Origin of the sequence: Pseudomonas algeriensis (assembly GCF_048847255.1) — a bacterium.
GTDB lineage: Bacteria > Pseudomonadota > Gammaproteobacteria > Pseudomonadales > Pseudomonadaceae > Aquipseudomonas.
Window position 1 is genome coordinate 57,672 of the sequence record NZ_JBKKRK010000013.1, and the last position, 103,985, is coordinate 161,656.

Genomic DNA, 103,985 nt, shown 5'->3' on the forward strand with positions numbered 1-103,985 from the left:
GGGCTGGATAGTCCGCCACGACGGTTTGGGAGCCGTCCTTTTTCTGCCCGATCACCTGATAGGCATCACTCATGCCGTCCATTTCCATGCCCGGCGAGCCCATCGGCATGCCTGGCGCGGCAATGCCGAGCAAATCGTCGCGTTTGCTTAACGCCAGCACCTGCTCGGCGGGGACGTGACCCTCGACGAATTTGCCGTTGATCTCGGCGGTGTGACAGGAACGCAGGTTGGGCGCGACGCCCAGGCGCTGCTTGACCGCACTCATGTCGGCTTCGACATGGTCATTGACCTTAAGACCGTTGGCTTGCAGATGGGAGATCCATTTCTTGCAACAGCCGCAATTGGCGTCGCGGTGTACATCGATGGTGACCGGCTCGGCAGCCTGGGCCAGGGCAGAGGTGAAAACGGCGCTCAGTGCGAGCAGGTGCAGGGGATTGGCCATGGGTCAGGTCTCTTGGCGAACGGCTTTGGACGGAAGGATAACAGAGTAGCGGTGTGGGCCTGACAGCAGGCTGAAGGGCGGATGACGGAACTATCAGTTGGCAGCGGCCCCGGGGAACATGGCGATCACATTCGTTCGCGATTCTGTAAGCCCTACCGCTCGTCCAGATTTGGCGCATACCTGTAGGTTCTGACAGTAGCCGATGTTGCTTGCCTGATGTGTGATGGCTCATGTCGAAAGGCCGATCATCTGCCAGGTAAATACCATGAATATCCCAGCCTCAGCCTTGAGCCATCCCTTCGAACTGTTCCCCGTGCATATTCCTGGGTGGGTAACCCCCGTGCTCCCGGCAAACATTGCGCACGGCGGCATCCCCAAGAGCATCTATGACGACCAACCTCGGGGATTGCAATGCGTGATCAACCCGTTGACCGAACTCAAGAGTGGCTCCTGGATAATGGCGGCGTTCGATCAAGTCAACTTGTACGTCAATGGCGTGCGGGTTTCCGGGGCCGGTCTTACTATCCAGCCGGGAGACGAAGCTGAGTTCATCGCCTTGGACCTTCCCCACGGGCAATTAAGGGAAGGAGTCAACACCCTGCACTACAGAGTGACGCGCCTGAGCGGGAATTTCGACGACTCCATCTCTTTGGATGTGCTCTATCACCTTAGGGCGCCCGGTGAACCCGCCCCCCAGAACATGGATCTGGGTGATCCCGCCCGATGTGATCAGCAATGGGGTCAGCGCTGACCAAGCGGCGCGAGGGGTGACGTTTGGTTTCACCTATGGCAACCGGCGGGAATTTGATGAAATCGACTTCCTGATAGGGGGGGGTGATCAGACCTTATGCCGTACCGAGTGCGCCGGCTCCGGCGCAATATACGCTGTTTACCGATACCTTCAACGAAGTGGGAGACGGCGCTTTTACGGCGCTCCAGTTCAAGGTGACCGATCAACTGGGCAACACCAACCAGTCGTCGGTCAAACATATTGATATCCACCTGGACCGGGAATTGACCCTGGCGCCGCCTTCGGTGAAAGAGGCCAGCGGCGCGTCCTTGAACCCGGTCAACGCCAAGGACACCCTGACCATCGTCGTGCCGGTCAACGCCGAGTTGCTTCCCACGGACAAACTGACGGTGACCTGGACGGGCGCACCGGGAACCCCAGCCGGCGGCTCACACACCTCAGGCGAATCGTTGGTCAGTGCGGGGTTGGAAATCCCGATTCCCAACAGTGTGGTCGCGTTTAACCTGGGCAGGTCGGTGACGGTGTCCTATGCGGTGATTCGAGGCAGCGAAGCCCCTGTGGCGTCACCGCCCTTTGCCTTGGCGATACAACCCCTGGCTCCAGGTGATCTTGAACTTGGCAAGCCAAGGATCCTGGAAGCCGCCAATAATGGCGAGGGCAGCGAACTGAACCTGGCTTCCATCAGTGCGAATGTCACCTGCTGGTTCGGTACCTGGCCCCTGATTGCCGTTGACCAGGACGTGTGGCTGCGTTTCAAGGGCACGAAGGCCGATAACACCACGCCTTACAACCTCGATATCTGGGTGCCAAAGCCGCCAACTAAAGGACCTAGGGTCAATCAAGGTTGGGTCAACAACGGTTTCTATCAGCCAGGACCCTTGGGCAACTCTTACAACTACCTGAAGGACCTGAAAGACGGCAGCACGCTGACCGTGGAGTTCAAGGCGGATTTCAGCAAGACCATCGACGAGGCCAATGCAATAACGTTTCCGCAGCGTACTTACACCGTCAAATCAATTGTGATGGTGACGCCGACGATCACCTCTGTGAGGGGCCAGCCGAGCAACGCTGAGATTCCGGACAACAGCAACACGGTGGAGAGCAGCGTGATATTGAGCGGTGCCGCCTCGGTAGGGCAAAAGATTGAACTGTTCGACGGAAACACGTCCATAGGAGAATTTATGGCTGTCACTGGTAACTGGACCAGCACGGCAATTACGGTGGCGGTAGGTGAACATAACTTCAAGGCCACTGGCCTTTACGGTGATCGTCCGACGTCGGCTGTTCGTCGTCTTAGGGTGATAGAACCCTTGGTGATAGATAACCGCATCGCCAATCTTGATGGCTTCTTCCTGTACTACAACGGAGCACGAAACAGCACACCGATGCCGGCGGGCACAACCGTTACTCGCACCCCCTCGCGTGGAAATCCTCCGTATGCATACAGCACGTCAAATACCGGTGTTGCCACTGTGAATGATCAGGGGGTCGTGGTCGGTGGAGGAAACGGCGAGGCGACCATTACGATAACCGACGCCTACGGGCAAACTGCGTCATATACGGTGAGCCGCTCAAATGCTTGGACAATAAGATCGACACGCTCCATTCGAGGCGGCCAGGCGCAGGGCTGGGCAAACGGTCAGGGCGCGCAAAACTCTTTTAACCAAAACCCCTATCCCGATGGCGGCACTATGCAGACAATCCGCAATTATTATGAGCGGGACCTAGGCTGGAACTACAACAACTGGACCGGCCGCTATGATAGCGGTAATCCATTATGGCCATGTTTTGCAAACATCTATCAAGGCACCAAATCTACATCGACCATTGAAAGTTATTTAGGCGCTTGTTGTCGGGTGCCTTATAACCAAGGCACATTGTTGCTTTCAGAGCGAACTGAGTTGGGTGAGCCCCCCGAGCCACCTGAGCCATCTGGAAGTTGACCCGGTCGGGGCTCGCTGGGCTGTGTCCAAGCGCCACCTTCGCCTTCGTCGATGGGCTTGGAGAGGCCGCTTTCAATCGCCACAGCGGCAGGCGCAATGCCCTTTAACGTTGAACTGAAAGGGGGCCTGCTATCAACCCTGACAGGAGGCCCCCTTTTACTCAGGCGATGTTTCAGCGAACCTTGAACCGCCCCATGATCGCATTCACCCGGCTGTTGGCTTCCAGCAACTGACGGGTGTTGTTCTCGCTGGCCAGGCCGCTTTCCACCAGCTCTTCGACCATGTGCCGGATCTGCACCATGCTCCGGTTGATCTCTTCGGTCACTGCACTTTGCTGCTCTGCGGCGGTGGCGATCTGGGTGCTGAGGCTGTTGATCTGGCTGACGGAGCCGGCCATTTCGTCCAGGCCCGAGTTCACTCGGGAGGTGGCGTCGGCAGCCGATTGGCAACTGGTCTGGGTGTTTTCCATGGCCGCGACCGACGAGCTCACGCCTTGGGTCAGGCGCGTCAGCATTTCGTTGATCTCCGAAGTGCTGGCCTGGGTGCGGGCGGCGAGGGCGCGGACTTCGTCGGCGACCACCGCGAAGCCACGGCCTTGCTCGCCAGCCCGGGCGGCTTCGATGGCGGCGTTGAGCGCCAGCAGGTTGGTCTGCCCGGCGATGGCCCCGATCACACCGAGGATCTCAGTGATGCGCTGCGCATCCTGCTGCATGCTCTCGACCTTGTGGGTGGCGCTGGCCACTTCCTCGATCAACGCGACGACACTGTTCGATGCCTCGCCGACAACGACGCGGGAGCGATCGGCATGTTCATTGGCCCGCTGGGTGAAGGCGGCGGTCTCGGCGGCATTCTGCGCCACGCTTTCGGCCGTGGAACTCATTTCGGTGATGGCCGTTACCGTCTGGTCGGTCTCCGAGGCATGGCGCATCAGGATTTCACTGGTGTGGGCCGAAGTCTGCTGCAGCTTGTCCAGGCTAGATGCCATGGCGCCGGTGGCCTGGGTGACTTCGCCGATCATGTCTTGCAGGTACGCGATAAAGCGGTTGACCGAATGACCGATGGCGCCCAGTTCGTCTTCGGCGCGGATGGTGATGCGGCGGGTCAGGTCGGCGTCGCCCGTGGACAGCGCATCGATGTTGCGCTTGAGCACTTTCATGCGGTTGGTCAATTGGCGGATCGCATACAGCTGCATCAGCACCAACAGGATCACCATGGGTATCTGCAACAGGCTCAGCGTGTTCAATACGTCATCACGTTGGGCTGTGATCAGGCGGGTCGGCAGGGCAGTGGCGAGGAACCAGGGCGAGCCTTCGATAGGCCGCATGAAGAACGTGCTGGCTTCACCGTTGTTGTCGAATTCGACGCGCTGCGGTTGGTCACGGTTGGCCAGGCCAGCCTTGACCTGGGCGGCAAATGGCGAGCCAGCCGCCAGTTCGCTGATGTTCTTGAGCACGATCGGGCCGCTGATCCGCGAGCTGTTGCTGATGATCTTGCCGTCGCTTTCCACGATCAGCATCTCGGCGTTCAGTTCTGCTTCCTTGCGTGCGATCAGCTCGTTGAAAAAGCCGAGGGTCACGTCGATGGTGGAGACGCCATACGGCGCGCCATTCTTCTGGATGGCCATGGCGCAGTTGGTCCGGGGTTCGGCGCTCGCATCGTCCTTGTAGGCTGCCGCCCAGGCGCATTTGCCAGGGGGAGTGGCCATGCCGCCCTTGTGCCAGGGTTGCTCGTAGTAGTTCGGCGCAGCATCGCTGTTCCAGAAGGTGTTGACGATCAGCTTGCCGGAAGCGTCGCGGTGCCAGAACGTGCTGAATTTGCTGCGACCTTCGGCGCGCTGGTTGGGCAAAGGCCAGATCCCGCCGCCGAACACTTTCAGCTCACCGTATTGGTCCACCAGGCCTGGCAGTACCTTGTCGATGGCATCGCTGTCGAGCAAGGGGATGGTCTGGGTGATGCTGCGTTGCTGGGCCTGGACCTTGTTCAGTTCGCCCTGGATCTGCTCGGCGACCTCGGCAATGCGGTTCAGCGCCACTTGTTCCTCGGTGTGGCGCAGCTTGGGTGCGACGAGGTGACTGATGCCGACGACCGTCAGGATGGATAACACCAGAATGAACAGAACCAGAAACAACGTGTAGCGGGCCTGAATGGTGCGCAATGAAGGCATGTGGGTGTTCCTTGCACGGGGCGACTTTCGGAAGCAAATGGGATGAACGTTCCAATATATGTCGGCTTCTCTGCCAGGAGCTTGAGTGTGGGGCCTGACCAGCCGTCAGGCGGCGGAATGGGCCTGGGCGTTTTTCCAGGTTTGAGCGTGAGCCTGCAATTCATCGTGAAGGCGTTGCATGGGGGCCGAGTGCAGGCTGAGCCTGCGCGGATGTGCAACTCGGTGGAACAGCGCCTGCCAACCTTGCCCGGCGTCCGTGGGCATCATCCCAGTGAAGAAAAAACCCGCAGCCAGCAGTAGCTGGTGGTCGGCGCAAAAGTGTCGACCGAGGCCGATTCGGACCGAAAGCGGCCAATGGGCGGGCAAGCGCCGAAGCTGCCCGACGAGGCATGTATCCACCCGATCCGCCACGATCTCGATCCGGCCGGGTAAATGGCTAAGCCGCAACGGATGAATGCCCTGCGGCCTATCCACAAGGGTGGTCCCGAAACGCGTTTCCAAAGCGCCCATCAGCCATTGGTGGGGCGCGGGCCATTGAAGACGTGGCAGCGGTCGAGGGTGGTCGCCGATCACTTGGCAGCCGATCACGATGGTTTCGGCCTGGTCCGTGGCGAACGGAGAGGGCACGAACTCGGGTAGCAGGCCGACGTCATGAAAACCCAGTCGTTGGGACAGCCGTTGGCTGTAGGGATGGCTGGTGACCTGCTTGATCGATAGCCTGGCGAGCCCGAGCTGCCGGCAACCGTCCAGTAATTGTTGCCCCAGCCGCGAGGCGATCTGCCTGCCCTGCAACTCGGGGTCCACCGCAACCAGCGCCAGCTCGGCATCTTGAGTGGCGTGTCCCTGGCGGCACAACGCGGCATGACCGACCACGCGCCCGTCGACCACCGCCACCTGCGAATGCCAGCGCCCCTTGAGATTGTGCTGGCAGATCATTTGCGGCATGTAGACGTCAGGGGAGACGTAGTGATCGCCGTACACCCGACGAAACAGCTCGCACGTACCGGCGCTGTCGGTGGCTTGGAACGGCCTGAATACCAGAAGGCTCATCCAGCATCCTCCGCTGCCCGCGAACCGTATACCCGACGATCGATGATCGACAGGTGCTTGCCGGAACGGGGGTGGCGCTCCAGGTCCTGTGCGGTACAGGCCTGGGTATCCACATGAAGTCGATCGAGGCCTGGATATTGCTCGATCAAGGCCGCTTTAAGCGCATGGGATCGCGTTGGGCCTGCATCCTCGGCTTTTTCCGGCAGCCACTTGAGCAACACGCAGTCATTGCCCTGGCTGTGCTCGATGATCAGTTGCCACTGCACACCGCCGGCCACGCGCCGCGCGATGTCGCTTATTTCTTCGGGAAACAGCGACAACACGCCAACGCGTACGCGCCGGCTCTCTGCGCTGCGTCCTCGAAGGGCGAATTTGCGCCCCGGCGTGCCTGCCGGCTCGCACCAACTGGCGCGGTCTCCCACCGGGTATCGGACAATGGGCATGAGGGTCCGGTTGAAATTCGTCACCACCAGGTTTCCGGCTTGGCCAATGGCCTCGATCGCTTCCCCGCTCAGGTCGTCGACGATTTCCACCCGCGTGTGCTGATCGAATACCCGGTGTTCGCCCAAGCCGCAATCAGGCGTGCTCGCACCTACCAGTCCGGCATCCACGCTGGCGTATCCGATGGACGCGAAACGCGCGCCCGGGAAGGCGCGTTTCAATGTCGGCATCTGGCTTTCGAACAGGTTCTCCCCGCCAAAGAGCACGGTGGTGATTTGTGGCAGCCTGCGCCCTTTGCCAATGACATGGCTGGCGAAGGCCAGCAAGTGCGCAGGCACGCCGACGAGTACGTTGATGCGGTGTCCAGCAATGGCGTCGGCCAACACATCGAGTTCCACCGAGCCGGAGAAGGGAAACTCGGTAATCGCAACATCGACGCTGCACAGGGCGCCGTGGATGAACAGGAAACTGGCGTAGAGATCCCCCGAGAAAAACAGATTGGCAATGCGATCCCCCGCAGCCAATTGGGCTGTCAAGCTGCGACCGAAGCAATCGAGCATCAGTTGCCATTCTGCGTGGGTATACACCGATAACTTGCCTTCGCTGGTCGTACCGCCGGTCTTGAAGACCAGTGCGTCCTTAACGCGGCTGGTCAACACCGGCCAACGGTCCAGGTCGTGGCTGTCTTTCCAATACTCGCTGAGATTGACGATCGGCAACTGGTGGAACTCGCAGCCATGGACGGGTAGATGGCTCAGCTGCGTGCGATAGAACATCGAATGCGTGCGGATATGGTTGAGCCATTGGTCGTAGGTTAATGGGGCGCTCATCGGAATATTCTCAAGGCTATGGGTCGGCTTATCGGGTACCGGGCGAAATCAACGGCCGGCTAACCTGCAATCGATCACCAGCGGGACTTTGCCGCTGTGCTTGTTATGTTCGAACCGCTCAACCGGGCAGTGCTCGACGTCCAGAACCAGCAACCCGGCGTTGACCGACGTGCGCAGCGCTGCGAGGCCCAGCACCTGGCGCCGTACCGTTTCGGCGTCGCCATCGGTACGAATCAGCAAACGCTCACCGCCACAGCCCGCATGGCTCAGAACGATCTGGATGGCCGTCTGCGCGTGCTCGGACAGGTCCTGGGTATTGATGAACTCCGTGGCGATGCGCACCAGTTGGCCGTGGCGCTCGCGCAGCTCGAATCTGGGCGACTCCAGGCCACACGCGCACGGGCCGGGTAGCCAGCGCCCTAGGTCGCCGACTTCGTATCGCTGGAGCGGGCGCGCCTGGCGTACGCGGGAGGTGAAAAGCAAGCGCCCGATACCATCAGGGCCGACCGGTATATCCCGTTCCAGGTCAACGATTTCCAAGGATTGGATATCTTCCATCAGATGAAACACACCGTCGCCGCTGGCTATGCAGGCATGCCCGAGGGGGCCCGCATCGACGCTGCCGTAGATTGCCGAGCGAACGCAGGTGACGCCGCATTGCTCGAACAGGAGACGACAGTCCTGCCCCAGGTGTTCGCCACCAAGCATGATCTTGCGCACACCGCCGTAGCCTTGAAGGACTGACTGCTGGCTTGAGAACAGACGATGCAACGTGCTGGGCATGCCCATGAGCGTGTTGATTCGATGCTCGACGATCAACTGCGCGATCTCTGCAAAGTTGTCATCCGGCGGCGCACTCATCGGGTAATGCACGACATCCATCTGTTCGAGGATTTTGGTGAAACTGAGGAACCCGCCGTACAGGCTGCCGCCATAGAACAGGTTCATCACTCGATCGTACGTCGGGTCGAGCCCCGCGGCGCGCACCCCATCGGCGGCGGCCCGCATGTGGCGGTCGAAATCACCATGGCTATAGGGGGACAAAACCGGCGCACCGCTGCTGCCGCCGGAACGGAAGAACAGCTGTGCCTGAGGGGCCGGGGGCAGCGCCACGAACGCTGCTTTGTCCATGATGGGCGTCGAAGGGGTCAGCGCCAATGGGCTCGCGGCGGCATCCAGCGTGACGCGATGGCTGGCAATGCCTGCATCAAGGCTGACCGATACCCGGCGACTCAATCGTTGCAGCCCGTAGACCCCATCGTGGGGCTCGCCGTCGTAACCTTGCTGGATTTCCCCCGTGGAGGTCACCCGGCCAACCCCAGCGGTCATCAGGCGCCGAACCAGCCCAGGAGCGCGTTCCGGCTCGCAGACAAGGGCGCAGCTCTGCAGCACATTGCGCCATGGCAGCAAGGTTTCGGCGAGCAGCACTTGCGGCATCGGCCGTAGCAGGAGCGTGCGAAACAATGGCGAAGGTTGCAGTTCGCGGTGGTGCTCCCAGAGAATGCGCCAGCCATTGCCCGTCCAGACCTGGCCGGTTTCGTTGGCAAAGCTGAAGTCCAGGCGGGCCAGTGCCGTACGGGTGGTGATCTCACTGGCTTCGGCGGCGGTGGTCTCCAGGGTGGGCCAGCGCCCGGTCCGGCGTTCGAACGCGGCGGCCAGGGCGCTTCCCACTGCTTGCAATTGCCCAGGATCATCGCTGTCCACCAGCAGCCATTGCGGGCTGGAGCAGGCCTGCTGGTCGAGGCGGCAGACTTCGTCCACCAGCGCATCCAAGGCCTGCTCGGTGGCGGCCAGAGGCGTGATATAGGCGAAGCTGATCCGGTGGCCCCAATCGATCCAGCGACAACCCGTTGGAATGCGCTCGCGCAATGCCTTCAAGGCAGCTTCGCCGCCCCAGGCACTGACGCCATTGGCAACGGCAAAAAGACGCCCGGTTTGTTCAGAGGGCACCGGCAATACCGCCAGATAACCACGTAACCGGCCGCCTGGATCGCACGCCAGGAACGCCGCTAGGAGTTGCGCCGTCAGGTCGCCCTCGCGGGTGCTGGGGCGCAGCCAATTGACGTTGCCCGCAAGTAGGCCTTCCAGCACCGCGCAAAACCCCAGCAACGGCGAGTTGCCCGGCGTGACATGAACCACCAGGCCCAAGGGCTGCCAACTCTCGAAGGGCCCGTCGCAATAATCGATTCGCCGTAGCGAACGTGCATCGACGCCCAGCTCCCGTTCCAGCTTGAAGCTCAACGACTTGCGGGCGCAGAAAGCAATCAGGGCCTGGCGCTGGTCCTCGTCCAGCAGCGGGCTTCGGTCTGCCGCACGCAGCCATTGCGCGAACGCCTCGGCACAGTCGATCACCTCCTCGCTGCGAGGTGGCGTTTCCAGCAAGACGGGCAGTTGCGCTTGGAGGCGTTCAAGCGCTGCATCGAGCGGCAGCCCGGCGTTCAGTTGGCCGTTGATGAGGTACATATCAGTTTTCCTTGATCAATTCGGCAGCGGCCATGGCGCAGCTTCGGCTGGCACTGGTGCCGGCCCGGCCATGCAGCTCGAACCACTGGGTTTGAAGGCCGCACTTGCAGTTGGCCGGGTGCAGGGTCGCCAGATCACTCATCACCACGGCGTGCGCGGGGCTTGACGAGATGTAGGGCGAAACGAACGACAACAACCCTGGTTCGCCGAACGGCTGGACACTGAAGTCCGAGGGGTGGCGTATGAAGACTTTGGAATAGACCGGCACGTGGAACCGATGATGGGCGCACTCGATGTAAGGCACCGCGTGCTCGACCGCACCGTAGCCGTCGCGGCAGCGTTGGACCTCGATGCCGAGTTGCTGTGTGATGCGCTCGTAAACGTGACGTCGGGGGATTTCCTCGGCCGCCTGTTTCTTCCAGCCGCCGCCCAGGAAGACCAGCGAACCGGCGGCGAGCTTCAGGTCTTGCATGCCGGTTTCACGCATGCGCTCAAGCACATGCCAGAGCAGCGCCGGGAAGCCGAAGATGCGCACCGGCAGGCCCTCTTCGGCGAAAGATTGCAGGGTGCCGATGGCGCCGAAGACGTCGAATTCGTGGCCTTTTCCCGTGCATCGCAAGGCGTAGGCGATCCGATTGGCCGGTGCGAAGCGGCACAGGAACTGGTCGGTGTAGGCCGTGCCCAGGCGATTGGCCGCTTCGGGCTCATGGCTGAAGAGCAAGTAGTTGCACGGCGAGTCGGGTGTCGACCAGCCGTAATACTCAAAGATGTTTGCCACCATGCCTTGGGCCGCCGCCATGCTGCGCTCGTCGTAGCGCATGCGGCTTTTCTGCCCGCTGGTGCCCGAGGACGTGAGTTCCAATGCACCTTCGGCGGTGGGGCTGAGCAGCAATCGCTGCTTGAAGTAGCTGGCGTAAATGGGCGGCAGGCGCGACCAGTCAGTCAAACGGTCCAGGTCGTCGGCCCGAAGCCCGTTGGCGTTGAGCCAATGTTCGTAGCCTGGCGTGTGGTGGCTATGGAACAGGCTGATTTCAGCCATGGCTCTGTCGAACAGCCCCGGTGGCAGCGAATCGCCGTCATACGGCTGGGGCCATGCGCACAGCGCATCGGCATGGGGAAAGTGAATCATCGGGTCATCCTATGGGAAGGCAAATCAAGGGAGAGCAGCGGGGCGCGAGGTGAACAGGCGCAGCACGACAGGACAGCTGAGCCCGGCGATGCCGACCATCAGCGCGAAGGACTCAAGGTTCGCCCCGGCACCCAGCAGCGCCAACAGCGACCCTGTCGCGCTCATCACGGCGATGGAGATCATCCCGACCATGGCCGAAACCAAGCCCTTGCTATCGTCGGTGGCGAACAGGGCCAGTCGATACAGCGCGGCATTGCCCATGCCGAGCCCGATGGCATACAGCGACAGCCCACTGACCAGGACGGGAACGGACAGGGCGAACTGACTGCCGGCCACCAGCGCGGTCAGGCCTGTACACAACGGCCACAAGCTGTAGCGGACCACCCGATGCACCCCAGCCCGTTCCACCAGGGCGTTGAGGACGAGATTGCCGAGGATGACCGCCGCGAAAACCGGAATCTGCCAAACCCCATACGCCAAGGGGGACAGGCCTTGTCCTTGGATCAACAGCAGGGGCGACAGGCCGATCCAGGCAATCAGCGGCAGGCTCATCAACCCCAGCGCGACACTGGCCGACATGAAGCGACCGTGGCCCAGCAGCGCTGCGTATCGCCTTACGAGCGAACGCAGGTCGAATGCTTCGACGACCGGTGTTCCAGCATGCGCGCCACGGGGTGTTCGCGGCATGAACCCCCACAAAGCCAACCAGCTGACCACCCCGAGACCGGCCAGCAACATGAACAGCTCGCGCCACGACAGCCACTGCAGCAGCAGCCCGCCCGCCAAAGGGCCTAAAAGCGGTGAAAGAAGGGCGAGATTGCCCAGCATGGCCATGACCTTCACGGCGGCGGATTCGCAGAATATTTCCTGTATGGCGGGGTAGCTGACTGCAATCACGAAGCCCAGCCCCATCCCCTGGACCAGACGAAGCCCATTGAAACCCTGCATGCCGGTGACCTGGGTGATCGCCACGCAAGCCAGCACGAACCCGGCACACCCCACGAGCATGAAGGGGCGCCGCCCATGACGATCCGACAACGGGCCGATCAGCCAAGGCAGCAAGACGCCGCCCAGCAGGTACAGATTGAACGCGTGGGGAATCTGATCGGGGTATGCATCGAGGTCCTGGGTCACGGTGAGCATGGCGGGCATGATCAAGTCGCTGGCCATGTAAGTGAGGAACTCGAAAAGAGCGATGGCCAGGCAGAAACCTGTCAGGCGAAAGGGTGAAAGAAGGGTGGGCTGATTTGGCATGGATTCCCAACGTCAGTTCTCGGAAAGAAGGAAATTTCTTCTTTTTCGAGAGTACGTTGGCGAGATCCAGGGTCGAAAGGCGCCTTTTCGCGTAACAGGCAGTGGAAAGCGGACCGGTATATGTAGGAAAAATCCTTCGGTCGCACGAAAACGCCCAGCGGTTGTACCATACGATCCTGACTGCATCCCACCTTGTTTGTGGTGGAATAAACACGCATCAGAGGTGCAGAACGAAAAACTTCAGGAAACTGGCAAATGACTCATTCGCAACGTTTGAAATACTCGATTCTGGTGGTTCTCGTCGTACTGGCGATCATGCTCGGACTGTCCTGGATGCAAGGCAAGGGCATGATCAGCGAGCAGCTGTTTCAATACATCGCCATTGCCGTGGCGGTCATCGTCGTGGTGATCAACGGCGTGATGCGACGCAAGGTCAAGCCTTGAGCGCCGCTCATTCTTCGGTGTTGAGCAGGGCCACGGCCTGGTGGTGCAAGCTGTAGCTTTTATCCGGATTGAGCGTGACCACGCCTTCGCCGCACAGGCGCTTCAGCACCTCACGCACGCTCAGGAAGGACAAGGGAATGTCCAGCCCCAACAATTGGCTATGGACGCCGCGTACACCCAGCCGGCGGTTTTCATCGGCGGCCTTGAGCAAGGCGTCGATGACCTTCAAGCGAATCAGGCTCGTCCTGAGCCCATAGCTCTTGAGCAGACGCTTGATCTGCTCGTTGCCGCCTCGTTCCGCTGGCCCAGGGAACGTACGGTTTGTGGCTGTCATCGTGACACGGGCCGATCCTGGCTTGCCCTCCATGGGCATTTGCGCGTTATGCATGTAAAGACTCCTTACCAGCCTGACAGAAAAGATCATCAACGCTCTCCTGTATAGGACGAACGAGAGCGGCCAATCATGAGGACGTGGGTGTGAAAAAAATGCCTGGATACCGTCAAACCCCGGTAGAAGCGGCTTGCCAGCCGATTAATTTTTTTTCATCCGGTTCGTTCTCAAGGTAGGCACATCCGCGTTGAAGCGCGGCGCATGTGAACTTCCAGGCCGGGGCGGACGTACAAGGGCGTATCGGCGGCCGTCCTGGTTTTTGTACGCTATCGATCAGGAGTGAGTGTGGGAATGTCCGGGCAGTTATCGAGGTTTTGCCTTGCCGGTGTCTTGCTGGGGGTGTCCCTGGGCTTGAGTACCGTTGTCAGCGCACGAGGCGAGGCCGGGCAGGCCACTGCCGAAATTCGTCGCACCAGTTTTGGCGTGCCGCATATTCGCGCCCAGGATGAGCGGGGATTGGGATACGGCATCGGCTATGCGTACGCCCAGGACAACCTATGCCTGTTGGCCAATGAGATCGTGACCGTCAACGGCCAACGCTCGCGCTATTTTGGTCCGGAACAGGTCACCGTCGAGCAGCGCGAGAATCGTGCAAGCGACGTGTTTTTTGCGTGGCTCAACACGCCCCGGGCGGTTTCCGGTTTCTGGCAGGCGCAGACGCCCCAGGTCCAGCAGTTGGTGGAAGGTTATGCCGCCGGCTACAACCGCGCGCTGGCTGAGCGCAAGGCCAAAGGCCTGCCGGAACAATGCGCAAGCGAGTGGGTGCGGCCAATCACCGCGCTGGATATTGTCAAGCTCACCCGGCGCCTGTTGGTGGAGGGTGGCGTCGGCCAGTTCACCGAGGCGTTGGCCGGGGCGCAGCCGCCCAAGGCTACGGCAGACGCGCGGGGCTCGGCGTCCGGTTTCGCCATCGCGGCGCAACGGCAACAGCGCTTCGCCCTGGAGCGCGGCAGTAACGCCCTGGCTATCGGCAGCGAACGCTCGTTCAATGGGCGCGGCATGCTGCTGGCTAATCCGCATTTCCCGTGGGTGGGAGGCATGCGTTTTTACCAGATGCATTTGACCATCCCCGGAAAGCTGGACGTGATGGGCGCGGCGTTGCCGGGCCTACCGGTGATCAATATCGGCTTCAGCCGGCACTTGGCCTGGACCCATACCGTCGATACGTCCAAGCATTTCACCCTGTATCGGCTACAACTGGACCCCAAGGACCCGACTCGCTACCTGGTGGATGGCAAGTCCGTTGCCATGAGCCAGCAAACGGTCACGGTGGACATCAAGCAGGCCGATGGGCAGGTCAAGCCGGTCTCCCGTGTGGTCTACGGTTCGCAGTTCGGACCGATCGTGCAATGGCCCGGGAAACTGGATTGGGATAACCGGTTCGCCTATAGCCTGCGGGACGCCAACCTGGAAAACGACCGGGTGCTGGCGCAGTGGTACGCGATGAATCGAGCCGTTACGCTCAAGGACCTGCAAGATTCCGTACATCGCATCCAGGGGATTCCCTGGGTCAACACCCTGGCCGTGGATGACCAGGGACAAAGCCTCTATATGAACGTGTCGGTGGTGCCCAACGTCGATGCCGGCAAGCTTGCCCGATGCAGCGACCCCAGGGCCGGGCTGCGGCTGATCGTGCTGGACGGTTCACGCGGCGAATGCGCCTGGGATGTGGACCCCAAGGCGGTGCAGAAGGGTACCTATGCGGCGGACAAGCTCCCGCAACTGTTGCGCCGCGATTATGTGCAGAACTCCAACGATTCGGCGTGGATGGTCAATCCGTCGCAGCCGTTGTCCGGTTATTCCCCGGTGATCAGCCAGCAGGACCTGCCACTGGGCCTGCGGGCGCGTTTTGCCCTGGACCGACTGGGACAACTGGCAAAGGCGGGGCCAGTAACGGTGAGCGATTTGCAGGGCATGGTCATGGACGACCGGGTGTACCTGGCCGATCAGGTCATGCCGGACCTGCTGGCTTTCTGTGCCGCGAAGCTGGGGCCCGATGCACCGGCCCTGACGCAGGCATGCAGCCAGCTCAAGGCCTGGGACCGTACCGCCAGCCTGGACAGCGGCGTGGGGTTCGTCCATTTCCAGCACATCATGCAGGCATTGCAGGCGGCGCCGGGCATCTGGCGGGTCGCGTTCGACCCGAACGATCCGCAACATACCCCGCGCGGCCTGGCGATCGAAGCATCGCCAGTGGCTGATGCGCTGCGCCAGGCCATGGTCGCATCGGTCCAAGCGGTGGACGCTGCGGGACTGCAAGCGGATAGCCAATGGCGGGACGTGCAGGTGACCCGCAGCGGCGACCGCCGGATACCCATTCACGGTGGACCGGGCGAGCTGGGCATCTATAACGCCATCCAGAGCATGCCGGGCGCGAACGGCCAGCGGGAAGTGGTCAGCGGCACCAGTTACCTGCAAGTGGTGACGTTTGACGGCAACGGACCCAACGCACAGGGACTCTTGGCGTTCTCACTGTCCAGCGATCCTTCATCGCCCTATTCGGCGGACCAGACCCAGGCATTCTCGAAGGGGCAATTAAGTGTGCTGCCTTTCTCTGAACAGCAGATCAAGGCCGACCCGCATTACCAGGCGCAGACCATCCATGAGGGCGAGCAGGCGGGCAGGGTGGCGACGCAATAGCCGCGGGAGCAATCAGGCCGCGTCCCCAAGGGAGGCGGCCTATGTCAGTTTCGGGTAGGACGAGCGATGGCGTTCAATACCAGGTTGCCGTCGCTGTTCTGTGTCAGGTACACCGGCAAGACCTTGGGCAGCGAAGGCACCAGATTCTTCACTTCGTTCAGGTTGTAGTTTCCACCGATGCGCAGAGTGCCCGTTGCGTTGTCCGCCAGCATCACGGGACGGTCGAGGTAGCGGTTGATCAGCGGCAGCGCGTCGGACAGGGCCAGGTTATCCAGCACCAGCTTGCCACTTCGCCATGCCAGCGAGCTGTCATCGAGGGCGACGTCACGAACCTTCGGCTGGAAATCGCCAGCCCTGTAGCTCGCCTGCATCCCAGGTGACAGTTGCTGGCCGCCCGCTTTGGATGCCCGATGGCTGGTTACCCACACGGAACCTTCCACCAGCGTAACCCGCACTTGATCCTGGTACATCCACACGTTGAAACGGGTCCCGGTCACGCGCACCTGGCCCTGGCCTGCTCGAACGACGAAGGGGTGGCGGCTATCGTGGCGGACATCGAAAAACGCTTCGCCTTTTTTCATCGTGACCCGGCGTTCGTCCTTGTAGTTGGCAAACACCAGCTCGCTTGCGAGGTTGAGCTCTACCTGACTGCCGTCATCCAGAGTGATGTGACGCACGCTCGTACCTGCCTCGAATCGCTGGTAGGCGTTGGGCAACCACCCCATGTTCCAACCGGTAAAAGCAGCCAGGGGCAGGCCGAGGGCAAGCACCGTCGCCGCGATCGCCATGGAGCCGAAGCGAGACCGCGGGCGCTGGGTCGCAGGGATGGCCATTGGCTCGACGCGCGGCAGATGCTCGGCAACGCCCCAGATTTCCAGCATGGCTGCGTATTCAAAGGCGTGCAGCGGATCGGCGTCGTGCCATTGCTTGAACGCCAGCCGTTCGGCATCCGTGCAGTCGTCCGCATGCAGACGCATGCACCAATGCGCGGCCGCATCGGTGATGGCATCGTATTCGGCTTCCGGGAGTGTACGTTCGGTCATGGGCTCTTCCTGGTTTGCCGCATTCTAACCCTCGGGGCCCATTGCCGAGAACAGGGATGATGGCATTTGCACGGCATGCATCGGTTTTCCGTTGGTCAGACGTAGGAGCGTCCAGGTCCGGGTCGTACTGTCGCACACATGCCGTGAAAAAAAGATCAACGGCCTTGGCATGCCCACGGCTCAACGCACTCAAGTGGAACGCGATGGACTCGGATCGAGCTGGCGCCCCAATTCACAAATCAGCAGCGTGACCGAATCGGCGTTACGGAGTATGACGTCGATGCGCTTGTCCGGCAAAACCGGGTTCAAGAACGCGTTTCGTGCTTCGTCCATGCTCCGTGTGTCGGTGACTTTCAAAATGGCCTTGGCAATGTCTTTATACATTGGCAACAACTCCAACCTCTTGTAACTGTTGTCGGTACTGTCCCACTGTCTGAACAGCTTGGATTTTGCCGTGCCCAGGGAAAGCCCATTGAGTTGCAGCTCCTTCTGCGTGTCATAGCGTGTTTGCCCCAGGTGGGTCGAGGTTGAAATCAAGTCGGGAAACGGCAGCGCAGCGTCCAGGTAGATGATGTCGATCGTGTCGATGAGCTGGTGGGATATCTCGTGGATAAGCGTCGCGCCTTGGGCATGCGCGTCGACGTTGAAGAACGCCGGCACCACGGTCTTGTACCAGTCCAGCCCCGGTTCGAAGAAAAACTGCGTCAGGTAGATTCGCCCGCGCGCCGCAGGTTCGAGCACAAATGCGGTTGCCCGGTCTTCCAGGTATTTCAAATTGCCAATGACGATACGGCTGGCGTTCTGCTGTTCCCAGGTGGGGTCGGCCAACGCCCTGCATATCGGGAAAATGGCCGTCTCCACTTTGCCGATCAGGGCGCTGTCGACCTGTCGGACCCCAAAGAACGACATCAGGAAGCTATCCAGCCGAGAACCTGGCAAAGGCTGCTTTTTGAACTGCTCTAGATTGAGCAAGGCGTTCAGCGAATAGAATCTGGCGGTTTCCACTGCCTGTACGATGACGTTGGCGCGATAAGGAGACTTCTTGCGTATCTCAGCCATCCCGCGCGCTTCGATGTTCAAGGATCCCTTTGCCTTGAAATCGCTATAGGTCACGGCCATTTTCGACCCCGCCTTGCCGAAACGAATGGTCTGTCGCTGTGGGTCGATTGCCCATGTCGTTTCGTCGGCGCTATACCTCAGCAACGGTCCTTCGTCATCACCGTGGATAATGCGCCAGCCCCGGCCGGCCCTTGCCACTTGATAGACCTTGCCGGCCAGGGGCACGTAGAACTTGCCTTCTTCCGTTGATTCGTAGGTGCCGTCGGCCCGGTTCTGCTGGAGCGCCCAGAGGCTGATGCCTATGGCTTCGAAGGCCTGTAAGTCGGTGCGCAGTGGCGCGGTGCAGGCGATTTCCTGCCACCCGGGCGTCGAGGAGCCGCTTGGCGAGGCCGGTTCGGCGGGATCGAGGAGGCCGAATGTATCGTCGCGATTGAGCAAACCCAGCGACACCATTTCCGCGGCGCCGGCGATGAAATCATGCAGGCCGGTTTTCCAGTCGTGCTGCTGCAGGGCTTCGGCCGAACCCTTGAAGTCCTGATAGCTCTCCCAAAGCGTTTCCAGGAACGTCAATCTGGCCGGTAGCTGCCTACCCACCAATCCGATCCCAGAACTGAACAGGTGCAGCACCGTTGCCCAGTCGAATGGGCGATGGTCCTGGTTCTTCGTCCCCAGCATATCCAGTATCAACGTCGCGTTGTCGTTGTACAGGGTTTCGAATACATCGGTGTCGATCGGATTCGAAGCGAGGGTAATCTCCGACAGTTGCCCGAGGGTGGCGGTAAACAGATTCCGGAAGGTGGCTCGCTGGTCTTCGGGCAGCCGGCGGACCAGCAGGTCCTGAAGCGCGCCGGGGGCATTGAGGGCGGCGACGATGCTTGGTTCATCCTTGAACTCGGCCAGGGAATGCCCCTCGTGGTAGGGAGCATATAAAACATGAGGGTCCGCCGGATCGGCGCTCGAGCTGATCACATAGAGCCCGAGCGCCCTCACCGCGACGGCGCCGCCGGTCTTGATCAGCTCCAGTGGACGTATGAACGCACCGGCACCCCTGACCGCTCGACGGGCGATGGCGTCCGGCATGTCCAGGACCTGGAGGATCAAGTCGAACGCCTTCGGGGAAATGTGCTGTTGCAGAAGACGTGAGTGGGCGTATTGCAACAATTGCCATGGCAGTTGCTGGCGAAAGCGTCGCTTCCTGGGCTGGACATCGGAAATTGCGCCGCAAAGCGCTTGTTTCACCTGATGTTTGTAAGTGCTCTGAATATCGAGCGACGACAACATCTGCCGCACCGCCAGTTCGTTCAGGCTGTCTGGCAATGATTGCGTGGAGGTCGAGGAAACCTTGAAGCCCTTGCTGGTGACATCGATGGGGTGCAAGGCAAAGTCGGTCAATGAACTGGCAGGGCCGACCACCGCCAGGTTTGGCGTGATCTGGATGGTTTCGGGGTTGAGTCTGTCATCGGGGAAACGTGCGTCCAGCAGTGCTTGCAGACGATTTTGCACGTAGGTACGCAGGGGTTCGATGCCGTCCAGGTAATCCTTGCCATCGGCTACGCTGCTTTTGTATTGCTCCAGGATCTCGACGTGCAAACGTTGATCCTCGAGGGGGGCAGCGCCGAGCCAGGCGGGCAGTTTTTGCCGGTATTTGCTGGCCTGGGCGATGGCCGTGGCGTGTTTCAGGTTGGTGGGCGCTCCTTTTTCCAGCAGGGCTTCAAGACCGTTGGCCAGTGCCGAGCGGGTCAGTTGCCAATCCCCGCTTTTCAGGGCACTCAGGTAGGCGTACTCAGTCTCGAAAAGGTGGATGAACGAGGTCATTCGATTCATCAGCACGTTGTCTTCGATCAGTTCGTAGGTGTCCAGTTGATAGCGTCGGTGGGGCAGGCGCTGGGCGGGGGGAAGGTTGGACAGCAAGCCAAATCGCCTGCGGGAATCAAGCAGTTGCCGATTCAATTGTCGAGTGGCCAGGTCGACCGAGGCGAATGCCTGTAGCCCGTCGGCAGGTGTCCAGACGATCGCCATGCCCGAGTACGGCGTATCGAGGCCACCACGCTCGGTCAATAGAAAACAGTTGGCCAGTGGCAGCGAGATGGCGACGCCGGACGATGCGCACGTCAGTTTCAATGAATAAACGTCTGGCCGGAATCCCCTGACGCCGATGCGCCGCCGGCGATCCGGGTAGTCGGGGTCGAAGGCGAACACCGTCGTGATCAGTTCATGGGCGATTGTCGGCAGCGTGGCGTCGATCGAGCGTAGATCAGCCTCTGCGCGAATCCCCACCGAAAATACATTGGTCAACTGTGGAAGCAATTGCCTGAGTCCGTTTTGAAGCGAAGACCTGAGAAACGATGGCAGCCTGGAAAATTCGCTAGCGAAGGCGCCTTCCACGTCGATGTAGCTCTTGGCCCTTCTTTCCATCTGATCGGCCAGGAAGTTGGAAAGTCGCAGCTTTCCATGGAAAGCGGGCTGGGTCCCCCAATGCCCGGCGGTCTTTTGATTCAATAGCTTGTTGCTGATGAAGGCTCGTATGTCGAGGGCCTTGTCGACGAGTGCATGGACATTCACCTGGCCCTGGCGGGACATTTGCAGCGCATACCGCAGGTTGTGCGTCTGTTTGTCGATGATCGCGCCAGCCAGTGAATCAGCGATAGGCATGTCTATCGGTTCGCCGCAAATTTGCGGATGCTCGAAACCCAGGAGCCGATTGCGCTCGTCCAGGTCCAGCAGGCTGTAGATCGCCTCCTTTTGCTCGGGCGTGCTGATCAGCGCTTCTTTGAATCCAAGGTAATTGCCAACGACTTGAAGGCCGTCGGTGGGCGTGTAGAGGTAATGACCTTGCCCGCTGACCATCAGCGATCCGGCGAGCTCCACGAAGTTAGGTTCGTATTCCCCGAGGCGCACCGTCTCGATGAACAGCACTGCCTCGTCCCGGCGCGACGGCCTGAACAGCCGAAGCAACTCGCGGCCCTGGGCCTCCGTCAGCTGGTTTTTTTCTCGTTTGATCAGAATGGCCGCCCACAGGGCGTCCTGAATGAATTGGGCCAGGAATTGGCGCCGAGACGTGTGGAAGGGGCCGCTGGTGTCCCAGAACGCGTTGACACGATCGATCAGCTTCGGGATCAGCCTTATCGCCGCACCCTTGATGATCGCTTCCCACTCCTGTCCGGAATAGGACGACGCAGGCGTGTCAGGGTGGGTCAGGTCGGCAAGATGCCCGGCTGGCCAGCCTTGATGGTGGAAATAGACCAGCACCGCCTCGCTCAGGGGAATGCTTTGGGTGACATGAATCGCCTCGGGCGCCTGGGTGTAGTCGATCTTGGACAGCGCAATGCGTACCTGCCTGGGATCGAGGCCGGGTAGCGCGTCGCCCAGTATCTGGTCCAGCAGCGTCGCGAGCGGGGGCAACTTGACCAATTCCTCCACCATGGACAGCACGTTGTGGTGCTGGGCATGTTCGATGGTGTTGAGTTGAGTCTCGAAAACGTCCCCGTCGATGGCCTGCCAGGATTGTTCGATATCCGTCGTGCCCTTCAGTTCGCTGCGCTGGGCAATCGACAGGAGCCGAAACAGATTGTTGCGATCGCGGTTGTCCAGCAGTGTCTGGTCAATCCAGGCCCGGAGCGCTGCGGGACTGTCGAACTTGCGAACGCCGTCCCATGGCGTGTACAGGAATGCTGGATCGACGGCGGTATCGCCGCGTCTGGGCGTGGTTCGAAGGCAAAAGCAGCCAGCCAACGCAATGGCCGGCTTGCCTTCGGCGCTGAACTGGATGGTCTCGGCGATCATCGGAGGCGTCTGTGCGGCGCGTTGCGCATGGGTGGGCAGCGAAACGTTTTGCAGCCAGTCGAGGTCGGCCTGCGTCAGGCCATGGTGTGCCTCCAGCTCATCCAAGCCCTTGGCGGCCAACAGCTGGGGAAATAATAACGGCAGTGCTGCTGTGCTCATCGTCGCTTCTCGTAAGGGCAGGCCAATGCGGCGTCCCGGTGGATGAAGGGGCCAGACTAGGCCACGCTGAAAGGGCACAGGTGGTACATAGTTACCGCATGGACGATGGGCGTGTCTGCCAGGCTCGCTGGCGAACGCCCCGGCCCAAAGGGTTGCTTGCGCAAAGGTTGACAGCGCGCTCATGGGGCAGTGTTAATCAGCCCAAGTCTTGTCGTTTCAACGCTGTTGCTACCTCCTACAATCACTCAGGAGCTTCAGATGTCCGCGCTTCCCGATCACACCGGTCCTTGCACGTTATCCCTTGACGCCTTGGTTGGGCTGTTGGAGCAGATCTTCCTGCGCCACGGCACATCGGCAGAGGTCGCCCGCACCCTCGCCGAAAACTGCGCCGCAGCCGAGCGCGACGGGGCCCATAGCCATGGAGTTTTCCGCATGCCGGGTTATGTCTCCACGCTCAAAAGCGGTTGGGTCGACGGCCGAGCCGTGCCGGTGGTCGAGGATGTCGCCTCAGGTTTCGTACGGGTGGACGCCGGCAATGGCTTTGCCCAGCCTGCTCTGGCGGCCGCGCGGCCCTTGCTGGTGGAAAAGGCCCGCAGCGCCGGTATCGCGGTGCTGGCGATCCGCAACTCCCATCATTTCGCGGCGCTTTGGCCGGACGTCGAGCCGTTTGCCTATGAAGGGTTGGTGGCACTGAGCGTTGTCAACAGCATGACCTGCGTAGTGCCTCATGGGGCGGACCGCCCCTTGTTCGGCACCAACCCCATCGCTTTCGCCGCGCCACGCGCCGGTGGCGAGCCGATCGTCTTCGACCTTGCCACCAGCGCCATCGCCCACGGCGATGTGCAGATTGCCGCGCGCAAAGGCGAGCTGCTGCCGCCGGGAATGGGGGTGGATAGCCTGGGCCAGCCGACCCGCGACCCGAAGGCAATTCTCGAAGGCGGGGCGCTCTTGCCATTTGGTGGGCACAAGGGGTCGGCGTTGTCGATGATGGTCGAATTGCTGGCGGCGGCGTTAACCGGGGGCAATTTTTCCTTCGAGTTCGACTGGCGCAACCACCCCGGCGCCAAAACGCCTTGGACTGGGCAATTGTTGATCGTCATCGACCCCAGCAAGGCCGCTGGGCAAGGATTTGCCGAGCGCAGCCAGGAACTTGTCAGGCAGATGCACGGAGTGGGGCTGCGCCGTTTGCCCGGTGATCGTCGGCACCGGGAGCGCGGCAAGTCCACAGAACAGGGCATCACGCTGGATGAGCAGGCGTACGCTCAGTTGCGGGAACTGGCGGGAGCGTAGACCGAAGGCCAGTGGTTTTTTCATGGCAAGGGAGCGGTCTCCCTTGCCTTGGGTCGGTGCTCAACGTCGCCCGAGCAATAACCCCACCACGAGGCCAAACCCCGCGGAAATAGCAACAGTCTGCCAAGGGTGCCCGCCAATATAGACTTGCGTTGCATCGACCATCGGCCGCGTGCGCTCCCGGGCGCTGGCAACCGCATCCAAAGCCTGTTGCAGTTTCAGGGCGATCTGGCCGCGCAGGTTTTCAGCATCCTCGCCGACCAAGGACGCACTGCTCTTGAGTAATTTTTCCGACTCTTCGATCAATGCCTTCAGTTCGCTGAAGGCTTGATCCTTGATTTGCTCTCCGTTCGGTTGCGCGGCGCTTTTACGGGCCATTGAGGTGCTCCTTGAGAATGGATGGCAGTGAACAGTGGAGTGCCACGCTTCGGTAAAAGTTGCACTGCCAGGGGTGCGTCCGTACAGCGCAGGGCCAATTCGGTGTTAAGCCGTTTCCCCGCAAGGTGTAAGATGCCGCCTATTTACGCAACAGGAAATTCCCCATGAGTTTCAATCTGGCTGACAGGCCCCTGGCCGAGCGCGCCGCGCTGGAAGACGAAAAATCCCGGCTCTTCGAACTTTGGCAAAACAACCTGGGCAAGGCCAAGGGCGACGCCGCCCGGTTGTTCGGCGAGCGTTCCAAGCGCAAGGGCAAGTGGGCCGAATGGGTACGCGCCGAACTGGACGGCATGTCGCCCCCGGAATACGCCAACATGGTGCGCAGCGAGGTCAATCGACTGATGGCCGCCAATAAATAAAAACTTACGCAAAGGTCGCGATGATCGCCTCGCGCACCTTGTCCACCGCCAGGTCCTTCTGCCCGTGGGTCCGCGACCCCAGCTCGATGGGATAGCGCGGCAAGGCCAGCGGGCAGGGCACCAATGCCAGGCCGCTGAGCTGGGCGATGGCGCGGGCGGCATGGTCTGGGATGGTCGCCACGGCCTGGCTGTCCTTGAGCAGGAACGGCAGCGCCGCAAAATGCGTGGTCGAGGCACATACTCTTCGTCGCAGGCCCAGCGCGGCCAGCCCCTCATCGGTGATGCCGATGAAGCCGCCGGACGACACCAACAGATGCTCCCGCGCGACGAAGGCTTCGAGGGTAAGGTCCTGCTGGCCCGCTGCCAGACTGGCCGGATCCATGAGGCAAGCGTAGCCACCTTCGCCGAGGACCCTGCGACTCAGCAGCCGTTCGGTAAATCCCCCCGCCGTAATCGCCAGGTCCAGACTGCGCTCCATCAAGGCCCTGCCGACGATCTGGCTATGGGTCTGGCGAAAGATCAAGCGCAGGCCCGGCGCCCGTCGTGCCACTTCCTCTATCAGACGGCGTCCATAGGCGATCTCGAAATCATCGGATAAGCCGAGGATGACGGATCGACCTTCGTAGTGGCTGGCGCCAGGATCGACCATTGCCAGGCTCTGGCGGCACTTGTCCAAGGCTTCACTGATGACGGGTTTCAACTGGTTGGCGCGCAAGGTAGGGGCCAGGCCCCGACCCGTGCGCACGAACAGCTGGTCGTCATAAATGCCGCGAAGCCTGCGCAGCGCCGCACTGATGGCGGACTGGGTGACCCCCAGGCGCAACGCGGCGCGGCTTGCGCTGGATTCGTCGTGCAAGGCTTCGAAGGTTTTCAGCAGGTTAAGATCGACGTCGACGATATTCATTTGGCTCATATCTTTTAGCAGCGTTTCGGGCTTTATTGATGATCGGCCGTGGCGTGAAAATCAGCAATACCTGAAACCACGGAGTTCAAGACCATGCCCAAATCCATCGTCGCTGCCCTGCAAATCGGCTCGCTACCGGGTGGCAAAGCCGAAACACTGACGCAGATCCTTTCCTATGAAGAGGCAATTCGCGACGCGGGCGCTCGTTTGGTCGTAATGCCGGAGGCGCTGCTGGGTGGTTATCCCAAGGGCGAGGGTTTTGGAACGCAATTGGGCTATCGGCTACCGGAAGGACGCGAGGCGTTCGCTCGCTACTTCGCCAACGCCATCGACGTACCTGGCGTCGAGACGGAGGCATTGGCCGGCCTGTCGGCGCGCACCGGGGCAAGCCTGGTGCTGGGTGTTATCGAGCGGGCCGGCAATACCTTGTATTGCACGGCCCTGTACTTCGAGCCCGACGCCGGCTTGGTTGCCAAGCACCGTAAGCTGATGCCCACCGGCACAGAACGGTTGATCTGGGGCAAGGGCGACGGGTCGACTCTGCCGGTGATCGACAGTCAGGTGGGTCGCGTGGGCGCGGCGGTGTGCTGGGAAAACATGATGCCGCTGCTGCGCACGGCGATGTATGCCAAAGGCGTCGACGTCTGGTGTGCCCCAACGGTGGATGAGCGGGAGATGTGGCAAGTGAGCATGCGGCATATCGCTCACGAAGGTCGTTGCTTCGTGGTCAGTGCCTGCCAGGTCCAGGCATCCCCCGAGGCGCTGGGAGTCGAAGTGGCTAACTGGCCGGCACAACGGCCATTGATCGCCGGCGGCAGCGTGATCGTTGGCCCCATGGGGGACGTGCTGGCTGGCCCGTTGAAGGGTACCGCCGGGTTGCTGACCGCTGAAATCGACACCGACGAATTGGTGCGTGCGCGCTATGACTATGATGTGGTCGGCCACTACGCCCGGCCCGACGTGTTCGAACTGGTGGTGGACGAGCGGGCCAAGCCGGGCGTGCGCTTCACTGCATGAGTCACCAGGTGGCCGAGGCGCCTGGCAAGTCAAGGGTCCCGCGGTCGACGAAGCGCATCGTGCCGAATACACCGCCGGCGAGCTTGCCCTTGAGTACATAGGGCAGGTTGTCCAGGCGCTGGGTCTGGCTCAGGCCCAGCGTCTGGCGCAGCACCGAAAAGGCCGAGATGCTCACCGGCACGCTCAATACGCCTTCGGAGAAACGCGGGATCGAGCCGCTCTGGTCACTGACGCCCGTCGCCAGGGTGTGGCCGTTGACTTCCAGGTCCAGCGCGACGCCGTTGTACTCGATAGTGGTTTCGTTGGGGTTCTGTAAGCGCAGTTTCACCGCAAAGCGCAGTTCCATGCCCTGGCTGGGTAACGGCTCGATACCGACCACGTTGATGTTCAGCGGATCCCGTTGCTGGAAGAGGGCGCAGGCGCTCAGGCTGAGCACTATCAAAATGAGGGACAAGCCGCGGATTGTGCGCATGAAAGGGGGCTCTCGCGTTGGGGCGGGTGGGACAGGACAATAACATTCCACTCGCCATGAGGCTCAAGTCAAAGCGGTGTCGCCTACTGACAGTTTCTGACACCAGCCTCTGCTAATCTGCTGCAACTTTCCTCGTGGGCCTATCATCGTGTCGCGAACCACTCGGCTGCTTACTTTGTTGCAAGTCTTGCGGGGCAAGCGATGCCCAGTCACGGCTGCGACATTGGCGGGCGAGTTGAAGGTCTCCGAGCGCACGCTTTATCGCGATATCGCCGAACTCACGGCCCTCGGCGCACCGATCCAGGGCGAGGCAGGCATCGGCTATGTGCTACGCAGCGGCCTGTTCTTGCCGCCCTTGATGTTCACCGCCGATGAAATCGAGGCCATCGTGCTGGGTTTGCGTTATGTCGACCAGCGCGGCGACGAGGTGCTGGGCAAGGCAGCCGCCGATGCCCTGGCCAAGGTCGAGGCGGTGCTGGCGCCCGGTTTGCGCGATGCGCTGCACAACCCCACCGTATTACCGGGCCCGGCGGGCTACGGCTATCCGCAAAACACTGTCGAGCTGAATGTCTATCGCCAGGCCATTCGCACGCAGGCCAAGCTGCATATCGACTACGCCGATGTGAACAAGACCCCGAGCCAGCGCTTGATCTGGCCGCTGGCCCTGGGTTTTTTCAATGAGGCTCGGGTAGTGGTGGCCTGGTGCGAATTGCGTGGCGCCTATCGTACTTTTCGCACGGACCGGATTGCCTCGGCCGTCGTCCAGGGCGAGCGTTATCCAGGCAGGCGCAGTGACTGGCTGCGCGCCTGGTTTGCGCTGATGAATCTCGACGAGGCGGGGCGTTTCACTGCTGACAAAAACTGACACAGCGCTGTTTTAGCATGGCCTTGAAACGAAAAAACAAGGAGCCCTGACATGTCCAATCCCGTCTCTTCCCTGGCGCCGGCCATCGCCGGCTACATTGCCGCCGCAAACGCCCGCGACAGCTCGGCGGTGACGCGTTTCTTTGCCGAAGACGCCAATGTGTTCGATGAAGGCAACCATCGGGTCGGCGCCCGGGCCATCGCTCAATGGATGGAAGACACCGCGCGGCGCTACCAGCCACGGGTGGAAGTGCTCAACGTGCAGCAGCGTACCGGAAAGGTGCTGGTCCACAACCTGATCTCCGGGACCTTCCCTGGCAGCCCGCTCGAGTTGCGCTATACCTTCCGACTCGATGAGCAGGGGAAGATCAGCCGGTTGGATATTTCTGTCTAGGGGGTGGGGTTTGGGTAAACCCGATTGAGGAGAAACGCACGGAATCGCCCCGCATGGCATACTCCCCACCTTTGCCTTCCGGACCCGGGCCGTATGACTTTCGACTCACCCTTGAGCGCTTGGCAACACGCTATCGAACACCATGGTTTTGTCCAGGATGAAGCCCAGGAGTTGGCCATCATGGCCCTTGAGCAATGCCACAAGGCATTGCATGAGGGCCGCAAGTCGATCAAGGGCGTCTATCTGTGGGGGCCGGTCGGGCGCGGCAAGACGTGGCTCATGGACCGCTTCTATGAAAGCCTCAAGGTTCCGGCCCGTCGGCAACACTTCCACCATTTCATGGCCTGGGTGCATCAGCGCTCGTTCCAGCTCACCGGCACACCGGACCCGTTGCAGGCGCTTGCGCGGGAGTTGAGCCGAGAAGTGCGCGTGCTGTGCTTCGACGAGCTGTTCGTCACGGACATCGGCGATGCGATCATTCTTGGCCGCCTGTTCCAGGTCATGTTCGAATTGGGCATGGTTGTGGTCAGCACCTCCAACCTGCCGCCGGATGAACTTTATGCCAGCGGCCATAACCGGGAGCGATTCCTGCCGACCATCGCGTCCATCAAACGCTACATGCAAGTAGTTCCGGTCAATGGCTGGCAAGACCACCGCCAGCACCCGGGGGCGCTGCAGCAGCGCTACTGGGTGCGTGACCCGGCCCAGGCGGACCCTTTGGCGGAGGTATTCGACCGGTTGAGCAAGGGGCAGGCACCTGTCAGTCAGCCGATCGAAGTCGGCCATCGCCAGGTCGTGGCGCTCAAGGCTTGTGACAAGGTGCTCTGGAGCCGCTATCCGGATCTCTGCGAACAACCGTTCTCGGCCGTCGACTTCATGGCGCTGTGCGACCGTTTCAGCGCCATCCTTCTCAGCGATGTCCCGTGCCTGAGCGCCGAACAGCGTGAAGGGCGTATCGCCCGTGGCACCGAGGACGGGGTGGAGCGGGTCGAGGCCGGCGACCGCGAGTTGCCGCAGCTGTCGATACACGACGATGGCGTCCGTCGGTTCATCGCCCTGGTCGATGAGTGTTATGACCGAAAGGTGCCGTTGTATCTGTCGGCCCAGGTTCCGATGGACCAGTTGTACACGGAGGGCTATCTGCAATTCCCGTTTCGCCGTACTCTCAGTCGCCTCCAGGAAATGCAATTGCAACGTTTCGGTCAGCTCGCCTGACCGGATCCCGCCGCGGCCAAGCCGCCGGCCATACCGAAAACGAGATGGAAGATCATGGAAGAAGCCAAGGAAATCCTTGTATTGCAAGCCAGCTACAGCAATCCGATCCATGCCGAAGCGATTTGCCACGTGCTCAACGGCTACGCCGAGGATCCGATGGGTGGCGGCCATTCGCTACCGGCCGAAGTGCTTGCGCATTTGCCCCAGGAGCTTGCCAAGCGCGCGCATGCCTTCAGTGTGCTGGCGTTCGTCAATGGTGAACCGGCAGGGTTGATAAATTGCTTCGAGGGTTTCTCGACGTTTGCCTGCCGACCGTTGGTGAACGTCCACGACGTTGCGGTGATGCCAGCGTTTCGCGGGCTGGGCTTGAGCCAGAAGATGTTGCAGAAAGTCGAAGATATTGCCCGCCAGCGTGGGTGCTGCAAGATCACCCTGGAAGTGCTGGAAGGCAACGCCGTGGCCCAGGCCAGTTATGCCAAGTTCGGTTTTGCCGCCGGCATGTTCGACCCGGCCCATGGCCGTATGTTGTTCTGGATCAAACCCCTGTAGCAACGGGGACTTTTCGGCTACTTCAAAACGACCTGGCCCGCCGGACCCTTGGGTTTCATGAGGCTGAAATCGATCAGCGCCTTATGCTGGCTTTGATAGGGGTTGCCGATCAGCAATGGGCGCGCCGTGAACGAATTGCTGACCAGGCTTTTGCTCCGGTCCAGCCCATCGAAGTTCAAGCCCGCCAAGTCCGCCCAGGTGTGGATCAGGTGTGAGCTGCTGTAAGGACGTGACAGGTCGCCGGTGAAGTTCCAGTCATGGGTTTCGCGCCATTTGGGCGAGGCCCAGGCCATGAACGGAATGGTGTACATCGGCGCGGTCGGCTTGCCTTCGTTGCGGCCCAGGGTGTCATGCCCTGGCGAATCGAAGACGTCCTCGCCATGGTCCGACAGGTACAACAGGAAACCGTTGGGGTCGGTGCGGGCGTAGTCCTTGATCAGGCTGGAGACGACGAAGTCGTTGTACAGCACCGCGTTGTCGTAGCTGTTGTAGGTCGGCACCTGGTCGTCACGTACGCCGGCGGGCACGCCCTGGCGATCGGTGAATTTATTGAAGGTCGGCGGATAGCGGTATTGATAACTCATGTGTGTGCCGAGCAGGTGAACCACGATCAGCTTGCGTGGCGCGGTGTCCGCCAGGGCTTTGTTGAACGGTTCGATCACGTCGCCATCGTATTGCGCGGCATTCTGGTTGCGGTTGTTGTTCAGGTAGACCTGCTCATCGGCCTGTTGGGAGAAGGTTGTGAGCATGGTGTTGCGCTTGGTCATCGTCTGCTGGTTGGTGATCCAGAACGTCTTGTAGCCGGCCTGTTTCATCATGCTCACCAGTGACGGTGTGCTGAGGTAGAGGTCGGGACTTTCCTCGTCGGCGAAGGTCAGCACCTGCTGCAAGGCTTCGATGGTGTAGGGCCGCGGGGTGATGACATTGTCAAATACCGCGAGTTGATCCTTGAGCTTGTCCAGCTCCGGCGTCGTTTCCCTCGGATAGCCATACAGGCTCATGCGCTGGCGATTGGTGGATTCGCCGATCACCAGCACCAGGGTCGCGGGCTGGTTGGCCGCGCTGTCTTTGAGGTTGCGCAGGGGCGCTATCTTGCTGGTGCTGTGAAGCATGCCTTGCATGTTTTCCAGCTGTTCACCGTAGCGACGATAAGCCACCAGCATCTGCCAGGGCACGGCCGGCTCGATGCGATCCTCGAATTTCTCCAGACCACCGGCAAGCGTGCCAGTGCGCAGGGTCTGCTTGACCAATGGGTAACCGACGACGGCAACGAGGATCAGGCCGGCGGCGATGATCGCCTGGCCCCGGGGCAAATAGACCGGGCGCAGGCGTGTCCAGAGGAAATAGCCAACCAGGGTGTGTGCGAGGAACGCCGGCACCATCCACCAAGCGAAATACTGGGTCATGTATTCGCCGGCTTCGTTCACGTTCGACTCGAACATGATGAAGATGACGCTTTGGGAAAATTCCTGCTGGTAAATAAAGAAATAGCCCAGGCTGGCCATCGAGCATGCCCACAGCACCACGCCGATCGCCGCGGCGAGCAGGCGCGTGCGAGCCGGAAACAGCAGCAGCGGCGCCAGCCAGAACGCACTCATGACGAATGCTTGGCGAAACCCGGTGAAACCTGAGGTATCGCTTGCCAGGATAAGCAGTTGGGTAATGCCGGAAAAATACCAGAAGAACAGAAAAAGCCAGCCGAACCCGGCCCAATCGAAACTTTTCGCAGTCGTTTTGCTGCGTTTGAACACACTCATCAAGCGCTCCAGCTTTTGCCGACGGGGTCCACTGGCACCGATCTGGCGCCGGCAGTATGCGTCGTAACTATTTGTCAGCGCAGGAGTATTGCGAGGGTGGTGTGAAAACTTCGTGAGTTTTTTGCAGGCGAATCATGGCGTCCGGTTCCGCTGGTGTGGCGGAAACGGCTTTGTGGCGATGGAGCAAGCTCGATCGCCACAAGGGTAACTGGGAGTGTTTGTCAGTGTGACACCGGCTCGCCCGGTGCCACGTGCCGCCTGGGCCAGAATCAGCGAGCCAAAGCCTGGCTCTGGTAAGGAAGCTGTGCGTGTTGCAACTGCAAGCGCAACTGCGTCACTTCATCAAGCAGCAAATCACGCTCTTCTTTCAGCAGGCGTAGTTCGTCGCGACGAATGGTCACGTAAAGGGTCTGAGGAGGACGTGCGGTAACGACAGGGCCCATTGCTCACCTCGCAAATGGCTACATCAACTAGAGAGATGTCGTCAGTTTCTTGGCGACAATTCTTTATCGGCACCAATTCTGAATACTTTTGCCCGTTGATGGAACTTTTTTATTTTTCATGGTCGACGTGTCTTCGGCGGGTTATTGAACGTTATCCTTTGTGATCGGGCGATTTACCCGGAAACTATGCGGCAATGCTCTGGACTAACCTCCACAAGTCACCTTGAGCTAAACCTTTGACACACCTTAATTTGTAGTAGGAAGCATCAGCACATGCAACTCGGGATCATCGGACTGGGCCGCATGGGCGGCAATATTGCACGGCGCCTGATGCTCAATGGGCACACCACCGTTGTTTATGACCGCAATGCCGCTTTCGTCGAAAACCTGAGCCAGGAAGGCGCGACGGGGGTCGCGGACCTGCCGGCTCTGGTCGCCGGGCTGCAAAAGCCTCGGGCGGTCTGGGTCATGCTGCCGGCCGGCGCACCCACCGAGGACACCATCAACGTGCTCAGCGAACTGCTGGAGCCGGGCGACGTGGTCATCGATGGCGGTAACACGTATTACAAGGACGACATCCGCCGCGCCCAGACGCTGTCGGAAAAAGGCTTGAACTACATTGATGTCGGCACCTCCGGTGGCGTCTGGGGGCTCGAGCGCGGTTACTGCATGATGATCGGTGGCGACGCCGACGTCGTTCGTCGCCTGGACCCGCTGTTTGAAAGCCTCGCGCCAGGCATGGGCGATATTCCACGCACCCGTGACCGCAAGTCCGACGACGATCGCGCCGAACGAGGCTATATCCATGCGGGCCCGGCCGGCTCTGGGCACTTCGTCAAGATGATCCACAACGGCATCGAATACGGAATGATGCAAGCGTTCGCCGAGGGCTTCGACATCCTCAAGACAAAATCCAGCGAAAGCCTGCCGCCTGAACAGCGCTTCGACCTGAACCTGGCCGACATCGCCGAAGTCTGGCGTCGTGGCAGCGTGGTGTCGTCCTGGCTGTTGGACCTGACCGCCGATGCATTGGCCAGCGATCCGAAGTTGGATGGCTTTTCCGGCGAAGTGGCCGACAGTGGGGAAGGGCGCTGGACCATCGAGGCCGCCATCGAGCAAGCGGTGCCGGTGCCGGTACTGTCCAGTTCGCTGTTTGCCCGTTTCCGCTCCCGTCAGCAGGCGACCTATGGCGACAAGATGCTCTCGGCCATGCGCTTTGGCTTCGGCGGCCATGTGGAGACTACGAAAAAATGACCTCGATCGGCAGGAAGTCCAAGGCTCAACCTGCGCCACCGACCACGCTGTTCCTGTTCGGTGCCCATGGAGACCTGGTCAAGCGCTTGCTCATGCCGGCGCTTTACCACCTCAGCCGTGACGGGCTGTTGGGGGATGGCCTGCAGATCGTTGGTGTTGACCACAACGCCATCAGCGATGTGGATTTTGCAAAAAAACTCGAGGATTTCATTCGTAGCGAAGCGGCGAGCAAGGGCGGCGATCCCGACCGCGCGCTCGATCCGACGCTGTGGGCCAGCCTGGCCCAAGGCATCAGTTACGTCCAAGGTGACTTCCTCGATGACAGCACCTACGAAGCGCTGGCGGCGAAAATCGCCGCCAGCGGCACTGGCAATGCGGTTTTCTATCTGGCGACCGCGCCACGTTTTTTCAGTGAAGTGGTCCGCCGCCTTGGCGCGGCCGGGCTGCTTCAAGAGCAGGATGACGCCTTCCGGCGCGTGGTGATCGAGAAGCCGTTCGGCTCCGACCTGCACACCGCCGAGGCGCTCAATGCCTGCCTGCTCAAGGTCATGGGCGAAAAGCAGATCTATCGGATCGACCATTACCTGGGCAAGGAGACGGTACAGAACATTCTGGTCAGCCGTTTCTCCAACAGCTTGTTCGAGGCGTTCTGGAACAACCACTACATCGACCACGTGCAGATCACGGCCGCCGAAACCGTTGGCGTCGAAACCCGTGGCAGTTTTTATGAGCACACCGGCGCCCTGCGGGACATGGTGCCCAACCACTTGTTCCAATTGCTGGCGATGGTCGCCATGGAACCGCCGGCCGCTTTCGGTGCCGACGCGGTGCGCGGCGAGAAGGCCAAGGTGGTGGGGGCGATCCGCCCCTGGTCGGTGGAACAGGCGCGCGCCAATTCGGTACGTGGCCAATACACGGCCGGGGAAGTAGGCGGCAACGCAGTGAAGGGTTACCGCGAGGAAACCAACGTCGCGCCCGACAGCAGCACCGAAACCTACGTCGCCCTGAAAGTCATGATCGATAACTGGCGGTGGGTCGGCGTGCCGTTCTACCTGCGCACCGGCAAGCGCATGAGCGTGCGCGACACGGAAATCGTTATCTGCTTCAAACCGGCGCCTTACGCTCAGTTCCGTGACACTGAAGTCGACGAATTGCAACCTACCTACTTGAGAATCCAGATCCAGCCTAACGAAGGCATGTGGTTCGACCTGTTGGCCAAGCGGCCTGGGCCGGCCCTCGACATGGCGAATATCGAGCTGGGTTTTGCCTACAAGGATTTCTTCGAAATGCAGCCGTCCACGGGTTACGAAACCCTGATCTACGATTGCCTGACAGGCGACCAGACGTTGTTCCAGCGCGCCGACAACATCGAAAACGGCTGGCGCGCGGTGCAGCCGTTCCTCGACGCGTGGCGAGAAGACGCAACGGTGCAGCCGTACAAGGCCGGGGAGGACGGCCCGGCGGCCGCTGATGATCTGCTGACTCGCGACGGTCGCGTCTGGCATGGCCTCGGATGAGTAATCAGCTGAAACGCCCCATCCGCTTCCTGCTTAGTGATATGGACGGCACCTTACTGCTGCCTGATCACAGCCTCAGCCAGCGCACCATCGCCGCCGTCCGCTCGTTGCGCGAGGCCGGCGTGTTGTTCAGCCTCGCCACCGGACGGCCGCCACGGGCAATGTTGCAGCAGATCGAGGCGCTGGGCGTCGATTTGCCGACAGCAGCGTTCAACGGCGGTACGCTGGTGCATCCGGACGGCACCTTCCTGGCCGTGCATTACCTGCCGCCCGAGGCGGCGCTGGCCACCCTGGCCTTGTACGCCGATCAGCCCGGCATCGAGGTCTGGGTGTTTGCCGACGGCGATTGGCTGGTGCGCGACGCCAATGGGCCCATGGTGCCGGTGGAAACCCGTGGCCTGGGTTATCCGCCTGTCGAAGTGGACAGTTTCGAACCCTATCTGGAGCGCATCGACAAGATCGTTGCGACAAGCGCCAACACAGACTTGCTGGTGGAGCTGGAGGCGCGCTTGCACCCACTGCTCAAAGGCCAGGCCCAGGTATCGCGTTCGCAACCGATCTATCTGGACGTGACCGCGATGAAGGCGAACAAGGGGGAGGCGCTGTCGACCCTGGCCGAGTTCCTCGGCGTGCCGCTGGAGCAGACCGCCGCAATGGGGGATGGTGGCAACGACCCGGCGATGTTCCACCGCGCGGGGCTTTCGATTGCGATGGGGCAGGCCGAAGAGGCGATCAAGCGTCAGGCTGACGTCGTCACCGCAGCCAACACCGAGGACGGTGCGGCGTTGGCGATCGAGCGGTACATCCTGCCGCGGTGACTTCCCTTCCATCCCGGATGATTGGGCGGGCTCTTTCTTATGGTGGTCATGCTTGCCAGCCGCCGTTTTTTCCCGAGCCTGAAATTTGTTTCCATCAAGTTGTAAGACAACTGCCCCGCTGGCTTGAGTATTGGGTAGAATCCGACGCTGATCGGATTATGGGAGGAAACAATGGGGAATAGCTCAACTCAGGGCGGTGATACGCGCATGGCCACGCCGCTGGAACGCTTCATGCAATCGGAGTCCTCGGGCGGCATCGTGCTCATGTTTTCGGCGCTCGCCGCGCTGATCGTGGCTAACAGCCCACTGTTCACCACTTATACGAGCGTACTGCATGCCTCTTTTCTGGGTATGTCTGTTGAACACTGGGTCAACGATGCGCTGATGGCGATATTTTTTCTATTGGTAGGCCTCGAGATCAAACGTGAGATGCAGATAGGCGAACTCGCCAAATGGAGCCAGAGGGCACTGCCGGGTTTTGCCGCCCTGGGGGGCATGATTGTCCCCGCGCTTATCTACGCCTGGGTCAATAGGCATTCTTCTGAAACGTTGGCGGGTTGGGCCATCCCCGCAGCAACCGACATTGCATTTGCGCTGGGTGTGCTCTCGTTGCTGGGCAACCGAGTGCCGATGTCTCTCAAGGTCTTCCTCTCAGCCCTTGCCATTCTGGATGACCTGGGCGCGGTCGCTATCATTGCCATGTTCTATACCAGCGGCCTGGACGTGACCATGCTTGCGGCTTCCGCTGGGGTGATTGCAGTGTTGCTGGTCATGAACAAGGCCGGGGTAACCAGACTGTTGCCCTATCTGGCGCTGGGTTTGGTGTTGTGGGTGCTGGTTCTAAAATCCGGTGTACACGCAACGCTGGCGGGGGTCGCACTTGCCTTTTGCATCCCGCTGAACAAAGACGCCCCTGCAGAGGATTCCCCATCCCTCAAGCTTGAACGACGGTTATCGCCGTGGGTCGCTTTTCTCATCATGCCGATCTTCGGTTTTGCCAATGCCGGTGTCTCCCTGGCGGGTGTGTCATTGAGCAACCTGCTGGATCCCGTGCCGTTGGGGGTCGCCGCGGGACTGTTGCTGGGCAAACAGCTCGGCGTCTTCACCTTCGCGCTGGTGGCGATCAAGACCGGGCTGGCGCAAATGCCGACCCACAGTTCGTGGCGGCAAGTATATGGCGTGGCGTTGTTGTGCGGGATCGGGTTCACGATGAGCTTGTTTATCGGCAACCTGGCGTTCCCCGGTGCGCAGTTGTTGATCGATGAAGTGAAGGTTGGCGTATTGGCTGGTTCTACATTGGCTGCACTTGCGGGCATTCTGGTGTTGCGGTTTTGCGCCACTTCCAAGGCTTGAAAGAAGAAGACCGCCGAACGGCTTGATCTCACCTATAAAAAAACGGCGCTTATCCAGAAATGGAAAGCGCCGTTTTTTTGGTTCTGAAAAAGAACCGGTATTTCTTGGGGAAGTTATTCCGGCATCGACCAGGATTGAAGTTTGTAGCCTTCCTGGCTCAGTTCGGCACGGGCCTGTTTCAACAGGTCGGCAAGTTGCGCCGGGTCGGTGTAGGCGCTGCTTGGAATCTGGGTACGACCGATATGGGTATTGGTGCGGTCAATGACGGTCAGGCTCAGTTCGCCGTTACCGTCTTGTGGGGCCCAGGCCACGCATTGGAAAGGACGGAATGCGCGGTCGGCAATCAAAAGAGCTTCGTTGATACGGAGCGGGGCGTTCATGGCGTTTATCTCTCAAGGGTGCCCAATCAAATGATGTGCCGTCGGTTGGGCATACCGTGCGGCGGGTTACTTGTACTGATGTCCCGAACCCGGGACCAGGTCACACAATCTTTGAATAAATTTCGATTTTCTTTCAGACCAGGCTTTTCGGCTTTTGTTTGAAAGCGTGGTGAAAGATTCGACGCGCGGAAACTAACGAAGCGCATTTCTTATAACCGGTTTTGGGCCGACTTGATAACTAATCGATACAAGCAAGTGTCAACTTCTTGCTACTGTTACATGCAGGTTCGCCAAACGACTGTTTCTAATCATATTTCCTTAATTTTGGCGCCAAGGATCAGTCATGATCGAAGCCAGTGCGTTGCGTCGCCTTCTCGTGGTTGACCCTTGTGATGATTGCCATCGCCTGATGCCAGGCTTGCGCGCCATCGGCTGGGATGTCGACAGCTGTTCCCTTGAGCATGCCAGCGACCGGAGCTGTGACGTCGGCCTCTTGCGCTTGCAGCCCTTCCATCTGGAGCGGCCGGAAGCGGTCAAGGAACTGATCAGCCGCAGCGGGACTGAATGGATCGCCGTGCTCAGCCAGGAAGTGCTGCGCCTGCAGAACGTCGGGGATTTTGTCTGCGAATGGTTCTTTGACTTCCACACCCTGCCGTTCGATGTGTCCAGGGTCCAGGTGACGCTGGGGCGGGCGTTCGGCATGGCGCGGTTGCGGGGGCAGGGCTCTGTCCACATCGATCAGCCTGAACACGAGCTGCTGGGCGACAGCAAGCCAATTCGCGAGCTGCGCAAGTTACTGAGCAAACTGGCGCCGGCTGAATCGCCCGTACTGATTCGCGGCGAGAGCGGCACCGGCAAGGAGTTGGTGGCGAGAACCCTGCATTGCCAGTCCCATCGGCGTAACAAACCGTTCATTGCGATCAATTGTGGCGCGATCCCGGAGCATCTGATCCAGTCCGAGCTGTTTGGCCACGAGAAGGGCGCCTTCACCGGCGCCCATCAACGCAAGATCGGACGGATCGAAGCCGCCCACGGTGGCACGTTGTTCCTCGACGAAATTGGTGACTTGCCGCTGGAATTGCAGGCCAATCTGCTGCGATTCCTCCAGGAAAAACACATCGAGCGGGTCGGTGGCAGCCAGCCGATTGCCGTTGATGTCAGGGTGTTGGCGGCGACACATGTGGACTTGGAAGCGGCCATCGAGCTCCGGCGTTTCCGAGAGGATCTGTACTATCGCTTGAACGTTCTGCAAGTCGTGATGGCGCCGTTGCGGGAGCGTCATGGCGACTTGGCGATGCTGGCGAGCCATTTTTCCCATTTCTACAGTCACGAAACCGGTCGCCGACCTCGCAGTTTCAGCGAGGACGCATTAGTGGCGATGGGGATGCACGACTGGCCCGGCAACGTGCGCGAGCTGGCCAACCGCGTCCGTCGCGGCCTGGTACTGGCGGAAGGGCGACAGATCGAAGCCCGGGACCTGGGCCTGGCCAGCCATCAGGGCGTCGTCGCCCCGATGGGTACCCTGGAAGACTACAAGACCCGCGCCGAACGCCAGGCTTTGAGCGACGTGCTCAATCGCCACAGCGACAACCTGAGCGTGGCGGCCCGTGTGCTGGGCGTGTCGCGTCCGACGTTCTATCGGCTGCTGCACAAGCACCAGATTCGCTGAACGGCCGCGCTCCCACAGTGGGGAGTCAGCTTTCCAGACCGCGTCGTTCGATCACGCCGAATACGTCCGTCGCTTCCAGCCCCCACAACCGACCGGTAGGACGCCCCCAAACCCCATGGCGAGGGAGCTTGCTCCCGCTCGGTGGCGCAGCGGCCGTAAAACCGGGCGAGGTGGTGGAGCTGGAGAAATGGAATCGCTGATTCGGGGCCGCTTCGCAGCCCAGCGGGAGCAAGCTCCCTCGCCACGGGGTGCAACGCTGCTGGTCACAGGCCCGACGCGATACTTGTGGGAGCGAGCTTGCTCGCGATGACATTCGAGATTTGTACTGGGATTGCCCGCGCCAGTAAATGTCGCCATCGAAGCCAGCAATCTCCATCACCAGGATTCGCCGACCTGGCTGATGCGCAAGGCTGTGATCTCCCACAGTTGTCGATTGCATGATCAGCCTTTGCATCAGAAGTAATACGGGAATTTCAGGCTGAAGGTGAAATCCGGTGCGTCGTCGGTCAGCCCGATGGACAGGTTGGGCACGATGGTCAGGTTGTCGCTGGCGGCCAGGGTCATGCCGATGTTGAAGTAGCCCGCGTTGGCGTCGCTGGACACCACCGATTCCCAATCCCCGCCGTCCTGCTTGAGCTTGCTTTTCTTCTGGATCAAGTCGGAGACCGAAAACGACATGCTCATCTTCTCGTTCAGGGCAAAGGCGATACCCGCGCCGATCTGGAAGCTGTCGCCGATCCGCACCTTGCCAGGCACCTCCTGGTTGACGGTCGAGCTGATGTCGTCGAAGGATTCTTCGAAATTGTGGGTGTAGGAAAGGCTGCCGAACAGCACGGCCGGATCGAACGTCTTGACCAGGGAGATGCCCGGGGTGATAGACCAGACGCCGTTGCCCGTGGGCAAGTCTTCGGGGACGAACAGGTTGGTGTTGGCCTGGGACTGGCGCAGCTTGATGCCAAACGGATCCTTGCCGGTGGGTGCCTTGACGCGAAGGGTCACCACGGCATCCGGGCTGCTGACCGATTCATCCATGAATTTGTAGGCAATGCCGAAATTCACGTCGCCGATGGTCGGGTCGCGGGTGACGGTTTCTTCGCTGGTCACCCCGGCGGCCCCTTGATTGGCGCCACCGGACTGGTAGGTTGATTCGCGATAGATCACCGGCACATTGAGGTCGAACTGCCAGCGGTTGTCGAAGTTGTAGCGACCGGTGAGGTCCAGCGTCCAGGTGTCGGCCTTGATCCGATCGAGGTTGATATTGCCCAGGAAAATCGAATCCAGGGCCAGGAAACCGTTGAGGATCAGCTGTCGCGTGTCGTAGCGCGAATAAGTCACGCCGGTTTCGAAGCTGAATTTTCCGCCGCCGAAGAAGCCGCTGGCTTCATCGTAGAGGTTGGAGACGCTCTGGGCCGGCTGCGAATCGTCGGCCAGGGACTGTCCGTAGCCGCTGCCGCCTGAACTGGCCGCGCCGCTGCCCGCCACGCCCTGGTTGCCTTTCATGTCGGCCGGGGATTTAGCCAGGCGCTTGGGCGGTGGGGCGGTGGGTTGGTCTTCCACCTGGCGGACGCGTTGTTCGAGGACCGCCAGGGCTTTTTGCTGGACCTCGTACCGTTGCCTGAGCTCTAGAAGTTCTTGTTTCAGGGCCTCGATATCCGAGTCCGGTGCAGCTTGCACCAGGATCGCCGGGAACATCGTGCTTAAACACATCACAGCGCGCAACGATACGGATCGATACATGAAATATGCCGTCCCTATTTGCCCAATGATTGGAGATCAGCGTAGATCAATATCCGAGGTTTCGAAGGCCGCGCAGCTGCGTAAGGTTGCAGTCCAGGGCTCCGGTGCTGGGGCCATTGTTGTTCAGCACGACATTGAGCTGGGTCATGTTGTTGACCAGGTTGCTGTTACCCAGCAGGCGGGTGTTCTGCAACAAGCCACCCTGGGCCACCTGCTGCAGGGTATTGCCCTGGTTATGGTTGGCCTGGATCGCCATCTGCACGCCGCTGCCGGTCGCGGTGACAGCGACGCTGCCGGCGGCGTTGCTGCCGCTGATGGTCTGGCCCTTGGTCAACAGTTGGCCTTGCGAGGGGGCCAGGGCAGGGGCGTGGCTGCTTTCCTTCACGTTGATGCTGACGTTGTTATAGGCCGTGTTGCCGTCACCCGCGGCTCGCACGCTTTGGGTCACGCCCTGGCCCGAGCCCAGGCCGGCGCCGCCGGTGACCGTGCCGTTGCCCTGTTCCGGGACGCTGCCGTTGCCGGTCTGCTTGATGGTGGACACATAGAACTGCGGTTTGACCGTCGAGGCCTGGATCTGCATGGAGCTTGACGCGCCAATCACGTCGCCACTGGCGTTCCGCCAGGTGCTGCTCATGACGATGCCAAAGCTGATGACTCGCCCAGGCATGACATAACGACCCCGAAGCTCGGCGAGTTCCTGATCCTTGACTTCGATGGGTTTGAAACCGGCGTGGGCAAGACCCGACGTCGTTGCGGCCAGGCAGGCCAGCGTGAGCCAGTATGAGGTTTTCATGTGTTGCTCCCGGAGCTTCCTGCTCCTTTTGTATTTTTATTGGCAGTTGTCCGGCGATTAGAAAAAATCGCTCTGAATGAAGCCGAAATCCATTAGTTCCGCGTCCTTGACCGGGTTGAAGCCGTCCAGTTTGTTGCGTGCCGTCAGGGGTTGCGGTGGGCTGCGCAACGCGTTGGTCTTGTCGTAGCCGGGGCCGACGATGGCGAAGACGATGCCGTTCCAGCCTTTGACGAATTCGTCATGGGCGTAGCGTTTGTGCCCCAGCACCGGGTCAGCGATGTAGACCCATTGCTTGTCGGATCGCTGCAGTACCACGAAGTGCTTGTAGCCGCGTATATCCATCAGGACCACGACTGGAATCGTCACCGCGGAAAGTTTCTCCGGCGGTATCCGATAGCCCCGGGCGCGCATGCCGATGGTTTCGACGTAGCGTTTCATGTCCAGCATGGAGAAGCCCTGGGTACGAACCAGGTCGTGGTCGGCATTGACCAGCATGCCCTTGATAACCTGTTCTTCATCCACGTCGAGCCAGTAGGCCTGGCGCAACACGGTGGCCAGTGCGGCGGCACCGCAGCTGAAGTCGGTTTTCTGCTCGACGATGTCGCTGAACTTGCGTTCGCGCACGCTCTGCACCGGTTTGTAGACGAGCATGCCGCCAGGCAGGGCGGCAACGGGCATCTGCGCGGCTTCGCTCGCGCAGGCAAAGCATAGACACAGGCAAAGCGCTCTCGCACGCATGATCGATACGCCTAGTGGATATCGGGAAAAGCCCCTGTGGGAGCGAGCAGGGCCCGCTGCCACAGGGAAGCTTTTTTTACATGCAGGCCTTGCAACCCGCAGCAATCGACAGCGAGTTGCTCTGCTGATTGCCCACGCCCGCCGACACGTTGGCGCCGCCGTTGCCGGAGAAGCCGTTCATGGAGTTGGTCATGGTTGCGTTGTTGATCACAGGGTTTTTCCAGCCGTCGCGGGTCAACACTTGTTGGGTGTTGCTGCCGGCCAGTTCGAAGGTGCCGACGGCGGAGAACTTGAACTTGTCGTCGTCGTGACCGCCACCGTAACCGCCTCTGTTGCCCCAGCCGCCGTCATCTTCGACGGTACCGTTGCCTTTGGCCTTGAAGGTGCCAGAAGCCTCGTAGCTGTTGGTAAGGGTGACAACCTCGTTTTTCTTCACGCCTTTGTTGTCGACCACCAGGCCGGTGGAAGACTGGTCAGCCGATGCAGCGGCTTGAGCCACCCGGCCGCCCGACACAGCGATGGCCAGGTTGTTTTTCTGCTGGTTGAAGTTGCCGGCGGTCACGTTGATGCCGATGTTGCCGGAGCCGTTGTTGCCCGCGTTGGTGAGCGACGCGTTGTTCAGCGTGGAGTTGTTCTTGACGTAGTTGTTGTTATTGACTTGCGTGGCGCTGGACATGGCAACAGCCGAGCCGAAGATAAAGCTTTCATCGGCGGTGGCCAGTGCGGCGGCATTGTCCTGCTGGTTGCCATCGCCGGCGGCGATGTTGGCGCCCATGTTGCCGTTGCTGCCATTGAGGGAATCAGTGGCCTCGGCGGTGTTTCGGGTCGCCTGGTTGGTCACTTCGTTGCCGTCGCTATTCTGCACATCCAGCACCGTGGCCCCAGCGCCGGCGCTGATGGAGAGCAGTTGTTCCAGCGTTGGCCCTTTAGGACCGTGGTTGCCATGGCCGTTGCCATGACCATTGCCGTGACCGTTTCCGTCAGCCTGTGCAGCCATTGCCATGACAGCGGCGAGAGCGAAAACCAATGGTTTGAGCGCCATTGTGGGTTTCATGGTGTTTCTCCTTGCGTGTCGTTGGTTAAGTGTCGGTACTTTCTTATGCGCTGCGCCGGGTCAGTCAGCGACCCGGATGCTCAGGGTGTTAGCCATGCGGTTCCCCACCCCGGCACTCTGATGCACCTGGATAACCCCTCGGCTGCCGGTGAAGGCCTGGTCGCTCGTTGCGACCTGGCGGCTGCCGGTTGGGGTGTCAGTTGCTCCGGAGTTCGGTACCAGCGCCACGTTCTGTTGAGACAGGGCGCTGTCGTCCATGCTTTGCGGGCGGGCACTGATGCTCACCCGCATGACATTGGCCATCTGGTTGTTGGCGCCGGCGGACTGGTTGACGCCCAGCACGCCGTTGCCGTTGGTGAATGAGCTGTCACCAATGCGCGCGCTTGCGTTCATCGATGCACTGGCCGGCGTGTCGAGGCGTTGCCGCACGACGGTGGTCGCCTGGGCGTCGGTGCCAATGGCAATGGCCCGGGTGTTGGTCTGTTGGGTCCGGTCCCCGGCCGCCTGGTTGACATTGAGGTTGCCGGTATAGCGACTGCCGGAGTTCTGCAGATCGGCATGGCTCACCGCCACGCCTGGATCGGCGAGCACGGCGGATGAACCGAGCAGCGCGATCAGGAGCCAGGTCGAATTCATCTCACTGGCCTCCCGCCAGGCGGCCCAGTGGGGCCAGGCCGGAACTCAGCGAACGGTTGATGGTGCCGGAAATGGCGCCGCCGCTACCGCCACCGTGTCCAGCGCTCATGCCCGGCATGCCGTTGGGATTGGTCACGACGTTGAGGCCTTGCACGCCGGTATTCGGATTGACCGTGTTGCGGATCGTCGAGCCGCTGGCAATGCCGGCGAATTCGCCGTCGCTGAGCTCAGTGCTCGCGGTTGCCTGGTTGATCCGATCGGAAGGGTTGGCGTTGACGGTGGTCGGGTAGGGGTCTTTGCCGCCGTTGCGACCGATATGGACGGGCTGCACGTCACGGTCGAGTACGATGACGCCGTTGCCCTCGGCTTGTGCCGGCAGGCTGAGCGTTGCCGCGGTGGCGCAGCCGAACAGCAACAGACAGGTCAAGCTTGTGTTGATAGTCCCCATGACTTCGTTCCTTCTGCACTTGGCGCTGGCCCTAGTCAGCGTTGCGAAGGAGCGGAGCAGGTGTTGTGCCGGATTTGGAAAAGCGCGGGTTTTCAGTAAGTTGCGGGAATGACCAGGCGAGCGTCAGGCAATCTGTTTCATCGATGAAACATGCCTGCCGACGGGCTACCGGCCACAGGCCACTGTTTGGCCCCAGAATCGGGGTTGGGAGAAGGTGTATCAGTGACTTGACAGTCAGGCTGCCAAACCCTTGAGGCGGCGGTGGATCCGCGTTTGGCGAGAGCGGGATGTATCAGGGATGAAACATCACGCTTGGAGCAACCGGGAGACGGCAGCCAGAACTTGCTCGCGGCGCTGCGCCCAGTCACCTTCGATTTTCAGGAAGGGTTGCCGGTGGCGAACCAGCCAGTCTTCAATGGCATCAAAAAAAATCACCCGTTCGGCGAGGGCAGGCTGACAGCGCAAACCGTCGCCGATCCATTCGACCTGTTCGGGGCTGAGGAGCAGGTGTAAGTCGTAATGGCGTGCCAGCAGGGCCGGTTCGAGCCAGGCCGGGCAGTCGCCGAACAGCGTCTGGCTCCAGAGGATATTGCTCAACAGGTGCGTGTCGAGGATCAACAAGGCCGGTTGTCGCGCCCGGGCCGCATCTTCCCAGGCCAGTTGCCCCGTGGCGATAGCGGTAATGTCGTCCAGGGACGTCTCGCGTTGGGTCTGTTCCATGAAGTGGCGCACGTATTCATCCACCCGCACGCCGCCGAAATAAGTCTGCAACTGGGCCGCCAACCAGCTCTTGCCGCTGGATTCCGGACCGGTCAGCACCACCACCTTCATGTGCGCAGCGCCGGGTCGGCACGCCATTCCCGCCAGCCTTGCACCGCCAGCAGGGTAAACAGGGCGTAGAGGGCGGCGGTCAGGTACAGATCCTTGTAGATGAACAAACCCACGAAAGTCACGTCGAGGACAATCCACAACGGCCAGCACTGCACGCGTTTTTGCGCCATCCACCACTGGGCAACCAAGCTGAACCCCGTGAGCGCCGCGTCGAGCCAGGGTTGCGCGGCGTCGGTCCAATGGGCCATCGCACCGCCCAACATCAAGCTACCCGCCGCACCGATGGCAAGGCCGAGCCACACCGACGGCGCGCCCAGGCGAGTGACCTGGCGTCCCTCGTGATCGCGCCCGGCACGGGTCCACTGCCACCAGCCATACAGCTGCAGAACCGCGTAGACCACCTGCAACAACATGTCGGAATAAAGCTTCACTTCGAAGAAAATCCAGCTGTACAGCAGCACCATGACCAGGCCGATCGGCCAGCACCAAGGGTTCTGCTTGACGGTCAACCAGACAGCGATCACGCCGAGGGCTGCGGCAAACAGTTCAAGCCCGGACATGGCGATTCCTTGGGGAAGTCGGAGAGGGCGGGGATTGTAAACGCTATGGGGCGCAGAGCTCCAACTTCAGCGCTGAACGCATTGGCGCTATCGCGAGCAAGCTCACAAGGGATTACGGTGTAAATCCGCACTCCAGATCATCTCGCAACCCTGTGGGAGCGAGCTTGCTCGCGATGGCGCCGGGTCAGCTGGCATCCATGTTGGATGTGCTAGCGCATCGCGAGCAGGATGCATCTCAGACCCGGAACTGCTTGAGCAACCCGTTCAGCTGTTCGCTCAAGTCTTTCAGGCGCGCGCTCGCCAGGCTCGACTGCTCGGCGGCCACGGCGGTGCTGTGGGAGAGGCCGGCGGCCTGGGTGACGTTCTGGTTGATGTCTTCCACCACATGGGCCTGTTGAAGAGTGGCGCTGGCGATGGAAGCGTTCAGGCTGTTGAGGTTGCGCAAGGCTTGGCCGATGGCGTTGAGGCTGGCACCGGCCAGGCCCGCTTGTTCGATGGTCAACTGCGAGGCCCGGCTGCTGTCGCTGATGACTTTCACCGCGGCTTCGGAGTGGTTTTGCAGGCGTTCGATCATGGCCTGGATTTCCGCCGTGGATTTCTGCGTGCGCTGGGCCAGCAGACGCACTTCGTCGGCCACTACGGCAAAGCCGCGGCCTTGTTCGCCGGCGCGGGCGGCTTCGATCGCGGCGTTGAGCGCCAGCAGGTTGGTTTGTTCGGCGATGGAGCGAATCACCTCCAGCACGCTGCCGATCTGGGTGCTTTCACTCGCCAGGGTGCGAATCACTTCCACGGCCTGGTCGATGGTCTGCGAAAGCCGGTCGATCTGTTGCAGGCTGCCGTCGATGTTGACCTGGCCTTGCTGGGCCTGGGATTCGGCGTCGCGCATTTCGCTGGCGGCATGTTCAGCGTTCTTGGCGACGTCCTGCACGCCATAGGTCACTTCGTTGATGGCGGTCGCCACCAGTTCCATCTGTTGGGATTGCTGCTGGCTGCGCTGCTGGGCCTGCGCGGCGTCGTTGCCCAGTTCGCTGGATGATTGCCCCAGCGCACTGGCGGAGATCTGCAACTGACCCACGACTTGCCGCAATTTTGCGGTAAAGGCGTTGAAGTGTCGCGCCAACTGGGTGACTTCGTCCTGACCGTGGGTGTCGAGGGTGCGGGTCAGGTCGCTTTCACCGCTGGCGATGTTGGCCATGGCGTTGACGGTGTCCTGAAGCGGACGGACGATGCTGCGCACGATCAGCGTCAGCAGCAGGCCCATGACCAAGGTAATCGCCAAACCGATCAGCGCGGCCTTGATCACCTGGGACTGAAATTCTGCCTGGACGTCATCCACATACACACCGGAGCCAATGATCCAGCCCCACGGTTCGAACAGTTTGACGTATGACGTCTTGCCGACCGGCGCGTCGGCGCCCGGCTTGGGCCAGAGGTAGTCGACCATCCCGGCGCCCTTGGCCTTGGCGATGGTGACCATCTCGTTGAACAGCGCAAACCCGTTGGGGTCGCGGATCGCCGAGAGGTTCTGGCCTTCGAGTTTGGGATTGGTGGGGTGCATGACCATGACCGGCGTCAGGTCGTTGATCCAGAAATAGTCGTTCTGGTCATAGCGCAGCCCGCGGACCGCGCTGAGGGCCTGCTTCTGCGCCGCATCGCGCGTCAGCGTGCCGGCGGTTTCCAGGCCATGGTAGTAGCTCAACACACCGCTGGCGGTCTGGACCACGTGTTGGGTCTTCTGCACCTTGGCCTGATACAGGTCCGTGTGGATCTGCTTGAGCATAAACGCGCCCAGCGTGAACAACATCACGATGGCCACGACCAGGATGAGCCACAAGCGTCGGCTGATCGATACACTGCGCAAGCTATTCATACGCTGTCACTCCGGTTCTTATTCTTGTCATTTTTAACGACGGCCGGCACTTTAACGCTCGGCAGGTACGCGTGATGGACCTGGGTCATGACGCGGCAGCGTTATCAGGGCTTGTCTGATAGGATTTCGGCCCCGCAGCGCAAAACCTGAGCCGGTTCTGCTTTTTTCATTGGTTTTTTTTGCAAGGTCGCGGTTATCGTGCAGCCCGCTGCGCTCGCCGCGTAATGTTTGAATATAGATAAGGCCTGGATAGACAGGCTTTTTTTTGGGGGATGAATGGATTTGTGGACTGCCTTTTCGGCATTGATTCTTGGCGTGGTAGAGGGCCTGACGGAGTTTCTGCCGATTTCCAGCACGGGGCACCAGATCGTTGTTGCGGATTTGCTCGGGTTTGGTGGCGAACGTTCGATGGCGTTCAACATCATCATCCAGCTCGGCGCGATCCTGGCGGTGGTCTGGGAGTTTCGGCGCAAGATTTTTGATGTGGTGTTGGGACTGCCGACCCAGCCCGGCGCCCGTCGATTCACCGCCAACCTACTGATTGCCTTCTTTCCCGCGGTGATATTGGGCGTGCTGCTTGCCGACTGGATCCATCATTACCTGTTCAACGCCATTACCGTTGCGACGGCGCTGGTAGTGGGTGGGTTGGTGATGCTGTGGGCCGAGAAGCGCCAGCACACGGTGCACGCCGAAACCGTCGATGACATGACATGGAAGGACGCCCTGAAAGTCGGCCTGGCCCAGTGCATCGCGATGATTCCCGGCACCTCCCGCTCCGGGGCAACCATCATCGGCGGGCTGCTGTTCGGCCTGTCGCGCAAGACCGCCACGGAATTCTCTTTTTTCCTGGCAATGCCGACCATGGTCGGCGCGGCGGTTTACTCCGGCTATAAATACCGCGAATTGTTCGTTCCGGCGGATTTCCCCGTGTTTGCCATCGGCTTCATCACCGCGTTCATCTTCGCCATGATCGCGGTCAAGGGCCTGCTGCGCTTCATCGCCAGCCACAGCTATGCAGTCTTCGCCTGGTATCGGATTGCGTTCGGCCTGTTGATCCTGGCGACCTGGCAGTTTGGCTGGGTGGACTGGACAGCGGCCAAGCCATGAACGATTCAGGCCGGCGCGGCGCGCGTCACCCCAGCGGGGCCGTGCAGAACCTGCGGCTCAAGCTGGGCGTGTTCGCGCTGCTGTGCGCCTTGCCGCTCGCGGGGTCGCTTCTGCTGGGGCTGCAAGGCGAGTCCTGGGTGCCGATGACAGCTTACGGCGTCGTCAGTGCCGTGGCGTTTTTGCTCTACTGGAGCGATAAGCGCAAGGCGCGTTCGGACGCCTGGCGCACGCCGGAAAATGTGTTGCACGCCGTCGAGCTGGCCGGTGGCTGGCCCGGTGCGTTGCTGGCTCAACAGGTGTTTCGCCACAAGACCCGCAAGGTTTCGTTTCAGGTGGTGTTCTGGTTCGTCGTGTTATTGCACCAGGGGTTCTGGGTGGATCAGTTGTTCCTGGGTGGGCATCTGCTGGCGTTGTTATAGGACGCTACAGCAACAACCCAACCTGCGTCCGCTTCGGCAATTTGCTGACCACCAGTTGATGGGAGCGTTGCAGCAACCCCCGCAATTCGTCATCGCCCAGCGGGTAGGGCACGTTCATGATGATCCACTGCGCCCGGGCCAGATAAGGCGCGGGGTGAATGCCGGGCCGGTCGCAGTGGCCTAGAAACAGATCCTTGTCGACCTTGAACGCCAACGAATCACTGCGCAGGCCCTGCAAGGCGAACATCTTGTTTCCAGCGATGGAAAATACCCGCACGCCGCCCCACTTGTAGTCTTCCCTGACCCCAGGCAAGCCCAGGCAAAACCGTGCGACATCCTCTTCGCTCAAGCTCATAGCGTTTTCTCTCCACATTGTTCGAACGCCGCCACCAAATGATCGATCCAGGCGCGCACCGCCGGCAGCATACCGCGCCGGTGAGGATAAACCGCCAAGAGCCAGCCATCGGGGGATGACCAGCCAGGCAACAACTCCACCAACCTGCCGTCGCGCAATTCCTCTTCGCAATACATGCTCGGCAGCAGGGTAAAGCCCAGGCCGGCGAGGGCGCAGGCGCGGCGCACGATGAAATCATCGATGCCCAGGCGCGCTTCCAAGGCCAGTTCGGTGCTTTGGCCACGGCGGTCAAGCAGGCGCAGGTGAACCTGTCGATCTGCTTCCAACGCCCCCAGCACCGGCAGTTGCCGTAGATCCTCAGGGGTTTCGATTCGCCGCCCCTCGGTAAAGGCGGGGCTGGCGACCATGATCAACCGGGCCTGGCGCAAGCGGCGGGTCATCAACAGTGGGTCCTCGTCACCCAGGTCTCTCACCCGCAGCGCCACGTCGATGCCTTCGCTGACCAGGTCCACCCGCCGATTGAGCAGAATCATCTCCAGTTGGACCTGCGGGTATTTCGCCAGGAAAGTTTCGATGATCGATGGCAAAAACTGGTGCGCCAATCCCACCGGGCTCGACACCCGCAGCCGTCCACGGGGCTCGCTGGACATGCTCGCCACGGCCTCGTCGGCCATCTCCGCTTCCAGCAACATCGCCTGGCAGTGGCGAAGGTAGCGTTCACCCACGGCGGTCAGCTTCAGTTGGCGAGTCGTACGTTGCAACAGGCGAGCATTGAGACGCTCTTCCAGCTCGGCTATACGCCGTGACAGCCGCGACTTCGGTATGCCGAGCAAGCGCCCGGCCGCCGCGAAGCCGCCGGCCTCGACCACCTTGGCGAAGTAATAAAGATCGTTGAGGTCCTGCATGGCCAGCTCGATTGTCCTGTCAGTGGAACAAACTATCGCATTGTTGGTGTCTTATCGGCTATTGGTTTCATCGATAGGATTGTTCTCAATTGATCGCCTGGTCGCGATCCTCACTTGGAGAGCACTCACATGAAACTGTTGCACATCGATTCGAGCATCCTCGGCGACAACTCCGCTTCGCGCCAATTGAGCCGCGAACTGGTTCAGGCTTGGACAGCCGCCGAGCCGGGCATCACCGTCACTTACCGCGACCTGGCGACCGACGCCATCAGCCACTTTTCCGCCCAGACGCTGGTCGCCGCCGGCACCAGCGCTGAGCTGCGCGATGCTGCCCTCAAGCACGAAGCCGACCTCAGCGCATCGACCATGGCCGAATTCCTTGCGGCAGACGCCGTCGTGATCGCTGCTCCGATGTACAACTTCAGCATTCCGACCCAGCTCAAGGCCTGGATCGACCGCATCGCCGTGGCTGGTCAGACGTTCCGCTACACCGAAGCCGGCCCCGAAGGCCTGTGCGGCGGCAAGAAGCTGGTAATCGTCTCGACCTCCGGCGGCCTGCATGCCGGGCAACCAAGTGGCGTAGGCCATGAGGACTACCTGAAGCAAATGTTCGGGTTCCTGGGCATCACCGACATCGAATTCGTCCGCGCCGAAGGCTTGGCCTACGGTGATGACATGCGAAGCAAAGCGATAAGCGAAGCCAAGCTGCAGATCGGCCAGCAATTCGCTGCCGCGTAAGGCTTGCGTAAAGGCGCCAGGCGCTTCGGGCAACCTTTGCAAAACCCTGTATTCTCGTCGCCATGAAGCGGCTGGAATACGGGGTTTTTTCGTATGTCGGCGCGGGGCTGGATGGCGCAGGTTATGCACGGCCAGAACGCTAACGACGGGGCCTTCCCCGTGCGTGCGAAGGTGGAAGATTCGATGACACGTGTTGGTGCAGCATTACTGCTTTGTCTGTTTGCCTGCCTCGGCCCGGTGCAGGCCGCGCCGGCGCCGCATCCGCATTGGAGCGCCGGTTTCCATGAGTTGGATTTTCTCGATCCGCTGGACCAGCAGCCGATGCATGCCATCGTGTTCTATCCGTCCACCGCCAAGGATCAGTCCAGCTCCCTGGGCGGCTATCAGATCGACGCGGCGCAGGATGCCCAGATCGCCATCGGCCGGTTTCCATTGCTCATGCTCTCCCACGGCAACACCGGCACGCCCTTGGCCCTGCATGACCTGGCCACGTCGCTGGCACGCAAGGGGTTCGTGGTGGTGGCGGTGATACATCCGGGGGACAATGCCCAGGATCACAGCCGACTCGGTACTTTAAGCAATTTGTACGGGCGGCCGATCCAGATCTCCGAAGCCATCACCGCAACGTTGAACGACCCCATGCTCTCGCCATTCGTCAATGCCGGACAGGTGGGCGTGATCGGCTATTCGGCGGGCGGTGAAACCGCCTTGATTCTTTCCGGCGCCACGCCAGACCTCAATCGCCTGCGGCGCTATTGCCAGGAACGGCCCGATGACCGTGACGCCTGCAATACCCAGGGTGAGCTGATTGCCGATCGCGATGACCTGTCGCCGGTGGCTGATCCCAGGGTTCGCGCATTGTTGCTGATGGCGCCATTGAGCCTGAAATTCGGCCGTCACACGTTGGCCGACGTCCATGTGCCGGTGCTGCTCTATAGTGGCGACGGCGACAAACTGGTGGCGTTTGACAAGAACGCCGCGGCCCTGGCGCGCAAGCTGCCCACCGCGCCGGACTTCAAGACATTGGCCGGGGCCGGCCACTTCGTCTTCATGGCCCCATGCACCGACGAGCAGATCGCGGCAATGCCGGCGCTGTGTACCGATGCCGATGGGGTCGATCGCAAGGACATCCACCGCACCATGATCTCCGAGGCCAGTCGCTTCTTCAGCCAGGCACTGGGCAAGCCGACCCGCGCGGGCATGAGGACGGCCGATCAGTGATCGCTACGCTCGGCCCGCCGGCGCAGCAGTAGCGCCAGGCCCAGGCCGATAAGCGACAACAAGGCCGCGAAGAAAAAGATCGACGAGTAGCCGAGGTTCAACGCCACCGCGCCCATCAGTGGGCCGGCAATCGCCAATGCCAGGTCGAAGAACACCGCATAGGCGCTCAACCCGGCACCTCGGCTGCTGTTGGGCACCTGCTTGATGGCTTCCACGCCCAACGCCGGATAGACCAGCGACAAGCCGAAACCGGCCAGGCCCGCGCCCACCAGGGCAAACGCGGTGGAGGGGGCGAGCCAGAGCATCACCAGCCCCACGGTCTCGATGCTCATGCAGACAATGGCCGAGCTGAAGCCACCGAAACGGGCGATGCTGGAGATGAACAATAGCCGCGACAGGATGAAGCAGATGCCGAAGACCGTCAGGCACCACGCCGCGCCGGTCCACCCGCGGCTGACATAGAACAGCGTAATGAAGGTGGTGAGCGTGCCGTAGCCGATCGAGGCCAGGCACAGGCTCGCGCCAAAGGGCGAAATGCGCCCGAACACGGCCCAGAAGGGTAGGCGCTCACCGCGCACGACCGGTACCGACGGCTTGTTGCGAATCAGCAGCAGCGCCATGCCGGCCAACAAGGACAAGGCGATGCCCAGGCTGTCGAAGCCGAGGCTGCCGACCATCACCACCCCCAGCGGCGCACCGATGGCGATGGCGCCGTAGGAAGCAATCCCATTCCATGAAATCGAGCGGGCGGTGTGCTCCACGCCGACCTGGCCCATGCACCAACTGATCGTCCCGACACCGATCAGCCCTTGGGCGACCCCCAAGAGCAAACGTCCCGCGATCAGGATCACCAGGCTTGGTAGCGGGAAATCCTGCAGCAATGTCGAGATCAGCGTCAGCACGCCGCTGAGCAGAATCCCCAGCAAACCATACACGATGGCCCGCTTGGTCCCGACGCTGTCCGACAGCCTTCCGGCCATGGGGCGGCTGAGCAGGGTCGCCAGGTATTGCGAGCCGATGGTCAGACCCGCGATGACGGCGCTGAAGCCCAATTGATCGTGGACATAGCCTGGCAACACGGCGATGGGCAGGCCGATGCAAAGAAAGGCGATAAAGGTGTAGAAAACGATGGAGACGATCTGCAAGGTGATCGACAAGGAGCTGGGAGCGGGCTGGGCTGTTGGCATGGTGGCTCGTTCGCGGGCAGCGGCAGGAGTGCTTCATCATGGCGCGTGGCGGGGAGAAAAGGAAGCTGGCTAACGGTTGTTGAGCGGGATGGCTGTGCCAACGCCATCGCGAGCAGGCTCGCTCCCACAGTGTTTGGGTGTACTTGAGCCCTGGGGCAGGCCACGAGTGCCCCGTGGGAGCGAGCTTGCTCGCGATGGCGGTGGGTCAGGCAATGGGATGCTGGCAGGAGTGGCCATTTCGCGACCAGGCTCGCTCCCGCCGGTTTTTGGGTTTAGAACGAAAAAGCCCCGTCACTTGGACAGGGCTTTCGCTTGCAGCTTGAGGCTTACGGCTCGTGGCTGTTCTTAGAACATCACGCCCTGGCTGCGCAGGTAGTCATCGTAGGTGCCGCTGAAGTCGACCACGCCATCGGCGCTCAGCTCGATGATGCGGGTCGCCAGGGACGATACGAATTCGCGGTCGTGGCTGACGAAGATCAACGTGCCCGGGTAGTTCTCCAGCGCCAGGTTCAGCGCTTCGATGGATTCCATGTCCAAGTGGTTGGTCGGTTCGTCCATCACCAGTACGTTCGGCTTTTGCAGGATCAGCTTGCCAAACAGCATGCGGCCCTGTTCACCACCGGAGATGACTTTGACCGACTTGAGGATCTCATCGTTGGAAAACAGCATGCGACCCAGGGTGCCACGGATCATCTGTTCGCCCTGAGTCCACTGGCCCATCCAGTCGAACAGACTGACGTCGTCCTCGAAGTCGTGGGCGTGGTCCTGGGCGTAGTAGCCCAGTTCCGCGCTTTCGGTCCATTTGACCGAGCCGGCGTCCGGTGTCAGCTCGCCCATCAAGGTGCGGAGCAGGGTGGTCTTGCCGATGCCGTTGGGGCCGATGATCGCCACGCGCTCGCCGGCTTCGACGGTGAAGCTGAAGTTCTTGAACAGCGTCTTGCCGTCGAAGCCCTTGGACATGCGCTCGATGGTCACGGCCTGGCGGTGCAGCTTCTTGGTCTGTTCGAAGCGAATGAACGGGCTGACGCGACTCGATGGCTTGACCTCGGCCAGCTGGATCTTGTCGATCTGCTTGGCGCGGGAAGTGGCCTGCTTGGCTTTCGAGGCGTTGGCCGAGAACCGGCTGACGAACGTCTGCAATTCGGCGATCTGGGCTTTCTTCTTGGCGTTGTCCGACAGCAACTGCTCGCGGGACTGGGTGGCCGCGATCATGTATTCGTCGTAGTTGCCTGGGAACAGGCGCAGCTCACCGTAGTCCAGGTCGGCCATGTGGGTGCAGACGCTGTTGAGGAAGTGCCGGTCGTGGGAAATGATGATCATGGTGCTGTTACGCGCCGTGAGGATGTTTTCCAGCCAACGGATGGTGTTGATGTCCAGGTGGTTGGTCGGTTCGTCGAGCAACAGCACTTCCGGATCGGAGAACAATGCCTGGGCGAGCAACACACGCAACTTCCAGCCTGGGGCGACTTCGGTCATCGGGCCGAAATGCTGTTCCAGGGGAATGCCCAGGCCCAGCAGCAGTTCACCGGCGCGGGATTCGGCGGTGTAGCCGTCCATCTCGGCGAATTCGGTTTCGAGCTCGGCCACGGCCATGCCGTCTTCTTCGGTCATCTCCGGCAGCGAATAAATGCGGTCGCGCTCGGCCTTGACCTTCCACAGCTCTTCGTGGCCCATGATCACGGTATCGATCACGGTGAATTGCTCGTAGGCGAACTGGTCCTGGCGCAGTTTACCCAGGCGCACGTTCGGCTCCAGCATCACCTGGCCACCGGATGGCTCGAGGTCGCCGCCTAGGATTTTCATGAAGGTCGACTTGCCGCAACCGTTGGCACCGATCAGGCCGTAGCGGTTACCCGCGCCAAATTTGACAGAGACGTTTTCGAACAGCGGCTTGGCGCCGAACTGCATCGTGATGTTAGCTGTAGAAATCAAAGGTTTATCCTGCGGAACATTCAGAGTAGCTAAGGGTGCGGCAGTACCTGTTCAGTACCTGTTTGCGCCGATCCGCACCGCGCTGGAAGCTTCGCGGTCGCAAGCGCAAGGGTCCATCCGGCATAAGAGGACAGCTGCATACGGAGCGCCTCGCCCGAATGGATAGGCGCCGAGGTCGGTTTTCCGGCATCGGCCAAAAGGGGGCGCGTGATATTGGGCGGCGATTGTACTGATCTGGACGCGTTAACGATAGGGTATTGCCCGGGCGAGACAGTTTTTCACAACTGAGGATAACTTTCAGTTACAAAGTCTGGCTAAAATGCCATCTCACTCGACGCCCTCTACCTCGCCGCTTGGCTGGCCAGGAGACGCCGCCTGTCAACTCTTGCATTGTGACGGACTCCGTGAAGCTCATCATCGTTGCGATCTATATCCTCTCCATCGGCTATGTGCATCTGCGTGGGCGCGTGCGGCATAAGCTCGGACGCCAGCTGAGCGATCACTCGTCCTTCCTCGCGCCGGTCAATTGCCTGCTCTACCTGTGCTCGAAATTCCCCAACAAGCCGTTCCTCAGCCCAGGCGAGTTCCCGGACCTGAGCCCGTTGCAGGCCCATTGGGAAGAAATTCGCGCCGAGGGTCAGAACCTGTTGCAAGCAGGCGAGATCAAGCGCTCGAACCAATATGACGACGTGGGCTTCAACTCCTTTTTCAAGACCGGCTGGAAGCGTTTCTATCTCAAGTGGTATGGCGACAGCCATCCGTCGGCCATGAAGCTGTGCCCACGCACCACCGAGCTGGTGCAGGGCATCGGCTCGATCAAGGCGGCCATGTTCGCTGAACTGCCGCCGGGCTCGAAACTGGTCCGACATCGTGATCCGTACGCCGGCTCCTATCGCTACCACCTGGGCCTGCAGACGCCCAATGATGCCGGTTGCTACATCGATGTCGACGGCCAGTCGTATCACTGGCGGGACGGCGAGGCGGTCATATTCGACGAGACGTTCATCCATTACGCCGAAAACACGACGCCAGATAACCGCATCATCTTGTTCTGCGACGTGGAACGGCCCATGAAGTACCGTTGGGCCACGGCGTTCAACCGTTGGTTCAGCCGTACCGTGATGTCCTCCGCTGGAGCGCCGAACGACGCCGGTGACAAGACTGGCGGCCTGAACCGGGCGTTTTCACGGTTGTACAAGATTCGTCTGCAAGGCAAAGCGCTGAAGAAACGCAACCGCAAGTTGTACTACTTGCAGAAATGGGCGTTCTTCGGCGCTCTGCTGGCTATTTTCGTCTGGATCTGAAAGGTTCAGGAACCGGGCTTTTCAGCCTCCAGCTGTGTCCACATCCTGGTGGTGATCCGCTGGCGATGGCTATAACCTTCCCACGGATCGGCGCCCAGGCCCTTGGCCCGTTCCAGCGCCGTCTGGATGTCCCATTGCTGGGCGTTGCGCAGGCCGTCCAGTTCGTCCCGTGCTATCGGGACCGAAACCGGCAGGCCTGGTCTTGCGCGCACCGAGTAGGCGGCCACGGTGCTGGCGCCACGGGCGTTGCGCAGATAGTCGACAAACACCTTGCCCACTCGGTTCTTCGGCCCCATGGTCGCGGTGATTCGTTGCGGCATCTGCCGGGTCAGGAATTGTGAGATGGCCTTGGCGAAGGCTTTGGTGACATCCCACCCCTCGCTGCGCGCCATCGGCACGATGACGTGCATGCCTTTGCCACCGCTGGTCTTGAGAAATCCTTGCAAGCCCAGTTCGTCAAGCACCGACAAGGTCATGCGTGTCGCTTCCAGCATGGCGCTCCAGGGCAGCGACGGGTCGGGGTCCAGGTCCAGGACGAACAGGTCGGGCGTCTCGATCCGATCATGGGTCGCCGTCCAGGTGTGCAACTCCACCGCGCCCATCTGCGCGGCGCCGACCAGCGCATGGACGCTGTCGATCTCCATCAGCGCCGCATGGCCTGGGTCCAGGTCCGGGTCCAGCTGTTTGATATGAGGGATCTCCAGGCGGTCGGCATGTTTCTGGAAGAACAGTTCTTCGCCGATCCCCTCCGGTGCCCGCACAAGCGCGACCGGGCGCAACTTGAGGTGGGGCAGGATCCACGGGGCGATGTCCAGGTAGTATTGCGCCAGCTCTGCTTTTTGCACGCCGCTGACGCTGTCGACGACGCGGTCGGGGTGGGTGATCACCACGCCGTCGACCTTGGCGGCGTTGGCCTTGGTCCGACGCTTGGGCTTGGGGGCCGCCGCTTTTATCGGCATGGGTTGTTCGCGCACAACGCGACTGGCTTGCCCGTCGCCCGGTAGCTCAAGGAATACCGCCTGGCGGACCAGGCCGTCGCCGGTCCATTCAGCGAATTCGACTTCGCAGACTTGCGTCGGCTCGACCCAATGCACGCCGCGTGCCTGTGCGCCGCTGAGCGGTTTGTCCAGCGGTGAGGTTTCGCGCTCCTGGGCGCAGAGTTGTTCATGCAGTTGCTTGAGTTGGGACTGGCTGAAGCCCGTGCCGACCCGACCGGCGTACACCAGCCCCGACGGCCCGTTGACCGCCAGCAACAGTGCGCCAAAACCGCTGCGTTTGCCTTGCGGGCGCGTGAACCCCACGATAACGAAGCACTGGCGCAGCCGACATTTGAGCTTGACCCAATCGGGATTGCGGCCGGAGACATAGGGGCTGCCCAGGCGCTTGCCGACCACACTGTCCAAGGAAAGGGCGGTGGCACTTTCGAAGATGTCGTGTTGGCTGGCGGAGAATGCCTCGGAAAACCGCAGGCGCTTGCTGGTGTTGTTCTTCAGGGCGTTCTTGAGTGCGGCGCGGCGTTCTTCCAAAGGTTGTTGGCGCATGTCGATGCCATTGAGAAACGGCGCGTCGAAAAGAAAGTAGACCATGTCGACGCTACGACCGATCTCGAAGGCCTGGCGCAGGGCAGGGAAGTCGGAATGGCCGGTGTCGTCGAGTAGCACCAGTTCCCCATCGAGCCAACAGTCACCCAGGTCCAACTTCGCCAGGGCGTCGGCGTGCAGCCTGAGCCGTTCGGTCCAGTCCGTGTGGCTGCGATTCAACAGGCGTACTTCGCCGTTCTCGATTCGCGCCAGGAGTCGATACCCGTGGAACTGGACTTCATAACGCCATTCACCCGCCGGTGGGTGCTCCACCGGCGTGGCCAACGGTGGTGACAGACGTTCCGGGAGCCGGCCGTTGTCCACCTGTTCGCCCCGTCGGGCACGGGTACGAGTCGTTATTGGGTCCGCTTCCACATCGGACAGACGGGCAGATTCACTCTCGGCCTTGGCCATGACAGATTCCCTTGTATTGCAGGCGCCCGGGGTTTAGCCCTGGGAGGCCTTGGTGGCTTTTTTAGCTGGAGCGGATTTACGCGTCTTGGTCGATTTTGCCGCAGTCTTTTCGGCTGGTTTTTCCGGGGCCTTGCCCTTGCCGCCAAGGCTGCGCTTGAGCAGTTCGGTAAGGTCGATGACGTCGGCGGTCTTGCGCTGTTCTTCGCCAGGGTCGGTTTCCACCGCTTCGAGCCGGCCTTCGGTGGCCTTTTTCTCCACCAGCTCCATGATTTTTTCCTGGAAACTGTCGCGGTACTCCTGGGGCTCCCAGTCACCACTCATGTCTTGCACCAGGCGTTTGGCCATCTCCAGTTCGCCTTTCGCCAACGTGGGGTTGGTCACTTCGTCGCCCAATTCCAGTACATCGAGTTCGCGGACTTCGGCAGGCCAGCGCAGCATCACCAGCACCAGGGCCGATTCCAGCGGCATGAGCGCCGCCAGGTGCTGGCGGGTATGCAGCACCACATTCGCCAGGGCGACTTTGTTGGTCTTGAGCAGGGTCTCGCGCAGCAGCGCATAGACCTTGCCGCCGCGCTTGTCCGGCGCCAGAAAATAAGGCTTGTCGATGTTCTGTAGCGGGATCTTCTCGCTGTCGACAAAAGAGAAAATGTCGATGGTCTGGGTGGACTTGGGGTGGGCTGCGCGAATTTCCTCCTCGCTGATCAGCACGTATTGACCCTTCTGGTACTGCACGCCTTTGACGATGTCATCCTTGGTCACTTCCTTGCCGGTGACCTTGTTGACACGCTTGTACCCCACCGGATCCATGCTGCGTTTGTCCAGCCAGTCGAAATCCACGCCTTGGGACGCTGTGGCCGACACCAGCGCCACGGGAATGTGGACCAGTCCGAAACTGATTGCGCCTTTCCAGATTGCCCGTGCCATGGTGCATTTTTCCTTACCGGTGAGTGGTCTCTCTGGTGACCCCACTGGCTTGGGAAAAGTTTCCGCCGGGCGCCGGCTGGCTGCGGTTGACGTCCATGGGAGGCCGCAGGCGGAGATGCCTCGTTACATCTTCAGTGGGATATTTCGCTTAACAACAACGAACCTGCGGCGTAGCGTGCTTTCGATATGCCGGTATCGTCTCGTGTTGCAGGGAGGTTTCCATGAACAGGCGGGTGCTCGCCTTGATAGCGCTTTTCATGAGCGCCACGGCCCAGGCCGTTACCCCGGTCACCGGGCCCGTGTTGCTAGCGCAGAACGTGCCAGGCAACAACAATCCGTACAACAGCCCGATCCGCCGGGCCAACCCCAACAGCATGCAGGGCACCCAGCCCAACGTGCCAACCATTCGCAGCAACCCGACGGTGCCGGTGCCGCGGCCCCCGACCCTGGAAAATGGCGGTATCGGCAACGGCTATCCTCGGGCTGGCTCGCCAGCCGGTTCGCCACGGCCGACGATCGAATCTCCGACACCCCCCAGGAACACGAACAACGGCAATCGCTGAGGCGCCATCCTGATCCACGTCACCACAGAAGGAAGTGTGCATGTTGCGTAAAACATTCCGGGCCACCCTGTTTGCCAGCGCCATGGTGGTCCTCGCCACGCCGGTCTTCGCCGCGCAAGTCCAGGCATTCAAGAGCGAGGAAGGCACCCTCGAAGTCACGACGGTAGCCAGGGGGCTCAAGCACCCTTGGTCCGTGGCGTTCCTGCCTGACCAGCAAGGCATGCTGGTGACGGAGCGCGCCGGCAACCTGCGGTGGGTTAGCACCGATGGAAGATTGTCTGCACCGCTGAACGGTGTTCCGCAGGTCTGGGCCAAGGGGCAGGGCGGTTTGCTGGATGTGGTGCTGTCTCCGGACTTCAAGCAGGACCGCACGATCTATCTGTCCTACGCCGAGGCTGGGGAGGACGGCAAGGCCGGCACCGCCGTGGGCCGGGGGCAATTGTCCAAGGACTTGAAAAGCCTTGACGGCTTCGACGTGATTTTCCGACAGCAGCCCAAGCTCTCCACTGGCAACCACTTCGGTTCCCGCCTGGTGTTCGACCGGGATGGCTATCTCTTCATTACGCTTGGGGAGAACAACGACCGTGCCACCGCCCAGGACCTGGACAAGCTGCAGGGCAAGATCGTGCGGGTCTACCCCGACGGCAAAGTGCCTGACGACAACCCCTTCGTCGGCCAGAAAAACGTACGCCCGGAGATCTGGTCATACGGCATTCGTAACCCCCAAGGCGCTGCGCTGAACCCCTGGAACGGCACGTTGTGGGAAAACGAGCACGGCCCCAAGGGTGGTGACGAGATGAACATCATCGAGCGAGGCAAGAACTATGGCTGGCCGTTGGCGACCCATGGCGACAACTATTCCGGCGCGCCGATTCCCGAGGCCCAGGGCAAGACTGTCGAAGGCACTGTAGGGCCGCACCACGTCTGGCAGGTATCGCCGGGGCTCAGCGGCATGGCGTTCTATGACAACGATCGTTTCAAGCCTTGGCAGCGCAACGCGTTTATCGGCGCGCTGGTGTCCAAGGACCTGATTCGCCTGGAGTTCGAAGGTGACAAGGTCGTTCATGAAGAGCGCTTGCTGGGTGAGCTCAAGGAGCGCATCCGCGATGTTCGCCAGGGCCCGGATGGTTTCCTCTACGTATTGACGGACGAAGATGACGGCGCGTTGTACAAGGTCGGACTGAAGTAATCGCGAGGCGATGAAACTAAAGTTGCGGGTGTGCGCAGCCGAGGCGCCGAGGCGTTGTTGCACGGTGAAAGTTACACGTTCGATCACCGAGCCCTCCGGTGCACTGGCGGTAGCGGGAATCAAGCAACACGTGGCGCAAAGCGGAGCGCAAGGGCATACGTTCGTTGCTATCGATTCTGGCGGCAACATCAACTTCGACAGCTTGCGCCACGTGGCGGAACGTGCTGCCGTGGAAATCGCTTGATGTTGAACCGTCAGGCGAACTTTTTTTGAATCAGCCGACGGACGCCCGGCCATGAAGTCGAAACAGTGGCTACTCTGAGCGTGGCAAGTCGAACTGACTGATTGCAGTTTGCATGGAAGAAAGGCCCTCGCCATGCATTTTGCACGGTCCTTCCAGGGGCGTTACTGGCTAAGTCATTGATTTGTAACAGTCTGGAAGTATTCAGACATGGGCATATTAATTGCGGGTAAATACAGGAGCCCGATCTACGGGCCCCAACACCAGAAAACGCCAAAATGAACGAACGGCACGGCATTCACAGTCCAGTCCGCAGGGAAGAAACGGACGAAAATACCGCCGTCGTGAACATGAATTGGCTGGCTCAACAGGAGAGAGTTGCCATGTTTTTATCTGCCCTCGAAATGCGAAACATCATCGAAAGCAGCCTGCTGCCCAAGCGGTCGCAATGCACCTTGTCACCGGACTTGTCCATGACCGTCAAGATCTACGACGATCATGAAACCGATCGCGTAGCACTGGTCAAGAGCGACATCGATGCCACCAAGCTCACGGGCTGCCGGGCGATCAATGATCTGATTGCCGAGCTGCGTACTGAACTGGATCACGGTCACGGTTCAGGCAATTATTTTCATCAGCAGCACCGAATGAACGGGCGCTAACCCCAGCCCAACCTAAGTAAGCCTGACGCCCGGGTCCGATGTGTTCGAACCCGGCGTCGAGTCATTCCTTTCTAATCGAGCTGCTGGCGGTACGGCAAATCCGGCCCGGTTTTGGCGCAGGTCAACGCAGCAGCGCGCATTGCGAAGTCGAGCATCTTGCCGATTTGCCCAGCGTCCAGCGAATGCAAACCCTCCACATCATCCAATCGCTGTTCGGTCAGCCAAGCGATCAACGCCGCCTGGAACGTGTCGCCTGCGCCCACGGTATCGGCAATTTGCACCGGGCAAGCGGGGAGCGACCACACCCCATGCTGACGGCTGAACACCGTCGCGCCCTGGCCCCCACGGGTCAGGAACGCCAGTTGGCAGCGGTGTTCCAGCCAACCTGCGATGACATCCTGTGGATCGCGGTCGGGATAAAGAAGGCTCAAGTCCTCGTCACTGACTTTGATCAGGTCGGCGTACGGTACCAGTGTCGCTATTCGCGAACGCCAGAGCTCGATATCCGGTTGCGGGTTGAGCCGCACGTTCGGGTCCAGGCTGATCAGGCGTTTGCCGCTCTCGCGTTGCACGAGCGCAAGCAATGTATCGCCAACGGGTTGCACCACGAGGGAAAACGAGCCGACGTGCAAACCGCGCACCTCCGGGCCCAGGGTCGGCAGATGGTCGAGGCTCAGTTGGCGGTCCGCGCAGCCTTCGCCACGGAAGCTGTAATGCGGCGAGCCGTTGGCCCCGACAGCTACCATCGCCAAGGTCGTTGGCACATCGAAGTCATGGGCGAACCGAGTGCTGACGCCTTCGTCGACCAGCACTTGGTGCAGACGACGACCCAGATAGTCGGCGGAAAGCCCGGTAAACAGCGCTGATTCGACCCCCAACCGCCGCAGCCCCACCGCCACGTTGAAGGGCGAGCCGCCGGCAATCGCTTTGTAATTCACTTGGGAAGCCGGGGTTCGTGCTTCATTTGCGCTGAAGAAATCAAACAGCGCTTCACCACACACCAAATACATAATTGCCTGCTCTCAAAGGGTTGCGACGTGTTGCCGGTAACGTTCGTAGGCGTGTTGCGACGCTGCGACATGCTCGGTGACGGGGCGGGTTTCGCTGGCCGGGTCGAGCGTGACGCAGCGTTCGCACAGATCGGCCAGGGGTTCTTGTGCGCCGCCATGGCACCATGCAGCCTGGATTGCCCCGCCCAGGGCCGCCGCCTCGCTCTGCTCGGTGCAGATGACGGTGGTGTCCATGATATCCGCGACGATCTGCCGCCAGACCGAGCTCTTCGAGCCGCCGCCGATCAGGCGGATGCTCTGGGCCTTAAGGCCATTGGCACGCAACAGGTCCAGGCCGTAGCGCAGGCCGAATGTCGTGCCTTCGACCACCGCGCGGCACAGGTTGGCCCGGCTCAGGTTGGTGGTCGTCAGGCCCAGCAGGGCGCCAGTGGCGTGGGGCAGGGCGGGGACACGTTCACCGTTGAGGAATGGCAGCATGCAGACGCCCTCGGCACCGATCGGTGCCTGGGATACCAGGGTGTTGAAGGTGTCGATGTCCAGGTCCAGCAGCTCGCGCACGGCCCCGGTGGCGTTGGTCAGGTTCATGGTGCAGATCAGCGGCAGCCAGCCGCCGCTGGAGGAACAAAAGGTCGCTACCGATGGCTGCGGACTGACGGTAGGCTCCGCTGCATAGGCGTACACGGTGCCGGAGGACCCGAGGCTCATGGTAATCACGCCGGGCTGGATGTTGCCGGTGCCGATGGCGCCCATCATGTTGTCTCCGCCACCGCTGGACACCACCGCCTCGGGGTTCAGCCCCAGATGTGCGGCGATCTCCGGTAGGATCCTGCCGACAGGGTGGTGAGCCTCGATCAGTTCGGGCAAAGCCGATTGCAGCCGGCCGCTGGGGTCGATATGCCGCAACAGCGCCACGTCCCATTGACGGGTGCGTACGTTGAAATAACCCGTACCCGAGGCATCGCCATATTCGCTGCAATGGCGACCGGTGAGCCAGTGGTTGAGGAAGTCGTGGGGCAGCAGGACGCTGGCGATGCGCTCGAAGACCTGGGGGTGCTGCTCTTGGGTCCAGAGCAATTTGGATACCGTATAGCCCGGCGCGATCACCACGCCGAGGCGTTCGAGGCTGCCGCTTTCACCGCCCAGGTGCGCCAGCAGCCGATCGTTTTCCGGGGTGGTCTCGGTGTCGCACCAAAGCTTGGCCGGGCGCAGGACCTGGCCTTGGTCATCCAGCAGCACCAAGCCATGCTGCTGCCCGGACACGCCGATGCCGAGAATCGCCTGGCCATCGACCCCGGCGGCGGCCAATGCCTGGTGCGTCGCCTGGGTGAATGCGTCGAGCCACTGCTGGGGCTCTTGTTCACGGCGGCCGTTGGCGCCGCTGATCATGCTGTGGGCCGCGGCGCCCAGGCCGAGTACCTGGCCGCTGGCCGCGTCGAGGATCAGCGCCTTGGTGCCTTGGGTGCCGCAGTCGATGCCCAGGAACAGTTGTTGGTTTGCCATGGAAATCCTCGGATCAGCATCAGATTATCGTCAGGGACATACAAAACCTATGGCGAGGGAGCAAGCTCCCTCGCCACGAAAGGCGGGCCGTACCTAGTCTTGATCCGCCAGCACTCGCTCAAGCGTCCGCGTTACCCCATGCTCGCGCAAGCTGTTGCAACACCATTCGAAGGCTGCCACGAATTCAGGTGAGCGAGGTATAGCCGTGCCGAAGATTTCTTCTACTTCCAACATTCGCTGGGTCACCAGGGCATCGTCAGCCACCAGCGCCTGGCAGAAAGCCGCGCGAGGGTCGGGAATTGAATAGACCGCGCCATTTTCGTCCACACCCTTTAGATACACCGCCCAGGCCGCCACCACCAACGCCGCGCGGCGGGTCTCGCCGCCGTCGGCAATCAGGCGATTGAGGGTAGGCACGGTGAACTTCGGAAATTTCGACGAGCCATCCGAACACACCCGTTCCAGTTGGTCGGCGATGGCCTGGTTGGAGAAGCGCTCCACCAGGGTGTCCTTGTACAGTGTCAGATCGATGCCGGGTACGGGCGCCAGTTGGGGCGTGACGTCCAAGTCCATGTAGGCGCGGATGTAGCGCACGAACAACGGGTCGTTCATGGTTTCGTGGACGAAGCGATAACCCTTGAGGAAACCCAGGTAGGTCAGGGCGAGATGGCTGCCGTTGAGCAGCTTGATCTTCATTTCTTCGTAAGGCGAAACGTCGTCGGTAAATTGCACGCCGACATTCTCCCAGGCCGGGCGACCGTTGACGAACTTGTCTTCCAATACCCACTGCACGAACGGCTCGCATACCACCGGCCAAGCGTCATCGATGCCATGCTCGTCATGCAGCTGCAAGCGGTGGGCGCCACTGGTCATCGGGGTGATGCGGTCGACCATGGCGTTGGGGAAACTCACGTTGCGGTCAATCCATTGCCCCAGCGCCGGATCACGCAGCGCGGCGAAGGCCAGCAGCGCCTTGCGCGTCACCGCGCCGTTGTGGGGCAGGTTGTCGCAAGACATCAAGGTAAACGCCGGCGTCCCCTCGGCGCGGCGCTTGGCCAGGGCTGCGCACAGAAATCCAAACACGGTCTTCGGCGCGTCGGGGTGGGCCAGGTCGTGCTGGATCTGCGGCAGGTGGGCCATGAACTCGCCGTTGCTGTCGTCGATGCAGTAGCCACCTTCGGTGATGGTCAGCGAGACGATGCGGATCTGCGGGTCGGCCAGCTTGTCGATCAATTCCTGGGCGCTGTCTTCGGCCAGCAGCATGTCGGTGATGGCACCGATCACCCGGACTTCGGTGTCGTCGGTGTCGCCCAGTTCATAGAGGGTGAACAGGAAATCCTGGCCGGCCAGGTCATCCCGGGCGCGGCGATCTTCGGGGCGCAGGCCTACGCCGCAAATGGCCCAGTCGAGGCCTTCGCCGGTGTTCATCAATGCATCGGTGTAATACGCCTGGTGCGCACGGTGGAAGCCACCGACACCGATGTGGGCGATGCCTTGGCGCCGGTCGTCCAGGTTATAAGCGGGCAGGACGACCTCTGCGTTGAGGTTGTGCAGGTTCTGTCGGTTGAGTTTCATCGCAAAATCTCGGCAATCAGGCGGCAGCGCGCAGCGCGCGGGAAACCGCTACGCCCTCGGCATCGAATAAGTGGCAGTGTTCGGCGTCCAGGTGCAGCTCCAGTTGCTCGCCGAATCGGCTCGCCAGGTCACCGCGCACGCGCATGGTCAGGGCTTCGCCGGAAGCGGTGATGACGTGGCAGAAGGTGTCGCTGCCCAGGCGCTCGCTGACATCGGCGGTCACCCGCAGCGTGCAATCGCCCGGCTGGGCCAGGTTAAGGTGCTCCGGGCGAATCCCCAGGGTTACCGCGCCGCCGATGCTCAAGTTCGAGCCAATTCGCGGCAGGCTGATGCGAGTGCCGGCGTCCAGCAGCACTTCACAACCCTGGTCGTCCAGGCCGGTGACCTTGCCCTTGAGGAAGCCCATCTTCGGCGTTCCGAGGAAGCCGGCGACGAACAGGTTCGCCGGCTGGTGGTACAGCTCCAGAGGCGAGCCCACCTGCTCGACGCGCCCGCTGTTGAGCACGACGACCTTGTTGGCCAGAGTCATGGCTTCGACCTGGTCGTGGGTCACGTAGATCATCGTCGCTTGCAGTTCCTTGTGCAGACGCGCCAATTCCAAACGCATCTGCACCCGCAGGGCGGCGTCGAGGTTGGACAGCGGTTCGTCGAACAGGAAAATCTTTGGATTGCGCACGATGGCCCGGCCGATCGCCACGCGCTGGCGCTGTCCACCGGACAGTTGCTTGGGCTTGCGCTCCAACATCGGCCCCAGTTCAAGGATGCGCGCCGCTTCGTTGACTTTCTTCTCGACGTCGGCCTTGGGCACGCCGGCCAAGTCCAGGGCGAAGGACATGTTCTTGCGCACGCTCATGTGCGGGTAAAGGGCGTAGGTCTGGAACACCATCGCCAGGTCGCGCTTGGCCGGGCTGACTTCAGTGATGTCGCGGCCGTCCAGTTCGATGGTGCCGTCGCTGACTTCTTCAAGGCCGGCGATCAACCGCAGCAGCGTGGACTTGCCACAGCCCGACGGGCCGACGAACACCACGAACTCGCGGTCGTTCACTTCAAGGTCGATGCCCTTGATGATGGAGAAACCTTCGAAGCCTTTTTGCAGATTCTTGATTTTCAGGTTGGCCATGATGATGGGCCTCCACTTCTGATAACTGTGTAAGGCGCGTTATTTCACCGCGCCGAAGGACAAGCCGCGCACCAGTTGTTTCTGGCTGATCCAGCCGAAGATCAGGATCGGCGCGCAGGCCAGGGTCGAGACGGCGGACAATTTGGCCCAGAACAGGCCTTCCGGGCTGGAGTAAGAGGCGATCAAGGCAGTCAGCGGCGCCGCTTTGGACGAGGTGAGGTTCAGCGACCAGAACGCCTCGTTCCAGCACAGGATCAGCGACAGCAGCACGGTAGACGCCAGCCCGCCCTTGGCGATGGGCAGCAGCACACGAACCATTTCCTGCCACAAGGTGGCGCCGTCCAGCCGCGCGGCTTCGAGGATGTCGCGAGGGATGTCCTTGAAATAGGTGTAAATCATCCAGACCACGATCGGCAGGTTGATCAGCGTGTAGATGATGATCAGCGCAAGGCGCGTGTCCAGCAGGCCAAATTGCTTGGCCAGCAGGTAGATCGGCATCAGTACGCCCACCGGCGGCAGCATCTTGGTGGAAAGCATCCACAGCAGCGTGCCTTTGGTGCGCTGGGTTTCGTAGAACGCCATGGAGTAGGCCGCCGGCACCGCGATCAGCAGGCAAAGAGCAGTGGCGCTGAAGGAGATCACCACCGAGTTCCAGGCGAAGCTGAAGTAGTTGCTGCGCTCGTTGATGTGCAGGTAGTTCTCCAGCGTCGGCGCGAAGATGAACTGCGGCGGCGTGGCGAAGGCGTCGATTTCGGTCTTGAAGCTGGTGAGCACCATCCAGAAAATCGGAAAAAAGATCAGGATCGCGATGGCCCAGGCCAGCGTGCCCAACAGCAGGCTTTGCAGTCGACGGGATTGTTGAAGAGTCATGGCGACGGCCTCAGTGCTTGTCGGTGAGGTTTTTGCCGATCATCCGGACCAGGATGATGGCGGCGATATTGGCGATGACCACGGCAATCAGCCCACCGGCCGACGCCATGCCGACGTCGAACTGCACCAGTGCCTGGTTGTAGATCAGGTACGCAAGGTTGGTCGAGGCATAACCAGGGCCACCGTTGGTGGTGGTGAAGATCTCGGCGAACACCGACAGCAGGAAAATGGTTTCGATCATCACCACCACGGCAATCGGGCGGGCCAGGTGTGGCAGGGTCAAGTGCCAGAAAATCGCGATGGGGCCGGCGCCGTCCAGGCGGGCAGCTTCTTTCTGTTCCTGGTCCAGGGACTGCATGGCGGTCATCAGGATCAGGATCGCGAAGGGCAGCCATTGCCAGCTGACGATGATGATGATCGACAGCAGCGGGTAGTGCGCCAGCCAATCCACCGGTTGGGCGCCGAAGAGCTTCCACACCGAAGCGAGGATCCCGGAGACTGGATGGAAAATCAGATTTTTCCAAATCAGCGCACCGACCGTGGGCATGATGAAGAACGGCGAGATCAGCAGCACGCGGACGATGCCGCGCCCAAAAAACTCGCTGGCCTCCAGCAACGCGCTGATCAACACCCCGAGGACGATACTGATCAACAGCACGCTGCCCACCAGCAACAGGGTATTGGTGGCGCCGGGCATGAAGCCCGAGTCGGTCAGGAAATAGGTGAAGTTTTCCAGCCCGACGAATTCGTTTTCGCCGGGGTACAGCAGGTTGTAGCGGATCATCGAGAAGTAGACGGTCATGCCCAGGGGCACAATCATCCACAGCAGCAACAAGGCGACCGAAGGGCTGACCAGGAACCAGCCGGGGTTGGCCAGGCGGATCTTGCGGGCCGGCGGGGCTATTTCGATGGGGGCTTTGACTGTCGTTGTTGAAGTATTCATGAGTGCTTACTCTTATGCGACGCGTTTCCCTGTGGCGAGGGAGCTTGCTCCCGCTGGACCGCGTAGCGGGCCCATACCGATAGGCAATCTTTCAGATCGCCAGGGCGGGCTTCGCCCGCCAGCGGGAGCAAGCTCCCTCGCCACAAATGGATACCTACAGGCCTTTACTTGGGATACCCGGCGCGCTTCATCTCGCGTTCGGTGGTGGATTGCGCGGCGGTCAACGCCTGGTCCACGGTTTGCTGGCCGGTCAGTGCGCCCGAGAAGAACTTGCCTACCTGGGTGCCGATGGCCTGGAACTCGGGAATGGTGACCAACTGGATGCCGATGTAGGGCACAGGCTTGAGGGTGGGGGCTTTCGGGTCGGCGACTTTCAACGATTCCAGCGTTACTTTGGCAAACGGCGCGGCCTTCATGTACTCGTCGCTGTAAGTGGAGGCGCGGGTGCCCGGTGGTACGTTGGCAATGCCATCAGTCTTGGCGACCAACTGGCCGTACTCCTTGGACGTTGCCCAAGTCGTAAACACTTTGGCGGCTTCCTTGGCTTTGGAACTGGCCGGGATCGCCAGCGACCAGGAGTACATCCACGAGGTGCCTTTTTCGGTTTTCTCGTGGGGCGCGAAGGTGAAGCCTACGTGATCGGCCACCTTGCTCTGGGTCTTGTCGGTCACGAACGAGCCCGCGACGCTGGCATCGACCCAGACCGCGCACTTGCCGCTGTTGAACAGGGCCAGGTTTTCGTTGAAACCGTTGCTGGAAGCGCCCGGCGGGCCGGATTTCTTCATGTTGTCGACGTAGAAGTTCAGGGCATCCTTCCACTCGGGTCCATTGAATTGCGGCTGCCACTTCTCATCGAACCAGCGCGCGCCAAAGCCGTTGGCCAGGGTCGTGATCAGCGCCATGTTCTCGCCCCAACCGGCCTTGCCCCGCAGGCACAGGCCATATTGTTCCTTGGATTTGTCGGTGAGTTTTTGCGCGAACTCTCCGATCTGGGTCCAGGTCGGGTGCTCGGGCATGGTCAGCCCGGCGTCCTTGAACAGGTCCGTGCGGTAGTAAGTGATCGAGCTTTCGGCATAGAACGGCAGGGCGTATAGCGAACCCTTTACCGACAAGCCATCGCGCACGGACGGGAAAATGTCGTCCAGGTCATAGGCGGCCGGCAGGTCTTTCATCGGTTCCAACCAGCCTTTGGCGCCCCAGAGTGCGGCTTCGTACATGCCAATGGTCAGCACGTCGAACTGACCGCCCTGGGTGGCGATGTCGGTGGTCAGGCGCTGGCGCAGGACGTTTTCTTCAAGCACCACCCAGTTCAGCTTGATGTCCGGGTGCTCGGCCTCGAAGGTCTTCGATAGCTTTTGCATGCGGATCATGTCGCTGTTGTTGACGGTGGCAATGGTCAGGGTTTGCGCGCCGAAACTGACGCTGCTGAGGGTCATGCAGGTGGAGACAAGCAGAGCTTTTACCGAAGGTTTCATCGCGCACTCCTTTTCCGCGCCCACGGGCTGCAGAAGGACAGTTATTGTTTTTGTGTCTTCCGGATGAGAGGAAGAATGTGCGCTGATTACAGCCCTCAATGGACGGCATGACAAATCATCCGTCGCACTTTTACTGATACTTTTTTGCACTGAGTGAAATTCGCGAAAAACCTGTGGCGAGGGAGCTTGCTCCCGCTGGGCTGCGCAGCAGCCCCATTTTGGGGCCGCTTCGCGCTGGAGCGCCAGCCCGGCCCAGCGGGAGCAAGCTCCCTCGCCACGGGCGGCGGTGAAAATTCAGCCCTGGTTCTGCTCGGTCAACCGCTGCACCGCCAGCCGCCGATAATGGGAAGGCGTCATGCCCTTGAGTTGCTGGAAGCGTCGGTTGAAGTTGGAAATATTGTTGAAGCCCGACTCAAAGCACACATCCGTCACCGGCTTGTCGCCGTCGGCGAGCAGCTCGCAGGATTTGCTGATGCGCAGCCGATTGACGAATTCGATGAAGCAACGCCCAGTGGCTTGCTTGAACACCCGGCTGAAATAGGTGGGTTTCATCCCCAGGTGCTCGGCCACTTCTTCCAGGGGCAATTCCCGGGCGTAGTGGGCAAAAATATAGTCCACCGCGCGGTTGGTGCGGTCGATGCTGTGCTCATCAGCCGCTTGTGGGGCGGTGGCGCCAGAGAGCAATTGATAGTCATCGCAGCTGGCCAACAGCTCCATCAGGATGAAAAAGTAGCCGAGCCGGCTCATGCCCTGCGCATCGGCGATGCGCTGCATCAAGGTCATGGCCTGGCGGACGGTGCGCTTGCAGCGAAACTCGATGCCGTGTTGAGCGCGTTCGAGCAGCGGCGCGAGCGTCTTGAGTTCGGTAAATACCTGGTGCCCACTTTCAAACAGCTCATCGGTGAAATTCACCAGCATGTCGCGCTTGGCCACCACTTCGTCCTCGGCGACCTGGCTGATCCAGTTATGGGGCAGGTTGGGGCCGGTGAGGAACAGCGATTGCGGGGAGAAATTGCCGATGTAATCGCCAATGAAAACCTTGCCCGAGCTGGCGACGATCAGGTGCAGCTCGTATTCCTTGTGGAAATGCCAGCGCACCAGCGGACAGGGAAAACCGTGCTGGCGGTAGATGATGGACAGCCCGTTGTGGTCGTCCATCAACTCATAGGAAGGGTCGGTGACTCTGGCTGTGCGGGTCATGGGTTTGGCGCTTTTGTTGTTATCGCCGCTGGATAATGCCCCCTTCGCCGCCCGGGTTCCAGCCCTCGGAGCGACGATTGAGTCAGCTGTTGCGGTTCTTTTCCTCGATCCATTGGGACATGTACTGGGTGCTCTTGTGCTGGTGGTGACGCAGCATGCTGCCGGTGAAATTGTCCCGACGGCGCCGCGCAAGGTCGACGCGGCAGGCATTGATACTGTCAATCAAGGCAGGGCCGTGGACCTGCCTGCGAAAACGTTCCGCGAGCAAGGCCAACCCGGCCCCCTGGGCATGGGTCCAGCGCGCCTGGTCGGTATACAGCTGTACGGCGGCTTCGGCGATGGCCTCGGCGCTTTGCGCGATCACCCCGGGCCAGGTCATGCCGCCGTGCATGGCTTCGGCACCTATGGGCGTGGTGATACTGGGCGTGCCGCATAGCATGGCTTCGATCAGCTTGCCCTTGATGCCGGCGCCGAAACGCAGCGGCGCCAGGCAGATACGTGCCGCGGACATGACCTGCAAGGCGTCCTCGGCCCAGTTCATGATATGAAACCCATGGGTAGGATTATGCAGTGCCGCTGCCTTGGGCGGGGTGTAGGCCCCGTAGAGATGCAGCTGCGCACCCGGCAATCGTTGGCGAATCAGCGGCCATATGGCGTTTTTCATCCAGAGCACGGCGTCCCAGTTCGGTGCGTGGCGGAAATTGCCGATGCTGAGAAAATGCGCTCGGTCGTCGAAGGGCACGAACGGCTCGGTCGGCAAGTCCAGCATCAACGGGCACCAGAGCAACAGCTCGCGGGGCACCTTGAAGTGTTCCACCAGCAGCTCGATCTCGAACTCAGATACCATCAGGTTCAGGTCGCAACGCAAGAGGGCTGCAATTTCCCGCCTTGCCATGTCAGTGTCCGCCATCAGCTCGAATTCCTCGCGCAAGGCAGGGGCGAACAGGTCGCTGAAGTCCTGGGAGGACTCATCGGACTTCAAGCGGTCTTTCAGGCGCTGATGCCGTGCATGACGCAGGCTTTGCAGATCCGAGGTTTCGAGCACGCGCAGGGCGTCGGGGCAGTGCTTTTCGACCCGCCAGCCAAACTGCTCTTCCATCATGAATTGGTCGAACAGGACGATATCCGGCGCCAGCTCACTGATAAACACATCAAAACTGCTGCTATTGAGCTCGATCGGTACTTCCCGGATGCCCAGGCCAATCAGGTCGGCGCGGTTCTCACCGGGTCTGGCGGGGCTGCTGAAGGTGATGTCCCAGCCTTGTTCGAGAAAGGCTTCGAGCAGTTGCATGACATGCCCGCCGGCCGCCGATGAGCGTGGCTCGGGCCAGACGTAGCCGATAACCAGGACTTTGGTGGTGGGGTGAGGCATGACGGGCAATCCTTGGAGCATTTTCAGGCGCAGTCGGCGCGCGGGGCGCCGATAGTGACCAACAATGCGTCCGCGCTCAAGAAAGAATCTTTTGGACCTTGTCGCGCAATTGATCGATGGAGAATGGTTTGCCGATGACGCTCATGCCTTCGGGCACGTCGATGCTTTCGGCGTAGCCGCTGGCGAACAGGATGGGGAGTCCGGGGCGCACTTCGCGTGCTTTTGTTGCCAACTCGCGACCGTCCATGGGCAGCATGCTGACATCCGTCATCATCAGGTCGATGGAACGGTCTTTCTCCTCCAGGAGCTTAAGCGCCTCTTCGCCACCTTCTGCCTCCAATACCTCGTATTCCAGTTCCTCCAGCACGTCGACAATCAACATGCGCACGATGTTGTCGTCTTCGACGACCAGGATGGTGGGAGGGGTGACAGGGGCAGGGACGGACATAATGGACTTCTCGGAAGGTGGAATCGTAAGGGCTTGGTAATAACCGGCCGTAATGCATGAGTAAGTCGAGAGGCGGCACAAGTTCCCGAAGCTGTACAAGAAAGGATCTATAGTACAAGAGCTGACAAGGATAGTCGCATCCTTACAACCGGGGTACAGCGCCTTGGATTTGCGACCTTGAATCGTCAGAAATGTGGATCCAGTCCGTATTTTTGGGCAAACTCCATGATTTTCAACTGCTCACCAAGGCCTTTTCCATGACTCCTTCGTCTTCGGTCGACGAACAAAGTTTTCGCAAGCTTCTGAGCCGTAACATCAGCCTCCCCTTGGGTATCGGTGCGCTCAGCGCGGTGTTTTTCATCGTGCTGATCACCTACCTTCTCTCGGTGATCCAATGGGTCGGGCACACCGACCGGGTGATCAATAACGCCAACGAAGCGCTGAAGCTGAGCGTTGACCTGGAAACAGGCATGCGCGGGTTCCTGCTGAGTGGCGACGAGCACTTCCTCGACCCCTATGAAGTGGCCAAGCCCCGGATTGCGGTGGCACTGGACACATTGTTGGAACTGACAGCCGATAATCCGGTACAGACCGACCGCTTGCGCCGGATCGAGGCACTCCAGGTGGAATGGGCCAATTACGCCCAAGGCATGATCGATCTTCATCGCAGCGGCGGCGACTATCGCGGTGCGCTCAAGGCCGGGCGGGGCAAGCGGTTGACCGACGAAATACGCAAGACCTTCGAGGATGTCGTCGAGACCGAGCAACAACTGCGCGCCGAACGTAACGAACAGGTGCGCACCACCACGGTCTGGAGCATCGCTCTGTATCTGCTGTTCGTCGCCGCAGTCAGTGGGCTGCTGGCCTATGTTGGCCGTCGGGATCTCCTGACACTGTCTGGCAACTACAGCGCCAGCCTGAAAGTCCAGCAGGAGAGTGCCTTGCACCTGGAGAAACAGGCCTGGTTGCGCAATGGCCAGACCCAGTTGGCGGAACAGGTCCTCGGTCAGTTGAGCTTGAATCTGCTGGGGCGCAACATCTTGCAGTTTTGTGCCCAGTACCTGGGCACCGTGGTCGCCGCCCTTTATGCACGGGAAGAAAACGGCACGCTACGGCGTATCGCCACCTATGGCATGTCCAAGGAGGATGACGAACTCCAGCAGGTCATCATCGATGGCGAGGGCATCGCCGGGCAGGCCGTGCGGCAGGGGCGTCTTATCCGGCTGGACGATGTGCCCCAGGATTATCTCAAGGTCAGCTCCGGGCTCGGCGAGGGACTGCCCAACTGCGTGCTGGTGGTGCCGACCCGTGACGATGACCGCATCAATGGTGTCGTTGAACTGGGCTTCCTGCGGCCGTTGACCGGGCGCGACATCGAGCTGCTGGAGCTGGTGGCCGGGAACATCGGCACGTCCATCGAAGCGGCCCGCTATCGTCAACGCTTGCAAGAAGTGCTGGCCGAAACCCAGCAGTTGAACGAAGAGTTGCAAGTGCAGCAGGAAGAGCTCAAGACCGCCAACGAAGAGCTGGAAGAACAGTCACGCATCCTGAAGGAATCCCAGGCGCACCTGGAAGCCCAGCAACAGGAACTGGAGCAGACCAACGAACAACTGGCCGAGCAGCGCGACGCCATGGACCAGAAGAACAGCGAGCTGAACCTGGCCCAGATCCAATTGCAGGAACGCGCCGAAGAATTGCAGCGTTCGAGCAAGTACAAGTCCGAGTTCCTGGCCAACATGTCCCATGAGCTGCGCACACCGCTCAACAGTTCGCTGATCCTGTCCAAATTGCTGGCGGAGAACCCTCACAATAACCTCAGCGATGAACAGGTGAAGTTTGCCGAGTCGATCTACTCCGCCGGCAATGACTTGCTGAACCTGATCAATGACATCCTCGACATTTCCAAGGTCGAGGCCGGCAAGCTGGAAGTGCGGCCGGAAAACACCAGCGTGGCGCGTTTGGTGGAAGGGCTCCAGGATACGTTCAAGCCATTGACGGCTGAAAAGGGACTGGACTTCGAGGTGCAGTTGCTGCCGGACGCGCCGTCGATGCTGTACACCGACCGCCAGCGCCTCGAACAGATACTCAAGAACCTGCTGTCCAACGCGGTGAAGTTCACCGAACGGGGTTCGGTCCAGGTGTCCGTAACCGGCCAGCCGGGCTCGGGCATTGCCTTCATGGTGCGTGATTCGGGCATCGGCATCGCCGCCGATCAGCAACAGAGTATCTTCGAGGCGTTCCGCCAGGCCGATGGCACCACCAACCGCCGCTACGGCGGCACCGGGCTGGGGCTGTCGATCTCCCGAGACCTGGCGACCTTGCTGGGCGGTTCGATCTCGGTGACCAGCGAGCCAGGGCAGGGCAGTGTCTTTACGCTGGTCTTGCCGGAGCGTTACGTCGAGCCCGGGGAAAATCCGGTGAATCCAGTGACCTTTACCCCGACCGCAACCGTGCCTGCAACGACCCGTGCCCCGGCACCCGTGCCGCTGATTGCCGAGGTGGACGCACCCCTCCCGCAATTCGCCGACGACCGGGACAAGGCGCCGTTCGATTCCCGTTGCATCCTGGTCATCGAGGACGAACCCAAGTTTGCCCGCATCCTGTTCGACCTCGCCCATGAGCTGGGCTACCAGTGCCTGGTGGCCCATGGCGCCGACGAAGGCTTTGATCTGGCCCTGCAACTGAGTCCCGATGCCATTCTGCTGGACATGCGCCTGCCGGATCACTCCGGGCTTACCGTTTTGCAACGCCTGAAGGAACAGGCCCAGACCCGCCACATCCCGGTGCACGTCATCTCCGTCGAAGACCGCGTCGAAGCGGCGATGCACATGGGCGCCATTGGTTACGCCGTCAAACCGACCACCCGGGAAGAGCTCAAGGACGTCTTCGCGCGACTGGAGGCCAAGCTGACCCAGAAGGTCAAACGCGTGCTGTTGGTCGAAGACGATGACTTGCAGCGCGACAGCATTACCCGTCTGATCGGCGACGACGACATCGAGATCACCGCCGTAGGCCTGGCGCAGCAAGCCCTGGACCTGCTGCGCAATAACGTCTACGACTGCATGATCATCGACCTCAAGCTGCCGGACATGCTGGGCAATGACTTGCTCAAGCGCATGTCCAGCGAAGAGATCTGTTCATTCCCGCCCGTGATCGTCTACACCGGGCGTAACCTGACGCGGGATGAAGAAGCCGAGCTGCGCAAATATTCACGCTCGATCATCATCAAGGGCGCCCGCTCGCCGGAACGCCTGTTGGACGAAGTCACTCTCTTTCTGCACAAAGTCGAATCCCGGTTGTCCCATGAACGACAGCGCATGCTCCAGACCGCCCGCAGCCGCGACAAGGTCTTCGAAGGCCGCAAGGTGCTGTTGGTGGACGACGATGTGCGCAATATTTTCGCTCTGACCAGCGCCCTGGAGGCCAAGGGGGCGATCGTGGTGATCGGGCGCAATGGGTATGAGGCGATTGATCGCTTGAATGAAGTGGAAGACATCGACCTGGTGCTGATGGATGTGATGATGCCCGAGATGGATGGCTTCGAAGCGACCACGCTGATCCGCAAGGACCCCCGCTGGCGCAAATTGCCGATTATCGCCGTGACCGCCAAGGCCATGAAGGATGATCAGGAGCGTTGCCTGGCGGCGGGCTCCAACGATTACCTGGCCAAGCCGATTGACCTGGATCGCCTGTTCTCACTGATTCGCGTGTGGTTGCCGAATATGGAAAGAATCTAGTGGAACGAAACACAGACATTGAGCTTCGTTTGTTGATCGAAGCGATCTACTTGAAGTACAGCTACGACTTTCGCGACTACTCCGGCGCTTCCATCAAGCGCCGGGTGCTGCATGCGTTGAACCAATTCGAATGCAAGACCATATCGGCCTTGCAGGAACGTGTGTTGCACGACCCTGGCGCATTCATGCAACTGCTGCAGTTGCTGACGATCCCTGTCAGTGAGATGTTTCGCGATCCTGCGCATTTCCTTGCCATCCGCGAGGAAGTGGTGCCGCTGCTCAAGACCTACCCGTCGATCAAGATCTGGATCGCCGGTTGCAGCACAGGGGAGGAGGTCTATTCCATGGCCATCCTGCTAAGAGAAGAGGGGTTGCTGGATCGTACGTTCATTTACGCCACGGACATCAACCCGCGCTCCCTGGAAAAAGCCAAGCAGGGCATCTTTTCCCTGGAAAATGTCCGGGCCTACACCCAGAATTACCAGCTCGCCGGCGGTAAGCGTTCGTTTGCCGACTACTATACGGCCGCCTACGATTACGCGATGTTCGACAAGACCTTGTGCAAGCATGTGACCTTTGCCGACCACAGCTTGGCAACCGATAGCGTATTTTCAGAAACCCAATTAGTTTCATGTCGTAACGTATTGATTTATTTCAATAAAAAGCTGCAAGATCGCGCTTTCGGGTTGTTTCATGAGTCCCTTTGCCACCGTGGGTTCCTGGTGTTGGGGAGCAAGGAGACGCTGGATTTTTCGGCGTTCAGTGCGCAGTTCGAACCGCTGGTCAAACAGGAACGGATCTATCGCAAGTTATGAATCCACTGACGGACAGATCCAGCCACTTGATCGAAGCAGTCGTCGTCGGCGCATCCGCCGGCGGCGTCGAAGCGTTGCTCAAGATTTTCAGCCACTTGCGCAAAGGCTTCAGCCTGCCTGTGCTGGTGGTGTTGCATTTGCCCGATGAGCGGGACAGTCAGTTAGCCCAGGTATTGCGTCATCGCCTGGCGATACCCGTTGAAGAAGCCCGCGACAAGCAAGACATCCTTCCGGGCACCTTGTACGTTGCAACCCCTGGTTATCACCTTTCGATCGAGGCCGACCGTAGCCTGTCGCTGAGCCTCGAAGAGCCGGTTCACCATTCGCGGCCGTCGATCGACGTGCTGTTCGAGTCAGCCGCCGATGTCTATGGCCCTCGTCTGCTGGCGGTGGTATTGACCGGCGCCAACAGCGATGGCGCCCTAGGCTTGGCCAGGGTCAAGGCGCTGGGCGGCATCACGGTCGTCCAGGACCCGAAGGAGGCGCAGGTTTGCACCATGCCTGAAGCGGCCCTTAGCTTGCACGAGCCTGACCATATCCTAACTTTGCAGGGCATCGGCCAATTGCTGGCCGGGCTGGAATGAACTAAATGCCAAGAGATATTCAAGCCAAACTGCTGATCGTCGACGATCTGCCTGAGAATCTGTTGGCCCTGGAAGCGCTGATCCAGCGCGATGACCGCGAGGTGTTCAAGGCCTTGTCGGCGGACGAAGCGCTGTCGCTGCTTTTGCAACATGATTTTGCCTTGGCGATCATCGATGTGCAGATGCCGGGCATGAACGGTTTCGAACTGGCCGAGTTGATGCGCGGCACGGACAAGACCCGCAGTATCCCGATCATCTTTGTCAGCGCGGCCGGCCGGGAGCGCAACTACGCGTTCACCGGCTACGAAAACGGCGCGGTGGACTTCCTGCACAAGCCGCTGGATACCCATGCGGTCAAAAGCAAGGTCAATGTGTTCGTCGAACTTTATCGCCAGCGAAAGGCGATGAAGGAGCAAGTGCTTGCCCTGGAGCAGAGCCGCCGGGAGCAAGAGCTGTTGCTAGAGCAATTGCAAGCCACTCGCGGCGAGCTGGAGCAGGCCGTGCGCATGCGCGATGACTTCATGTCGATCGTCGCCCACGAAGTCCGCACGCCACTCAACGGCCTGATCCTGGAAACGCAGTTGCGTAAAATGCACCTGGCGCGGGACAACGCCGCCGCCTTCACCCTGGATAAAGTGAAGGCGATGGTCGAGCGCGACGAACGCCAGATAAAGAGCTTGATCCGTTTGATCGAGGACATGCTGGACGTATCGCGGATCCGCACCGGCAAGTTGTCCATCCGTCCGACCCGTTTCAATCTGACGGCGCTGGTTCAAAACCTGCTGCACAACTTCCAACCACAGATCAGTGCCGCCGAATGCACCGTGACTTGTACCGCCGAACCTTCGGTGGAAGGGCATTGGGATGAGTTTCGTATCGAGCAGGTGGTTTCGAACCTGCTGACGAACGCGTTGCGCTATGGCTGCAAGAGCCCGATCGAGGTGCGCGTCTACCAGACGTCGGAGCATGCCTGTATCGAAGTCCAGGACCACGGGATCGGGATCAGCGAAGAGAACCAGAAGCGTATTTTCCAGCAATTCGAACGGGTGTCGTCCAAGGCCGCCGCCGCCGGCCTGGGCCTTGGGCTGTTCATTTCCGAGCAGATCGTCACCGCCCACGGCGGCATCATCACGGTCAACAGCCGCCTCAACGAAGGGGCGTTGTTTCGCGTTTGTCTGCCTTTTCAGAAAACTGGCGAACGGACGCAACCTCTGAGCGACCCCAGGGTCGTATCAGCAGCTATTGATTCAACAAAGGCTTCTCATGAGTGAAGATGCGCAAGACGTTGTATTGATCGTCGAGGATGACCCTTCGATCCTGATGGTGCTGTCGGCCTATCTTTCCGGGGAGGGGTATCGGGTGCTGCAGGCTGAAAACGGCGAGCAGGCGTTCGAGATCCTGGCGAGCAAGCCTCATCTGGACATGATGATTACCGACTTCCGTCTGCCCGGGGGTATTTCCGGAGTGCAGATCGCTGAGCCGGCGGTGAGGTTGCGTCCGGACCTGAAGGTTATTTTCATCAGTGGCTACGCCCAGGAAGTGCGCGAGACGGATAGCCCCATTACCCGCAAGGCGCCGATTTTGGATAAGCCGTTTGATTTGGATGTGTTGCAGGGGATTATGCAGGGGATGTTGTCTTAGTTTTGTTTCTGCGGTTGACTGGGGTATACGGCTGATTGGGTACATATCCGTTTCTGTGGTAATTGCTGCTGGCGGTTCCGCCCTTACGGTGGCTTACTTTTTTTCAGACGCCAAAAAAAGTAAGCAAAAAAGGCTTCGCCCCACCACTCGGCACCTCGCCGAGGCTCGGTGTGCCCTCACGCAGGCCTTGCTCCGTGGGCCGCCGCGAAGGGCCATCCATGGCCCAGCGCGGCTACCTCGGCATCCATGCCGAGGTGCCCACTGCGCAAGGCCTGCGTTCGGCCAGCGTGGTTAACGGGGCGTTAAGATCAAGATCAAGATCAAAATCAAAAGCGGTGCCACGCCTCAAACCTTGATCATCTCCCGCACCTTCGCCGTCAACAAATCAAAGGTAAACGGCTTGGTGATCATCTGCATGCCAGGGTCAAGAAAACCACCGCGCACCGCCGCGTGTTCAGCGTAGCCAGTGATGAACAATACCTTGAGGTCAGGGCGGATCTGGCGGCCTATTTCGGCCAGTTGTCTTCCGTTCATGCCGGGCAGCCCCACGTCGCTGATCAGCAGGTCGATGCGCTGGTTCGATTGCAGGATCGGCACCGCGCCGTTGGCGTCGCCGGCCTCGACGAAGGCGTAGCCCAATTCGCTGAGCACCGCGCTGACCAGGACCCGCACCGCTGGGTCGTCTTCAACGATCAATACGGTTTCGCCATCTTGCGCATAAGGCGCCTGTGGGACGACGACTTGCGGTTCGTGCATTTCTTCGCCGATGAAGCGCGGCAGGTAGAGATTCACGGTGGTGCCGTTGCCGACCTCGCTGTCGATGGTCACGTGTCCGCGTGACTGCTTGCTGAACCCATAGATCATCGAAAGCCCAAGGCCCGTGCCCTGGCCGATGGGCTTGGTGGTGAAGAAGGGGTCGAACGCGCGATGCATCACCGCTTCGGGCATGCCGCAACCGGTGTCCTGAACGCTCAACACCACATAGTCGCCGGGCTCGAGGTTGCTGTAGGCGTCGGTAAAACCGGTGTCCAGGTATTTATTGAAGGTCTGCACCACCAGCTTGCCACCGTCGGGCATGGAATCGCGGGCGTTGAGGACCAGGTTGAGCAGGGCGCTTTCCAGTTGGTTGGGGTCGGCTTCGGCGATCCATAGGTGTTCGTCGAGGCGCATTTCCAGGGCGATGCTTTCGTTGAGGCTGCGCTGAAGCAGTTCGCCCATTGATAGCACCAGGGTATTCATCTGAACGGCCTTGGAATCCAGCGACTGGCGGCGGGAGAAGGCCAGCAGCCGGTGGGTCAGGCCCGCGGCGCGATTAGCCGAGGTCACGCCCAGGTCGATCAGGCTGTCGAGATCTTCGGTGCGGCCTCGCGCCAGGCGTCGACGCAGCAGTTCGAGGCTGCCAATGATGCCGGTGAGCATGTTGTTGAAGTCGTGGGCGATGCCGCCGGTGAGCTGGCCGACCGCTTCCATTTTCTGCGATTGGCGCAGGGCTTCCTCGTTGTGACGCAGTTGGGCGGTACGCTCCTCGACTTGCTGTTCCAGCGTTTCCAAAGTGTTCTGTAGGCGTTGTTCGCTGGTGCTCAGGTCGATCAGGCGGTCCCGGGCTTCGTATTGCCTTCGGCGGCCGCGCAGGGCGGTGGTCACCAGGCTGACGAGCGTCACCGGGTGGAACGGCCGCTCCAGGAAGGTCACATTGCCCAGTTGTGTGCCGATACGTGCGACTGGGTTGTGCTCCGGCCCCCCGTGGTGCGTCAGCAGGACGATGGGCAGGTCGGACCATGCCGGTTGTTGCTCGATGTATTGGAGCAGGTTCTCCAGGTCGGGCCCTACCAGCGCTTCCGAGGAAATCACCAGCAGGCCCGCCCCGTGTTCCAACTCTTCACACAAATGACCCAGATGACTGCACACGAGGCCATTAAAGCCGGCCTCGTTGAGAATCATCAGGGCAATCTGGCTGTCCCGTCCCAGGGGCGCGAGAATCAGCGCCCGCTCGGACAGTGGCTCGCCCGACGTCACTGGGGATCATCCTCAAGCAACGGGTGTCCCGCTCCCATATAGGTTGGCACTCCGCGCAATACGCCTTGGAACGCTTCCAGCGGTTCACCGATGGTCATGCCCTGCTTGTTGATGCGGTATTCGCGGATGGTGGATTCATGGCTGCCGGTGCGTTTCTTGATGATGGAAATGGCCCGGCGAACCTTGCCCAGCGCCTCGAAATAACGCAATAGGATGACGGTGTCGGCCAGGTAGGTGATGTCCACCGGCGCTTGCATGTCGCCCACCAGGCCGTGTTGGGCGACGGTCATGAACGTCGCCGCGCCTTTGCGGTTGAGGTAGAGCAACAGCTCGTGCATGTGCAGAACCAAGGCGTTTTCTTCGGGCATGGCGGCCTGATAGCCATTGATGCTGTCGATGACCACGGTCTTGATGTCGCCTTCGTTGACGCAACGGCGTACCCGGTGTGAAAACTCGCCGGGCGAAAGCTCGGCCGCATCGACCTGTTCGATCAGCAGATTGCCGGTATTTTGCAGTTCCAGCAGGTCGATGCCGATGTGCTTCATGCGCTCGAACAGCAGCCCCAGCTCTTCATCGAAAATGAACAGTGCGGCTTTTTCGCCGCGATGCACCGCTGCCGCCGCGAAAATCAAGGAAATCAAGGATTTGCCGGTACCCGCCGGGCCAAGAATCAGCGTGCTGGAGCCGGTCTCGATGCCGCCCCCCAGCAGGGCGTCCATTTCCTTGATGCCACTGGACAGTTGCTGGCGCACGTACTGGCCACGGTGTTCGGCGGCCACCAGGCGAGGGAATACATGCACGCCATCGCCCATGATGGTGAAGTCGTGGTAGCCGCCACGGTATTTCTGCCCACGGTACTTGACCACCCGCAGCCGACGCCGCTCGGCACCGTAGCTGGGGGTCAGTTCTTCAAGGCGGATAACGCCGTGGGCGACACTGTGTACGGTCTTGTCCAGGGACTCGGTGGTCAGGTCATCCAAGAGCACTACCGTAGCGTCGTAGCGCACGAAATAGTGCTTGATCGCCAGGATCTGCCGGCGATAGCGCAGGGAACTCTGCGCCAGGAGGCGAATCTCCGAGAGACTGTCCAGCACGACGCGGGTCGGCTTGACGCGCTCGACCACTTCGAAGATCTGCCGGGTCGCTTCGCCCAGCTCCAGGTCCGAGGAGTACAGCAGGCTTTGCTGGTGCTCGGCATTGAGCAGGCTCTCGGGCGGGGTCAATTCGAAGATATGGATGTTTTCATCCAGGGTCCAGCCGTGGGAGGCTGCGCCCTGGCGCAGTTCACGCTCGGTTTCCGATAGCGTGATGTACAACGAGCGCTCGCCGGCCTTTGCACCGGCTAGCAGGAAGTGCAACGCGACCGTGGTTTTGCCAGTGCCCGGTTCTCCCTCCAGGAGGAACACATGGCCTCGGGACAAACCACCGGAAAGGACGTCGTCCAGCCCTTCGATACCGGTGGCGGCTTTTGCGCTGATCAACTCGTTAGATGTAATCAAAAATAACCCTCTCATGACTAGGGAAGTAGGCAGCTGGCGGGTTAGCGCCTGAAATGAACCGCCTGAACACTTGACCTTCGGCAGTCATGGCGGTTCCGCTTCCTTTGACAAAACGCGTACTGTTGCACAACTTTCGGTATACGCCTATTGCCCTATAAACCTTGTTGTATCGCCGGGTCGTCGGGGTTCAGTTGTTCCAACTGGGCCAACAGCACCTGGACATGCTGCAACTGACCGGTCTCCTTCCAATAGTTGATCAGCAACACCCGGGCGTTGCGGTCGGCGGGGTAGCGCTGGACGATTTCCTGCAACTGTTTCTGCGCCGCTTCCACTTCCTGCTCTTCATGCAGCGTAGTCGCCAGATCAAAACGGTATTGCCGGTTATCAGGCTCCAATTCCACCGCTTTCGCCAAGCCTAGCACCGCGTATTCACTCTGGCCGTGCTGCAACAGCCACATGCCCAGCGCATGTTGCAGATAAGCCGATGCCGGCTGCGCTTGCAACTGCCGAGCGAGCAACTGGCGGGCGGCTTCTCCCTGGCCTTGTTTATCCAGCACATCGACCTGCATGACCAGCGCCGGCAGGTTGTCGGGTTGCAGGCGCAGAAGATGCTCCAATGCCTGTTGGGCTTTTTCCAGTTGGGCGTCATGCCTATACAGCCGGGCAAGCTGAAAGAGGGATTCGGGGGAGGGTGGGCTGTCGTTCAACGACTGCTTCCAGGTATCGATGGCGATCTGCATCGCACCGAAATACAGCCCAAGTTCATCGGGTGACAGCCCCAGCAATGCATTTACGGCGGCGAACCGGACATCCGGGTCGTTTTCATCCAGGAGCGGGCCGAGCAGCAGGCTGCGCTGGGCGTTCGGCACCAGCCCGACGATGCTGCCGATCGCCGCGCGGCGGACCTGCGGCGATTCGCTGTGCAAATCCGCCTGCGCCAGTTTCAACGCTTGGGGGCTTGGATAGTTGGGCAGTTCGCCGTGCAGCCATACCCGGCGCTTGGGGGAGAGGTCCGGGCGTCCCAGTTGCTGGTAAAGCATCCGCGCCGCCCCTGGCTGTCCGTTGCGGGCGCTTTCCAATGCTTCGCTGTAACCACGCTTGATGGCCTCGGGAATCTGCGGTGTGGCATTGCGCAGCCATATCGCGACGAGACCGATTGCCAAGACAACCGCAAGCGTGAACAGCAGGTAGCGGCGAGACGAAGACATGCAGGTAATCCATAACCAGGAGCGTGAAATGCCGCAAGCTTCGGTCAGGTCCGCGTTTGAGTCAAACCTGTAATCGCGGTGAGGGACCCGCGGGTGCGAGCCTGCTCCCACAATGGATTCTGACATCCATAAAAAAGCCCCGCGTCCGAATGAGGCGCGGGGCAAACAATTGGTTGGTTGCGGCCAACCAAAGGAGCTCGGTTGGGAAGGGTGTCAGTTGCTGGCGACGGTTTCCGGTTGCCAGCCTCCGCCCAGGGCCTTGTAGATCGCGACGATGCCGCGATACAGGTCCACTTCGGCCTGGGCCTGGCTGTCTTCGGCCGCCAGGCGTTCACGCTGGGCGTCGAGCAACACGAGGAAATCCTCAGTGCCTTCGCGGTAGCGGATTTCGGCCAGGTCGGCGGCCGCGCGGCTCGATTCGCTCTGGCGGATCAGCGAGATGAGGCGCTGTTGGCGTTTGCCGTAATCACTGAAGGCATTTTCCGACTCTTCCAGGGCCAGCAGCACTTGTTGCTCATAGTTCGCCAGTGCTCCATCGGCATCGGCGCTGGCGCCGCGCAAGCGAGCCCGCACGCTGCCCAGGTCAAAAGCAGCCCAGGTAATGCTCGGGCCCAGCGCCCAGGCGTTGGCGGCCGAGGAGCCGATCTGCGAACCACGTCCGGCGGTAAACCCGAGGAAACCGCTCAGGCTGACCCTGGGGAACAGGTCGGCCTTGGCCACGCCGATGCGCGCCGTGGCGGCTGCCAGTTGACGCTCGGCGCTGAGGATATCGGGACGGCGTTGCAACAATTGGCCTGGATCGCCAATCGGCAGGGCCTTGGCAATGGCTGGCAGCTGTTTAGGACTCAAGTCCACGCTCAGCTTGTCCGGGCGCTCGCCCAGCAATGTCGCGATGCGGTTGCGCTGACGCGCCTGTTCGGCCTGCAGTTGCGGCACGCTGGCTTCCACCGCGGCCAAACGGGCGTCGGCACGCACCACGTCGAGCTGATCGCCGACGCCGGCATCACGCAGGCTTTCGGTGATCTTGCGGGACGCCTGCTGGTTCTCCAGGTTGGCCAGGGCGATTTTCTCCCGAAGCTGCGCGCCACGCAGTTGGCCGTAGGCGTCCACCAGCTCGGCGATTATGGTCACCTGCAGTTGGTAGAGATCGGCTTCGACGGCCTGCTGGTCGGCATCGGTCGCTTCCAGGTTGCGCTGGATGCGTCCGAACAGGTCCAGCTCCCAGGCCATGTCCAGGCCCAGGTCATAACGCTCGGAGTTGACCCGATCGTCCGTCTGCCCCATCGGGTTCTGGCCTTTGCCCAGTTCGCTGCTGGCGCGGCTGGTGATGGTCGGCATGGCGTCATTGCTGGCGTCGTCGCGAATCGCCCGGGCAGCCCGCAGGCGGGCGAAGGCCACGCGCAATTCCCGGTTGCCTTCCAGAGAACGCGTCACCAGCGAGTTGAGGGTCGGATCGTCGAACTGCTGCCACCAGACGCCTTCGAAGCGGGCGCGGTCGAAGTTCTTCTGGCCGGCGGCGCCGTCGGTGGCGGTGGTGATATTCGCCGCCTCCGTTTGCGGTGCCTTGTAGTCCGGGCCTACGGCGCAGGCACTCAGTGCAAGCACCAGCAGGCTCGGCAGGAACGCTTTCAAACTCATTGTTGCGCCTCCAGTTTCAAGGCCCGGGCCGCTTTGCGGGCCTCGCTGCGCTCGACGAAATTACGGATCAGTACGTAGAACACCGGGGTGAGCAGCAGGCCGAAGAAGGTCACGCCGAGCATGCCCGAGAACACCGCCACACCCATGGCGTGACGCATTTCCGCACCGGCGCCGCTGGAGAACACCAGGGGAACCACGCCCATGATGAAGGCGAAGGAGGTCATCAGGATCGGCCGCAGACGCAGGCGGCACGCTTCCAGGACCGCCGCCAGCGGGCTCATGCCTTCGAGCTGTTTATCCTTGGCGAACTCGACGATCAGAATCGCGTTCTTACAGGCAAGTCCTACCAATACGATCAAGCCAATCTGGGTGAAGATGTTGTTGTCGCCACCGGACAGAATTACCCCGGTAATTGCCGACAGCAGCGTCATCGGTACGATCAGGATTACCGCCAATGGCAGGCTCCAACTTTCGTATTGCGCGGCGAGCACCAGGAACGCCAGCAATACGCAGAGCGGGAACACGAACAGCGCAGTGTTGCCCGAGAGGATCTGCTGGTACGTCAGGTCGGTCCACTCGTAGGTCATGCCATTGGGCAGTTCGTCATTGAGCAGCTTCTCGATGGCTTTCTCGGCCTGTCCGGAGCTGTAGCCAGGGGCGGCGGCGCCGTTGATTTCAGCGGTGATGAAGCCGTTGTAGTGCATCACGCGGTCAGGCCCCGAGGTGTCGCTGACCTTGATGAAGGTCGCCAGCGGGATCATCTCGCCACGGTTGTTGCGCACCTTCAGTTGGCCGATCTGGTCCGATTCGAGACGGAACTGCTGCTCGGCCTGGACATTGACCTGGTAGGTGCGGCCGAAACGGTTGAAGTCGTTGGCATACAGCGAACCCAGGTAGATCTGGAGGGTGTCGAAGATGTCGCTGACGGCCACGCCATGGGTCTTGGCTTTTTCACGGTCGATGGCGGCATCGACCTGGGGTACGTTCACGGTGTAGCTGGTGAACAATCCGGCCAGTTCCGGCACGTTGTGGCTCTTGGCGATGATGTTCATGGTTTCTTTGTACAGCTCGTCGTAGCCCAGGTTGCCCCGGTCTTCGATTTGCAGGCGGAAACCACCGATCGTGCCCAGGCCTTGCACCGGCGGCGGCGGGAAGATCGCCATGTAGGCTTCCTGGATTTCCGAGTACTGGCCGTTCAAGGCACCGGCGATGGCGCCGGCCGACATGCTCGGGTCCTTGCGCTCGTCGAAAGGCTTGAGGGTCACGAACACGATGCCGGCGTTCGGGCTGTTGGTGAAGCCGTTGATCGACAGGCCAGGGAAGGCCACGGCGCTTTCCACGCCAGGCTGCTTGAGGGCCAGGTCCGACATGCGCTTGATCACATCTTCGGTGCGGTCCAGGCTCGCGGCGTCCGGCAGTTGGGCGAAGGCCACCAGGTATTGCTTGTCCTGGCCAGGCACGAAACCGGTCGGCGTGTTGGAGAAGCCGAAGAAGGTCAACACCATCAAGCCTGCGTAGACGATCAGGGCAATACCGCTGCTGCGGATCACCCGAGCGACAGTACCCACGTAGCCATGGCTGGCACGTTCGAAGAAGCGGTTGAACGGACGGAACAGCCAGCCACCAAAGACCCGGTCCAGGAATCTGGAGAAACGGTCCTTGGGTGCGTCATGCCCCTTGAGCAAAACTGCGGCCAGGGCCGGCGACAGGGTCAACGAGTTGATCGCCGAGATCACCGTGGAGATCGCAATGGTCAGGGCGAACTGCTTATAGAACTGACCGGTCAGGCCGCTGATGAATGCCGCAGGAACGAAGACCGCGCAGAGCACCAGGGCGGTGGCGATGATCGGGCCGGTCACTTCGCCCATGGCGCGCTTTGTCGCCTCCACGGGGGTGAGGCCCAGTTCGATGTTCCGCTCGACGTTCTCCACCACCACGATGGCGTCGTCCACCACGATACCGATGGCCAACACCAGGCCGAACAGCGAAAGGGCGTTGAGGGAGAATCCGAACAGGTGCATGACCGCGAAGGTACCGATCAGCGAAACCGGTACGGCCACCAATGGGATGATCGAGGCGCGCCAGGTCTGTAGGAACAGGATGACCACCAGCACCACGAGGATCAGCGCTTCGAACAGGGTATGCACCACCGCTTCGATGGAGCCACGGACGAAGATCGTCGGGTCATAGACAATGCTGTAGTCCATGCCGGCCGGGAAGCCTTTCTTCAGCTCGTCCATTTTCTCCCGCACATCGTTGGAGATCTGGATGGCATTGGAGCCAGGACGCTGGAAGATCGGGATTGCCACCGCCGGCTGATTGTCCAGCAGCGAGCGCAGGGCGTATTGGCTGGAGCCCAGCTCCACCCGAGCGATGTCCTTCAGGCGAGTGATTTCACCGTTGGCGCCGGAACGAATGATGATGTTCTCGAACTCTTCCTCATTGACCAGGCGGCCTTGGGTATTGATCGAGAGCTGGAAGGCCTGGGCATTCGGTGCGGGCGGCGCACCCAGGGCACCGGCAGCGACCTGGCGGTTCTGCTCACGAATCGCGGTCACCACGTCGGTGGCGGTCAGGTTGCGCGAAGCGGTCTTGTTCGGGTCCAGCCAGACCCGCAGGGAATAGTCACCCATGCCGAACAGCTGCACATCACCCACGCCACCCAGGCGCGCCAACTCGTCCTTGATGTTGAGCAAGGCGTAGTTGGACAGGTAGAGCATGTCGTAGCGTTTGTCCGGCGAGGTCAAGTGCACGACCATCGTCAGGTCGGGCGACGCCTTGTCCACCGTGATGCCGATGCGGGTCACTTCCTCCGGCAGCTTGGGCTCGGTGCGGGTGACACGGTTCTGCACCTGCACCTGCGCGTTATCCAGGTCGGTGCCCAGAGCGAAGGTGATGGTCAGGGTGATCTTGCCGTCGGCGGTGGATTGCGAGGACATGTACAGCATGTTCTCGACGCCGGTAATGGCTTGTTCCAGGGGCGCGGCCACGGTTTCGCCGATGACCTTGGGGTTGGCGCCCGGGAAGTTGGCGCGCACCACTACGGTAGGCGGCACGACTTCCGGATATTCGCTGATCGGCAGTTGGAACAGCGAGATAGCGCCGGCGATCAGAATCAGCAGCGAGAGCACCGCTGCGAAGATCGGCCGTGAAATGAAGAACTGGGAAAATTTCATCTTGAGTTCAGTCCCTTAACCGCGTGGGGACGCAGAGGCCAGTTTGCCTGCCGCTCCGGACGCTGCCTTGGAGGGCGCGACCTGGGGCAGATTGCTGGCTTCGAGCGCTTTGCGTTGTTGTGCCAGGGCGGCGAGGGTCTGCTCGCTGGCCATCGGCACGGTTTCAGGCGTAACCGGCGAACCCGGACGGGCCCGTTGCAGCCCCTTGACGATAATGGTGTCGTCCTTGCTCAGGCCGTTGCGCACGATGCGCAGGCCTTCGATCTTTGGCCCCAGCTCGACAGCGCGGTAGGCCGGCTTGTTCTCGCCATCCATCACCAGGACGAATTTCTTGCCCAGGTCGGTGCCTACGGCTTCGTCGTTGATCAGCACGGCGGAATAGGTGCCGCTGCCCACCAGCTTCAGTCGGGCATAAAGGCCTGGCGTGAAGGCGCCGTCTTTATTGTCGAACACCGCGCGACCACGGATCGTGCCGGTCTGTGGGTTGACCTGGTTGTCGACGAAGTTCATCTGGCCCAGGTGCGGATTGCCGTCTTCGTTGGACAGGCCCATGTAGACCGGCGTGGCTTGGCCGCGCTGGCCTTGGCGGGCAAGTTGGGTGTACTTGAGGAACACACGCTCGTCGGCGTCGAAGTAGGCGTAGACCTTGTCGGTGGACACCACACTGGTCAACGGCGTGACGTCGGCGGTCACCAGGTTGCCGGCGGTGATTTCCGCCCGGCTGACACGACCGTTGATGGGCGAGGTAACTCGGGTGAAGCTGAGGTTCAGCTTGGCCAGGTCCAGCTGCGCTTGAATACCTGCCACGGCGGCGCGGGCTTCCTGTGCAGCGGTCGTACGCGAATCCGCCAGCTCAGCGGAAATCGCATTGCTCAGACGCAGGCGTTCGCCACGTTGGGCCTCGTTCTCGCTGCGGGTCGCGGTGGCGCGGGCCTGCGCCAGTTGCGCTTCGAGACGACGCACTTCCGCCTGGAAGGGGCGGGGGTCGATCTGGAACAACAGGTCGCCTTTCTTGACCAGGGCGCCTTCGGTGAAAGCAACTTGATCGATCTGCCCCGAAACCCGCGGGCGTATCTCGACGGTTTCCGGCGCTTCGAGGCGCCCGGTGAATTCATCCCATTCGTTGACGGGCTGCTCCAGCACCTTGGCCACGCTGACTTTGGCCGCCGGCATCGAAGCTGCCGTATCGGGAGTCTTACCGCAAGCGCTGATCACCAGCACCGCCAACAGTGCGAGGGGAAAGCGCAATTTAGAAAGTGAATGTTCCATGGATAGCATCCGCCAAGTGTATTGAGATGGGCGGATGATGCGTGTCGAGGCGCAGAGGAACGAATCGAATGAAACAAAGGTAACTATCATCCGGAATGATATAAGTCATCGACGAGGCCTCTATCGCGGGGCTTTCGTTAGTTGGCTATCAATCCAGTTGATATCCCTTCAGGTGGTTCGCAAGACTGATGCCATCGCCCGCTCGGCCATGTCACGGGACATAAAGATCATGGATACGCTTGATCGCCCCTTCATTGCGCAACGCTTCCACCGCGCCGCGCAAATCCTCGACGAGTTTCGCCGAGCATTGCCTGGAGCACGCGAGATAGAGGTCGGCACTGCTGCCCACTGTACTCATGAGCAGCTTGCGCTTGGACACTTTTGGCCAGATATATCGGCTTTCGGGCACGCCGTTGAACCAGGCATCGATGCGCCCCATCAGGAGCATTTGGGCAGGGTTGTCGCCGATGGCCAACGGGTAGATCTGGTCGTCCCGAAAGCCCTCGGTGCGCAGGATTTCCTCTTGCGCGCTGCCCAGGCCGACGCCCACCTTGCGAAAGGTTCCTTTCGCTTGGGCAAAGCTGCCGACCTTATGATCGAGGCTGAAGAACGCGCGCTCCATGGGCATGATCGACGAAATCCAGGTGAAGCGGGTTTCTCGCCCCGGAATGCGCGACAGCGGCGCTATCAAGAAGTCATGCTCCTCGCTGACGTGCTTTTGCGCCCTGGCCCAGGGAAGCACATGGATCTTTACCGCATACCCGGCGCGGGTGATCGCCTTCACGGCGACATCGCCGACAATGCCGTGGCCCCTGGGGTCGTTGAGGAGTGTCAACGGGGGCGCGTCGAGGATGTGCAGTTCAATGACCTGGGGCTCGCCGCACGCGCTATCGACAGCCAGGAGCAGGCAGAGCAGCGACAATACGCTGGTACGGTCATTCAATACGCGGGTGATCCGGCTCATGATCGTTACTTCAGGCATTGAAAGGCGCGCCATTCTATTGAGGGAGGCGGCGCGCAAATAGCCTCCTGCTGTCCAAAGCAAGCAGCACCCGACCGAGGGCACGACATTATTATTGGCTACACGTCGGCCTGTCCCTTGGCCTGACGACGTGTACCTGAAGGTATAGATCATCCGGAAGACAAAAGCCTTGAACTTCGCATGGCGGCAACCGCTCCAAGATAGACGCCGCGAAACCCGGCTTGAAAATGGGTTTGCGTCATTCCTCGTTTGTAAGCCTCTCCCTCGCGTCTCGGGTGTCAACCGCGCACCGACGTCGGCAACGCTTCGTTGTAAACCGTATCTGTAGGCCATTTTCCGACAGCTTGTGAGTCCATTCTCTTTCGTAGAAATGGCCTGGGTTTAGACCTGTCCGGCTCTGCGCCGCTTCGCTATGTTTGTACAGCGAACACTTAACATCCGGTTTGAGAGGAATAGGCATGGCTTCATACAGTTTCCAGAATGAAGTACCCAAGAGCAGGATCAATATCAAACTTGATCTGCACACTGGCGGCGCGCAAAAGAAAGTTGAGTTGCCACTCAAATTGATGGTGATGGGAGATTACAGCAACGGCAGGGAACAGCTCCCTTTATCCGTCAGAGACAAGATCAATATCAACAAGCACAACGTCGATCATGTCCTGGCCGAGTTTTCGCCAACTTTGACGATCGCTGCGCATAACACATTCGCGGACAACGGCGAGGATATTTCAATTGAACTGCAGTTTCATCGCATGAAAGACTTTGAGCCGGAACAAGTAGCCAGGCAGATCCCTCAATTACGGGCGCTGCTGGCCATGCGCAATCTTCTACGCGACTTGAAGTCGAACCTGCTTGATAACATGGCCTTCCGTCAAGAATTGGAGCGCATCCTCCAGGATGATGCGCTCAGCAATGAACTGCGGGACGAATTGGCGGCCTTGGCGCCAAAAGACATTCGCTAATCAAATACGGGCGGCAGCCCAAAGAGTAAATTCATATGTCTACTGAAAGTAATAACGTGCAATCGCGCGGCGCTACAGTATTGGCTGAAGATAAGGGAGTTTATGCAGCCCTGTTCAGTAAGATCAATTTGAATCCCATCGCGGAGTTGGGAAGCATCGAAACTTTCCAGCATGCCGAGGCGCTGTCCGAGGCCTCGGTTGACGAGCGCGTCACTGCCGCTGTCAGTGTGTTCTTGAAGTTGCTCAAGGAATCGCCGCACAGAGTGGAACGATTGGACAAAGTGCTGCTGGATGAGCATATAGCGTTGCTCGACATGCAAATCAGTCGTCAACTTGATGCGGTCATGCATCACGCCGAATTCCAAAGAATCGAATCAACCTGGCGCGGCGTAAAGTCCCTGGTCGACCAGACCGATTTTCGACAGAACGTGCGAATAGAACTGCTGGATATCAGCAAGGATGATCTGGTACGAGACTTCGAAGACGCCCCCGAAATCGCCCAGAGCGGGCTGTACCTGCATACCTATACCCGTGAATACGACACGCCGGGCGGAGAGCCGATCGCGGCAGCGATCTCCAACTACGAGTTCGATCGTAGCCCGCAGGACATCGCCTTGCTGCGTAATATTTCGAAAGTCGCCGCGGCAGCCCATATGCCCTTCATCGGTTCGGTGGGACCGGCATTTTTCGGCAAGCGATCCATGGAGGAAGTGGCTGCCATCAAGGACATCGGCAACTATTTCGATCGCGCCGAATACATCAAGTGGAAGGCGTTTCGCGACAGTGACGATGCGCGATACATCGGCCTGACCATGCCGAGGGTCCTGGGTCGCCTGCCCTATGGCCCGGATACCGTGCCAGTGCGCAGCTTCAATTACATCGAGAGCGTCAAGGGCCCCGATCACGACAGGTATTTGTGGACCAACGCATCCTTTGCCTTTGCCGCCAACATGGTCAAGAGCTTCATCGCCAATGGATGGTGCGTGCAGATCCGTGGGCCTCAATCGGGCGGCGCAGTCACCGACCTGCCGATCCACTTGTATGACCTGGGCACTGGCAACCAGGTGAAGATTCCTTCAGAGGTGATGATCCCGGAAACCCGCGAATTTGAATTCGCCAATCTCGGTTTCATTTCCTTGTCGTATTACAAGAACCGCGACTACGCCTGTTTCTTCTCCGCCAGCTCGGCTCAGAAACCTGCGTTGTACGACACCGCGGATGCTACCGCCAACAGCCGGATCAACGCACGGCTGCCCTATATCTTCCTGCTCTCGCGCATTGCCCATTACTTGAAGTTGATCCAACGCGAAAACATCGGCACCACCAAGGATCGTCGTTTGCTGGAGCTGGAACTCAACAAGTGGATCGGTGGACTTGTCACCGAAATGACCGATCCGGGCGATGACCTGCAGGCTTCGCACCCTCTTCGTGACGCAAAGGTGACGGTGGAGGACATCGAGGACAACCCCGGTTTCTTCCGGGTCAAGTTGTACGCAGTGCCGCACTTTCAGGTCGAGGGCATGGACGTCAACTTATCCCTGGTCTCGCAAATGCCCAAGGCGAAAGCCTGACTCGCTTTCAAGGAAATGACGCCATGAAAATCGATCGTCCCTTATGGACGTCCGGCACCCTGTTGTCTGCGCAACAGTTTCAACAACAGGCGCGCTGGGAAGCGTGGGCCAACGAGCAACGCGCCGGCTTGGCCTTGGCGCATCCCTGGGGCGTGACGGCCGTCGAGTTCGATACCGACGCATTGGGCCTTGGTAAGCTCAAGGCAACCCGGCTAAGCGTGTGCATGCCCGACGGTACCCTGCTCGACAGCGAACGGGTGGATCGTCTTCCGCCTGGGCTGGAGTTGTCGCGGTTATTGACCGACGACACCCGGGAGGCGCTCGTGCTGCTGGCCCTGCCCTTGGAACAGGCCAACGGAAACAATTGCCTGATGGAGGAGGGCCGCGCCGATCGGCCCACCCGTTACCGTCAAGACTGGCGTAGCGTGCAGGATCTCTATGCGCAGGAAGTGCAGTCGATCGCCGTGCTGGAGCACAACCTGTCGCTGCGCCTGGACAAGGACGACAACGGTGATTACCTGGTCTGTCCCATCGCGCGCCTGATACGTGAAGGGCAGGGCAAGTGGCGTCTCGATCCGGCCTACGTACCGCCATTGCTCAGTTTCGCCGCGCACCCGGGTCTGTTGCTCCAGCTGGACAACCTATTGACGCAGCTGTCGGCCAAGCGGCAGCGCCTGATGGGCATGCGCCGGGAGAGCAATCAACGCATGGCTGACTTCGCTGTAGCCGATGTGTCGTTGTTCTGGTTGCTCAACGCCTTGAACACCTACGAGCCGGTGCTGGCTGATATCAAGTCCTATCCCCAGCGACATCCCGAGCAGGTCTATCTGGAGCTCGCCAAGCTGGCCGGGGGGCTGCTGACGTTTTCGCTGGAACACGATATCGACAGGATTCCAGCCTATCGGCATGAGCAACTGGAGACGGTGTTTGCACCGCTGATGCGTTGTATCGCAACGTTGCTTGAAGCCAGCCTGCCTTCGCGCGTCATAGCACTGGTCCTGGAGAACACGAGCGCCAATCGCTGGCAGGTAACGCTCAACGATGCCCGGCTACGTGAACCTGACGGCGCTGATTTCTACCTCTCGGTGCGCTGCCAGTTACCGGCGGCACAGTTGCAGGAGCAATTTCCTCGCTTGTGCAAGGTCGGCGCGCCGGCCGATGTCGACAACCTGATCAATGCGGCGCTCGACGGCGTCCCCCTGAAGCCCCTCAGCCATGTGCCCGCGGCCATCGCGCTGCGCCTGGAAAACCAGTACTTCGCCCTCGATCTCGGTCACGCCAAGGGCCAGGCCATGCTGGCCGCCGGGGCTTTTGCTTGCTACGTGCCCAGCACTTTGTCGCAAGTCCAACTTGAACTGTTTGCGGTGTTACGCACATGACGCTGAACTTCACGAAACAAACCCACGCAATGGCGAAGCATATCGACGCCTTGCTGCAGGATAGTTATTTGCTGGTGGTCGAGTTACGCCATGGTACTTCGGTACACGACACCCAGGCGCTGCAGCAGCTTTGCCTTGAACAGGTCGAGCAGGTTCGACGGCAGCTCGAACAGCTCGCGGTGGAACCGCGCAGCATCGAACACATCAGTCATGCCCAATGTGCGCTGCTCGACGAAGCCATCCTCGTCTGCACGAAGGGCCCGATACGAGCCGAATGGAGCCGCGAACCGCTACAGGCCAAGCTGTTCAACCGGCACCAGGCCGGTGAGTTTCTCTACGAGGAAATGCGCCTGGTATTGCGCGAACCATCACCGGATCCACGGGTGCTTGTCGTGTTCCATCGGGTACTCATGCTGGGTTTCGGAGGCCGCTACACGGACCCTGACGACCCTGAGCGCGAGCAAGTGCTTGCCGCCCTCGACGCTCAGGTCCCGCCTTTGAATATCAGCCAGAACCTTGCTACGCGAAAGGGCGGTCGCCTGGGTCGGCATCAATCCCCATGGTTCCATGGAATAGCGGTGGCGCTGCTGCATGCCGGTGTCTGGTGGGCAATGGATCACTGGCTGGCCGGCGTGGTTGTTTCCCTCATGCCCGGCCAGGCATGAGGGGCCCTATGACGATTCCATTGAAACGAGTCCTTTGGGCATGGGCCGGGATGCTTGGCGTGATATTGCTGTTCATCCTCCCGCTCGACACCCGGATACGCGTGATCGCGGTGTTGGTCATGATCGGCGTTGCGACGGTGGTTTGGGCGATGGCCAATCATCGTGCGGCTCGATTGCGCCAGTCGGTAGAGTTCGCCGCCGATGTGGCCATGCCACCCTCGTCGTTTCGTCAACCGGTGGTCCTGGTCTGCGGCGACGCCCTGGATGGCCTGTTCGGCACCGTCCCCGCCGAGCGATGGGCGCTACGCGTCACCCATCAAGGTTGCTATTTACGGGTGCCGAGTGTCGAGCAGTTGCCGAACGTGACCGAGAGCCTGCTGGCCTTGCGTCCGGGGTGGGGTGCTCAGCTCAGCGTGATGTTCGTCATCAACCCTGCAGCACACGGGAATGAAGCTGAACTGGCGGGGCGGATACGAGCGTTTCGTCACCAAGCCGCGCTGGCAGGCAGGCAGGGTGCGTCCTTGCCAATGATGCTGGTGAGTTATGTCCGCGCACCTCAGCGCGTGGACCCATGGTTCTGCTGGGTGGATGGTCCTCCCAATAATCCTCGTGTTCATGATGCCGGAGCCTGTGTCGATCTGGCTGACTGGCTGCAACAGCCCACCCGTTCGGCGCTGCGGGCGACACGGTTGCATGCGGGCGTGCAGCTGAACAATGCGGTGGCGTGGCTGCACGAGATGGTGCTGCCGCATTTCAATTCACGCGGTGACGGGCGAGGCTCGGCGGTGTGCTGGTCGATAAAGTTGGTGCCGGCAATACCGCAAACCGTGGAGGGGAATCTCTGGGAGCAGCGGCTACGTAGCAAAGTGGCGCTGGTCGACACCAGGACAGGGGAGATGCAAGCGGTGCTGCCGTTTCCGGATCCTCTGCTGAACCTGATTCCACTGCGGGCCCAACGTACCTCGATGCAGCGTGCCGCCATCATCGCGGTGTGGATGTATGCCCTGGCCGGCGGGATCGCCCTGGCCAGTTCCGCATGGCAGAACAACTTGTTGGTCCGCCAGGTCACTGATGACCTGCGCCGCTATGCGCCGCTCCTTGAGATGGAACCTCAGGAACAACCAACATCTCGCTGGCGCCAGCAAGCCGAGGTCAACCTCCGTGAGACCGCGCATCGGCTGCAGACCTACCACCGACAGGGTGAACCCCTGGCGCTGGGCATGGGGCTATATCGCGGTGACCTTTTGCGCGAGCCATTGAGGGCGGCGCTTTCCAGTCGTCTGACGTCGCCCGGGCCAATGCCTGCGCAAGCGTCCGAACCCGTGAGGCTAGACAGCCTGTCCCTGTTCAGCCCGGGCAGCGCGCGGCTCAAGCCGGGTTCAACCAAGGTACTGGTCAAAGCGTTGGTCGGCATCAAGGCACGATCCGGCTGGCTGATCGTGATTGCCGGGCACACCGATGCCACCGGCGAAGCCGCGCACAACCTCAAGCTGTCCCGAGCCCGTGCCGCCGCCGTGCATGAATGGATGCTGCACGTGGGCGGCATGCCTGACACGTGTTTCGCCGTGCAAGGGTTTGGCGCAAGCCAGCCGATCGCCAGCAATGACACCGAGGCGGGGCGTGCGGCCAACCGCCGAGTCGATATCCGTCTGGTACCTGAAGTGGGCGCTTGTGCGTTCCCCACGACAGGGTCGGACAGTCAACCCCCAGTCGCATTCAGCGACATTCAATCTTGAAAAGGAGCTTCACATGGCAATTCCCATTTACCTCTGGCTGCAAGATGACGGCGGCGCGCAAATCAAAGGTTCCGTGGATGTACAAAAGCGCGAGGGCAGCATCGAAGTGGTTGCTCAGGATCACAGCCTGTACATCCCGACCGATAACAACACCGGCAAGCTGACCGGCGCGCGGGTTCATACGCCGTTCCTGTTTTCAAAGGAAATCGACGCCTCCAGTCCCTACCTCTACAAGGCCGTTACCACCGGGCAGACGCTCAAGAGCGCCGAATTCAAGTGGTACCGCATCGATGATGCCGGGCAGGAGGTCGAGTACTTCATCACCAAGCTGGAGAACGTCAAGGTGGTGAAGGTCGCGCCAAAAATGCACGACATCAAAGACCCGACCAAAGAGAAGCATAACCACCTGGAACAGATTGAGTTGCGCTACGAGAAGGTCACCTGGACCTACAAGGACGGCAACATCATTCATTCCGATTCCTGGAGCGAACGCCAAAGCGCCTGAGGCGAATAAGCCCAAAGGCCACTGCGGCGCCGCCGATTGCCGGTGTGCTGGGTTGAGCGTCCGTTCGCGGGCGCTCAGCCAAGAACATCTGTTTCCCCCGTTTACCCGACCTGTACCGGAACCCGAACAAGGATGCTCCCCATGGCACAAAGCCCCTCGCGTCTGCTTCGTCGTTTGAATCCCTACTGCGCCCAGGCCCTGAGCGACGCGGCCTCAATGTGTCAGAGCCGCGCCCATGCCCACATCACCATCGAGCACTGGTTGCTCAAGTTGCTGGGGCAGGGCGAGGGCGACCTGACCGTCATCGCCCGTCGTCACGAACTGGACCTGGAGGCGCTTTGGTGCGGCCTGCTCAACCACCTCGATAACCTGCCGCGCAGCGTACAGGCCAAGCCACAGCTGTCTGAACCGTTGCAAATACTGGTCAAGCATGCCTGGCTGCGGGCCTCGCTGGATGACGACAACGACCGGCTGCGCTCCGCCCATCTGCTGGGTGCGCTGATGGACGACCCCGGGCTGCTGGTTTGCGAAGCGGCCTGGCCGCTGCTCAGCCTCGGCGAGCTCCAACTGCAACGCCTGTTTGCTTTGCTGGATCAAGTCTCCGAAGAGCGTCCCCAAGGGCAGGAGCCTGTTGCGATAAGCGATCCCATCGCCGCCTTGAACGGAGACGCCAAGCCTGATGCACGCACGCTACTGCTGGACAGATTCACCCTGGACCTGACCGCCCGGGCTGGGGAAGGGCAAATTGATCCGGTGTTCGGTCGCGACGATGAGATACGTCAGGTCATTGACATACTCAGTCGCCGACGCAAGAACAACCCGATCCTGGTCGGTGAGCCGGGCGTGGGCAAAACCGCGCTGGTCGAAGGCCTCGCCCTGCGCATCGCCCAAGGCGACGTGCCCGAAAGCCTGAAGTCCGTCTGCGTGCGCGCGCTGGATTTGGGGTTGCTGCAAGCCGGTGCCGGGGTCAAGGGGGAGTTCGAACACCGCCTCAAAAGCGTCATCGACGCGGTGCAGCAGTCCGAAACGCCGATCCTGCTGTTCATCGACGAAGCCCATACGCTGATCGGCGCCGGCAACCAGGCGGGGGGCGCCGACGCGGCAAACCTGCTCAAACCCGCCCTGGCCCGTGGCGAATTGCGCACCATCGCCGCGACCACCTGGGGCGAATACAAGCAATACTTCGAGCGGGATGCGGCATTGGAGCGTCGCTTCCAGCAGGTCAAGGTCGACGAACCGGACGATGCCAATGCCTGCCTGATGTTGCGCGGCCTCAAGGCCCGCTACGCGAGCCACCACGGCGTCCACATCCAGGATGCGGCGGTGCAGGCGGCCGTCAGCCTGTCGCGGCGCTACCTCACGGGCCGTCAATTGCCGGACAAGGCCGTCGACCTGTTGGACACGGCCTGTGCAAGGGTGCGCATGAGTGTCGATTGCGAACCCCAGGCGTTGGTCCACGTCAAGGCGCGGCAGGCTGCCCTGGAACTGGAGCGAGAGGCACTGGAAGCCGACCAGGGCCTGGGCAGTCGCGTCGACACCGAACGCCTCGGGCAGATCGCTGCGCAACATGCCGAATTGGAACGCGGCCGAATCGAGCTGCTGAGCCGATACAGGCAGGTGCTCGATCTCTCTCAACAATTACTCGATGCTCGCGAGGCAGAGCCGCCGCGCTGGGTGGATTGTGTCCAGTTGCAACAGGAACTGGATGCGATCCAAGGCAATCAGCCGATGTTATCCCTGGATGTCGACGCCCGCAGCGTAGCTGAGGTGATCGCCGATTGGACTGGGGTGCCCCTGGGCAGTTTGCTCAAAGATGAACAAGCGCACCTGCTGGAGCTTGAACAACAATTGGCGGAGCGCGTCGTCGGCCAGGCCCCAGCCCTCGAAGCGTTGGCCCAGCGCCTGCGTGCCGCCAAGACCGGGCTCGCCGATGACAAAGGCCCCCTGGGCGTTTTCCTGCTGGTGGGCACCAGCGGGGTAGGCAAGACCGAAACCGCCCGGGCCTTGGCCGACGCCCTGTTCGGCGGCGAAAAGGCGCTCGTCACCCTCAACCTTTCCGAGTATCAGGAAGCCCACACTGTCAGCCAGCTCAAAGGTTCGCCGCCCGGTTACGTCGGTTACGGACAAGGTGGTGTGCTGACCGAAGCCGTGCGTCAACGGCCCTACAGCGTCGTGCTGCTCGACGAGGTGGAAAAAGCCCATCGCGACGTCCTGAACCTGTTCTACCAGGTGTTCGATCGTGGCTTCATGCGTGATGGAGAAGGGCGAGAGGTAGATTTTCGCAACACCGTCATTCTGATGACCTCCAACCTGGGCAGCGACGCGTTGCAGGCCTGCCTTCACGTTCAACCCGACGCGCCGGACGGCACGTTGCATGAATGCCTGCGACCGATCCTGCGCGAACACTTTCAGCCGGCCTTGCTGGCGCGTTTCCAGACCCTCATCTATCGCCCGCTGCAAGTCGGTGCGCTGCAATGCATCGTTGCGATCAAGCTAGGCCATGTTGCCCACCGTTTGCGGCGCCACTATGGCCTGGACTGCGAGTTCGACGATGCCCTCGGCGAAGCGATGGTTGCCGCTTGCCTGCTGCCCGATACCGGGGCGCGCAACATCGATAGCCTGCTCAACGAACAGATTTTGCCCGTGCTGAGCCAACAGTTGTTGCAACGCCGGGCCGCGCAGATAAGAACAAACGGGGTGCGCCTGGGTTATTGCCAGGAGGAGGGCATCACCCTGCGTTTCATCGATGTCGCGGACACGGCCGGGACCGGCACCGTCGCCATGGAGCCTGCGCGATGAACATGGCCACCTTCTTCGACCACAGCCGCCACACCCTGAGCGTCTGCGACCTCACAGCCCATCTCGACGTCCTGGCCTTCACCGGCGAGGAGCACCTGAGCCGGCCCTACCACTACCGCATCGAATTCACCTGCACCGAGCGCGACCTGGTGGTCACCGACCTGCTCAACCGGGATGCTTACTTCAGTCTTTACCCGCTGCCGCCACCGCCGACGCCCAAGGGCTTCGCGCCGCCGGAGATCAAGCCGCTGCGCACGTTCAATGGCGCGATCACGGCGTTCAAGCGCCTGTCCGGCTCCAACGACGAAGCCCGCTACGAAATCACGTTGCAACCGCGTTTCGCGCTGCTGGCGCGGGGCAAGCAGTTTCGGATCTACCAGCACCAGTCGGTGCCGCAGATCGTCGAACACATCCTGCGCACGCGCCATGATTTCCGGGGCCAGCATTTCTATTTCAATGTAGTGCGCGACTACCCCCGGCGTGAACAGGTCATGCAATACGACGAAAGCGACCTGGCCTTCATCGAGCGCCTGCTGGCTGATGTCGGCATCTGGTACCGGGTCGTCAGCGATGACCGCCTGAGCATCGACGTGGTGGAGTTTCACGACGATCAGCGGCACTACCAGCGCGGCGTCAAGTTGCCGTGTCGCCCGCCGTCCGGCTTGTGCGCCAGCGAGCAGGACGCGGTCTGGCACCTGCAAACCGCCCACCAGGTGGTGGAAAAAAACATCAACTTTCGCGCCTACCACCATCGCGAGGCCTACGCGTTCCTCGACGGCGAGGTCGACCATACCCGCCGCGCAAAGGGCACCTACGGCGAGGCCTATCACTACGGCGAACCCTACACGGTGCTGGGCGAGCGCTACGCCCTGGACGAGGACCTGCAAAGCGAAAGTGGTTTTTTCTACGCGCGCCTGCGCCATGAACTCTACCTCAACGACCAGACCCGCCTCAGCGGCACCACCAGCAGCGCCACCCTGGCCCCGGCCCAGATGCTCGAAATCACCGGCGGCGCGCCCCAGGCCTTCGAGTTTGGCGCGGTGATCGTCAGCCTGCGCACCGAAGCGGCCCGGGACCGCAGCTTCATCGCCACCTTCCAAGCGATTCCTTACTCGGAAACCGTGTGCTTTCGCCCACCGCTGCCGCCCAAGCCGCGCATCAGCGGCACCATTCCCGCCCGCGTCAGTCACCCGGAAGTCAACCCGCCGTACGCTGACCTCGACTTCGAGGGCCGCTACAAGGTGCGCTTCCTGTTCGACCGCGACACCTGGCAAGCCGGCCGCGAAAGCGCCTGGCTGCGCCTGGCCCGACCCTACGGCGGCGACACCCACGGCCTGCATTTCCCGCTGCAGGCCGGCACCGAAGTGGCGGTGGCCTTCGAGCACGGCGACCCCGACCGCCCCTACATCGCCCACGCCCTGCACGACGACCGGCACCCGGACCCCGTCACCGCCCGCAACGAGCGCCGCAACGTGCTGCGCACCCCGAGCAACAACAAACTGCGCATGGACGACACCCGCGGGCAGGAGCACATCAAGCTCAGCACCGAGCACAGCGGCAAGAGCCAGTTGAACCTGGGGCATCTGGTGGATGCCGAGCAGACGAAGCGGGGGGAAGGGTTTGAGTTGCGCACCGATGGACATGGCGCCCTTCGTGCGGGCAAGGGGGTGTTTATCAGTGCTGATGAGCAAACCCAGGCCAAGGGCGACGTCCTCACCATGAACCCGGCCACCGCCCAGGTCGAAGGTGCCAGACAGCAGATGGCCGAATGGCAGGACATCGCCCAGGCCCACCACAGCCGCAAACCCGACCTGCGCGGCTTGGAACAACTCCAGGCCGACGCAAAAGACCTTTCGGCTGCCGCCATCCTGCTCAGCGCCCCCCAGGGCATCGGCGCCGTCACCCCGGCCAGCCTGCTGCTCAAGAGCGGCGACGCGCTGTACCTGCAAAGCCACAACGAAATCAACCTCGCCGCCGCCAAGCGGCTGTCGGCCCACGCCAACCAGGGCATCTCGCTGCTGGCCCAACAGGAAGGCCTGCGCCTGGTCTCCGGCAAAGGACCCCTGGACATCGAATCCCACGGCGATGGGCTGGGCATGAAAGCCCAGCAGGACATCACCGTGCAGTCGGTGCAGGGGCATGTGCAGGTGACGGCGAAGAATGGCCTCACCCTGGCGTGTGGGGGTGGGTTCATTCGGATTAC

The 103,985-nt window shown here is 60.8% G+C and carries 85 protein-coding genes and 1 pseudogene (1 of these 86 only partly in view); 38 read left to right on the top strand and 48 right to left on the bottom strand.

The window, feature by feature from the left end; genetic code table 11:
* Positions 1 to 442, bottom strand: partial view of a DUF411 domain-containing protein gene (locus tag ACLK1G_RS18895; protein ID WP_420766811.1) — the 5' portion only. 5 nt of this gene lie to the left of the window's left edge; the window shows 442 of its 447 coding nt (coding positions 1-442); the start codon lies at positions 440 to 442; the stop codon falls past the left edge of the window.
* Between the two features lie 265 nt (positions 443 to 707).
* On the opposite strand from ACLK1G_RS18895, the gene ACLK1G_RS18900 reads away from it, so the two are divergent.
* Together ACLK1G_RS18900 and ACLK1G_RS18905 are read left to right on the top strand one after the other, a co-directional pair.
* On the top strand, positions 708 to 1,193 hold the full coding sequence (locus tag ACLK1G_RS18900) for a hypothetical protein (protein ID WP_420766812.1): 486 nt from the start codon (positions 708 to 710) through the stop codon (positions 1,191 to 1,193).
* 83 nt (positions 1,194 to 1,276) lie between these two features.
* On the top strand, positions 1,277 to 3,136 hold the full coding sequence (locus ACLK1G_RS18905; protein ID WP_420766813.1) for an immunoglobulin-like domain-containing protein: 1,860 nt from the start codon (positions 1,277 to 1,279) through the stop codon (positions 3,134 to 3,136).
* A 172-nt stretch (positions 3,137 to 3,308) separates the two neighbouring features.
* Here the strand turns inward: ACLK1G_RS18905 and ACLK1G_RS25870 are convergent, their stop codons facing one another.
* The 6 genes from ACLK1G_RS25870 to ACLK1G_RS18940 all read right to left on the bottom strand — a co-directional run bounded on the left by ACLK1G_RS25870 (position 3,309) and on the right by ACLK1G_RS18940 (position 12,467).
* Positions 3,309 to 5,300: a methyl-accepting chemotaxis protein gene (locus ACLK1G_RS25870; protein ID WP_489685935.1), complete on the bottom strand. Its 1,992-nt coding sequence runs from the start codon at positions 5,298 to 5,300 to the stop codon at positions 3,309 to 3,311.
* 105 nt (positions 5,301 to 5,405) lie between these two features.
* Complete coding sequence (locus ACLK1G_RS18920; RefSeq protein WP_420766814.1) at positions 5,406 to 6,350, bottom strand: GNAT family N-acetyltransferase; 945 nt, start codon at positions 6,348 to 6,350, stop codon at positions 5,406 to 5,408.
* The gene (locus ACLK1G_RS18925; RefSeq protein WP_420766815.1) at positions 6,347 to 7,621 is read right to left on the bottom strand and encodes a phenylacetate--CoA ligase family protein; all 1,275 of its coding nucleotides are present in this window, start codon (positions 7,619 to 7,621) and stop codon (positions 6,347 to 6,349) included. Before ACLK1G_RS18925 ends, ACLK1G_RS18920 begins: the two co-directional genes overlap by 4 nt.
* A gap of 48 nt (positions 7,622 to 7,669) precedes the next feature.
* Positions 7,670 to 10,084, bottom strand: a complete 2,415-nt coding sequence (locus ACLK1G_RS18930; RefSeq protein ID WP_420766816.1) for an acyl-CoA reductase — start codon at positions 10,082 to 10,084, stop codon at positions 7,670 to 7,672.
* Position 10,085: 1 nt separating this feature from the next.
* Positions 10,086 to 11,213, bottom strand: a complete 1,128-nt coding sequence (locus ACLK1G_RS18935) for a LuxE/PaaK family acyltransferase (protein WP_420766817.1) — start codon at positions 11,211 to 11,213, stop codon at positions 10,086 to 10,088.
* Positions 11,214 to 11,237: 24 nt separating this feature from the next.
* A complete protein-coding gene (locus ACLK1G_RS18940) occupies positions 11,238 to 12,467 on the bottom strand; it encodes an MFS transporter (RefSeq protein ID WP_420766818.1) in 1,230 nt (409 codons plus the stop codon).
* A gap of 255 nt (positions 12,468 to 12,722) precedes the next feature.
* On the opposite strand from ACLK1G_RS18940, the gene ACLK1G_RS18945 reads away from it, so the two are divergent.
* Positions 12,723 to 12,911, top strand: coding sequence for a hypothetical protein (locus ACLK1G_RS18945; protein ID WP_186631798.1), 189 nt, complete (start codon positions 12,723 to 12,725; stop codon positions 12,909 to 12,911).
* Between the two features lie 7 nt (positions 12,912 to 12,918).
* Here the strand turns inward: ACLK1G_RS18945 and ACLK1G_RS18950 are convergent, their stop codons facing one another.
* On the bottom strand, positions 12,919 to 13,245 hold the full coding sequence (locus tag ACLK1G_RS18950) for a fe2+ zn2+ uptake regulation protein (protein ID WP_420766884.1): 327 nt from the start codon (positions 13,243 to 13,245) through the stop codon (positions 12,919 to 12,921).
* A gap of 348 nt (positions 13,246 to 13,593) precedes the next feature.
* On the opposite strand from ACLK1G_RS18950, the gene pvdQ reads away from it, so the two are divergent.
* Positions 13,594 to 15,942 (top strand): bifunctional acylase PvdQ, encoded by a 2,349-nt coding sequence (gene pvdQ, locus ACLK1G_RS18955; protein WP_420766819.1) that lies wholly within the window; start codon positions 13,594 to 13,596, stop codon positions 15,940 to 15,942.
* Positions 15,943 to 15,986: 44 nt separating this feature from the next.
* On the opposite strand, the gene ACLK1G_RS18960 is transcribed toward pvdQ, so the two are convergent.
* Positions 15,987 to 16,985: a FecR family protein gene (locus tag ACLK1G_RS18960; RefSeq protein ID WP_420766820.1), complete on the bottom strand. Its 999-nt coding sequence runs from the start codon at positions 16,983 to 16,985 to the stop codon at positions 15,987 to 15,989.
* A 189-nt stretch (positions 16,986 to 17,174) separates the two neighbouring features.
* Positions 17,175 to 21,467, bottom strand: coding sequence for a dermonecrotic toxin domain-containing protein (locus ACLK1G_RS18965; RefSeq protein ID WP_420766885.1), 4,293 nt, complete (start codon positions 21,465 to 21,467; stop codon positions 17,175 to 17,177).
* A 777-nt stretch (positions 21,468 to 22,244) separates the two neighbouring features.
* Between ACLK1G_RS18965 and ACLK1G_RS18970 the strand changes: the two genes are divergently transcribed.
* Positions 22,245 to 23,276 (top strand): Ldh family oxidoreductase, encoded by a 1,032-nt coding sequence (locus ACLK1G_RS18970; protein WP_420766821.1) that lies wholly within the window; start codon positions 22,245 to 22,247, stop codon positions 23,274 to 23,276.
* Between the two features lie 60 nt (positions 23,277 to 23,336).
* On the opposite strand, the gene ACLK1G_RS18975 is transcribed toward ACLK1G_RS18970, so the two are convergent.
* Entirely contained in the window at positions 23,337 to 23,654 is a 318-nt protein-coding gene (locus ACLK1G_RS18975; RefSeq protein WP_420766822.1) for an ElaB/YgaM/YqjD family protein, read from the bottom strand.
* Between the two features lie 164 nt (positions 23,655 to 23,818).
* Between ACLK1G_RS18975 and ACLK1G_RS18980 the strand changes: the two genes are divergently transcribed.
* Positions 23,819 to 24,073 carry a hypothetical protein gene (locus tag ACLK1G_RS18980; protein WP_039591001.1) on the top strand — a complete coding sequence of 85 codons (255 nt, stop codon included), beginning with the start codon at positions 23,819 to 23,821 and terminating at the stop codon, positions 24,071 to 24,073.
* A 4-nt stretch (positions 24,074 to 24,077) separates the two neighbouring features.
* On the opposite strand, the gene ACLK1G_RS18985 is transcribed toward ACLK1G_RS18980, so the two are convergent.
* The gene (locus ACLK1G_RS18985) at positions 24,078 to 24,986 is read right to left on the bottom strand and encodes a LysR family transcriptional regulator (protein WP_420766823.1); all 909 of its coding nucleotides are present in this window, start codon (positions 24,984 to 24,986) and stop codon (positions 24,078 to 24,080) included.
* An 84-nt stretch (positions 24,987 to 25,070) separates the two neighbouring features.
* On the opposite strand from ACLK1G_RS18985, the gene ACLK1G_RS18990 reads away from it, so the two are divergent.
* Entirely contained in the window at positions 25,071 to 25,994 is a 924-nt protein-coding gene (locus ACLK1G_RS18990) for a carbon-nitrogen hydrolase family protein (protein WP_420766824.1), read from the top strand.
* Between the two features lies 1 nt (position 25,995).
* Here the strand turns inward: ACLK1G_RS18990 and ACLK1G_RS18995 are convergent, their stop codons facing one another.
* Complete coding sequence (locus ACLK1G_RS18995; RefSeq protein WP_420766825.1) at positions 25,996 to 26,466, bottom strand: LEA/WHy family protein; 471 nt, start codon at positions 26,464 to 26,466, stop codon at positions 25,996 to 25,998.
* A gap of 148 nt (positions 26,467 to 26,614) precedes the next feature.
* Here ACLK1G_RS18995 and ACLK1G_RS19000 point away from each other — a divergent pair, with 148 nt between their 5' ends.
* The 4 genes from ACLK1G_RS19000 (at position 26,615) to ACLK1G_RS19015 (ending at position 29,488) form a co-directional block, all read left to right on the top strand.
* The gene (locus tag ACLK1G_RS19000; RefSeq protein WP_420766826.1) at positions 26,615 to 27,331 is read left to right on the top strand and encodes a helix-turn-helix transcriptional regulator; all 717 of its coding nucleotides are present in this window, start codon (positions 26,615 to 26,617) and stop codon (positions 27,329 to 27,331) included.
* 51 nt (positions 27,332 to 27,382) lie between these two features.
* Complete coding sequence (locus ACLK1G_RS19005) at positions 27,383 to 27,724, top strand: nuclear transport factor 2 family protein (RefSeq protein ID WP_420766827.1); 342 nt, start codon at positions 27,383 to 27,385, stop codon at positions 27,722 to 27,724.
* A 93-nt stretch (positions 27,725 to 27,817) separates the two neighbouring features.
* A complete protein-coding gene (zapE, locus tag ACLK1G_RS19010; protein ID WP_420766828.1) occupies positions 27,818 to 28,939 on the top strand; it encodes a cell division protein ZapE in 1,122 nt (373 codons plus the stop codon).
* A gap of 54 nt (positions 28,940 to 28,993) precedes the next feature.
* Positions 28,994 to 29,488, top strand: a complete 495-nt coding sequence (locus ACLK1G_RS19015; protein WP_420766829.1) for a GNAT family N-acetyltransferase — start codon at positions 28,994 to 28,996, stop codon at positions 29,486 to 29,488.
* A gap of 17 nt (positions 29,489 to 29,505) precedes the next feature.
* On the opposite strand, the gene ACLK1G_RS19020 is transcribed toward ACLK1G_RS19015, so the two are convergent.
* Together ACLK1G_RS19020 and ACLK1G_RS19025 are read right to left on the bottom strand one after the other, a co-directional pair.
* Positions 29,506 to 31,245, bottom strand: a complete 1,740-nt coding sequence (locus tag ACLK1G_RS19020) for a phosphoethanolamine transferase CptA (RefSeq protein WP_420766830.1) — start codon at positions 31,243 to 31,245, stop codon at positions 29,506 to 29,508.
* A 269-nt stretch (positions 31,246 to 31,514) separates the two neighbouring features.
* Positions 31,515 to 31,688 carry a DUF6026 family protein gene (locus ACLK1G_RS19025; RefSeq protein WP_196304772.1) on the bottom strand — a complete coding sequence of 58 codons (174 nt, stop codon included), beginning with the start codon at positions 31,686 to 31,688 and terminating at the stop codon, positions 31,515 to 31,517.
* A gap of 273 nt (positions 31,689 to 31,961) precedes the next feature.
* Here ACLK1G_RS19025 and gnd point away from each other — a divergent pair, with 273 nt between their 5' ends.
* The 4 genes from gnd to nhaA all read left to right on the top strand — a co-directional run bounded on the left by gnd (position 31,962) and on the right by nhaA (position 36,630).
* The gene (gene gnd / locus ACLK1G_RS19030) at positions 31,962 to 32,942 is read left to right on the top strand and encodes a phosphogluconate dehydrogenase (NAD(+)-dependent, decarboxylating) (protein ID WP_420766831.1); all 981 of its coding nucleotides are present in this window, start codon (positions 31,962 to 31,964) and stop codon (positions 32,940 to 32,942) included.
* Positions 32,939 to 34,459 (top strand): glucose-6-phosphate dehydrogenase, encoded by a 1,521-nt coding sequence (zwf, locus tag ACLK1G_RS19035; RefSeq protein WP_420766832.1) that lies wholly within the window; start codon positions 32,939 to 32,941, stop codon positions 34,457 to 34,459. The genes gnd and zwf overlap by 4 nt, the downstream gene beginning before the upstream one ends.
* A complete protein-coding gene (locus tag ACLK1G_RS19040; RefSeq protein ID WP_420766833.1) occupies positions 34,456 to 35,277 on the top strand; it encodes an HAD family hydrolase in 822 nt (273 codons plus the stop codon). Before zwf ends, ACLK1G_RS19040 begins: the two co-directional genes overlap by 4 nt.
* Before the next feature lie 207 nt (positions 35,278 to 35,484).
* The gene (gene nhaA, locus ACLK1G_RS19045; protein ID WP_420766834.1) at positions 35,485 to 36,630 is read left to right on the top strand and encodes a Na+/H+ antiporter NhaA; all 1,146 of its coding nucleotides are present in this window, start codon (positions 35,485 to 35,487) and stop codon (positions 36,628 to 36,630) included.
* Positions 36,631 to 36,743: 113 nt separating this feature from the next.
* On the opposite strand, the gene ACLK1G_RS19050 is transcribed toward nhaA, so the two are convergent.
* Positions 36,744 to 37,010 (bottom strand): hypothetical protein, encoded by a 267-nt coding sequence (locus ACLK1G_RS19050; RefSeq protein ID WP_030142711.1) that lies wholly within the window; start codon positions 37,008 to 37,010, stop codon positions 36,744 to 36,746.
* Positions 37,011 to 37,353: 343 nt separating this feature from the next.
* Here ACLK1G_RS19050 and ACLK1G_RS19055 point away from each other — a divergent pair, with 343 nt between their 5' ends.
* Positions 37,354 to 38,679, top strand: coding sequence for a sigma-54 dependent transcriptional regulator (locus ACLK1G_RS19055; protein ID WP_420766835.1), 1,326 nt, complete (start codon positions 37,354 to 37,356; stop codon positions 38,677 to 38,679).
* A 453-nt stretch (positions 38,680 to 39,132) separates the two neighbouring features.
* Here ACLK1G_RS19055 and fapF read toward each other — a convergent pair whose 3' ends face one another.
* From fapF to ACLK1G_RS19100, 9 genes are all read right to left on the bottom strand, one after another.
* Positions 39,133 to 40,416 (bottom strand): fibril amyloid transporter FapF, encoded by a 1,284-nt coding sequence (gene fapF, locus ACLK1G_RS19060; protein WP_420766836.1) that lies wholly within the window; start codon positions 40,414 to 40,416, stop codon positions 39,133 to 39,135.
* Between the two features lie 46 nt (positions 40,417 to 40,462).
* Positions 40,463 to 41,209 (bottom strand): fibril amyloid subunit FapE, encoded by a 747-nt coding sequence (gene fapE, locus ACLK1G_RS19065; protein ID WP_420766837.1) that lies wholly within the window; start codon positions 41,207 to 41,209, stop codon positions 40,463 to 40,465.
* Positions 41,210 to 41,266: 57 nt separating this feature from the next.
* Positions 41,267 to 41,947, bottom strand: coding sequence for a C39 family peptidase (locus ACLK1G_RS19070; RefSeq protein ID WP_420766838.1), 681 nt, complete (start codon positions 41,945 to 41,947; stop codon positions 41,267 to 41,269).
* A 76-nt stretch (positions 41,948 to 42,023) separates the two neighbouring features.
* Positions 42,024 to 43,001: a heme utilization protein gene (locus ACLK1G_RS19075; RefSeq protein ID WP_420766839.1), complete on the bottom strand. Its 978-nt coding sequence runs from the start codon at positions 42,999 to 43,001 to the stop codon at positions 42,024 to 42,026.
* Between the two features lie 60 nt (positions 43,002 to 43,061).
* Complete coding sequence (gene fapB / locus ACLK1G_RS19080; RefSeq protein WP_420766840.1) at positions 43,062 to 43,637, bottom strand: fibril amyloid subunit FapB; 576 nt, start codon at positions 43,635 to 43,637, stop codon at positions 43,062 to 43,064.
* A gap of 1 nt (position 43,638) precedes the next feature.
* Positions 43,639 to 44,085, bottom strand: a complete 447-nt coding sequence (gene fapA, locus ACLK1G_RS19085) for a hypothetical protein (RefSeq protein ID WP_420766841.1) — start codon at positions 44,083 to 44,085, stop codon at positions 43,639 to 43,641.
* Positions 44,086 to 44,391: 306 nt separating this feature from the next.
* The gene (locus ACLK1G_RS19090) at positions 44,392 to 44,916 is read right to left on the bottom strand and encodes an AAA family ATPase (RefSeq protein WP_420766842.1); all 525 of its coding nucleotides are present in this window, start codon (positions 44,914 to 44,916) and stop codon (positions 44,392 to 44,394) included.
* Entirely contained in the window at positions 44,913 to 45,476 is a 564-nt protein-coding gene (gene pnuC, locus ACLK1G_RS19095) for a nicotinamide riboside transporter PnuC (RefSeq protein WP_420766843.1), read from the bottom strand. Before pnuC ends, ACLK1G_RS19090 begins: the two co-directional genes overlap by 4 nt.
* Positions 45,477 to 45,711: 235 nt before the next feature.
* Complete coding sequence (locus tag ACLK1G_RS19100; protein WP_420766844.1) at positions 45,712 to 47,346, bottom strand: methyl-accepting chemotaxis protein; 1,635 nt, start codon at positions 47,344 to 47,346, stop codon at positions 45,712 to 45,714.
* A 276-nt stretch (positions 47,347 to 47,622) separates the two neighbouring features.
* On the opposite strand from ACLK1G_RS19100, the gene ACLK1G_RS19105 reads away from it, so the two are divergent.
* Together ACLK1G_RS19105 and ACLK1G_RS19110 are read left to right on the top strand one after the other, a co-directional pair.
* Entirely contained in the window at positions 47,623 to 48,453 is an 831-nt protein-coding gene (locus ACLK1G_RS19105) for an undecaprenyl-diphosphate phosphatase (RefSeq protein WP_420766845.1), read from the top strand.
* Entirely contained in the window at positions 48,450 to 48,872 is a 423-nt protein-coding gene (locus ACLK1G_RS19110; RefSeq protein ID WP_420766846.1) for a DUF1294 domain-containing protein, read from the top strand. Before ACLK1G_RS19105 ends, ACLK1G_RS19110 begins: the two co-directional genes overlap by 4 nt.
* 4 nt (positions 48,873 to 48,876) lie before the next feature.
* Here the strand turns inward: ACLK1G_RS19110 and ACLK1G_RS19115 are convergent, their stop codons facing one another.
* Positions 48,877 to 49,227 (bottom strand): MmcQ/YjbR family DNA-binding protein, encoded by a 351-nt coding sequence (locus ACLK1G_RS19115; RefSeq protein WP_420766847.1) that lies wholly within the window; start codon positions 49,225 to 49,227, stop codon positions 48,877 to 48,879.
* Positions 49,224 to 50,132 carry a LysR substrate-binding domain-containing protein gene (locus ACLK1G_RS19120; protein WP_420766848.1) on the bottom strand — a complete coding sequence of 303 codons (909 nt, stop codon included), beginning with the start codon at positions 50,130 to 50,132 and terminating at the stop codon, positions 49,224 to 49,226. Before ACLK1G_RS19120 ends, ACLK1G_RS19115 begins: the two co-directional genes overlap by 4 nt.
* Positions 50,133 to 50,261: 129 nt before the next feature.
* Between ACLK1G_RS19120 and ACLK1G_RS19125 the strand changes: the two genes are divergently transcribed.
* On the top strand, positions 50,262 to 50,870 hold the full coding sequence (locus ACLK1G_RS19125; RefSeq protein ID WP_420766849.1) for an FMN-dependent NADH-azoreductase: 609 nt from the start codon (positions 50,262 to 50,264) through the stop codon (positions 50,868 to 50,870).
* Positions 50,871 to 51,053: 183 nt separating this feature from the next.
* Positions 51,054 to 52,091, top strand: a complete 1,038-nt coding sequence (locus ACLK1G_RS19130; RefSeq protein ID WP_420766850.1) for an alpha/beta hydrolase family protein — start codon at positions 51,054 to 51,056, stop codon at positions 52,089 to 52,091.
* Here ACLK1G_RS19130 and ACLK1G_RS19135 read toward each other — a convergent pair.
* On the bottom strand, positions 52,085 to 53,278 hold the full coding sequence (locus tag ACLK1G_RS19135; protein WP_420766851.1) for an MFS transporter: 1,194 nt from the start codon (positions 53,276 to 53,278) through the stop codon (positions 52,085 to 52,087). The genes ACLK1G_RS19130 and ACLK1G_RS19135 overlap by 7 nt on opposite strands.
* Positions 53,279 to 53,623: 345 nt before the next feature.
* Complete coding sequence (locus ACLK1G_RS19140) at positions 53,624 to 55,210, bottom strand: ABC-F family ATPase (RefSeq protein ID WP_420766852.1); 1,587 nt, start codon at positions 55,208 to 55,210, stop codon at positions 53,624 to 53,626.
* 404 nt (positions 55,211 to 55,614) lie between these two features.
* On the opposite strand from ACLK1G_RS19140, the gene lpxO reads away from it, so the two are divergent.
* Positions 55,615 to 56,514, top strand: a complete 900-nt coding sequence (gene lpxO, locus ACLK1G_RS19145; RefSeq protein WP_420766853.1) for a lipid A hydroxylase LpxO — start codon at positions 55,615 to 55,617, stop codon at positions 56,512 to 56,514.
* Between the two features lie 5 nt (positions 56,515 to 56,519).
* On the opposite strand, the gene ligD is transcribed toward lpxO, so the two are convergent.
* Together ligD and ku are read right to left on the bottom strand one after the other, a co-directional pair.
* Positions 56,520 to 58,508 (bottom strand): DNA ligase D, encoded by a 1,989-nt coding sequence (gene ligD, locus ACLK1G_RS19150; protein ID WP_420766854.1) that lies wholly within the window; start codon positions 58,506 to 58,508, stop codon positions 56,520 to 56,522.
* A gap of 33 nt (positions 58,509 to 58,541) precedes the next feature.
* Positions 58,542 to 59,432, bottom strand: a complete 891-nt coding sequence (ku, locus tag ACLK1G_RS19155; protein ID WP_420766855.1) for a non-homologous end joining protein Ku — start codon at positions 59,430 to 59,432, stop codon at positions 58,542 to 58,544.
* Between the two features lie 221 nt (positions 59,433 to 59,653).
* Here ku and ACLK1G_RS19160 point away from each other — a divergent pair, with 221 nt between their 5' ends.
* From ACLK1G_RS19160 to ACLK1G_RS19175, 4 genes and pseudogenes are all read left to right on the top strand, one after another.
* Positions 59,654 to 59,995, top strand: a complete 342-nt coding sequence (locus ACLK1G_RS19160; protein ID WP_420766856.1) for a hypothetical protein — start codon at positions 59,654 to 59,656, stop codon at positions 59,993 to 59,995.
* 40 nt (positions 59,996 to 60,035) lie between these two features.
* The gene (locus ACLK1G_RS19165) at positions 60,036 to 61,184 is read left to right on the top strand and encodes a PQQ-dependent sugar dehydrogenase (protein WP_420766857.1); all 1,149 of its coding nucleotides are present in this window, start codon (positions 60,036 to 60,038) and stop codon (positions 61,182 to 61,184) included.
* A 73-nt stretch (positions 61,185 to 61,257) separates the two neighbouring features.
* A pseudogene (locus ACLK1G_RS19170) lies at positions 61,258 to 61,410 on the top strand (threonine ammonia-lyase, biosynthetic); the annotation flags it as partial.
* 398 nt (positions 61,411 to 61,808) lie between these two features.
* Positions 61,809 to 62,087 carry a DUF1652 domain-containing protein gene (locus tag ACLK1G_RS19175; RefSeq protein WP_420766886.1) on the top strand — a complete coding sequence of 93 codons (279 nt, stop codon included), beginning with the start codon at positions 61,809 to 61,811 and terminating at the stop codon, positions 62,085 to 62,087.
* A gap of 71 nt (positions 62,088 to 62,158) precedes the next feature.
* Here the strand turns inward: ACLK1G_RS19175 and ACLK1G_RS19180 are convergent, their stop codons facing one another.
* The 10 genes from ACLK1G_RS19180 to ACLK1G_RS19225 form a co-directional block, all read right to left on the bottom strand.
* Positions 62,159 to 63,097, bottom strand: coding sequence for a carbohydrate kinase family protein (locus ACLK1G_RS19180; protein WP_420766858.1), 939 nt, complete (start codon positions 63,095 to 63,097; stop codon positions 62,159 to 62,161).
* 12 nt (positions 63,098 to 63,109) lie between these two features.
* Positions 63,110 to 64,597: a xylulokinase gene (xylB, locus tag ACLK1G_RS19185; RefSeq protein WP_420766859.1), complete on the bottom strand. Its 1,488-nt coding sequence runs from the start codon at positions 64,595 to 64,597 to the stop codon at positions 63,110 to 63,112.
* 93 nt (positions 64,598 to 64,690) lie between these two features.
* Complete coding sequence (locus tag ACLK1G_RS19190) at positions 64,691 to 66,172, bottom strand: mannitol dehydrogenase family protein (RefSeq protein WP_420766860.1); 1,482 nt, start codon at positions 66,170 to 66,172, stop codon at positions 64,691 to 64,693.
* Positions 66,173 to 66,188: 16 nt separating this feature from the next.
* The gene (locus ACLK1G_RS19195; RefSeq protein ID WP_420766861.1) at positions 66,189 to 67,292 is read right to left on the bottom strand and encodes an ABC transporter ATP-binding protein; all 1,104 of its coding nucleotides are present in this window, start codon (positions 67,290 to 67,292) and stop codon (positions 66,189 to 66,191) included.
* Positions 67,293 to 67,331: 39 nt separating this feature from the next.
* On the bottom strand, positions 67,332 to 68,162 hold the full coding sequence (locus ACLK1G_RS19200) for a carbohydrate ABC transporter permease (RefSeq protein WP_014338173.1): 831 nt from the start codon (positions 68,160 to 68,162) through the stop codon (positions 67,332 to 67,334).
* Positions 68,163 to 68,172: 10 nt separating this feature from the next.
* Positions 68,173 to 69,105, bottom strand: a complete 933-nt coding sequence (locus ACLK1G_RS19205) for a carbohydrate ABC transporter permease (protein WP_030142680.1) — start codon at positions 69,103 to 69,105, stop codon at positions 68,173 to 68,175.
* 164 nt (positions 69,106 to 69,269) lie between these two features.
* Entirely contained in the window at positions 69,270 to 70,580 is a 1,311-nt protein-coding gene (locus ACLK1G_RS19210; RefSeq protein ID WP_420766862.1) for an ABC transporter substrate-binding protein, read from the bottom strand.
* A gap of 294 nt (positions 70,581 to 70,874) precedes the next feature.
* Positions 70,875 to 71,780, bottom strand: coding sequence for a helix-turn-helix domain-containing protein (locus ACLK1G_RS19215; RefSeq protein ID WP_420766863.1), 906 nt, complete (start codon positions 71,778 to 71,780; stop codon positions 70,875 to 70,877).
* Positions 71,781 to 71,862: 82 nt separating this feature from the next.
* Positions 71,863 to 73,152 (bottom strand): glycosyltransferase, encoded by a 1,290-nt coding sequence (locus tag ACLK1G_RS19220; protein ID WP_420766864.1) that lies wholly within the window; start codon positions 73,150 to 73,152, stop codon positions 71,863 to 71,865.
* A gap of 76 nt (positions 73,153 to 73,228) precedes the next feature.
* On the bottom strand, positions 73,229 to 73,600 hold the full coding sequence (locus ACLK1G_RS19225) for a response regulator (protein WP_420766865.1): 372 nt from the start codon (positions 73,598 to 73,600) through the stop codon (positions 73,229 to 73,231).
* A gap of 257 nt (positions 73,601 to 73,857) precedes the next feature.
* On the opposite strand from ACLK1G_RS19225, the gene ACLK1G_RS19230 reads away from it, so the two are divergent.
* The 5 genes from ACLK1G_RS19230 to ACLK1G_RS19250 are packed head-to-tail and all read left to right on the top strand — an operon-like array spanning position 73,858 to position 80,377.
* The gene (locus ACLK1G_RS19230) at positions 73,858 to 77,337 is read left to right on the top strand and encodes a response regulator (protein ID WP_420766866.1); all 3,480 of its coding nucleotides are present in this window, start codon (positions 73,858 to 73,860) and stop codon (positions 77,335 to 77,337) included.
* Positions 77,337 to 78,152 (top strand): CheR family methyltransferase, encoded by an 816-nt coding sequence (locus ACLK1G_RS19235; protein ID WP_420766867.1) that lies wholly within the window; start codon positions 77,337 to 77,339, stop codon positions 78,150 to 78,152. The genes ACLK1G_RS19230 and ACLK1G_RS19235 overlap by 1 nt, the downstream gene beginning before the upstream one ends.
* Positions 78,149 to 78,736, top strand: coding sequence for a chemotaxis protein CheB (locus tag ACLK1G_RS19240; protein ID WP_420766868.1), 588 nt, complete (start codon positions 78,149 to 78,151; stop codon positions 78,734 to 78,736). Before ACLK1G_RS19235 ends, ACLK1G_RS19240 begins: the two co-directional genes overlap by 4 nt.
* Before the next feature lie 5 nt (positions 78,737 to 78,741).
* Entirely contained in the window at positions 78,742 to 80,007 is a 1,266-nt protein-coding gene (locus ACLK1G_RS19245) for a hybrid sensor histidine kinase/response regulator (RefSeq protein WP_420766869.1), read from the top strand.
* Positions 80,000 to 80,377 carry a response regulator gene (locus ACLK1G_RS19250; RefSeq protein ID WP_030142671.1) on the top strand — a complete coding sequence of 126 codons (378 nt, stop codon included), beginning with the start codon at positions 80,000 to 80,002 and terminating at the stop codon, positions 80,375 to 80,377. The genes ACLK1G_RS19245 and ACLK1G_RS19250 overlap by 8 nt, the downstream gene beginning before the upstream one ends.
* Before the next feature lie 345 nt (positions 80,378 to 80,722).
* Here the strand turns inward: ACLK1G_RS19250 and ACLK1G_RS19255 are convergent, their stop codons facing one another.
* From ACLK1G_RS19255 to ACLK1G_RS19285, 7 genes are all read right to left on the bottom strand, one after another.
* On the bottom strand, positions 80,723 to 82,393 hold the full coding sequence (locus tag ACLK1G_RS19255; protein ID WP_420766870.1) for a response regulator: 1,671 nt from the start codon (positions 82,391 to 82,393) through the stop codon (positions 80,723 to 80,725).
* On the bottom strand, positions 82,390 to 83,892 hold the full coding sequence (locus ACLK1G_RS19260; RefSeq protein ID WP_420766871.1) for an ATPase domain-containing protein: 1,503 nt from the start codon (positions 83,890 to 83,892) through the stop codon (positions 82,390 to 82,392). Before ACLK1G_RS19260 ends, ACLK1G_RS19255 begins: the two co-directional genes overlap by 4 nt.
* Before the next feature lie 152 nt (positions 83,893 to 84,044).
* On the bottom strand, positions 84,045 to 85,100 hold the full coding sequence (locus ACLK1G_RS19265) for a tetratricopeptide repeat protein (protein ID WP_420766872.1): 1,056 nt from the start codon (positions 85,098 to 85,100) through the stop codon (positions 84,045 to 84,047).
* 213 nt (positions 85,101 to 85,313) lie between these two features.
* Positions 85,314 to 86,738 (bottom strand): efflux transporter outer membrane subunit, encoded by a 1,425-nt coding sequence (locus ACLK1G_RS19270; protein WP_420766873.1) that lies wholly within the window; start codon positions 86,736 to 86,738, stop codon positions 85,314 to 85,316.
* The gene (locus tag ACLK1G_RS19275; protein WP_420766874.1) at positions 86,735 to 89,914 is read right to left on the bottom strand and encodes an efflux RND transporter permease subunit; all 3,180 of its coding nucleotides are present in this window, start codon (positions 89,912 to 89,914) and stop codon (positions 86,735 to 86,737) included. The genes ACLK1G_RS19270 and ACLK1G_RS19275 overlap by 4 nt, the downstream gene beginning before the upstream one ends.
* A 15-nt stretch (positions 89,915 to 89,929) precedes the next feature.
* Positions 89,930 to 91,183, bottom strand: a complete 1,254-nt coding sequence (gene mexE, locus ACLK1G_RS19280) for a multidrug efflux RND transporter periplasmic adaptor subunit MexE (RefSeq protein ID WP_420766875.1) — start codon at positions 91,181 to 91,183, stop codon at positions 89,930 to 89,932.
* A gap of 211 nt (positions 91,184 to 91,394) precedes the next feature.
* Positions 91,395 to 92,147: a substrate-binding periplasmic protein gene (locus tag ACLK1G_RS19285; RefSeq protein ID WP_420766887.1), complete on the bottom strand. Its 753-nt coding sequence runs from the start codon at positions 92,145 to 92,147 to the stop codon at positions 91,395 to 91,397.
* 476 nt (positions 92,148 to 92,623) lie between these two features.
* On the opposite strand from ACLK1G_RS19285, the gene tssB reads away from it, so the two are divergent.
* From tssB to ACLK1G_RS19325, 8 genes are all read left to right on the top strand, one after another.
* A complete protein-coding gene (gene tssB, locus ACLK1G_RS19290; RefSeq protein WP_420766876.1) occupies positions 92,624 to 93,127 on the top strand; it encodes a type VI secretion system contractile sheath small subunit in 504 nt (167 codons plus the stop codon).
* 35 nt (positions 93,128 to 93,162) lie between these two features.
* A complete protein-coding gene (gene tssC / locus ACLK1G_RS19295; protein ID WP_420766877.1) occupies positions 93,163 to 94,698 on the top strand; it encodes a type VI secretion system contractile sheath large subunit in 1,536 nt (511 codons plus the stop codon).
* A 23-nt stretch (positions 94,699 to 94,721) separates the two neighbouring features.
* A complete protein-coding gene (tssK, locus tag ACLK1G_RS19300; protein ID WP_420766878.1) occupies positions 94,722 to 96,077 on the top strand; it encodes a type VI secretion system baseplate subunit TssK in 1,356 nt (451 codons plus the stop codon).
* Complete coding sequence (tssL, locus tag ACLK1G_RS19305; protein ID WP_420766879.1) at positions 96,074 to 96,742, top strand: type VI secretion system protein TssL, short form; 669 nt, start codon at positions 96,074 to 96,076, stop codon at positions 96,740 to 96,742. Before tssK ends, tssL begins: the two co-directional genes overlap by 4 nt.
* An 8-nt stretch (positions 96,743 to 96,750) precedes the next feature.
* Positions 96,751 to 98,478, top strand: coding sequence for an OmpA family protein (locus ACLK1G_RS19310; protein WP_420766880.1), 1,728 nt, complete (start codon positions 96,751 to 96,753; stop codon positions 98,476 to 98,478).
* Between the two features lie 13 nt (positions 98,479 to 98,491).
* Positions 98,492 to 98,983, top strand: coding sequence for an Hcp family type VI secretion system effector (locus ACLK1G_RS19315; protein WP_420766881.1), 492 nt, complete (start codon positions 98,492 to 98,494; stop codon positions 98,981 to 98,983).
* A gap of 141 nt (positions 98,984 to 99,124) precedes the next feature.
* On the top strand, positions 99,125 to 101,782 hold the full coding sequence (tssH, locus tag ACLK1G_RS19320; protein ID WP_420766882.1) for a type VI secretion system ATPase TssH: 2,658 nt from the start codon (positions 99,125 to 99,127) through the stop codon (positions 101,780 to 101,782).
* On the top strand, positions 101,779 to 103,985 hold a 2,207-nt coding region (locus tag ACLK1G_RS19325; RefSeq protein WP_420766883.1), incomplete at its 3' end, for a type VI secretion system Vgr family protein. The genes tssH and ACLK1G_RS19325, both read left to right, overlap by 4 nt.

Coding starts and splice junctions, on each gene's coding strand:
- ACLK1G_RS19090 (WP_420766842.1), bottom strand. CDS start 44,916: ATGAAGGTGGTGGTGCTGACCGGTCCGGAATCCAGCGGCAAGAGCTGG.
- ACLK1G_RS19210 (WP_420766862.1), bottom strand. CDS start 70,580: ATGAAACCTTCGGTAAAAGCTCTGCTTGTCTCCACCTGCATGACCCTC.
- ACLK1G_RS18965 (WP_420766885.1), bottom strand. CDS start 21,467: ATGGTGGAGGAATTGGTCAAGTTGCCCCCGCTCGCGACGCTGCTGGAC.
- ligD (WP_420766854.1), bottom strand. CDS start 58,508: ATGGCCAAGGCCGAGAGTGAATCTGCCCGTCTGTCCGATGTGGAAGCG.
- pvdQ (WP_420766819.1), top strand. CDS start 13,594: ATGTCCGGGCAGTTATCGAGGTTTTGCCTTGCCGGTGTCTTGCTGGGG.
- ku (WP_420766855.1), bottom strand. CDS start 59,432: ATGGCACGGGCAATCTGGAAAGGCGCAATCAGTTTCGGACTGGTCCAC.
- ACLK1G_RS19205 (WP_030142680.1), bottom strand. CDS start 69,105: ATGAATACTTCAACAACGACAGTCAAAGCCCCCATCGAAATAGCCCCG.
- fapE (WP_420766837.1), bottom strand. CDS start 41,209: ATGAAAACCTCATACTGGCTCACGCTGGCCTGCCTGGCCGCAACGACG.
- ACLK1G_RS18920 (WP_420766814.1), bottom strand. CDS start 6,350: ATGAGCCTTCTGGTATTCAGGCCGTTCCAAGCCACCGACAGCGCCGGT.
- tssB (WP_420766876.1), top strand. CDS start 92,624: ATGGCTTCATACAGTTTCCAGAATGAAGTACCCAAGAGCAGGATCAAT.
- ACLK1G_RS19245 (WP_420766869.1), top strand. CDS start 78,742: ATGCCAAGAGATATTCAAGCCAAACTGCTGATCGTCGACGATCTGCCT.
- ACLK1G_RS19040 (WP_420766833.1), top strand. CDS start 34,456: ATGAGTAATCAGCTGAAACGCCCCATCCGCTTCCTGCTTAGTGATATG.
- ACLK1G_RS18940 (WP_420766818.1), bottom strand. CDS start 12,467: ATGCCAAATCAGCCCACCCTTCTTTCACCCTTTCGCCTGACAGGTTTC.
- ACLK1G_RS19220 (WP_420766864.1), bottom strand. CDS start 73,152: ATGCCTCACCCCACCACCAAAGTCCTGGTTATCGGCTACGTCTGGCCC.
- mexE (WP_420766875.1), bottom strand. CDS start 91,183: ATGGAACATTCACTTTCTAAATTGCGCTTTCCCCTCGCACTGTTGGCG.
- ACLK1G_RS19240 (WP_420766868.1), top strand. CDS start 78,149: ATGAATCCACTGACGGACAGATCCAGCCACTTGATCGAAGCAGTCGTC.
- ACLK1G_RS19265 (WP_420766872.1), bottom strand. CDS start 85,100: ATGTCTTCGTCTCGCCGCTACCTGCTGTTCACGCTTGCGGTTGTCTTG.
- ACLK1G_RS18935 (WP_420766817.1), bottom strand. CDS start 11,213: ATGATTCACTTTCCCCATGCCGATGCGCTGTGCGCATGGCCCCAGCCG.
- ACLK1G_RS19225 (WP_420766865.1), bottom strand. CDS start 73,600: ATGTCCGTCCCTGCCCCTGTCACCCCTCCCACCATCCTGGTCGTCGAA.
- nhaA (WP_420766834.1), top strand. CDS start 35,485: ATGGCCACGCCGCTGGAACGCTTCATGCAATCGGAGTCCTCGGGCGGC.
- ACLK1G_RS18950 (WP_420766884.1), bottom strand. CDS start 13,245: ATGACAGCCACAAACCGTACGTTCCCTGGGCCAGCGGAACGAGGCGGC.
- ACLK1G_RS19275 (WP_420766874.1), bottom strand. CDS start 89,914: ATGAAATTTTCCCAGTTCTTCATTTCACGGCCGATCTTCGCAGCGGTG.
- ACLK1G_RS19130 (WP_420766850.1), top strand. CDS start 51,054: ATGACACGTGTTGGTGCAGCATTACTGCTTTGTCTGTTTGCCTGCCTC.
- xylB (WP_420766859.1), bottom strand. CDS start 64,597: ATGGCAAACCAACAACTGTTCCTGGGCATCGACTGCGGCACCCAAGGC.
- tssK (WP_420766878.1), top strand. CDS start 94,722: ATGAAAATCGATCGTCCCTTATGGACGTCCGGCACCCTGTTGTCTGCG.
- ACLK1G_RS19190 (WP_420766860.1), bottom strand. CDS start 66,172: ATGAAACTCAACCGACAGAACCTGCACAACCTCAACGCAGAGGTCGTC.
- ACLK1G_RS19120 (WP_420766848.1), bottom strand. CDS start 50,132: ATGCAGGACCTCAACGATCTTTATTACTTCGCCAAGGTGGTCGAGGCC.
- ACLK1G_RS19110 (WP_420766846.1), top strand. CDS start 48,450: ATGAACGATTCAGGCCGGCGCGGCGCGCGTCACCCCAGCGGGGCCGTG.
- ACLK1G_RS18990 (WP_420766824.1), top strand. CDS start 25,071: ATGCCCAAATCCATCGTCGCTGCCCTGCAAATCGGCTCGCTACCGGGT.
- zwf (WP_420766832.1), top strand. CDS start 32,939: ATGACCTCGATCGGCAGGAAGTCCAAGGCTCAACCTGCGCCACCGACC.
- fapF (WP_420766836.1), bottom strand. CDS start 40,416: ATGTATCGATCCGTATCGTTGCGCGCTGTGATGTGTTTAAGCACGATG.
- ACLK1G_RS19215 (WP_420766863.1), bottom strand. CDS start 71,780: ATGACCCGCACAGCCAGAGTCACCGACCCTTCCTATGAGTTGATGGAC.
- ACLK1G_RS18925 (WP_420766815.1), bottom strand. CDS start 7,621: ATGAGCGCCCCATTAACCTACGACCAATGGCTCAACCATATCCGCACG.
- ACLK1G_RS18995 (WP_420766825.1), bottom strand. CDS start 26,466: ATGCGCACAATCCGCGGCTTGTCCCTCATTTTGATAGTGCTCAGCCTG.
- ACLK1G_RS19005 (WP_420766827.1), top strand. CDS start 27,383: ATGTCCAATCCCGTCTCTTCCCTGGCGCCGGCCATCGCCGGCTACATT.
- ACLK1G_RS18980 (WP_039591001.1), top strand. CDS start 23,819: ATGAGTTTCAATCTGGCTGACAGGCCCCTGGCCGAGCGCGCCGCGCTG.
- ACLK1G_RS19055 (WP_420766835.1), top strand. CDS start 37,354: ATGATCGAAGCCAGTGCGTTGCGTCGCCTTCTCGTGGTTGACCCTTGT.
- ACLK1G_RS18985 (WP_420766823.1), bottom strand. CDS start 24,986: ATGAGCCAAATGAATATCGTCGACGTCGATCTTAACCTGCTGAAAACC.
- ACLK1G_RS19020 (WP_420766830.1), bottom strand. CDS start 31,245: ATGAGTGTGTTCAAACGCAGCAAAACGACTGCGAAAAGTTTCGATTGG.
- ACLK1G_RS19135 (WP_420766851.1), bottom strand. CDS start 53,278: ATGCCAACAGCCCAGCCCGCTCCCAGCTCCTTGTCGATCACCTTGCAG.
- tssL (WP_420766879.1), top strand. CDS start 96,074: ATGACGCTGAACTTCACGAAACAAACCCACGCAATGGCGAAGCATATC.
- ACLK1G_RS18930 (WP_420766816.1), bottom strand. CDS start 10,084: ATGTACCTCATCAACGGCCAACTGAACGCCGGGCTGCCGCTCGATGCA.
- ACLK1G_RS19050 (WP_030142711.1), bottom strand. CDS start 37,010: ATGAACGCCCCGCTCCGTATCAACGAAGCTCTTTTGATTGCCGACCGC.
- tssC (WP_420766877.1), top strand. CDS start 93,163: ATGTCTACTGAAAGTAATAACGTGCAATCGCGCGGCGCTACAGTATTG.
- ACLK1G_RS19180 (WP_420766858.1), bottom strand. CDS start 63,097: ATGTATTTGGTGTGTGGTGAAGCGCTGTTTGATTTCTTCAGCGCAAAT.
- ACLK1G_RS18945 (WP_186631798.1), top strand. CDS start 12,723: ATGACTCATTCGCAACGTTTGAAATACTCGATTCTGGTGGTTCTCGTC.
- ACLK1G_RS19310 (WP_420766880.1), top strand. CDS start 96,751: ATGACGATTCCATTGAAACGAGTCCTTTGGGCATGGGCCGGGATGCTT.
- ACLK1G_RS19125 (WP_420766849.1), top strand. CDS start 50,262: ATGAAACTGTTGCACATCGATTCGAGCATCCTCGGCGACAACTCCGCT.
- fapB (WP_420766840.1), bottom strand. CDS start 43,637: ATGAATTCGACCTGGCTCCTGATCGCGCTGCTCGGTTCATCCGCCGTG.
- tssH (WP_420766882.1), top strand. CDS start 99,125: ATGGCACAAAGCCCCTCGCGTCTGCTTCGTCGTTTGAATCCCTACTGC.
- ACLK1G_RS19105 (WP_420766845.1), top strand. CDS start 47,623: ATGGATTTGTGGACTGCCTTTTCGGCATTGATTCTTGGCGTGGTAGAG.
- ACLK1G_RS19230 (WP_420766866.1), top strand. CDS start 73,858: ATGACTCCTTCGTCTTCGGTCGACGAACAAAGTTTTCGCAAGCTTCTG.
- ACLK1G_RS25870 (WP_489685935.1), bottom strand. CDS start 5,300: ATGCCTTCATTGCGCACCATTCAGGCCCGCTACACGTTGTTTCTGGTT.
- fapA (WP_420766841.1), bottom strand. CDS start 44,085: ATGGGGACTATCAACACAAGCTTGACCTGTCTGTTGCTGTTCGGCTGC.
- pnuC (WP_420766843.1), bottom strand. CDS start 45,476: ATGTCCGGGCTTGAACTGTTTGCCGCAGCCCTCGGCGTGATCGCTGTC.
- ACLK1G_RS19175 (WP_420766886.1), top strand. CDS start 61,809: ATGTTTTTATCTGCCCTCGAAATGCGAAACATCATCGAAAGCAGCCTG.
- ACLK1G_RS19025 (WP_196304772.1), bottom strand. CDS start 31,688: ATGGGCCCTGTCGTTACCGCACGTCCTCCTCAGACCCTTTACGTGACC.
- ACLK1G_RS19165 (WP_420766857.1), top strand. CDS start 60,036: ATGTTGCGTAAAACATTCCGGGCCACCCTGTTTGCCAGCGCCATGGTG.
- ACLK1G_RS19315 (WP_420766881.1), top strand. CDS start 98,492: ATGGCAATTCCCATTTACCTCTGGCTGCAAGATGACGGCGGCGCGCAA.
- ACLK1G_RS19160 (WP_420766856.1), top strand. CDS start 59,654: ATGAACAGGCGGGTGCTCGCCTTGATAGCGCTTTTCATGAGCGCCACG.
- gnd (WP_420766831.1), top strand. CDS start 31,962: ATGCAACTCGGGATCATCGGACTGGGCCGCATGGGCGGCAATATTGCA.
- ACLK1G_RS19285 (WP_420766887.1), bottom strand. CDS start 92,147: ATGAGCCGGATCACCCGCGTATTGAATGACCGTACCAGCGTATTGTCG.
- ACLK1G_RS18960 (WP_420766820.1), bottom strand. CDS start 16,985: ATGACCGAACGTACACTCCCGGAAGCCGAATACGATGCCATCACCGAT.
- ACLK1G_RS18975 (WP_420766822.1), bottom strand. CDS start 23,654: ATGGCCCGTAAAAGCGCCGCGCAACCGAACGGAGAGCAAATCAAGGAT.
- ACLK1G_RS19070 (WP_420766838.1), bottom strand. CDS start 41,947: ATGCGTGCGAGAGCGCTTTGCCTGTGTCTATGCTTTGCCTGCGCGAGC.
- ACLK1G_RS19270 (WP_420766873.1), bottom strand. CDS start 86,738: ATGAGTTTGAAAGCGTTCCTGCCGAGCCTGCTGGTGCTTGCACTGAGT.
- ACLK1G_RS18900 (WP_420766812.1), top strand. CDS start 708: ATGAATATCCCAGCCTCAGCCTTGAGCCATCCCTTCGAACTGTTCCCC.
- ACLK1G_RS18970 (WP_420766821.1), top strand. CDS start 22,245: ATGTCCGCGCTTCCCGATCACACCGGTCCTTGCACGTTATCCCTTGAC.
- ACLK1G_RS19100 (WP_420766844.1), bottom strand. CDS start 47,346: ATGAATAGCTTGCGCAGTGTATCGATCAGCCGACGCTTGTGGCTCATC.
- ACLK1G_RS19075 (WP_420766839.1), bottom strand. CDS start 43,001: ATGAAACCCACAATGGCGCTCAAACCATTGGTTTTCGCTCTCGCCGCT.
- ACLK1G_RS19195 (WP_420766861.1), bottom strand. CDS start 67,292: ATGGCCAACCTGAAAATCAAGAATCTGCAAAAAGGCTTCGAAGGTTTC.
- ACLK1G_RS19200 (WP_014338173.1), bottom strand. CDS start 68,162: ATGACTCTTCAACAATCCCGTCGACTGCAAAGCCTGCTGTTGGGCACG.
- ACLK1G_RS19250 (WP_030142671.1), top strand. CDS start 80,000: ATGAGTGAAGATGCGCAAGACGTTGTATTGATCGTCGAGGATGACCCT.
- zapE (WP_420766828.1), top strand. CDS start 27,818: ATGACTTTCGACTCACCCTTGAGCGCTTGGCAACACGCTATCGAACAC.
- ACLK1G_RS19015 (WP_420766829.1), top strand. CDS start 28,994: ATGGAAGAAGCCAAGGAAATCCTTGTATTGCAAGCCAGCTACAGCAAT.
- ACLK1G_RS19115 (WP_420766847.1), bottom strand. CDS start 49,227: ATGAGCTTGAGCGAAGAGGATGTCGCACGGTTTTGCCTGGGCTTGCCT.